Genomic DNA, 110,951 nt, shown 5'->3' with positions numbered 1-110,951 from the left:
AGGCGATGAGCTGGACGGTGTAGACGTTCGGTGCCGCCCCCCCGGTGGGCTGGGCGGGGCAGTCGGGGGCCCGGGCGACATCCGACAGCACCTCAGGGTTGGGGCGTACCGCCGTGAGCGACGAGTCGAGCTGCGACGTGAGCTGGCCCCGGGTGATGAACCAGCACGCCAGTGCCGCCGCCGCCACCGCGACGGCGACCGCCGCCGCGGTGAGGAGGGCCAGCCGGGAGCGCAGGGGGAGCCGGTTCACGAATGACCGCCGTCCGGGGCGCGCAGGACGTAGCCCACTCCCCGCACGGTGTGCACGAGGCGCGTCATGCCGCCGGCCTCGGTCTTGCGCCGCAGGTACATCACGTAGACGTCGAGGGAGTTGGACGAGGGCTCGAAGTCGAAGCCCCACACGGCCTTGAGGATCTGCTCGCGGGTGAGGACCTGCCGGGGGTGCGCGAGGAACAGCTCCAGCAGGGTGTACTCGGTGCGGGTGAGCTCGACCGGCTGCCCGTCGCGGGTGACCTCGCGGGTGGTGGTGTCCATCCGCAGGTCGCCGAAGGTCATGACGTGCTCGTCGCCGGCCGGGCCGGCCGCGGTCGCGTAGGAACTGCGCCGCAGCAGGGCCCGGAGCCGGGCCAGCAGCTCGTCGAGTTCGAAGGGCTTGACGAGGTAGTCGTCGGCGCCCGCGTCCAGGCCCGTGACACGGTCGCCGACGGTGTCGCGTGCGGTGAGCATGAGGATCGGGGTGGTCACGCCCGACGAGCGCAGCCGGCGGGCGGTCGTCAGGCCGTCCATGCGCGGCATCAGCACGTCGAGGACGATGGCGTCGGGTGCGTAGGCGTCGACCTGCTCCAGGGCCGCCATGCCGTCCGCGGCCAGGGCCGTGTCGTATCCCTCGAAGGTGAGGCTGCGGCGCAGGGCCTCCCGCACGGCGGGCTCGTCGTCGACGATCAGGATGCGGGCGGGGGCCTCGCCGCTCTCGCCGGGGCTCATGGTCTGCGGTACCTCACTGACGGACATGGCGGTGTGTACGGGAACGGTCTCAGCGTCGCACGGCCGCGGCGCGGCGGCGTGCACTTGGGTGAGGGGTCCGGGCGGCCGGGGTGGCCCGCACCTCCGCCGCACGGCGCAGCGGGGGCAGGCCGGCGGCCAGGGCGAGGGGGAGGTCGACGTCGGCCGGGCCGGTCGCGGCGGCCGGGGCGTGCGGGTGCCACGACACCGCCGCGCCCAGGGCGCGCCGCAGGCGGTTGACGCCGGCGGTGAGGGTGCTGCTCATGGGTTCTCCCAGGTGGTGCGGGTGAGGAGGTCGGGGGGCCGCGCGTGCGGGCGGCGGCGGGGTCAGTTGGTGCCGCCGGCCCGCAGGGTCGCGAGGTCGGCCTTGACCGTGTTGATCGGGATGGCGAAGCCGAGGCCGACGCTGCCGGCGCCGGACGAGCCGCCGCTGCTGGAGGAGTCGGAGTACATCGCGGAGTTGATGCCCACGATCTGGCCGCTCAGGTTGATCAGCGCGCCGCCGGAGTTGCCGGGGTTGAGGGAGGCGTCGGTCTGGATCGCCTTGTAGGTCGTGGTGGAGCTGCCGGTGTCGCCGTTGTACTGGTTGCCGCCGAAGGAGAACGGCCACCGGCCGCTGCCGCTGCTGCCGTCGCCGCCGAACTGCTGGCCCTGGCCCTCGTCGGTGGAGACGGTCACGTCGCGGTTGAGGGCCGAGACGATGCCGCTGGTGACGGTGCCGCTCAGGCCGTCGGGGGAGCCGATGGCCACCACCTGGTCGCCGACGGCGATGCCGGAGGAGTCGCCGAGGACCGCGGCGGGCAGCCCGGAGGCGCCGGTGATCTTGATCAGCGCGAGGTCCTTGCCGGAGTCGGTGCCCACCACGGAGGCGCGCGCCGTCCTGCCGTTGCTGTACGTGACGCTGACGGTGTCGGCGCCCGCGATGACGTGGTTGTTGGTGACGACCTGGCCGTCGGAGGTGACGATCACGCCCGCGCCGGTGGACTTGCCGCCGCTGGACGTGGCGTTGATCTCCACGACGCTGGGACTGACCGCCTTGGCCACCCCGGCCACGCTGCCGTCGATCGCCGAGGCGTTGATCGCGGTCGCGGGGGAGGCGGTGGTGGTGTGGTCGGTCGCGTTCCCGATGAGGGCGCCGGCGCCGCCGCCGATGACGCCCGCGGCCAGGGCGACCGCCGCGAAGAGCAGGGCGGGCTTGCGGAGCCGGCGCCGCCGGTGCGGAGCCGGTCCGCCGGCCGCGCCCCCGTACCCAGGGCCGTACGGGGGCGCGGGCGGGAAGCCGCCGGAGGCGTCCCCGCCGCCGGGCGCGTCGGGACCGGCGGTGTGGGAGGCCACGACCTCGGACGGGACGACCCGGTCGTCCCCGAAGGCCGGCGGCTCGTACGGGGTGGTCGCGTGGACCTGCGGCCCGGGGTAGCCGTACACCGGGCCCTGCGGGCCCTGCGGGAGCGGGGGCTGCTGGTCGTACGGGTGGGGTTCGCCGTTGCGGCTGCTCTCGGTCATGTCCATCAATGTGCGCTCGGACCATGAGAGGTTCCTGAGTACACGCTGAGAAGCCCGACAGAAGTAGGTATGCCCGATATAAGGACCGACGGCGGCGGCCGTCCCCGCTCTTTATTCGGGCCCAACACCCGGGTCGTTCAGGGGAGTTGCGGGGAGGGGGCGCCGAGGGCCCGCCGGACCCCCGAACGGCTCAGTGGCAGCCGCAGGAGGCGCGGACCACCAGCCGGGACGGGAACTGGCGCAGCCGCTCCCGCCGCGATCCCGGCACCCGCAGGGAGTCGTCCAGCACCGCGTCCACCGCGGCCCGGGCCATCGCCTGCCGGTCCGAGGCGACCGTGGTCAGCGGCGGGTCGGACAGCGCCGCCTCCTTCACGTCGTCGAAGCCGGCCACCGCCAGCTGCCCCGGCACGTCGATCCGCAGCTCGCGGGCCGCCCGCAGCACGCCTATGGCCTGGTCGTCGGTGGCGCAGAAGATGGCCGGCGGCCGGTCGGGGCCGGACAGCAGGTCCAGCGCGACCCGGTAGGCGTCGTAGCGGTTGTACGGGGCCTGGAAAAGCCGGCCCTCGACGGGCCGGCCGGCTTCCTGCATGGCGCGCTGCCAGCCGACCACGTGATCGTGCACCGGGTCACCGACGACGGGGGTGATCTCGGTGCCGCCCAGGCACGCCACGTACGGGTGGCCGTGCTCCAGCAGGTGCCGGGTGGCGAGCTGCGCGCCGCCGATGTCGTCGGTGACCACCGCGACGTCGTCGATGGCCTCGGGCCGCTCGTGCAGCAGCACCACGCGGGCGTCCCACGCGTCGATCTCTATGGCCGCGTTCTCGCTGGGGCCCTGGCTGATCAGGATCAGGCCGGAGACCCGCATGCCCAGGAACGCCCGCAGGTAGTGCACCTCGCGGTCGTCGAGGTAGTCGGAGTTGCCGACCAGCACCATCTTCCCGCGCTCGGACGCGGCCTGTTCGACGGCGTGTGCCATCTCCGCGAAGAACGGCTGCCGGGCGTCCGGCACGATCAGGCCGATCAGGTCCGTGCGGCGGCTGGCCATGGCCTGCGCCACCCGGTCCGGGCGGTAGCCGAGCTGCTTGATGGCCGCGAGCACGCGCTCGCGGGTGGCCGGGGCTACCGGCCGGGGTCCGTTGTTGATGACGTAGCTGACGACCGCGGTCGAGGTCCCCGCCAGCCTGGCCACATCGTCACGCGTCACCTTGGGCACGTCGCGCAGTCTACGCGTGTCTATCCGGCCGTTACATGGGTCGTCATACCGGTCATACCGTCTGCTCGGCCGAGGAACTCCGCGCGGTGGCCCCGTCCCTGCCGCGGCCCTGCGCGGCCTCGCTGCGCGCGGCCTCCTCGGCGGCCCGCTCGACCTTCTCCGGCGTCACGAACCGGTAGCCGACGTTGCGCACGGTGCCGATCAGCGACTCGTGCTCCACGCCGAGCTTGGCGCGCAGCCGCCGCACGTGGACGTCGACGGTGCGGGTGCCGCCGAAGTAGTCGTAGCCCCAGACCTCCTGGAGGAGCTGGGCGCGGGTGAAGACGCGGCCCGGGTGCTGCGCGAGGTACTTCAGCAGCTCGAACTCCTTGAAGGTCAGGTCGAGCACCCGGCCCTTGAGTTTCGCGCTGTACGTCGCCTCGTCCACCGACAGGTCGCCGTTGCGGATCTCCATCGGGCTGTCGTCCGCGGTGATCTGCTGGCGGCCGGTCGCCAGCCGCAGCCGGGCCTCGACCTCGGCCGGGCCCGCGGTGTCCAGCAGCACGTCGTCGATGCCCCAGTCCGCGGTGACCGCGGCCAGCCCGCCCTCGGTGACGACGAGCATCAGGGGGCAGCCGGGGCCGGTGGAGCGCAGCAGCTGGCACAGGCTGCGCACCTGCGGCAGGTCGCGGCGGCCGTCGATGAGGATGACGTCGGCGCCGGGGGTGTCCACCAGGGCCGGGCCCTCGGCCGGGGCCACCCGCACGCTGTGCAGCAGCAACCCGAGCGCGGGCAGGACCTCGGTCGACGGCTGGAGGGCGTTGGTCAGAAGGAGGAGTGAACTCACCTGGCGCTCCCGTCGGTCGTCCGGACATGACACGGCGTGCTGCCTCGCGGTGCGCTGCGCACCGCCTGGTCGAGCTGGTCGTGCTGGCTCAAAACCGAACCCTCCTCGGGCCTGCGAGGACGACGTACCTCGTGCGGAAAGCACGAAAGGACCCGGGGGCGACATTGCCCAGGTCCTCTGCCAGGCAACAATAGCCCACATGGAACGCCCTGCCGAGACCGAGGACATGCGTGTGCGTGTCGAACCGACCGCATCGAGTGCCCGGCGGACCGTTCTGTTGACGTCCGACGGCGTCCCGATCGAGGCCGCCCACCTGCCCGCGGCGCACGGATCCGGCCGCCTCGCGATCGTGATCGCGCACGGCTTCACCGGCGCGCTGGAGCGGCCCGCGGTGCGCCGTGCGGCCCGGGAACTGAGCAGGTTCGGCGGGGTGGTGACGTTCTCCTTCCGCGGCCACGGCGGCTCCGGCGGCCGCTCCACCGTCGGCGACCTGGAGGTGCTCGACCTGGCGGCGGTCGTCGCCTGGGCGCGCGGCCTGGGATACGAGCGGGTCGCCACCGTCGGCTTCTCCATGGGCGGTTCCGTGGTGCTGCGGCACGCGGGACTCCCCGGCACGCGGGACGCGACGGGCGCCGGTGACACGACGGGTGCCGGGGTCTCCGGAGGGGCTGGGGACGCCGGTGACGGGTACGGCGTGGCCGCGGTGGTCTCGGTCAGCTCGCCGGCCCGCTGGTACTACCGCGGCACCGCGCCGATGCGCCGCGTGCACTGGGTGGTGATGCGGCCGGTCGGCCGGCTGGTGTCCCGGTTCGGCCTCAAGACCCGGATCCACCCCGAGGACTGGAATCCGGTGCCCGTCTCCCCGGTGGAGGCGGTGCCGTTCATCGCGCCCACGCCGCTGCTCATCGTGCACGGCGACCGCGACACGTACTTCCCCCTCGACCACCCGCTGTCCCTGGCCGCGGCCGCGGGGGAGGACGGCGCCGAGCTGTGGATCGAGCGCGGGTTCGGCCACGCCGAGAACGCCGCGGACGACGCGCTGCTGGCCCGCATCGGCGCCTGGCTGACCTCCCGCGTTCCCTCCGCGTGAGACCGACGGGCCATGATGGACCCCGGTACGACCTGAAGACGACGAACGGAAAGCGTGATGGCTGCACCTGACACGGCCCCCGGGCGCCTGGCGGCGGGCACGATCCGCTACTGGGCCGCCGCGAAGGCCGCCGCCGGCACGGCCGAGGAGCCGTACGAGGCCGCCACCCTGGCCGGCGCGCTCGCCGCCGCCCGTGAACTCCACGCAGGTGAGCCGGAGTTCGGCCGCGTACTGCAGCGCTGCTCCTTCCTCGTCGACGGCACGGCGGTCGGCACCCGCGACCACGCGTCGGTGTCCCTGCACGACGGCGCGACCGTGGAGGTCCTGCCGCCCTTCGCCGGAGGTGCCCGATGACCACTCCCGGTGACGGCGAGCCCTACCGCCCCGGCGGCGCCCCCGACACCCCGGACGCCTCGGGCTTCCCGCCGCCCCCGGCGGCGCCCCCGGCGCCGGGCCACGCCCACGGCCACCCGCACGACGGGCAGGCCGGCGGCCACGGCATCGAGGGCCGCATCGTCGGCCACGGCTCCGACGGCTTCGGGACGCCCTCCGGCCCGCCCGGTTACGGGACGTCCGCCCCGTACGCGACCCCCGCCGACTACGGGACCCCCGGTTACGGCGCCCCCGCCGACTTCGCCGCCGGCGCGTCCTCCCAGCCCGGTTACGGGACCGACCCCGGTTACGGGACCGGCGCCGGCTACGGGACCGACCCTGGTTACGGGACGGCCCCCGGCTACGGGACCGACCCCAGCTACGGGTACGGCAACGACCCTGCCTACGGGTCCGGCGCCGGGTACGGCACCGACCACGGCTTCCCCGCCGCGCAGGCCGACACCGGCACGTACGTGCCGGAGCCGCTGGCCGGGCAGATGCCCGCGGAGGCGGACCCCGGCGCCGCGTTCGGCCTCCCGTCGTCCGGCGGCGCGTGGGGCGGCAACGCCCCCGCGCAGGACGGCTACCAGGGACCGGCGGGCGTCGACGGCTGGGGGCAGACACCGCAGGCCGCGCAGCCGTGGGAGCACGCCGCGGCGGCGGACGCGCACCCCGGCCACGGGCCGGCGCAGCCGCAGTCGCCGCAGCAGCAGTGGTCCCCGCCGCACGCCTACGCCGGCGGTCAGGATCCGCAGGCCCCCGGCCGGCCCTTCGGCCCCGCGTACGGCACCGCCGCCGCCTTCGGGGGCGGCGTCGAGCAGACCGCGGTGCTGCCGGTCATCGACGAGGAGCCGTCCGCGTCCGAGCCCGCCGCGCCGGTGCGGACGGGGTCGCCGATCATCCCGCCGGGGATCCAGCCCGCCGCGCTCACCGCCGCGCTCGGCCTGCTCATGGCGGGCGGCGCGGCCCTCGGCAAGCCCGGCCTCGCGCTGGTCCTGGTGGTGCTGGAGGCGGTGACCGCGGCCGGCTGGTTCCGGCTGAACGGCATGTGGCCGGCCCGCCAGGGCATCGTGCTGGCGTTCCTGGCCGGCGTCACCGCGGACATCGCGCTGCTCGCGGCCGGCGGCGGCCACAACGCGGAGGTGCTGCTCGGCACGCTCGGGGTGTGGCTGCCGCTCGTGCTCGTGCTGCAACTGCGCCACCACGGCTCCGCCGACGAGCGGCTGTCGTCGCTGACGGCGACGTCGGCCTCGACGCTGCTGACCGTCGTCGCCGCGGGCTATCTGGCCACCGCGGCGTCCGGCGCGGGCAGCGACCCGGTGGTGGTCGGCGCGATCGCGGTGGCCGCGGCCACACTGGTCCGCGCGGTCCGGGTGCCGGGCGGCGAGGCCGTGTCGCTCGCGCTGTCGGTACTGGTGGCCCTGGTCACCGGTCTGGTCACCGGTCCCGCGACGGGGCTCGGCGCCCCCCACGGCGTGCTGCTCGCGGCCGCGTCCGGTGCCTGCGCGCTGGTGGGCCTGCGGGTCGCCAGCTACGACTTCCCGTCGCGTTTCGTGCACTTCACCGCGGGCGTCGCGTTGCCGCTGACGGCCGCTGCCCCCGTGGTGTACCTGCTCGGGAACGCCCTCCACTGAGGGTCCGTCCGGTCGCGAGGGGCCCTCGGCGGGGCCTTCGACGGGGCCCTCGCCCCGGGCATCGTCCCAGGTGGCCCGGGTCCGGCCCGGGATCACGGTTGGGTCCGATCTTCATACGATCGGGAACCACTGGCCCCCCGCCGTCCGTCAGGCGTTAGCGGAGGGGCAGTACGCCGTGCGGGACCCCCCGTGCGGCGCGGCCGCGAGGACGGGCGGATCCCGGCCCGCGGCGAACCGGCACGGACAGCGGGGAGCACCGACGCATGCGAGTGGCGCGAATAGTCCTGATCGTCGTGGTCGTCCTCGGCGGTCTGTTCGTCGCGGCGGACCGGATCACCGTGTCGGTGGCCCAGCACAAGGCCGCGGAGCGCGCGCAGGTCACCGAGAACCTGACCGAGCGGCCCAAGGTGACCATCACCGGCTTCCCGTTCCTCACCCAGGTGGTCTCGGGGAAGCTGGACGACGTGAAGGTCAGCGCGGACGGCATCGCCGCGACCGACGGCAGCCAGTCGCTGCGCATCGACACCTTCCGCGCCGACCTGTACGGCGTGAAGCTGTCCAACGGCTTCAGCCACGCGGTCGCCGACTCCGCGGACGGCCAGGCGTTCATCACCTACGCCGACCTGTCCAAGGCCGCGCCCGCGGGCATCAAGGTCTCCTACGCCGGGGCGTCGTCGTCCGGCACGCCCCGGGTCAGGCTCACCGGCTCGTTCCTGGGCGCCCACCTGAGCGTGCTCAGCGACGTGATCCTGAAGGGCGACACGATCGGGCTGCACGCCGAGGGGCTGCCGAAGGAACTGACCGCGCTCGGCCTGGAGGGCAAGGTGCGGGCGCAGATCGACTTCACCCGGCAGGTGTCCCACCTGCCGGCCAACCTCCAGCTGACGTCGGTGACCACCACGCCCGACGGCATGTCGGTGCAGGTCGGCGGCAAGGGCGTCGTCCTCGCCAACTGAGGAACTTCTCGCCGACTGAGACAGCCGCGTCCGCAAGGCGGCCGACACCGACGGTCCGGGCCCCCTCGAACGCGCGCGCGACCGCCCGCCGGGGCGTTCCGGGGGTTCCGGAGGCTCCACGGAAACCGCGTGTTCCGCCATACGGACAATCTTGTCTCGGCATACGACATGGCGGTGACACCCGGCGGTTCATTTCCCTACGATCGGGACTCATGAAGCGACAGGCGGATCTCACGAAGCGGCGGGCAGTCGACCTGTGCCGCGTCGCCGCCATGCTCTGTCGCATGCCCTAGGGGCAGCAGCTCTCCTCGCCGCAGCGGGCCCACGGGCCCCGGCGTCTCCTGCCAGCCCCCTGCTCCGCGTGCCCACCGGCACACCCCAGCGCGCCCTCGCGCATCCCGCAGCCCGCGCCACCGCACATCCGTACTGCCCCGGAGGAGATCAGCATGAGCCGCAGTGACGTCCTGGTGGACGCCGACTGGGTCGAGGCCCACATCGACGACCCGAAGGTGGTCATCGTCGAGGTCGACGAGGACACCTCGGCCTACGACAAGAACCACATCAAGAACGCCGTCCGCATCGACTGGAAGAAGGACCTGCAGGACCCCGTCCGCCGCGACTTCGTCGACCAGGCCGGCTTCGAGGCGCTGCTGTCCGCGAAGGGCATCGCCAACGACGACACCGTGGTGCTCTACGGCGGCAACAACAACTGGTTCGCCTCGTACGCCTACTGGTACTTCAAGCTCTACGGCCACGACAGCGTCAAGCTGCTCGACGGCGGCCGCAAGAAGTGGGAGCTGGACTCCCGCGACCTGGTCGCCGCCGTGCCGGAGCGCGCCGCGACCGCGTACCAGGCCAAGGCCCAGAACACCGCGATCCGCGCGTTCCGTGACGACGTGGTCGCCGCGATCGGCGACCTGAACCTGGTCGACGTGCGCTCGCCCGACGAGTTCTCGGGCAAGCTGCTCGCCCCCGCCCACCTGCCGCAGGAGCAGTCGCAGCGCCCCGGCCACGTGCCCAGCGCCCGCAACATCCCGTGGTCGAAGAACGCCAACGACGACGGCACCTTCAAGTCCGACGAGGAGCTCGTGCAGCTCTACAAGGACGAGAACGTCGACCTGGCCAAGGACACCATCGCGTACTGCCGGATCGGCGAGCGCTCCGCGCTCACCTGGTTCGTGCTGCACGAGCTGCTCGAGGTCTCCAACGTCAAGAACTACGACGGCTCGTGGACCGAGTACGGCTCGCTCGTGGGTGTCCCGATCGAGCTCGGCGCCAACTGACCCGACCGACTGAGGCGAGGACTGAACCCTATGTGTGGAGCGAAGGCCGGCGGCCCTGACCTGGCAGGAGTGGACGTGGCGAACGAGACGATCATCCAGGGGTCGGTGACCCGCGACGGCGAGCCGGTCAGCGGCTACGTGCGGCTGCTGGACGGCGGCGGCGAGTTCACCGCCGAGGTGCCCACCTCGGCGACCGGGCAGTTCCGCTTCTTCGCGGCGCCCGGCACCTGGACGCTGCGCGCGCTCGTCCCGGGCGCCACGGTGGACCGCACCGTCGTTGCCCAGCAGGGCGCGGCGGCCGAGGTCGCCATCGCGGTCTGACGCCCGCGGGGCCCCGTCCGGCCCCCGGCTCCACCGCGGTGAGAACACGGAGGGCCGCACCCCGCGCAAGGGGGTGCGGCCCTCCGCGTTACCGGTTCCGGTCTCCGGCCGCCGGACGTACCTTTGAAGTGTGTACTCGCGCCGTCGTCACTGGTACTTCGCCATGATGGGCACTTGCGTGGTGCTCTTCATCATGGCGTGGGCAGTGGTGCGCCTGTGGTCCGTTCCGGCGGCCATCGCGATGTGCCTGGTCGCCATGGTCATCCCCCCGGTCGCCGCCATCGTGGCCAACCGGCGCGGTCCCGAGGACCGCTGGTTCGACGAGCCCGACGGCGACTCCGGCGACCCGGAGTCCGACGCCTGGTGGGCCGAGCTGGACGGGAAGGGCCCCAAGGACCCCAAGGACGGCAAGGACGGCAAGGACCATCCGGACGGCAGGCCGTCGCCACGGCGCCGTCCCGAGCAGGGTCCCCCGTAGACCGGCGCGCCCCGCAACTCCTCAGCAGCCTCAGTAGACGAGTGCCCGCACGCCCTCGGGCATGATCTCGCTGACGAAGACCTGTGCGCCCGCGATCCGGACGCCCTCGATCACGTCCCGCTCGGAGATGTCGCGGCGCGCGGCGCACTGGGTGCACAACGTGACCCGGCCGCCCTCCAGCACCGACGCCAGCAGTTCGTCCATCGGGGCGGCGTGCGGCAGTTCGAACTCCGCGGCCCTGCCCGGCAGGGCGAACCACGCCGACTCGCCCGTCAGCCACAGCGAGACCTCCACGCCGCTGGCCACCGCGACGCCGGCCACGGTGAACGCCTGGGAGCAGCGCTCGGGTGCGTCCGCCCCTGCCGTCACTTTGATCACAAGCTTATTCGCCATGGCCTCAGCCTAAGCGGTGGTATAACTCTGCATCTGCGCGATCACGCGCATCACCGCTTGTCAGCCCGGGGGGGCTTGAGATGGTCGACGACGGGTACCCGTCTGTCTTTCGACGCCGAACTCGCGTACGTGCGGCGGCTGGGGCGCCGGAGGCGCCTGCCGCGCCGGGTGCGTCCGGCACCCGCTGTCCGCTGAGGCACGCCGCCGCGACGGACCGGCCCGCTCCCCACTGAGCCGGCCGGCGGCGGCCGCTCCGTCACGGGCCCGCGTCGCCTCCTCTCCACGCTCCGCCTTCTCCCGGCCGCCCTCGGGCGCGCCTCCGTACGACCGTTGCCCCGGGCGACGGCACCCCGCTCTTCTGTTCACACGTACGTGTCGCCGGCCCGCCACGGGCCGCAGCCGGCCGTGCCTCCCGCTTTCCGGAGAACCCCTTGTCCCAGGACACCCCCGTGCCCGAACCCGGGCCCGACCCCGTGCCCGAACCCGGCGCCGACCCCGTGCCCGAACCCGTGTCAGAACCCGCGCCTGGAACGGTGCCGCAGCCGGAGCCCCACTCCGAGGCCGTCTCCGAGCTCGCCTCCGAGCCGGTCGCCGGGCCGGGCTCTGAGCCCGTGCCCGTCCGGCCGCGGCGTGGCGGCCGCACCACGCTGCTGATCGCGAGTGCCGCGGTGCTCGGCGTTCTTGCCGGCGGCGGGCTCGGCTACCGCATCCAGCAGCAGCGCACGCCCACACCGTTGCCGCCGCTGACCGGTTCCGTGCTCGCCCAGCCCAAGGGCGCCGGGGTCGCGCCCAAGGAGCTGCCCGTCTCCCAGGACCGTGCCGCGATCTACGACGGCGACCTGCTGAAGCTGCTCAGCCCCACGCCGAAGGGAGCCAAGGAGCTCGGGCGTGACTGGGAGTCGCTGGCCGATTACAGCGACCGCTACGAAAAGCCCGCCGGCGCCTTCGAGGACTTCGCGGCCAACGACTTCCGGCGGGCCGCGGTCGCCACGTGGAGCCAGAGCCGCACCACCGTGGTCGCGATCGAGCTGGTGCAGTTCCGCGACGACGCGGCGCCGTACACGCCCGGCTGGCTCAGCGGCCAGGAGCTCGACCGCGACGACGACAAGGAGCTCGCGGACAGCGTGGACCTCCCCGGCACGATGGACGGCAAGGTCTGGGCCTCGGGCCTGCCGCACCACGAATCCGGCTACGTGGACTCGTACTACGCGAGCGGCCTGGCCAGGGTCGGCGACATCGTCGTCGAGGTCACGTGCTTCTCCGCCAAGCCCGTCAAGGCGGCCACCGTCGCCGCCCTCGCGACCAAGCAACTGGAGCGGCTGTGACCGAGGAGAACATCCCGCCCGTGCCCGTGCCCGTGCCCGTGTCCGTGCCCGCCGAAGAGCCGACGCCGACGCCCACGCCCGTGCCCGACGTCGCGGGAGTGTGGCCCTCCGAGCCGCCGCAGGCGCCGGCTCCCGGGGCGCCGCGCGGACGGCGCCGCCTCGCCCTGGGCACGGCCGCCGCCCTCGTGGCGGTCGCCGCCGCCGGCGGCGTCGGGTACACCGTGCTGCACCACGGCGGCTCCGGCGCCGCCGAGGCCGCCCCGAGCACGGCCGCCACGCCGTGGAAGGAGCCGGCCCCGAGCGTCACCAAGGCGTTCGGCGCGCGGTCGGGCGGCAGCCACTACGGCAGCCTGGCCCTGCTGCTCCTGCCCGTCCCCGACAACTACGGGCCCGGTCCGGACGTCGACGCGTTCGGCAACGACGTCGTGCTCGACGCGCACCAGGCCCAGGACCTCGTCAAGGGTGACGTGACGGACCTGCCCGCCAAGGAGCGCAAGGCGATCCAGGCGGACGTCGACGCGTTGCGCATCGAGGGCGCGGGCCTGCGCACCTACACCCAGCACGACAACCAGCTGGTGATCCAGATGGAGATCGTGCAGATGAAGAACAAGGACGGGGCGCGCGCCGAGACCCGGTTCTTCACCTCCTTCACCAAGGCGCTGGGCGTGTTCCGCAGCGGCCCGAAGATCTCCGGGCACCCGCAGGCCACCTGCGTCCTGCCGCCCAAGGAGCACCACGCCGCGTTGGAGGAGATGTACTGCCAAGCCACCGAGGGGGACCTGATGGTCAAGATGACGGCCAGCGGCACCCTGCCGCTGGAGAAGGCCGAGGCGGCCGACCTGCTGCACAAGCAGCTCGACCGTGTCCGGGACCCGGGGCAGGCGGTCTGATGAGCGACATCACCTCCGAGATCGCGCCATCCGAGTCGGCACTCCCGACCGCAGCACCGCCCGCGACCGAAGCACCGCCCGCGCCCGAAGCAGTGCCCGCGCCCGAGACGGCACCTCTGGCCGAGACGGCGGCTCTGGCCGAGACGGCGCTCCTCACGGAGCCGCCGGCCGCGCCGCTGCCCGAGGTCGTCGTGCCGCGGGCGCCGCGGCGCGGGCTGCGGGCGGCGATCCGCTGGACCGCGGCCGTCCTGGTGTTCGCGGCGCTCGGCGGCGCGACCGCGTACGCCGTCACCCGGCCCGAGCGGACCCGCATCCCCGGCCTCCACACGCCCGACGACGGCCGGTGGACGTACCCGCCGCTGGCGCTGCCCGAGCTGCCCGCGGGCAAGCCGCGGCCGTTCGCCGACGCCAACCCCGGCCACCACCACTACACCGACGTGCGGTCGCTGCTGCTGCCCGCGCCCGTCGGCGGGACGGCCGATCCGGCCGTCCCCGGCCCGGCCGGCTGGCTGCCGCAGGACTCCTACCTGGGACTGTTCAAGGCCTATGACGACTACCTGCGCAAGACGGAGGGCGCCGAGCTGCGCGAGCAGGGCCTGCGGCACATCGCCGCCCGCTCCTTCACCACGCCCGACGGCACGCGCACCGACATCTACCTGCTGCAGTTCCTCAGCGGGGGGTTCGCCGACATCTACGCGCCGAACCTGGGCGCACAGCGGCTGAAGGTCGCGCCCGACGCGGCCACGGACAAGAGCGTGGCCTCCCCGGCGGTCCCCGCCGACGTGACGGTCGACGCCTCCGCCGAGTCGCCGCCGTACGGGGAATCCGCGACCCGGTACGCGTTCCTGCGCGCCGGGGACGTGATCGCGCTGGTGGTGCAGACCCGCAAGGGCTCGGTCGCCGAGGTGCCGTTCCGCCAGACCGTCCGCCTCCAGGCCCAGCTGCTGGGCTGACGGCGGCCACCGGCGGGGGCCGGCCCGCGAGCCCGCGGTTCGGCCCCCGCCCCCGCCCCCGCACCCCTCGCCGGCAACGGCCCGGGCCACACGTCACGCTCACGCGGCCTGCCCGCGCCGGGGGCGGGGGCGCGGACTAGACTCGTGGGCGGCCCTGACCGCCCGCCCGTCCGAGGAGCACGCACCGTGCACATCGAGTACTACTACGACGCTCTGCTCATCCTGATCTGCGTGGCCATCGCGGCGTTCGCGTTCTACGCGGTGAAGAAGCTCTACCAGGGCCAGCGCTGACATGATCGAGATCCCCTCGGACCTGCACCCCGAACTGGTCCCGCTGGCGTTCCTGCTGGGCAGCTGGACGGGCGCGGGCGTGCACGACTTCCCCGGCGCCGAGAAGTGCAACTTCGGGCAGGAGGTCACCTTCACCCACGACGGCCGGCCGTTCCTGGAGTACGTCTCGCACACGTGGGTGCTCGACGAGGACGGCAAGAAGGTCCGCCCGCTGGAGTCGGAGAGCGGCTACTGGCGGATCGACGCCGAACGCAAGGTGGACGTCACCACCACGCGTGACGAGGGCGTCGTCGAGATCTGGACCGGTGAGCTGGCCCAGGACAAGCCGCAGATCGACCTGGTCACCGACGCGGTGGCGCGGCTGCCGCAGTCCTCGGAGTACAGCGGCGGCAAGCGGCTGTACGGGTACGTCAACGGCGACCTGATGTGGGTGGGCGAGAAGGCCACGCCCGCGGTGCCGCTGCGCGCGTACATGTCGGCGCACCTGAAGAAGGTCGTGGACCCGCGGGAGTGGGCCGCCGACCTCAAGGACCTGCCGGACGACGGCATCGCGTTCTTCAAGTAGCCGCCGGCCTCCGTGACGGAGGACCGCGCCCGGGGCCCGCGCCTTCGCGCGGGCCCGGCCCCTTTCCTGGCGTGCCCGGCTCTTTCCGGGCGGCCCCCGCCCGTTACCCCGTGCCTACACTGGCCGTGTGGCGAGCACCGACTGGAAGAGCGATCTGCGGCAGCGCGGCTACCGGCTGACCCCGCAGCGCCAGCTTGTCCTGGAGGCCGTCGGCCACCTGGAGCACGCGACGCCCGACGGCATCCTGTGCGAGGTCCGCAAGACCGCCTCCGGGGTGAACATCTCCACCGTCTACCGCACCCTGGAACTGCTGGAGGAGCTGGGCCTGGTCAGCCACGCCCACCTCGGCCACGGCGCCCCCACCTACCACCTGGCCGACCGGCACGACCACATGCACCTGGTCTGCCGCGACTGCGACTCGGTGACGGAGGCGGCCGTGGAACTGGCCGCACCCCTCAAGGAGCAGCTGCGCGAGCAGTTCGGCTTCGAGACGGACATGAAGCACTTCGCGATCTTCGGCCGCTGCCGGGACTGCTCCCGCAAGGCGGGTACCGGGCCGGAGTGACCGCGGGTCCCGCGGGACGGGACGCGGGACGGACCGCGGGAAGCCGGAGCCGTCATCCTCACGGGGGCCGGCCGGTCGTACGCTTGACGGCATGATGAAGAGCCCTTTGCTGTCGCTGCCCGGCGCCGTCCCCGCAGAAGGCCCTGACGAGGGCGTCGCCGCCCACTACGGCGACCTGTTCCGCGAGCAACGCGCCCTCGCCGACGGCACCGGGTTCGTGGACCTCTCCCACCGCGGTGTCGTGACGGTCACCGGTGCGGACCGCCTGTCGTGGCTGCACCTGCTGCTCACCCAGCACGTCGAGCAGCTGGCGCCCAACGTGGCCACCGAGGCGCTGATCCTCTCCGCCCACGGCCACATCGAGCACGCCCTGTACCTGGTGGACGACGGCGCCACGACCTGGATGCACGTGGAACCCGGCACCCAGGAGGCGCTGCTGGCCTACCTGGAGAGCATGAAGTTCTTCTACCGGGTGGAGACCGCGGACGTCACCGACCAGTACGCCGTGGAACACCTGCCCGCCGGGTCGATCGTGCAGATCCCCTCGGAATGGGCGGTCCGCGAGACCCCGTACGGCAGGGACGTCTTCGTCCCCCGCGACCGCCTGGAGGAGTGGGCCGCGCGGTCCGGCCCGGCGATCGGGGTGCTGGCGTACGAGGCGCTGCGGATCGAGGCGCACCGCCCGCGTCTGGGCCTGGAGACCGACCACCGCACCATCCCGCACGAGTTGGGCTGGCTGGACACGGCCGTGCACCTGAACAAGGGCTGCTACCGCGGGCAGGAGACGGTGGCCCGCGTGCACAACCTCGGCCGGCCCCCGCGCCGGCTGGTCTTCCTGCACCTGGACGGCAGCGAGGTGCACCTGCCCGGGCACGGCGCGCCCGTGCGGGTCGCCGAGGACGGCCCGGACGGCGAACCGGGCCGCGCGGTCGGCTTCATCACGTCCTCCGCCCGCCACTGGGAGCTCGGCCCCATCGCGCTGGCCCTGGTCAAGCGCAACACGCCGGAGCGGGCGACGCTGCTGGCCGAGGACACGGCGGCGGCGCAGGAGACGGTCGTCGCGCCCTGAGCGCGTGATCCGACGGCATCGCCAGGGTCCTGGACCGGTCTCGCACGGTCCAGGACCCGATGTCGTCAGTGGCCCCTCGTCAGAGGCCCGTCGTCAGTGGTCCGCGCCCCGGCGCCGTCACGTCACCGAGGTCGGGACCCGTCGCCGTCAGAGGTCCAGGACCACGGTGAACGGGCCGTCGTTCGTCAGCGACACCTTCATGTCCGCGCCGAACACCCCGGTCGCGACGGTCGCGCCCAGCTTCCGCAGCTGCGCGACGACCTCGTCCACGAGTGGTTCGGCGACCGGGCCGGGCGCCGCCGCGTTCCAGGTGGGGCGGCGCCCCTTCCGGGCGTCACCGTAAAGCGTGAACTGGCTGATGACGAGCAGCGGGCCGTCGACGTCCGAACACGACTGCTCGCCGGGCAGGATGCGCAGCGTCCACAGCTTGCGCGCCAGCCCGGCCGCCTTCTCCACGGTGTCGTCGTGCGTCACCCCGACCAGGACGCACAGTCCCGGTCCCTTGACGGCTCCGACGGTCTCCCCGTCGACGACGACCTCGGCTTCACTCACCCGCTGGGCTACTGCTCGCATCCCGCCATTGTGGCCTGGACGCGTCCGGGTCCCTCACACGGGTGAGGGGGGCGCGCGGGGTGGCGCGGTACGCCCGGTCGGCGGGTTCGCACAACTGTTGCGACGGCCGTTCGGGTGCCATGTCGCTGCGGGGTGTCAGCGGCAAGTGGCAGCATCGATTCCGGGTCGCGGCGCGCTCGCCGCGAGGGAGGGACGACAGGTATGACGACACCCGGCACTGGAGAGACTTCCGGCACCGCCGCACCAGCACCTACGGCGGCGTCCGGCCCCGCCGGACCGACGGCCGCCGTTTCGACGGCGCCCACCAGGAAGGGCCATCCCATGCTGAAGGCCGACGCCATGGGCCCGCTGCGCCCGCCCGCGCCGCGCAGTCCGCTCATGGACACCCCGACCCCCGACCTCGCCCGGCTGGACCTGGCCGCGCTGCGCGCCCTGCGCCGGGACGCCCAGCAGGAGGAGGCCGACCTCTCCTACCTGCGGCGCATGCTGCACGGGCGGATCGACATCCTCCACGCCGAGCTGAACCGGCGCGGCAGCGGCCCCGCCACCCCCGGCGGGCGGCCGGCCGCGGACGCCCCGGTCGTCGACCGCCTCTCGGAGATCCTCACCGACGGGCCCTCCCGCGTCCGGTCCTCGGCGCGGCACGTCACCCTCGGCACCCCGCTGACCGAGCGGGTCAGGGCGCTGGCCGAGGAGATGCTGTCCGAGGTCGAGCTGTCCGACCTCGACGCGCGCACCGACCCCGAACTGGACGTGGCCATGGGCCGGCTGCTGCGCCACGAGCAGCACGTCTCCGGGCGCCGGCACGCCCTGCAGCGGACCGTGGACGGCTGCTCCGCCGAGATCACCCGGCGCTACCGGGACGGTGAGGCGCGGGTGGACGATCTGCTGGCCGACGGCTGAGCGGCCGCACGGCCGCCGGGCTCACCGAAGCAGGGACCGGGCGGCCGTCGACCGGGTGGCCGTTGACCGGGTGTCCCTTGACCGGGCGGTCCTTGACGCGGTGCCCCACCGGCCCGTTAATCGGATGCAGGGCCGTGGGCGGCTCGCCTAGCGTGCGGCCATGAGCCCTGAGATCCGCACGCTGGACGAGACCGATGTCGCCGACTGGGTGCGCGCCCTGCACACCGGGTTCCATCTCGCCCCCTCCGTGACGGACGAGGAGGTGGCCGCCCGCCGTGCCGCGTACGACCTCGCGCGAACCCGCGGTGCCTTCGACCAGGGCCGCTGCGTGGCCACCTTCCGCAGCATGCCGCGCGAACTGACCGTCCCCGGTGGGGCGTTCCTCGCCGCCTCGGCGATCACCAACGTCTCCGTCACCGCCACGCACCGCCGCCGCGGCCTGGCCAGCCGCCTGATGGCCGCTGACCTGGCGGACGCCAAGGAGCGCGGCGAGGCGGTGGCGATCCTCGTCGCCGCCGAGTACCCGATCTACGGGCGCTTCGGCTTCGGTCCCGCGACCTGGGTGGCGGACTGGGAGGTGGACCTCCCGAGGGCGGCGCTCGACCCGCGCTACGCCGGCCCGGACGACGGCGGCCGGGTCGATCTGGTGGGCGTCGACGAGGTCCGCAAGGCCGGCCCCGCGCTGCACGACCGCGTCCGCGCGCTGACCCCGGGCGCCATCGACCGCACGCCCGGATGGTGGGAGATCGCCACCGGCGAGCGGGTGTTCGCCTCGCAGCCGTGGACCGAGCCGTTCTTCGCGATGCACCGCGACGCGGCCGGAGAGGTCCAGGGACTGGTGGCGTACACCACGGTCGACCACCCCTGGCCGGGCAAGCTGCCGCGGGTCGACGCCAAGGTGCGGCAGCTGATCGCGGCGACGCCGGCCGCGGAGCAGGCGCTGTGGCGCTTCCTGCTGTCCCTGGACTGGGTGACGAGGCTCGACACCAACCACCGCGCCCCCGACGACGTCCTGCCGCTGCTGCTCGGGGACCCGCGAGCGGCGCGGACCGAGACCCTCGCCGACTTCATGTGGCTGCGCGTGCTCGACGTTCCCGTCGCGCTGTCCGCCCGCACCTACGGCGGTGCGCCCACCCGCCTGGTGCTGGACGTGCGCGACACGGCCGGACTGGCCGGCGGGCGCTTCGTCCTGGAGACCGACGCCGCGGGCGCCGGCCGGTGCACTCCTTCGACGGCCGCGGACGAGCCCGAACTCACGCTCGACGTCGCGGACCTGGGGTGCCTCTACCTGGGTGACGAGTCGGTGTCCCGGCTCGCCGCGCTGGGCCGCGTGGCGGAGGACCGCCCGGGCGCCGTCCGTGCGGCCGACGCCCTGTTCCGTACCGCCCGCCGGCCGTGGTGCCCGGACGTCTTCTGACCGGGTGCCCTGGCCGCCGGGCCCGCGGACTCACTGCGCGAGCAGCACCGCCAGCGCGGTGAGTCCGATGACCGTGCACGTGGTGTTGCGCGCCTTGTGTCCCCAGCTGACAAGCCCGACCGCCAGCATCCCGGCCGCGCCGTACTTCCACTGGACGAGCTGTTCGAACGCGTAGGCACACAAGCTGAGAGCGAGCATGACCGTCCCTCCTTCGTGTCGCCCTTCCTGGTGGCTCCGTGCTGAAGGTGGGTGGCTGCGGTGCGTCCCGTACGTCCTTGGACGGGAAGTTGCGACCCCCGAGTTGAGGTTGGATCATTCAACTTGCCTGACCTGTCAGCTAGTTGAATGAGTTCTCTCACTCAAGGATGTGCCCGGTTGCCTGAGATCCGTAAACTCAGGTCAAGCAAGCAGTCCTGGATGGCAGGAAGTTGTAGCGTGGTGACGTGAACGAGGAAGAGCAGGTCTCTCCACCCTCCGATCAGCCGCCCTACCTGCACATCGCGGATGTGCTGCGTGGCGAGATCGAGGACGGCGTCTTCCCGATCGGCGAACGTCTCCCCTCGCAAGCCGAGTTGGAAAAACGCTTCGACGTCTCCCGCCCCACCGTCCAGCGCGCCCTGACCGCCCTCCGCAAGGACGGCTACATCGACAACCAGCGCGGCCGCTCGGCGGAGGTGCTGCACTGGCGCCGGACGGCGGGGACGCAGCCGTCGGGGTGGGGCACCCCAGGTCCCACGTTCGCGGTGCTCGACAGCGAGATCACGGCCGCCTTCGAGGCGGAGGACATCACGATCGACGTGTACTCACTGTCCGCCGAGACCCTCAACACGGCGCTGGCAGTGCCGTTGAACCGCGTCCTGCGACGTGAGCTCACACCGGCGTCGATCCGGATGCGGCTCGTGCTCCCCAGCCTGGACGCGCGTCTCGCCATCCCCCGCCTGGTGGAGGGCGACTCCGACTGGCCGCTGCAGCGGCTCCGCGCGCTCGTCCGTGCCCAGACGGTCAGTCTCGACAGCGCCTTCAACCAGATCACCCAGCAGCCCGACCTCCCCGTCCGATCGAGCCTGGAGGTGCGCACCGTGCCCGTCACCCCGTTGCACAAGCTCTACGTGCTCAACGGTTCGACCGTGCTCACGGGCCATTACCAGGTCCTCCCGAGGGAAGTGGCGTGGGGAGTCCATCGAGGTGAGATCTACGACGTCCTCGGCATCGGTGCGGTGCTCTTCCCTTATCGTGCGGATCCGGAGCATTCCGACAGCCACAGCTCACGCTTCGTCAGTGAGAGCAGGGACTGGTTCGAATCGCTCTGGTCAAACATCGCCGAGCCCATGAAACTCGACGAGTGACTTCCGCGTACAACCATGCTCGCCCGGCCGACCTCCGTACCCTGCTCGATCGCGCGTCCTGCCTGCTTCTCGATTTCGACGGCCCGATGTGCCAACTGTTCGCGAACGGCCACGCGCCGGAGATAGCCCAGGAGATGCACGGTCTGGTGGATCTGCACGGGGCCGAGCTCGTGGGCGAGTTCAGGGGCAGTCGTGATCCCCACCAGATCGTGCGGGCCCGCCCCCTTGCGGCCGAACTGACCCGGCTGCTGGAGTCGAGGCTGACCGGAGGCGAAGAGGTGGCCGTGCGGTCCGCCGTACCCACCGCCGGGGCCGGGGAGTTCATCGAGGCCGCCGTGGAGCGCGGAAGGGTCCTGGCCATCACGACCAACAACGCGCCCCAGGCGGTCGAGATCTACCTGAAGGACCACGGCCTGGAGGACGCCTTCGAAGGCCGGATATACGGCCGCAGGGCGGACGATCCCGAGAAGATGAAACCGCACCCCGACTGCCTGGAAAGGGCCATGAGGGCCATGGGCGCCAAGCCCGGGGACTGCCTGATGATCGGCGATTCGGCACCTGATGCCGAAGCGGCTCGTGAGGCGGGGGTGCCCTTCCTCGGATACGCGTCCACGGAACAGCGCATCGCGCGCTTTTCGGGGGGCGACGTGAGGGCCGCCGCCTTCGTCGTGGGCATGGAACCGCTCGTCGCCGCTATTCGTACGGTCCGTCCGATGCGACCTCCGAACGGGTGAGAGATCACCGCGTGTTACGCGACCTTAACCGCCTCCCGATGGCCGGACTCACCGGTACCCACTAGTGTTCCGTCCCAAACGCTGTCGGGCCGGCGCCGGCCGTCCCCGTAAGTGCCGGGGAGCAGAGCCTTGAGCGGCTTGACGACCTGCCAGGAGCAGTTGTCGCCTGCGGCGTGGGCGGAGTTGCGTGCGGACGCACTCCGGGACGGCTTCTGCCTGGCGGGATTCCACAACCACAACTACCTGCTCAGCGGGTCCGGCGGCAGCGCGACGCTGGCCGCCCTGGGTGTGGACACCCCGGTCAAGGTGCGGGTCGGCCGCCGGGACGCGATGAAGGTCGTCGAGCGGCCCTGGCCCGACGAGGGCGCCGTCCTGCGGGCCCTTCGCGAAGCCGGTGCGGTCCGCAACCTCCCTCGCTACTTCGCGGGCATTCCCGACACCTCGGTGCACGAGTTCATCCCCGGCACGACACTCGCCGCGGTCTGTCCGCCCGGCAAGCCGGTGGACACGATCCACGTCGAGAACCTCGTGGCCCAGATGGCCGAGTTCACCCGCGTCCCCGCGGACATCCTGCCGCCGATGCCGAAGGGCTGGGCCGCCGACGGGGACAGCCGGACGTTCCTCCGCGACCGCGCCGAGATCGCCGACCGCGAGGTCCGCGCCGCCCACTGGGGTGATCTGGGGTCGCTCTTCGCGGCGCTCGAGGTCCCCGCGAACGCGCTGCGCCTGCTCCGCCGGCGGATCCCCGCTCTCCGCCCGCGCCCGTTCTCGCTCGTCCACGGCGACCTGCACCGCCACAACGTCATCGTCCGCGACGACGGCGCCGGGCTGACGCTGGTGGACTGGGAACTCGCCATGTGGGGCGACCCGTTGTACGACCTCGCGATCCACCTCGTGCGGATGCGGTACCCGGCGGAGCAGCGCTGGGAGGTCGTCGAACGGTGGCGTGCCGCGGTGCGTCCGGAGGCCGCCGAGGGCCTGAACCGGGACCTGCCGGTGTACCTCACGTACGAGCGGGCGCAGTCACTGTTCGCGGACACCATCAGGGCGGCCCGCGGACTGGGCGCCCACCCCGTGCCGGGGGCGGTCGGCTCGGCGGTCAGCCGCGTGCGCAACGCGCTGCACCTCGCGGCCGGACCGCTGCACCTCAACCGCGTGCCCAGCCGCACCGAGGTCGAGCGTGCCCTGCTGGCGTGGGCGCGGGTGCACGGCGGCCGAGGCCCGTCCGCGGACGTCTAGGAAGGCCCCGCGCACCCCCGCCCTACTCGGCTAGGACGCGCCGATCGACATCCACTTGTCCGGCCGGGGGAGGGGCTCGAAGCCGATCCTGGCGTAGACGCCGTGCGCGTCGTCCGTGGCGAGGAGGATGCGGCGGAGGCCGAAGGGGGCGAGGTGGTCGCGGACGGCGGTGACCAGGGAGGTGCCGAGGCCGCTGCCGCGGGCCTCGCGGGCGACGTAGACGTCGCAGAGCCAGGCGAAGGTCGCGCGGTCGGTGACGACCCGGGCGTAGGCGTGCTGCTCGCCCGTCGCCGAGTGGTAGGCGCCGAAGTTGAGGGACCCCTCGATCGCGGCCTGCTGCTTGGCGAGAGTGCGGCCCAGCGCCCAGTAGGCGTCGGTGGAAAGCCAGTGGTGGATGCGGGGGACGTCGAGGCGGGCCGGGTCCGCGGATATCTCGTACATGGACCGAAGAGTAGGGCTGCTTAAGAGTTCCCTCCACGACATTTCACTGGACCTTCCGCGAGGGTCCGGGTGACACTCGCAGACATGATCCACGTACCGCTGATCACCCCGTTCGGGCCCACCGGGCAGGTGGACACGGAGTCCCTGGAGGCGCTCGCGCACCGCGTGCTCGACGACGGTGCCACCGGCCTCGTCGCCCTGGGGACGACCGCGGAGGCCGCGGCCCTGGACGACGGCGAGCGGGCCGCCGTCACGGAGACCGTCGGCCGGGTCTGCCGGGCGCGCGGCGCGCGCTTCACCGTGGGCGTGGGGTCCGGTGCCACCGGGCGGACCGCCCGGGAGCTGGCCGCCCTCGCCGCGCTGCCGTCCCTGCCCGACGCGGCCCTGGTGACCGTCCCGTCGTTCACCCGTCCGGGCGAACAGGGCGTGATCGCCCACTTCCGCGAGCTGGCCGCGGCCTCGCCGGTGCCGCTGACCGTCTACCACGTGTCGTTCCGCACCGGGCAGCCGCTGGGCACCGCCGCGCTGCGCGCGCTGGCCGCGATCCCCGGCGTGACCGGGATGAAGTACTCCACGGGCGCGGTGGACGCCGAGATCGTCGCGCTGCTCGGCGACCGCCCGGCCGGCTTCGAGGTGCTCGGCGGGGACGACGTGTTCGCGCCCGCCCTGCTGGCGCTGGGCGCCGACGGCGCCGTCCTGGCCTCCGCGCACCTGGCCACCGCCCGCTGGGCGGAGCTGGCCGCGACCGGCGACCGGGAGCTGGGCCACCGGCTGTCGGCGCTGGGCGCCGCGCTGTTCCGGGAGCCGAACCCGACCGTGATCAAGGCCGTGCTGCACGCCCGCGGCCTGATCCCGACGCCGTACGTCCGCCTGCCGCTGCTCCCGGCCGGTGCGGCCGCCCGGGACGCCGCCCTGGACCTGCTCACGGCCCTGGAGCAGCCGCGGACCGCACCCGCCCGGACGGCGGGGGCCGCCGCGCCCGCGGCCTCCCCGGCCGAGCCCCGGCCGGCCGCCGCACATCTCGCCAGCTGAAACCCGGCACCGCCTCCTTCCCGGAGCGGGGGATACTCGAAGCGGCGGCGAAGGCCCGGGCCTGGGCCCCACCGCCGGGAGCGCACCACCAGATCGGAGAGAGACCGCATGAGGATCGGAATCGTCGGAGCGACCGGACAGGTCGGCGGGGTCGTGCGCAGCGTGCTGGCGGAGCGGAAGTTCCCGGTGACGCAGCTGCGGCTGTTCGCGTCCGCCCGGTCGGCGGGCAGGGCGCTGCCGTGGGACGGCGGCGAGGTCGTCGTCGAGGACGCCGCCACCGCCGACTACACCGGCCTGGACATCGTGATCTTCTCGGCCGGCGGCGGCACCTCCCGCGACCTCGCGGAGAAGGTCGCCGGACAGGGCGCCGTCGTGATCGACAACTCCTCGGCGTGGCGCCGCGACCCCGACGTGCCGCTGGTCGTCTCCGAGGTCAACCCGCACGCGCTCGCCCGGCGCCCCAAGGGCATCATCGCGAACCCGAACTGCACGACCATGGCCGCGATGCCGGTGCTCAAGCCGCTGCACGCGGAGGCCGGGCTGGTCGCCATGGTCGCCACCACCTACCAGGCGGTGTCCGGGTCCGGGCTGGCCGGCGTCGCCGAGCTGCACGCCCAGGCGACCGCGGTCACCGCGACCGCCGACGGCCTCACCTTCGACGGCGACGCCGTCGCGTTCCCCGAGCCGGCCGTCTACAAGCGCCCGATCGCCTACAACGTGCTGCCGTTCGCCGGGAACCTCGTCGACGACGGCAGCTTCGAGACCGACGAGGAGCAGAAGCTCCGCAACGAGACCCGCCGGATCCTGGAGATCCCCGGCCTGAAGGTCTCCGGCACCTGCGTCCGCGTGCCGGTCTTCGCCGGGCACTCGCTGCAGGTCAACGCCCGTTTCGAGCGGCCGATCAGCGTCGAACGCGCCTACGAGCTGCTGGCGCAGGCGCCCGGCGTGGAGGTGTCCGAGATTCCGACGCCGCTGCAGGCCGCCGGCAGGGACCCGTCCTATGTGGGCCGGATCCGCCTCGACGAGACGGTGGAGAACGGCCTGGCGCTGTTCATGTCCAACGACAACCTGCGCAAGGGCGCGGCCCTGAACGCGGTGCAGATCGCCGAACTCGTCGCCGCCGAGCTGACGGCCGCCGCGGCGGTCTGATCCCGGGGCCGCCGCGGGCGGTCCAGGAGGGGCCGGCGTCCGGGGCGCCGGCCCGAGCGTGCCCCGGCCCTGGCTTCGGGCCCGGCGGGCCCGGCTCGCCCCGGCTCCGGGCCGCCGCTCACGGCCGGCGCGGCGCGTGCCCGCCGGCTGTGTGCCGGTCGGCCGCCTGCCTGGCGGCCGGCAGCGCGCCTGCCCGCCGCCTCCGCCTCACTCCGCCGTGAGGAGGCGGAACGCGGCGAGGACGCACTCGGACTGCAACTCGACCTGCTCGGGCACCGGAATCCACGCCAGGTCGTGGCCGACGGCCAGCTCGTCGGCCCAGCGCAGCAGCAGCCGCTCGCACTCGTCCCGGGTGCGCCCCGCGGCCTCGCCCGGCACCCCGGCGAGCAGCCGCAGCAGCGTGCCCGTGGTGCGCAGGGAGATGCGGCGGGCCGCGATGTCCAGGGCCGTGACGTGCGCCAGGGTCAGCTCGACGGGCGACGGGTGCAGCGCCTCCCAGTCGTCGGCGACCTGCGGGCAGATGTCGGTCATGCCGGCGGCCAGCCGCAGCAGCGTGTCGGTGATCCCGCCCGGCTCGCGCGGCGTGCACGACCCCGGTCCGGCGGGGCCGGCCGCGGACAGCAGCCCCCGCACGTCGTCGAGCAGTCTCCGCGTCCGGTCCGACTGGCGGCGCAGCAGCCCGGCCAGCGCGGTCAGGGCGCGGGCCGGATCCGGGTGCGGGGCGGTGTCGGCGACCCGGCGGCTGCCCCACATCGGCACCTCGAACAGCGCGGTCATCCCGCCGTACCGGTGGGGCCGCACCCACGTGGAGCGGGTGACGTCCTCGGGCAGGCTCGGGAACTGGGTGGGCCGGCCCGGCTCGGGCATCACGTAGACGCCCGGCCCCGACACCGTCCAGTACATGGCGTCGTAGGTGCCGGTCTGCACCGGCACGTCCCGCTCGGCGGACAGCTTGCCGAGCGGCTCGGCCAGTCCCGGGATGTCCCGCGTCAGCTGGATCCACGAGCCGCCGAGGTCGTTGCCGTGCAACGAGCACTGCAGAAAGGGCCGCAGCTCGTCGATCAGGTCGAACAGCGCCTGCGACTCCGGCAGTTGGTCATCGGCCGGGCGCACCGAAGGTGCCCACTCGGGCTGTTCGTCCGCCGGCGGCCGGTAGGAGTGCCGGAAGTGCGCGGCCGGGGTGCGGCGCACCGCGGGACCCTCCTCGCTGCGCACGGTGCCGTCCGGGTCCAGGCACAGCAGGAAGTGCCAGGACGCGTCGGCCCGCGCGTGCAGGCCGGGGTCCTGCGCGACGCGTTCGGCCAGCCGCAGCGCGGTCGCCGGGCCGATCCGCTCGTCGGAGTGGGGTGCGGCCACCACCAGGACGTTGCGCCGCCCGTGCCCCGCGCTGAGCAGGTGCAGCGGACGTCCTTCGCGCGACTTGCCCACCTGCCGCAGCGTGCAGAGCCCAGGGTGGAAGCGCGCGAACGCGGAGGCCGCGGCAGCGACCCCCGCGACGCTCGGATAGGCGTCGGCCATCGCCGACGTCACGTGCCGTTGGAATTGCTGTCGCCGGTGGTCTCCTTCTTGTCCAGTGGCCGGATGACGATCGTGGCTGCCACGAGATCCCCTCTCTGTACAAGTCGGCTGGCGCGCAGGGTAGTCGTTGTATCACCCCGGGTTGTCCCCGCGCCTTGCCAAGGCTGCGGCGGCCCGGCGACAGTGTCAAGGGGCGCCGCTGCCGACGGGGTTGTTCACCTGGGGCCGGGCGAGGTCGAGAGGCGAGGGGGAGCCGGGTGGCGCTGATTCCTGACGGGTACGGGGAGGCGGGCACGCGAGCCGAGGGCCTGCGCAGGCCGCGGATCAAACCCGAGCACCGCCCGTACCGCACGGTCGACGGCAATGTGCGGATCGGCAGCGTGATCTACGGGATCGGCGCGGAGATCCAGGACCCCGACGGGTGGATCTGGACCCTCACCCAGATGATGGACGGCAGCCGTTCCGCGGCGCAGATCGCCGAAGGAGTGACGCTGCGGCACCCGGCGGTGCCGCGGGAGGCCGTGCGCGCGGCGATGGCCGAGTTACGGGAGGCGGGGTACGTCGACGACGCGGCCGCCCCGCTGCCCGACGGGCTGATGCCCCGCGACCGCGTGCGGTACGCCCGCGGCGTCGCGCTGCTGCGCTGGATGGACCTCGGCCCGCGGGCCAGCCCGTGGAACGCCCAACTGCGGCTGCGCAGAGCACGGGTGCTGGTGCTGGGTATCGGCGGCACCGGCGGCGCCGCCGCGCAGATCCTGGTCGCCTCGGGCGTCGGGCAGCTCCACGCCGTCGACCCCGACGTGGTCGAACTGTCCAACCTCAACCGCCAGTTGCTCTACCGCGAGGCGGACATCGGGCGTCCCAAGACCGAGGCCGCGCTCGCCGCGCTGCGCGGCCTGAACTCCGATGTCGCCGTGACCGGCGAGCGGCGCGAGGTGCGCGGGCCCGCCGACCTCGCCGACCTCCTCACCGGCGGCCCCGCCCCCTACGACCTGCTGGTGCTCGGCGCGGACCGGCCCCCGGAGATCCGCCGCTGGGCGAACCGGGTCTGCCTGGGCCTCGGCACACCCTGGGTGGAGGGCGGCTACCGGGGCCCGCTGGTCACCGCGGGCGTCCACGTCCCCGGCGACGGCCCCTGCTGGGAGTGCCAGCGGGCCGGCGAGGCCGAGCGCCGCGACCTGAGGCTGCGGCCCGGGCAGGACGAGGACGACGCGTCGCCGCGCATGCCCTGGAACCCGGCGAGCGCGGTGACCGCCGGCCTGTCCGGCACCCTGGTCGCCCACGCCGCGCTCGCCCTCCTCACCGGGGTGCCGCCGATGCGCCCCGGCTTCCGCTACGGCGTCAACCTCATGGCGCTCCAGGACCCGGTGCTGCAGCGGCACCCCCGCCGTGCGGACTGCCCGGCCTGCGGTGCCGCCACCCAGGCGGCGCGGCCCGCGCGCCCGCGCACCGCCCCGAACGGGTGACGGGCCCTCGTTCACCCGGCGGCGCGCGCAACGCTCCCCGGCTCCCCCCGTGGGGGCGCCCGTCGATCCCCGACGGGCCGCACCCGGCATCCCGCCGGCGGAGTCCACGGCCCGGCACGGCGGCCGAGCCGCGCGGAGCCGGACACCGGCGCTGGGAGACGGCCTCCCACCCCGGCGACCGGGCACGCCTCACCGCACGCTCGGCGACGGGGCGCGCCTCACAGCACCAGGTCGGCCGCCGCCAGGCACGTGCGGGCCTGGAGTTCGATCTGGTCGGGGATCGGTACCCAGCGCGCGTCGGTGCTCGCGACGAGATCGCGGGCGCCCGCGTCGATACGGCGCTCCAGGCGCGAACGCAGGCGCGCCGGCTCGCTGTGGGGGTCCTCGTCGAGACGTGCCTCGTCCAGCAGGCGCAGCAGCATCCCGGCGGCGCGCAGCGGGATGCGGCGGGCCGCGATGTCCAGGGCCGCGATGTGGGCCATGGTCAGCGGGACCGGGGAGCGGGTGGCCAGTCCCTCGAACTCTCCGGCGAGGCCGGAGAACGCCCCGACCGCCTGCTCGACGCCCCGCAGCACGGGACTGCCGGTCAGCCGGGCCCGCTCCAGCAGCGGCAGCGCGCGCTCCAGGGAGGTCGCCGCGGCCGCGCCGTCCTTGCGCAGCCGGGCGCCGAGCGCGACGACGGCCTGCGCCGGGTCGGGGTGCGGCGCCGGGTCGGCGACCCTGCGGGTCGCCCACATCGGCACCTCCACCAGGACGGTGAGTCCGCCGTGCCGGTGCGGGCGGCTCCAGGTGGAACCGTCCGCGCTCTCCGGCTCGGTGCCGAACCGCTCCTGCTCGCCCCTGGGCGGCAGCACGAAGACGCCCGGGCCCGCGCTCTGCCAGAACAGCGCGTCGAAGGTGCCGGTCTGCACGGGGATGTCGAGTTCGGCGGCGTACTTCCCGAACGGCTCGGCCAGGCCCGGGACGTCGCCGGTGAGCTGCACCCAACTGCCGCCGACGTCCGTGCCGTGCAGCGAGAACTGCAGCACCGGCTTCAGCTCGTCGATGATCGCCAGCAGCGCGAAGGTCTCCGGGAGTTCCTCCCGCGGGCTGCGCAACGAGCCCGCCCACTCGGGCTGTTCGGCTGCGTGCGGTCGGAACGTGTGCCGGTAGTGGACGGCCGGCGGGCGCTCCCCGGCCGGTCCGTTCTCGTTCAGCACGGTCCCGTCGGGGTCGAGGCACAGCAGGAAGTCCCAGGTCACGTCGGCCTCGGCGAGCCTGCGGCGGTCCCGCACGGCCTGCTCGGCCAGCCACAGCGCGGTCGCGCCGCCGGCCTGCTCGTCGGGGTGCGGGCCGGCCACCGCGAGGATCCGGCGCCTGCCGTGCCCGACCGACAGCAGCCACAGCGGCCGCCCGGCCCGCGACTCCCCGGCGAGCCGCATCCGGCACAGGTCCGGGTGCCGCAGGGCCAGGACGCGGGCCGCCGCCGCGACGCCTGACACGGTCGGGTACGCGTCTGGCGCCCGCATGGCGGCTCCTCCTCGACGACCTGCGCCGACCAGCGGCCGGCGCCCGGCCCGCATCTGCTGTCGCGCACGGGAACTGACGGCGACCAACCGGTGCCGCCGCGTGCACAGATCAGACTCGGTTGGCGGACTGCGGGTGTCAAGGGCGCCCCACGGCCGCCGTCGCGGTGCGGGAGCGGGCGATGTCGGGGCCGCGGTACACGTCCTCGGGGATGCCGGCCAGCGCCGACGGGCGCAGCCGGCCGCCGAGCCCGTACAGCTCCTGGAAACTCATCAGCAGCGGCCGCCACCGGTCCGGGTCGATGCGGCGGTCCGACCCGGCCATCCTGATCGCGTCGTGCACGAGGACCCGCTGGATCCGCACCTCGAAGACGGTGATGCCGCCGCGCTGCTCCGGGTCGTCGTCGGCGAGCGGGTGCGCCGCCTCCACGACCGCCTCCATCGCGACCGGGCACTCGGCGGCCCGCGGCGGCGCGACCGTCTCGGACGGCACCGGGGTCAGCCCGGCCCGCCCGAACTTGTCGGCCACATGGCGGTACCCGCGGGCGGCCTTGCCGTCGGGCACGGGGTCGCGCCCGGTGGTCAGCGCCAGCGCGTCGACGGCGGCCGCCAGCGACTCGTCCGGCAGGTTCAGCACGACCTCGCGCTCGCGCACCAGGTTCGCGGCGGTCTGCGAGCGGGCGCCCAGGCCCAGCATGCCGCGCCAGCCCAGCCAGAACGCCGAGGACATCGGGGCCAGGTTGGGGCTGCCGTCCTCGTTGCGCGTCGACAGCAGGACGACGGGGGTGCCGAAGTAGAGGATGCCGGGCTCGATCCGCGAGTGCGGGGACAGGTTCTCCGTGGTCATGCCGCCAGTCTTGCCGCGGGACGGGCAAGGGGCTGGCGGGAATCGGACGTCGCGACCGCGGTCCCGCCGGCGCCCGCGCCGCCGCCTCGCCACCGGATTCGGGCCCGGCCCTCCGGCGGGTCAGGCCGCCGCGTACCGAAGCACCACGACCCGGCCGTCGACCGTGCGGGACTCGACGAGGTCGAGCGCCCCGCGCTTGTCCTGCCGGGTGAACAGGCGCCGTCCGCCGCCGAGGACGACCGGGTGCACGGCGATCACCCACTCGTCGAGCAGCCCGGCCGCCGCCAGGTGCGAGGCCAGCTCGGTACCCCCGGTCAGCAGGATGTCCTTCCCCGGCTCCGCCTTGAGCGCCGCGACCAGTGCGGTGGCGTCGCCGCGGAGCACGCGCGCGGCGCCGTCGGCGGGATCGGGCAGGCTCCGCGAGACCACGACCTTGGGCATGGCACGCCACCGCGGCGCGAACCTGCGCACGTGCGGGTCGTCGGAGAGGTCCTCGGCGTGCGGCCAGAACGACGCCATCATCTGCCACACCACCCGGCCGTACAGGAAGGTGCCGATGCCCTCGTCGACCTCGTCCACGTACGCGGACAGCTCCGGCCCCATCACCGGCCAGTCGAACTCGCCCTCCGGCCCCTCGATGTAGCCGTCGACCGAGGTGTGCACCAGGTAGACGATCCTGCGCATGACGTCCTCCTCGCCGCTGGTGTGCGGCTGCCCGCGCCCTCGTGCGGGCGCTCTCGTCCCTGCGTCGATCGGGGGGCGCGCGAATCGACATCCGCCGGCGGGGAATCCCCTCGGAGTGCCGCTCAGTCCAGCTCGCGCGGTCCGTACAGCGCCGCGGGCGCGCCCGTGGCCAGCGCCCAGTAGCGGTCGCCGTACGACCAGTGCCACCACTCCGTCGGGTAGTTGACCAGCCCGGCGGAGGTCAGCGCCGCCGACAGCAGCTCCCGGTTCGCCCGGGCCCGGGAGGAGATCCCCGGCGCCGCGGTGTAGCAGGCGCCGCCGCTCTCCTCGGGGTCGGCGTTCATCCGCGTCCCCATGTCCAGTTCCTGCCCGTCGGCCGTGGCCAGCGTCAGGTCGACGGCGGCACCCGCGCTGTGCGGGGCGATCTCCGGCGGCGCCACGTAGCGGCTCGCCGCGTCCCGCAGCCGCTCGGCCGGCCACCCCGGGTTCGCCGCCCGCAGCCCCGCCGCGTACCGCTCGAAGTACGTCCGCTGCAGGGCCGGCGGCCGGTACCCCTCCACGAACAGCAGCCGCAGACCGTCCGGCAGCCGGTCCTGCGCGTCGAGCAGCCGGCCGTGCACGGACGTCCGCAGATGCGCGAACGCACCCCGGGCGTCGTCGCGTTGGGGATCCGTCAGCAGCGCGCCGCCCTCGCGGACGTCCACCAGCGGCTCTCCGCACTCGGCCACGGGTATCGCGGCGACCTTGGAATCCGACATCAGGATGATCGTGTCCATCATCCGATCATGGCGTACGGCGGCCGGCCGGAGCCGGGCGCCGGTGGCCGCGTGTGTCACACTCTCGCGCCATGACCACAGAAACGATCACCGCGGCGGCGTCGGGAACCTGGCAGCTCGGGGACATGACCGTGCGCCGGATGGGCTTCGGGGCCATGCGTCTGACCGAGGGCCCGGGCGGCGCGCCCAGCGACCGCGACCGGGCCGTCGGCGTGCTGCGCCGGGCGGTCGAGCTCGGCGTGAACCACATCGACACCGCGGCCTTCTACTTCTCGTCACTGCGCTCGGCGAACGAGCTGATCAACAAGGCGCTCGGCGGCCCCTACCCGGAGGACGTGGTGATCGCCACCAAGGTCGGCCCGGGGCGCGACCCGTCCGGTGAGTGGCTGCCGCTGGCCCGGCCCGACCAGCTGCGCGGCCAGGTCGAGGAGAACCTGCGGCAGCTGGGCCGGGACCACCTGGACCTGGTCAACCTGCGGATGTACGGGCCGCAGCCGCTCTCCGAGCACTTCGGCGTACTGGCCGAGCTGCGCGAGGCCGGGATCGTCCGGCACCTCGGGGTGTCCACGGTGCGGCCGCACCAGCTGGCGGAGGCCCTGGCCATCGCGCCCGTGGTGTGCGTGCAGAACCGGTTCGGGATGGGCGGCCGCCTCGACGGCAGCGACGAGATCCTCGCCGAGTGCGGGCGCCGCGGTATCGCCTTCGTGCCGTTCTTCGCCATCGCCGGCGAGGGCCGCGAGGCCGGAGCCGCGGCGGCCGGCGGCGACGGCCCGGCCGTGCTGGCCGCCGCCCGCGCGCACGGCGCGACCCCCGCGCAGATCCGCCTCGCCTGGACCCTGCACCAGGGCCCGCACGTCCTGGCGATCCCCGGCACCGGCGATCCCGCGCACCTCGCCGAGAACGTCGCGGCCGGCGCCCTCAGGCTCACCGGGGACGAGCTCGCCGCCCTCGACGCGGAGGCCGCCGCGTAACCGCCGGACCGGCCGGGCGGCCGCACGCGCGGTGGCCCGACCAGGCCCGTCCGGCCGGGTGGCCGTCCGGCTGTTCGGCTGTTCGGCCGCCTCGACCGGCGGCCGCCTCCGGCGCGGCGCGGCGCGGGTCAGGCCGCCGCGGGCAGGACGTGTGCGACGACGCAGGACACGTTGTCGGGCGCTCCGGACTCGCGGGCCAGGGCGACGAGGTCGCGGACGGCCAGTGCGGGATCGGGCGCGGCCGCGACGACGCGGCTCACCTCGCCCGAGCCGACCACCGCCGACAGGCCGTCGGAGCACAGCAGGTAGCGGTCGCCCGCCTCTGCGTCCCGCAACCGCAGCTCCGGCTCGCCGTCCGCCGCACCTCCGCCCAACGCCCTTATCAGCATGGCGCGTTGCGGATGCGAGGCGGCTTCCTCCGGGGTGAGGCGGCCCTCGTCGACGAGGGACTGCACCAGCGTGTGGTCGTGCGTGATCTGGAACAGCTCGCCGTCGCGCAGCAGATACGCCCGCGAGTCGCCGATGTGCACCAGGGCCAGCTGCGAGCCGGTCCACAGCATCGCGGTGAGCGTGGTGCCCGACGCCTCCTCGGGGACGGTGCCGGCGACACCGCGGACCGCGGTGCGGGCCCGGTCCACCGCGTCCTCCAGGACGTTCAGCAGGTCGCCGGCCGGGACGGCGCCCTCCTCCAGTTGCCGGAGCGCCTCCACCGCGCCGGCCGCGGCGGACGCGCCGTCCGCGCCGAACCCGTCGGCGACGGCGAGCAGCCGCTCGCCCGCGTAGGCCGCGTCCTGGTTGCTCGCGCGGACGAGCCCGGTGTCGGACAGGGCGGCGTACCGGATGGTCAGGGGCTGTGGGGTCGATGTCATGGTGGCGGGGTCCTTCCGTGCCAGATGGTCGGCGAGGAACGCGGCCAGGTCCCGGCGTGCGGCCGTCTCGGCCTCGATCTGCGCCCAGTAGGCGCGCAGTTCGGCGGCCGCGGCCCGCCCGTCGCGGGCGTGCAGCGCGCACACGTCGCGGATGCGGGCGAGCGGCATCCCGAGCCGCCGCAGCCACGCCACCAGCCGCGCCTGCTCCAACTGCCCCGGCGCGTAACGCCGGTAGCCGCTGTCCGGGTCGACCTGCGCGGGTGCCAGCAGGCCCAGCTCGTCGTACAGCCGCAGGGCCTTGGGCGACAGGCGGGATGCCTTCGCGAAGGCTCCGATGGTCATCAACTCGCCCATGGACGACTTCCTTTCCCGGCGTCCCGGCTTTCCTGGCTTCCCGGCTTTCCCGGTTCCGGCAGCGCGGCCGGCTCCTCGCGCCGGGCCCGTCGCCCGGCACCACCGATGCTGTGCCCTGCCCCAAGGGCAAGGTCAAACACCGCCGTCGGCAACCCCGTCGGCAACCCCGTCGGCACCCCTCGACCCGAACGCCACGGCCGAAAACGACGGTGGTGAGCGGGGCCGGACGACCGTCCCCACCCGCGGTCAGTACGTGACGGTGATCCGCCGCGCCGGGCCGTCCACCCGGACCTGACCGCCGTAGGGGATGACCAGTTGCGGGTCGGTGTGCCCGAAGTCGACGTCGAACACGGCCATCGTGTCCGGCGCGTAGGCGGCCAGCGCGCGCAGTACCGCCTCGCGCTGCTCGGCCCGGTACCGCTCGCGCTCGCCGGGAGCGAGCGGCCGCTCGAACGACCAGCTCTTCGCGCGGCCCATCAGCAGCGCGGGGAACCGCCGGAGCAGGCCGCGCTCGCCCATGTTGCGCAGCACGCGGAAGACCTCGGTGGCCGAGGGCATCTCCTCGGACGTCTCCAGCAGCAGCACGCGTCCCTCGTACTCCTCGGCGGGCCGGATCTCCCGGTCGGCCATCAGCAGCCACGACAGGATCTCCAGGTTGCCGCCCCAGCTCGTGCCGTCCACCACGCGCTCGGGCCGGTGCCACGTCCAGCCGCCGGCCGGCTCCAGCACCGGTTCCGACGCGAACGTCGCCGGATCCTGCCAGGGCCGGCTGACGTCGCAGAACGCCGTCGCGGCGGTCAGCTCGTACGGCCCCGAGCCGAGCAGCGCGGCCCGCAGCGACTCCCGGGTCAGCGGGTGCATCGCCCCCGGCCGGCCGAGCTCCACCATCACCGAACCCCCGTGGTAGCCGGTGATGCCCAGGTTCCACAGGAACGCGAGCAGGGTGGTGTTGTCGCTGTACCCGAGGAACGGCTTCGGGTTCGCCCGCAGCAGCTCCCGGTCCAGGTGCGGCAGCACGGTGATCTGGTCGTCGCCGCCGATGCTCGCGATGACCGCCTTCACCTCCGGGTCGGCGAACGCGGCGTGCAGGTCCGCGGCGCGCTCCTCGGGCGTCGACCCCATCCGCCGGGTCGACGGGTACTCGACGGGCTTCAGTCCGAACTCCTCGGCCAGCCGCCGCAGCCCCAGCTCGTACGGGACCGGGAACAGCCCCGGGAGCCCGCTGGACGGCGACACGATCGCGACGCGGTCGCCCGGGCGCGGCTTCTCGGGACGGCGGTGTGTCAGCATCCGCCGAGGGTAGCGGCGCCCGGGGCGCGGGCCGAAGGGGTTATCGCGGGCCCCCCGCGGCTACCGCGCCTTGCGGGCGACGAGGAACGCCTGCCGCCCCTGGCGGCCCACCAGCTCCAGCCCCTCGGGTCCGCGGACCAGCCGGGCATGGACGGCGAGACCGGCGTCGGCCAGCAGCCCGGCGACGGCATCCGGGTCCCGCCAGTACACGTCGAGCGACACCTCGTGGCCGTACGCCCGGTCCCGGTGGTGCAGCTGGTCGCCGGCCTGGAACGCCACCAGGACGGGCGCGCCGGGAGCCAGCACGCGGTGGTACTCGGCGAAGATCGCCGGCAGCACCTCCGGCGGGGTGTGGACCGTGGAGTACCAGGCCAGGACGCCCGCGAGGGACGCGTCCGCCAGATCGAGCGCGGTCATGGAACCGACGTCGAAGCTCAGGCCGGGGTGGGCGCGGCGGGCCACCGCGATCATCTCGGGGGACAGGTCGATGCCGAAGGCCCGGACGCCGAGCCGGTCCAGGTGCGCGGTCACCCGCCCGGGCCCGCACCCCAGGTCCGCCACCGGAAGGCCGCCGGGCACGTCCCGCGCCAGCTCGGCGAACGCGCCGAGCATCGCCCGGTCCAGCGGCTTGCCGTCCAGCTCGTCCCGCAGCAGCTCCTCGTAGCTGACGGCGACGGTGTCGTAGGCGGTGCGGGTGGCATCCAGATAGGTCGCTTCGCTCATGGACGCGGACGCTATCGGCCGCCACTGACACGGCAGTTGGACTCCGCGACCCGCGCCGGCCCGGGCGTTCCCGACCGCGACCCTGATTGTCCGATCATGTGGTGAATTAGCTCACAAGCTTAGGCGACCCTTCCCTGACCCCCGGGGCGCCTGATACAGATGGGGAGATCCACCCGTACATCGGAAGTCGTGCCATGAACCAGGACAACGCACCCGGCCTCATACCCTTCACGATCGACCTGACCTTCGAGGAGGCCAGGCGACGCGCGGAAGTGGTCGCCGCGCTCGGCCCCGACTGGGACCCGATGGCCGCCCTGCGCGGCGAGCAGGAGGCGTACGCCCTGCTCTACTCCGACCTCGACCCCGAGCAGCAGCGCGTCTACGACGAGCTGGTCGCGGCGGGAGTCCTGCCGGGGGAGGAGCCGGGCCGTGCGGCTACCGATTGATCCCCAGGCCGACATCGCGCGCCGCGCGTGGGTCGACTGCCCCGTCTGCGTCGACACCAGCCGGTGCGCGGCCTGCGCGGGCGGCACCAACTGCGCGGACCACTGGCGCTACCTGATCTCCAACGCGGGCCCCGTCGTCCAGCTCCAGTGCCCGCAGTGCACCCACATGTGGTCCCTCAACACCCGCCCCCACCTGGCGCCGCGCCCTCCGGAGCCGCCGCCGGCCTGCCCCTGACGCACGGCCCCCGGCGCGCGCCGGTCCGTGACGCCCCCCGGTCCGGCCCGCCGCTCAGCGGGCCGCCGCGTCGTCCAGGACGGCCTGGAGCCGCGCCCGGCACTCGGCGACGAAGGCCGGGAACGTCCCGCCGTAGTACGAGATCCCGCTGACCGCCACCGCGAGGGCCCACGCGCGGGCCCGCACCCACGTGGCCTCGTCGATCCGCACCGCGTCCCAGTACGCGTCCCGCGCCGTCGCGGGCAGATCCCACACCGTGGCGTGCTCGGCGTCGGGGAATCCGACGGAGAGCCCGCCGAAATCGATCACGGCGTGCAGCCGACCGTCCCTGACCAGCACGTTCGTCGGCTTCAGATCACCGTGCAGCCATACCGGCGTGCCGGCCGGCTCGGGCAGCGCGAGCCCGTCCCGCCACAGCCGCTCCAGGGCGTCGACGTCCAGCTCCGCGCCCACCGAGGCGCGGCAGTCCGCGAGGCACCGGCTGATCCACGCGTCGCACGGGTGCAGGCCGCCGCCCCGGTACCAGCTCAGGTCGCCCGCGCGGCTCGCGCCCATCAGCTCCACCGCGTGCAGTTCGCGCACCACCGACGCCAGGTCCGCCCCGAAGGCCGCCCAGTCCTGGACGGTCCCCGGCCCGGCCTCGTCGCCCTCGATCCACCGGTACACCGACCACGGCAGCGGGAACGCCGGGCCGGGCGCCCCCGCGTGCACGGGTTCCGGGACGCGGCACCGCAGGCGCGGCCCCAGGCGTGGCAGCCACTCCTGCTCCTTGCGGAGCGCCAGCGCCTTCTCCGGCGTCCGCGGCACCCTCACCAGCAGCTCGTCGCCGAGCCGGTACATGGTGTTGTCCGTCCCGGCCCCCGCGGGCACGAGCTCCAACTCGCCCCATTCCGGCCGCGCCGCGCCCACCAGTTCCCGCACCACCGCCGCGTCGACGGCCACCTCGTCCTCGTGAAGCGTCATCCGCCGATTCTCCCGTCCGCCGCGGGTTCGGCGGACGTCACTTCGCCGGGGGCCGGCGAACCGTAGCCTGGTCGTCGGGAACGTCTGGAGGGGGCGCCGGGATGAGTACAGGGGACCCGCCCGCGCGGCCGCCGGCGGCCGTCCCGCCCATGCCGTCCACGCCACCTGCGACGGGGCGCCGCCGGCAGTGGAGGCTGGGCACGTGGCAGACGGTGATCGCCGCCGTCATCGGTGCCGCGGGAGCGATCGCCGCGGCCGTCGTTCCCCTGCTGGCGAGCTCCACCTCAGGGCCTTCGCCGGGGCCGCTACCCCCGTCGCCGGTCATCTCGTCGCCCTCGGACCACCCGGCCGTGGCGATCTCGACGGTGAGTCAGGCGCCGCTGGCGAACGGCGCGGTCGAGTACACGTTCACGGGCACGTCGGCGCACACGGATCCGGCCACCATGATGATCTTCGTCATCGCGAGGAATCCGCGCCCGGCGGCACTCGGCGGCACCTGGCTGGTCTCCCCGGCGGCAACGGTGGAGGGCGACGGCGACTGGTCCGTGTCGTGGAAGGTGGCCTCCCTCCCGGCACAGGTCAAATGGATCGCGACGATCTACGGCTCGTACGACAGCTCGTGTTCCGCGGGAGGGGAATGCGCGACGTCGCCGCCCGTCGTGTGCCCTTCGGACTGCGTGAACCCGTCGTCGGCCCCCGCCGCGGCCCCCGCCCCGTCGTCCCCGGCGGACGAACTGGCCCGGCTCGGCCCCGACGCCGGATCGTCCGACGACACCGTCATCGCCACCTCCGCCCCGCACGGCCCCTAGCCGCCGGCGGGCGCCGCGACATGACTCCGCACTTCCCGGAGGGGGCCGTGACCGGCAGAGCCTTCGTGATCGTCTCCGGGCTCCCCGCCAGCGGGAAGACCACCCTCGCCCGAGCTCTGGCCGATCGGCTGAGCCTGCCGCTCATCGACAAGGACGAGATCCTCGAATCGCTTTACGACTCACTGGGCGTCGGAGACCACTCCTGGCGCCACAGGCTGAGCCGCGCCAGCGATGACGTCCTGTTCGCCATGGCAGCGCGAACCCCGGGTGCCGTACTGGACAACTGGTGGCATCACGAGACGGCACCCGCACGGCTCCGAGAACTGGGTGGCCGACTCGTCGAGGTCTTCTGCCATTGCGATCCCGCTGTCGCCGCCGAGCGCTTCCAGGCACGCACGCGCCACCCTGGTCACCTGGACCCGCAGCACACCCCCGAGCAGGTCGCTGAACGCGTTGCCTTCGTCCGCGACACCTTTCCCGGCCCCCTGCGCCTAGGCGGCCCGCTGCTGGTCGTCGATACCCACCACTCGGTCGACCATGATCTGGTCGCCCGCCAGCTCGAGCGCCTGTTCGCCGGCAACGCGTCCTCGAACCGCACGGCCCGCACATCCGCCGGCGGGCGCCGCGACTTCGACTGACGCCGGCCCTCGGCGCAAGGCCGCGCTGACCTGTGCGAGATCGCGTGCGGCGGCGTGGGGGACACAGTTGCAAGCAGGGTGCTTGCAAAAGTTAGCGGATGGGTGCACGCTGTGGGCATGGGTGCACTCAAGGTGGGCGGCGTCGGGGAGTTCCTGCGGGAGCAGCGGCGCAGCGCGCAGCTGAGCCTGCGGCAGCTCGCGGACGCGGCCGGGGTGTCGAACCCGTACCTGAGCCAGATCGAGCGCGGGCTGCGCAAGCCGAGCGCGGACATCCTGCAGCAGCTCGCGAAGGCGCTGCGGATATCCGCCGAGACGCTCTACGTCCAGGCCGGGATGCTCGACGCCCGGGAGCGGGACGAGCTGGAGGTGCCGGCGGCGATCATCGCGGATCCGTCGATCAACGAGCGCCAGAAGCAGGTGCTCATCCAGATCTACGAGTCCTTCCGCAAGGAGAACGCCGCCGCCCGCGCCGAGGACGCCGACGGCCCCGAGGACGCGGACGGCCCCGAGAACGACGACGCCGCACGCGCCGGCACGCACACGGACACCGAGACCGACACCGACACCACCACGCACACCGACACGGGAACAGACGGGGAACGGCACACGAGGCCCGTCCCCGTACGGGAGGAAACCGGCAATGACGATCACCGATGACATCGTGAAGAGCCTGCGCAACCCGACGCCGCTGTACGCGGTCGCCGGCACCGCGGACCTCGCCGCGGAGAAGCTGCGGGAGGTGCCGGCGCTGATCGGCAAGCTCAAGGACGAGGCCCCGGAGCGCATCGAGAAGATCCGCGCCACCGACCCCAAGGTCGTGCAGGAGCGGGTCGCCACGCAGGCCAAGGACGCGCAGAGCAAGCTCAACGAGACGTTCTCCGACATCGACCTGAAGGAGCTGCGGGACTTCCGCAAGCTCGGCGAGTCGGTGCAGGGCTTCGCGCTGCAGGGCGTGGGCCGCGCCGCGGAGTACGCGGTCAGGGCGCGCGAGGCGTACGACGGCCTGGCCGAGCGCGGCAAGGGCGCCGTGGCCACCTGGCGCGGCGAGGCCGCCGACGAGGTCGTGGAGATCGCCGCGGCCGTGGAGCCGGACAAGCAGTCGACGGCGCCGAAGACCGCGCCGGGCGGCACCGCCTCCGGCGCCGACACCACCGCCAAGCCCGCGTCCGCGGCGAAGCGGACCACCCCGCGGAAGCCGGCCGCCCCCAAGAAGGCCGCCGACAAGACCGCGAAGTGACGACGTCCTTCTGCGACGGGCCGGGCACGCGATGCGCGCCCGGCCCGTTGTGCGGGTAGGACCGGTACGGTGGGCAGCGGGCTTCAGCGGCCGGCGGCGGCTCCCCAACCGACACAGACGGAGACCAAGGCGGTGGCCAGGTGCTGATCACGGGGTTCTTCACGGTATTCGGCGTGATCTCGTTGTTGCTGTTCTTCTTCGCGCTCTTCGCGTTCGTCGACGCGGCGATCCACCGCAACGACGCCTACCGGGCCGCGGACAAGAACACCAAGGGATTCTGGCTGATCATCCTCGGCATCGCGGCCGTGGTGATGAAGCTCTTCTCGCTGCTGTCGTTCCTGCCGATCATCGGGCTGGTCGCCGTGATCGTCTACATGGTCGACGTACGGCCCGCGCTCCGCGAGGTCGGCGGCCGCAACCGCGGCAACCGCGGCAGCAGGTTCCGCAACCGGCGCAATGGCGGCGGCAGCAGCAGCGACGGCCCCTACGGGCCGTACAACGGCCGCCGCTGAACCACCCGCCCGGGCGCCCGGCCGCCGCCGTCCGTCAGTCCCCGCGCCGCTCCAGCAGCACGACCGCCACGTCGTCCGTCAGCTCGCCGCCGTTGAGGTCGCGTGCCTCGGCGAGGACCGCGTCCAGCAGTTCCTCGCCGTCGAGCCCGCCGGCCAGCAGCCGTGACGTGATGCCCAGCATGCCCTCCTGGCCGAGCCGCAGCGTGCCCTCGCCGATCCGGCCCTCGATCAGGCCGTCGGTGTAGAGCATCAGGCTCCAGTCGCCGTCGAGGCGGACCCGGATCCGGTGCCAGAACGCCTCCGGCAGCAGCCCCAGCGCGGGGCCGCCCTCCTCGAACGGCAGCAGTGCCGGCTCCCGGCCGGCCAGCGCGACCAGCGGCGCCGGATGCCCGGCCAGGTGCAGGTCCGCCGAGTCGCCGTCGGGCGCGATGTCCACGATGCACAGGGTCGCGAAGATCTCCTCGTCGGACCGCTCGTGCACCAGCACGTCCTGCATGGTGCGCAGCAGCGCCTCACCGCCGAGCCCGGCGAAGGTCAGCGCACGCCAGGCGATGCGCAGTTCCACGCCCAGCGCGGCCGCGTCCGGGCCGTGCCCGCACACGTCGCCGATCATCGCGTGCACCGTGCCGTCCGGGGTGCGGACGGTGTCGTAGAAGTCGCCGCCGAGCAGCGCGCGGCTGCGGCCCGGGCGGTAGCGCGCGGCGAACCGCAGGTCGGTCGCACCCTCCAGCAGCGGCGTGGGCAGCAGCCCGCGCTCCAGCCGCGAGTTCTCCTGCGCCAGCAGCCGCGACTCGCTGAGCTGCCGCTGCGCGAGGTCGGCCCGCTTGCGCTCGACCGCGTAGCGCACGGCCCGGGTCAGCGTCGCCGCGTCGACATGGTCGCGCGAGAGGTGGTCCTGCGCCCCGATGCGGACGGCCTCGGCGGCCCGCCCGTCCTCGTCGGCGCCGTCGCTCAGCACCAGCACGGCCGTGCCGGGCGCGATCCGCAGCACCTCCGGCAGCCGCTCCAGCACGTCGGGCAGGTCCAGCAGGATGCAGTGCACGTCGTCGGTGAGCAGCCGGCCGGCCGCCGTCAGGTTGCGGGCGCGCAGCACCCGCACCCGCGGCCCGCCGCCGCCCTCCTGGAAGTACGGGGCCGTGAACGCGCCGGTCGCGTCGTCGCCGACGACGAGGAGGGTCAGGACGACCGGGCCCGCGACGGTGTCCTGCCGCTGCCTGGGCACGGACACGGTGCCGACCAGGCGGGCCGGCGGGTCCTGCAGACCCGTCCACTCGTCGCCCGGGCCGGGCTCGTGCCGCCCCTGCTCGTACACACCCTCGTCGTGCGGCGCGTCCACCGGCGGCAGATCCTCCGCCGTGGCGGTCGCGGGCATGACGGCGGGACCCTCGGCCCCGCTGTCGGTGGCTGAGGGCCGTTCGGTGCCGCGCCTTGGTGCGGACATCAAGCGACTCCCTTCCGTCCCCCGAAGAACATCAGGCGACCCTAGTGGCAGAAGACGGCGTGACGGGAGGGCAGGAAGTAAACCGTCAGCGTCATATGCGGTGGCCAGCGGGGGATTTCGCCGTGGATGTGCTGATCCGCACATGACCAACGTCACGCCGTTCGGCCACAACCATGCCCCCGGATCAGCCCTCTTACGGGTTCGCGGCCCGCGTCACGTCCGCGCACGCGGTGCGACGGCGTCCCACGCGACGGTGATCTCGCCCTGCCGCCAGCGCGTCGGCCCGTACAGCACCGGCCACCCGGCGTCCCGCAGATCCCGCACCGCCCGGATCCAGCGCTGCCGGGCGCCCAGCGCGGACAGCGGCGCCGCGGCGGCCCACGCACGGTCGAACGCCACGAGGAACGCGTGCACCGGCTCGCCCGGCACATTGCGGTGGATCAGCGCCTTCGGAAGGCGTTCGGCCAGGTCGGACGGCTTGCCCAGCGAGCCGAGGCGGGTCGCGAACGTCACCGAACGCGGGCCCTCGGGCCCCAGCGCCACCCACACATGCCGGCGCCCGATCTCGTCGCACGTCCCCTCGACCAGCAGCCCGTCCGGCGCGAGGCGCGCGCACAGCCGCGCCCACACCGCGGCGACCTCCGCCTCGTCGTACTGGCGCAGCACGTTCGCCGCGCGGATCAGCAGCGGGCGCGCGCCGATGCCGGCCGCCGGCAGCGGGACCTCGAAGCCGCCGTGCGCGAACGTCAGCCCGTCCCGGGCGTACGGCTGCGCGGCCGCGACGCGGGCGGGGTCGATCTCGACGCCCACCACCTGAACGTCCTCCCGGACGCGGCGCAACCGGTCCAGCAGCTCGACCGCGGTCCACGGCGCGGCGCCGTACCCCAGATCGACGGCCACCGGAGCGGTGGGCGCGCCGCGCAGCTCCGCTCCCAGGGTCGCGGCGATCCACCGGTCCATACGGCGCAGGCGGTTCGGGTTCGTGGTACCCCTGGTCACCACCCCTACGACTTTGCCTCCGGCCACGCCCGCACCTTATGGCTTCGAGCCGGCGGGGTGCCCCCGGGGCTCTATCGCGTGTGCCGCGCCGTTCCCCGCGCCCCTGCGGCTTCCGGGCTGCCCCCGGGTCGCCGTACCCGTCTGCTGCGCCGTCGTGGCTTGTCGCGCAGTTCCTCGCGCCCCTGGCGGTGCAGGTTCGTGGGTGGGGTCAGGGGCCACTCCGGGTGTGTCTCCTCGAGCTTTGCATGGCGGCTTTTTCCGTCAGGGTGCCCGGGGCCTTGCAAAGCTCTGCGGGGACACACCCGGATCGTCCCCTTCCGGCCGGCCCCCGTCTGCGGGAGGACATTGGCCGTGTCCCATGTCCCCCGCCGCACGGTGGGTGAGCGGGAGGGGGTGGGGAGGAAGTGCTCCCCGCAGCGAAATGTGCGCGGCCCCCGGGCAACAACACGGACGAACCCGTATGCACATTTCCGAGGAGACGCTTCCGGAGCGCCCCCGACCCCACGGACAAAGGGCACGCATATCAGGGGCGCGGGGAACTGCGCGAGCAACCGGCCACCGGCCGGGACACGGCAACGGCGCCCCGGGGGCACCCCGGATGCCGAACCACCCACCGGCCGGTGGACGGGGGGGTGACCGTACGGGAGGTAAATGTTCGGCAACGAAGGAAATGGATTCGGGGGATCCGGTGTTGAGAGGGGTTGACGACGGGGGTACGGCTGGCCGGAAGGAACGACGCGTGACCCAGTACACGTCCCGCCTCAGCGCACTCCGCGCAGGAGTCCCGCACAAGCGGTGGAACGTGGGCCGCAGAGTGCGCCGCGTGGCCATGCTGAGCGTCCACACCTCACCCCTGCACCAGCCCGGCACGGGCGATGCCGGCGGTATGAACGTGTACATCGTCGAGCTGGCCAAGCGCCTGGCCGAGCGCGACGTCGAGGTCGAGATCTTCACGCGGGCCACCAGTGGAGCCCTCGAGCCGTCGGTGCAGCTCGCTCCCGGCGTGCTGGTGCGGCACGTGGACGCGGGGCCGTACGAGGGCCTGGCCAAGGAGGAGCTGCCGGCCCAGCTGTGCGCCTTCACGCACGGCGTGATGCAGGCGTGGGCCGGCAACCGCCCGGGCCACTACGACCTGGTGCACTCGCACTACTGGCTGTCCGGCCACGTCGGGTGGCTGGCCGCCGAGCGCTGGGGCGTGCCGCTGGTGCACGCGATGCACACCATGGCCAAGGTCAAGAACGCGGCGCTGGCCGAGGACGACTGTCCCGAGCCGAGTGCCCGGGTGATCGGCGAGACGCAGGTCGTGAGCGCCGCGGACCGGCTCATCGCGAACACCGACGAGGAGGCCGCGGAGCTCGTCCGGCACTACGACGCGGCTCCCGGCAAGGTCGCCGTGGTGCACCCGGGCGTGAACCTGGACCGTTTCCGGCCCGCCGACGGGCGCGCCGCCGCGCGGGCCCGGCTCGGCCTGCCGCAGCACGCGGTGGTCCCGCTGTTCGCCGGCCGGATCCAGCCGCTGAAGGCCCCGGACGTGCTGATCAGGGCGGTCGCGGCGCTGCTGGAGGAGGAACCGGCGCTGCGGGACCGGCTGGTCGTCCCCGTGGTGGGTGGCCCGTCGGGTTCGGGGCTGGCCAAGCCGGAGGCGCTGCACAAGCTGGCGGCGCGGCTCGGCGTGAGCGACGTCGTGAGCTTCCACCCGCCGGTGGACCAGGACCGGCTGGCGGACTGGTACCGGGCGGCGAGCGTGCTCGTCATGCCGTCGTACAGCGAGTCGTTCGGGCTGGTGGCGATCGAGGCGCAGGCGTGCGGCACGCCCGTGGTGGCGGCGGCCGTCGGCGGGCTGCCGGTCGCCGTGCGCGACGGCCACACCGGTTTCCTGGTGCCGGGCCACGACCCGCGGGACTACGCGGCGGTGCTGCGCCGGTTCGTCGACCATCCGCACCTGGGCGAGTCCATGGGGGAGGCCGCGGCCCGGCACGCCTGCCGCTTCGGCTGGGACACCGCGGCGGCCGACACCGCCGAGGTCTACGCGGCAGCGCAGTACGAGCGCCGCCGTCACCTACGATCGGTCCATGGCTGAGCAGCAGAGCGGCAGCGGTACCGGGTCGGCGGGCGGGCACTCGTCCGCCGAGGTCAGGGCCGAGGAGCGGGCCGAGGAGCACGCCCGGCACGCCGGCGCCCCCGCGTCCCGCGCCCGCCTCGCCGTCGAGCAGGCGCTCGCCGAGGCGGAGTTGGAGTGGGAGTCACCGCGCCCGGGTACGTATGTGACCCAACTGCCCGGCACCCGGAAGCTGTCGACGACGTGTCAGCTCATCGTCGGCCGGCACACCCTGTCGCTGAACGCGTTCGTCGTGCGCCACCCGGACGAGAACCACGAGGCGTTCTACCGCTGGCTGCTGGAGCGCAACCTGCGCCTGTACGGGGTCTCCTACGCGATCGACCAGCTCGGTGACGTCTATCTGTCCGGCCGGCTGCCGGTCTCGGCGGTGTCGGCGCAGGAGGTGGACCGGCTGCTGGGCGCGGTCGCGGAGAACGCGGACGGTTCCTTCAACGTCCTGCTGGAGCTGGGCTTCGCGAGCTCGATCCGCAAGGAGTACGCCTGGCGGGTGTCCCGGGGCGAGTCCACCCGGAACCTGGACGCGTTCACGCATCTGACCAAGGATCTCGCCGACTAGCGGTCCAACAACCCCCGCACACCCCCTTCCCCACGTCTGTGGCTCATGGCACCCTCATGCCCGTCGCACATCTGAATCGTGTTCAGATACGTGAAAGGCGAGAGACCATGGCGATCAGTCGCAGACGACTCCTCACCGCGGGCGCCCAGGCGGCCTCCGCGGCCGCCGTCACCACCACGCTCGGCGGCACGGCCACGGCGGCGGCCGCCGCCACCGCGGAGGGGGCCGGGGGCGATCCGGGAGCCCAACCCACCGGTCTGTGGGCCGAGTTCCGGGCCACCCCGTACACCCACCCGCAGATCCCGTACGTCGCGCGGGCCGGCTGCGACGGCGGAACCCGGCACTTCCCGCGGTTCCCGGTGCGCGCCAACGTGCTGCACTACGGCGCGGTGCCCGTGAGCGACCCCACGCACACGGTGCTGAGCCTCGAGGACGGCTCGGTCGACTCCGCGCCCGCCATCAACCGCGCCCTGCGCGAGGTCGGCGAGTCCGGCGGCGGCACCGTGTTCGTGCCGCCCGGCACCTACCGCATCGACGACGTGATCCAGGTCGGCTGGAGCAACACCGTGCTGCGCGGCGCCGGCAGCGGCCTGACCACGCTGTACGCGACGAAGTCCCTCACCGACCTGATCGGCGTCTACGGCAGCAGGTACGGCGGCGACAAGTCGTCCTGGTCGTGGGCCGGCGGGCTGGTGTGGATGTGCCCGGCCGACCGCTACGGGACGCTGACCGACGCGATCCGCGCGAGGAACTGGCCGTTCGAGGGCTGGACCGGCGACAGGCGCGACGAGTTCCGGACCCTCGCCGAGGTCACCGCCGTCTCCGCCCAGGGCACTTGGCGCGTCACCGTCGACGACACGCGTCAACTGCGCCCCGGCGACCGCGTCCTGCTGCAGTACGCCGACGACCCCGCGCACGGCCTGCTCGACCACATGTCCGGCGACGTCGAGGGCGCCGCGGGCTACTCCTGGGCCGACAAGACCAAGCTCCTGTCGTACGTGCCGTACGAGTGGCCCGCGCGGATCACCGCGGTGCACGGGAACCGGGTGACCTTCGACCGCCCGCTGCCGCTGGACACCCGCCTGCTGTGGCAGCCGCGGATCACCACGTGCGTGCCGCCGATGGTCCACTCCGGAGTGGAGGGCCTCACCATCCGGATGACCCCCACCCCGCAGTCCCCGCACCTGCTCGACAAGGGCTACAACGGCCTGGCCGCCCAGTGCACGTGGGACTGCTGGGTGGACGACGTGCACGCGATCGACGTCGACAACGGCTTCCTGCTGGTCGCCGCGAAGGCCACCACGTTCCGCCGCACCCGCGTCTCCGGCCGCGGCAGCCACCACCCCTACGCCTGCCGCGAGGGCTCCCACGACAACCTCGTCGAGGACTTCCGCATCGACCAGCGCACCGTTCCCGCGCCGCCCGGCACCCAGTTGCACGGCATCAACGTCGAGGGCCTGTCGTCGTACAACGTCTGGTCCCGCGGGGCCATGGAGATGGGCACCTTCGACACCCACCGCGGCCTGCCGTTCGCCAACGTGCGCACCGACATCACGGTGTCCAACGACGGTGCGCACGGCGGTGACGCGAGCGCCGGCCCGCTGTACGGCGCGCGCTTCACCCACTGGAACGTCACCGTCACCAACGGCCGGGCCGGCTGCGTCAAGATCGACGACATCGCCCCGTACAGCGCGACGTTCGCGATCTCCCCGGTCACACCGTTCGGCCAGATCGACGTCCCCGACTTCACCGGCCCGCTGCACTCCCGCCTCGAGGCGTACGGCGCACCGGGCACGTCGCCCGTCAACCTCTACGAGGCGCAACGGGAGTTGCTGCTCTGACGGCCGCGGCGGCGCGGGTCAGCCGCCGACCGGCTCCTGCCGCGTGCCGGGGGAGTCCGGCAGTGCCCCGCCCTCCGCCCGGACCGTCTCCACCTGGGACGTGACGGGCGTGGGGCGGACCCGCAGCAGCGCGTAGTACCCGGCGGCGGCGACCGTGCCGACCACCGCGCAGCCGGCCCAGACCGCGTCGGGCCCCACGCCGTCGTAGACCAGGCCGCCGGCCAGCGGGCCCGCGAACGAGGCCGCGGACCAGGCGAGCGTGTACATGCCCTGGTAGCGGCCGCGGGCGGTGGCCGGCGCGAGGCCGGCGACCACGGACATCGACGCGGGCGCGTGCACGATCTCGCCGAGCGTCCACACCACGACGGTCAGCGCGTAGAGCCCGACCGTGTCGGCGAACGCGGTCAGCCCGAAGCCCCACGCCCCCAGCAGCGAGCCGGCGGCGAGCAGCGCCGCGGTGGGCCGGCTGCGCAGCATCCGGGTCAGCGGGATCTGCAGGATCACGATCACCACGCCGTTGATCGCGGCGACCAGGCCGAACTGCCGTGCGGACAGCCCGTGCGCGCCCATGTCGATGGCGAGCGTCGAACTGCCCTGCTGCATCACGCTGCCGATCAGGAACGTCAGCCCGACCACCGCCATGAAGCGGCGGTCGCGCAGCACGTCCACCAGCCGGATGCCGGCCGGGGCGTCCACCGTGCCGGACCCGGCCGGGGCGAGCCCGCCGGCCGCCGGCGGCCGCAGCGTCTCCTTCGCCTTGGCGAAGACGACCATCGCGCACAGCACGGTGGCGAACGCGTCGCCGAGGAAGAGCCACAGGTAGCCGGCCGCGGCGATGAAGCCGGCGGCCGCTGCCGACACACCGAAGCCGATGTTGATCGCCCAGTAGTTGAGGGAGAAGGCCCGCACCCGGTCCGCGGGCGGCACCAGGTCGGCGATCATCGCCTGCAGCGCGGGCCGGGAGGCGCTGCTGGCCAGGCCCAGCGCGGTGGCGACCGCGGCGATGGCCAGCGGGTCGGTGACCAGGCCGAGCACGGCGGTGGCCAGGGCCGCGGCGATCTGCGCGGCCAGCAGGGTCCGGCGCCGGCCGAGCCGGTCGGCCAGCACTCCGCCGAGCACCGCGCCGCCCGCGCCGCCGAGCCCGAAGAGGGCCGCGACCAGGCCGGCGTAGGCGGCGGAGTAGCCGCGCTGAACTGTCAGGTACAGCGCGAGGAAGGTCACCACGAAGCCGCCGAGGCGGTTGATCAGGGTGCTGGTCCACAGCCACCAGAACTGCCGCGGCAGCCCGCCGACCGTCTCCCGTACCGCGCGTGAAGCCGCCCCCACCGTGACCCTCCCTGTAACAACCGACCTCGCCTCGCGCAGCTTACATAGGCCCGGCGGGGAGCGCCAAGGAATTTCGATTAGGCTCAGTCGCATGGCTGCTGCTGCGTACAAGCTGATCCTGCTCCGCCACGGCGAGAGTGAGTGGAACGCGAAGAACCTGTTCACCGGCTGGGTGGACGTGAACCTCAACGACAAGGGTGAGAAGGAGGCGGTCCGGGGCGGCGAGCTGCTCAAGGACGCCGGCCTGCTCCCCGACGTCGTGCACACCTCCGTGCAGAAGCGGGCGATCCGCACGGCGCAGCTCGCGCTGGAGGCCGCCGACCGGCACTGGATCCCCGTGCACCGCTCCTGGCGGCTCAACGAGCGCCACTACGGCGCCCTGCAGGGCAAGGACAAGGCCCAGACCCTCGCCGAGTTCGGCGAGGAGCAGTTCATGCTGTGGCGCCGCTCCTACGACACCCCGCCGCCGCCGATCGACCCCGGCAGCGAGTACTCCCAGGCCGACGACGCGCGCTACGCGACCATCCCCCCGGAGCTGCGCCCGAGCACCGAGTGCCTCAAGGACGTCGTCCACCGGATGCTGCCCTACTGGTATGACGGCATCGTCCCCGACCTCCTCGACGGCAAGACCGTCCTGGTCGCCGCCCACGGCAACTCCCTGCGCGCCCTGGTCAAGCACCTCGACCAGATCTCCGACGCGGACATCGCCGCCCTCAACATCCCCACCGGCATCCCCCTGGCCTACGACCTCGACGCCGAGTTCCGCCCCGTCACCCCCGGCGGCCGCTACCTCGACCCCACCGCCGCGGCCGCGGCCATCGAAGCCGTCAAGAACCAGGGCAAGAAGTAGTCCGCCTGCACGCGCATGCCCCCGACCTGCGGGTTCTCCCGCGGGGCGGGGGCATGTGTGCGTTGCGGGCCCGCTCGGGGCGAGTACGGGCGCTCCCCACCACCACCCCTGGGGCACGGACGACTTGCCGCTGGTGGAGATGATCGAGCGGGAGACGCGGGCCGTCACCGGTCAGGTCTGAGCCGCGGCGCGGTCCCGGGCGATCCCGTGCGGCCTCGGTCAAGAGCCTGATCCCTTACGGATCCCGTTCGGCAAAGAGGATGGATCGCGGGGCACAGCCCGACCTACGGTGCCGTCATGAGCGATCACGCGGAAGCGACTGTCGCGCCTGTTCAGGCGTTTGAGCCCCCCTACTACATGGCGGTCTTCAGCACGGTCCGCACCCAGGAGCAGACCGGCTACGCCGAGACCAACGCGCGGTTGGAGGACCTCGTGCGGGACGTCCCCGGGTTCCTGGGGATGGACTTCGCGCAGACACCCGGCGGACTGGGCATCAGCGTCGCGTACTTCAGCGACGCCGACGCCCTGGCGGAGTGGCGCACCCAGGCGGAGCACCGCGCGGCACAGCGTCGCGGGCGGGCCGAGTGGTACGAGAGCTACACGCTGCACATCGGGAAGGTGGAGCGCAGCCACGGCTTCGCCCGGGCCCAGGTCCCGCCGGGCCCGGCGGCCGGCTGACGCGCCCTCTTCCCACCTGCGCGACTGCCCTTCCGGGCAGGGGTGTTGGCGAGGCTCGGCCGTCGCATCCGGGCCCGGGGCGGGCGGTGGACGCGGCGGCCGCGGGTCCGTCAGCGTTTGGCGTAGTCGGCGAAGCCCTGCCAGTCGATGACGACGCACTCGTCGTCGCCGACGATCCACGCGTCGTGGCCGGCGGGGATGACGCCGACGTCACCGGGGCCGAACTCGGCCTCTTCGCCGTCGTCCATCACGACCTTCATGCGGCCGGAGACGAAGTAGCAGAGGTGGGCGGCCTCGCAGCTGTCGGTCCCGGCGATCGGCTTCACGTGGCTGGACCACTTCCAGCCGGGCTCGAACGTCGCGCGGCCCACGGGGCCGGCGTCGAGGGCGACGAGCTCCAGCTGGCCGGTGCTCGCCTCGAACGGGCGGACTTCGTCGGGTTTGTCGAGACTCTTGCGGATCAGACCGGACATGAGGACACGCTCCTGGTCGAGCGTTCGTGCTTTCTTCCAGCGTACGGCGAGGGCCCCTCTCCCCGGACTGGGGAGAGGGGCCCTCGGACCGTCGTGGCGATCGTCGTGGTGACCGTCGTGGCGCGGGAGCGGCGGGCGGGCCGGTCAGTGGGTGCAGCCGCCGCACTGGCACGGGCCGCCGGACTGGCAGCCGCAGCCGCAGCCCGAGCCGCAGCCGCACGCGGCCACCAGCGGGAGCGGGATCCGCAGTGGGGCGGCGTCGGGCGCGGACTGGTTCAGTACGGGCTGGGGCGTGGGGGATTCCGGCATAAGTACACCCTCCTCAGGCTTTCCTGCCCCCAGTGAAGCCCGCCGTGACGCCGCGCATCAACGGCGCACGGGTGCAGTCCGCTCCGGGGCGCTCACTTCCCGCGCCCCCGCCGGCCGGGGTTTACCAAGGCCCGGGTCCCGATCCGGGTCCCGATCCGGGTCCAGGTCCGGACCCGAGGTCCGGACCGCCGGGCCCCGGCCCGCGGAGTCCCGAGCCCACGGGGTCCCGAGCCCGCGGGCGGCGGTCCGCAGACCGCCGCCCGCAGCGTCACGCGCCCTCGACCGGCGTCGGCGCCGGGCTCAGCTCGTCCGCGTGCTCGCCGGTGACCAGGTAGATCACGCGCTTGGCCACCGACACCGCGTGGTCGGCGAATCGCTCGTAGTAGCGGCCGACCAGGGTGACGTCGACCGCGGTCTCGATGCCGTGCTTCCAGCGGTCGTCCAGCAGGTGCTGGAAGAGCGCGCGGTGCAGCTCGTCCATGCGGTCGTCGTCCGCCTCCAGCTGCATGGCGTCGTCTATGTCCTTGCTGACGATCACCTCGGCCGCCTTGGCCATCAGGCGCTGGGCGAGCTGGCCCATCTCGAGGATGGTGCTGTGCAGGTCGTTCGGCACGGCCGAGACGGGGAAGCGCAGGCGGGCCAGCTTGGCGACGTGCCGGGCGAGGTCGCCGGAACGCTCCAGGTCGGCGGACATGCGCAGGGACGTCACCACGATCCGCAGGTCGGTGGCCACGGGCTGCTGCCGGGCGAGCAGGGTGATGGCCCGGTTCTCCAGCTCGCGCTGCAGACTGTCGACCTTCTCGTCCGACGCGATCACGCTCTCGGCGATGTTGAGGTCCGCGTCGAGCAGTGCGGTGGTCGCCCGGCCGATCGCGGATCCGACGAGACGAGCCATCTCGACCAGACCGTCACCGATCGTGTCGAGTTCCTCGTGATATGCGTCCCGCATCGTTTTCCTTCCGTCGGAACAGAGAGTTGCGCTGGCTCACGGCCACGCTGCCACGCTCGTAGGCGTACGCGTACCGGTCGCGCACCCGGAGTGAATCACCCCCCACGTGAAGGTGAACTCTTGGCAACGTACATCCGAGAGCTCTCTCACAGGCTTGTGGGGTCCGTGAACAGTCCACCTAACCTGGAGCCATGAACGTGAACGCGGCAGTCGCCGCAGCCAGTGCGATCGCCGGTCTGCTGACCGGCGTGATCGCTGTGCTCGCGTTCCGCTGGAGCGAGCGGGAACTGTCCCGCCCGACGCGTACCGCACTGCGCTCGGATCAGAGCACCGCCGTGCTGCCGCCCGGCGTGGACACCGTTCTCTCGGTGCTCCGCTCCTCGGCGGTCGTCCTCGACGAGGGCGACACGGTGGTCAAGGCCAGCTCGGCGGCGTACGCCCTCGGACTGGTCCGCGGCGGCCGGCTGGCCGTCGACCAGATGCTGCAGATGGCCCGCGAGACCCGGCGGGACGGCGAGATACGGCAGGTGGAACTGGACCTGCCACGCCGCGGCGCGAGCCGCGGCGAAGGACTGGCGGTCTCCGCCCGCGTGGCCCCGCTGGGCTCGCGGCTGGTGCTGCTGCTGGTCGAGGACCTCACCGAGGCCCGCCGGATCGAGGCGGTCCGCAGGGACTTCGTGGCCAATGTCAGCCATGAGCTCAAGACGCCCGTGGGCGCCCTGTCCCTGCTCTCCGAGGCCGTGATGGACGCGGCCGACGACCCCGAGGCGGTCAACCGCTTCGCCGGGCGGATGCAGATCGAGGCCACCAGGCTGACCAGCCTGGTGCAGGAGATCATCGACCTGTCCCGGGTGCAGAACGACGACCTGCTCGACGACGCCGAGCCGGTCGCGGTGGACGACCTCGTCGCCGAGGCCGTCGACCGATGCCGTCACCAGGCCAACACCAAACAGATCACCATGGCCACCGGAACCACCCCGGATCTCTTCATCTGGGGCAATCGGGGCCAGCTCGCCGCTGCTCTCGGCAATCTCGTCGAGAACGCCGTCAACTACAGTCCGGCCCGCACGCGGGTCGGCATTGCCGGGCGCAGGATCGGCGCCTCGGGCGGGGACCTCATCGAGATCTCCGTGACGGACCAGGGCATCGGCATCTCCGAGAAGGACCGCGAAAGGGTCTTCGAGCGCTTCTACCGGGTCGACCCGGCGCGCTCGCGGGCGACCGGCGGCACCGGACTCGGCCTGTCCATCGTGAAGCACGTGGCCGCCTCGCACGGCGGGGAGGTCACGGTGTGGAGCGCGGAGGGCCAGGGCTCCACCTTCACGCTCCGGCTTCCCGAAGCCGGGATCGCCCGCGACCGGGCGCTCCAGCAGGGCTTCGACCCGGACGCAGAGGTGGACCCCGAGCCGGGCGACGAGCCCACTGCGGACCAGCTCTTCCAGACTCTTCCCGAACACATCCCCGCCCCGGAGGTCCTTCCGTGACCCGCGTACTCGTCGTCGAGGACGAAGAGTCCTTCAGTGACGCGCTGTCCTACATGCTGCGCAAAGAGGGCTTCGAGGTCGCGATCTCCGCGACCGGGCCCGACGGTCTGGACGAGTTCGAGCGCAACGGCGCCGACCTGGTCCTCCTCGACCTGATGCTGCCGGGCCTGCCCGGCACCGAGGTCTGCCGCCAGCTCCGCCTCAAGTCCAACGTCCCGGTGATCATGGTGACCGCCAAGGACAGTGAGATCGACAAGGTCGTCGGCCTGGAGATAGGCGCTGACGACTACGTCACCAAGCCGTTCTCCTCGCGCGAGCTGGTCGCCCGCATCCGCGCCGTGCTGCGGCGCCGCGGCGAGCCCGAGGAGATCTCGCCGGCGGCCCTGGAGGCCGGCCCGGTGCGGATGGACGTGGACCGCCACGTCGTCACCGTCGGCGGCGGCAAGGTGGACCTGCCGCTGAAGGAGTTCGACCTGCTGGAGATGCTGCTGCGCAACGCGGGCCGGGTGCTGACCCGCATGCAGCTGATCGACCGGGTCTGGGGCGCCGACTACGTCGGCGACACCAAGACCCTCGACGTCCACGTCAAGCGCCTGCGGGCCAAGATCGAGCCCGACCCGGGTGCCCCGCGCTACCTGGTGACGGTCCGTGGCCTGGGCTACAAGTTCGAGCCGTAAGCCGGGCGAGGCGGGCACGGCGCGGTACGCCGCGTGTTCACGGCGCGCCGCACGTACATACGGGGGAAGGGCCCGGCGATCGCCGGGCCCTTCCCCCTGAACGTGTTCCCCACGGCCCCCTGAGCGGGGGGCCGGTGCGGCTCAGGCCGTCGGCGTGGCCGAACCCGTCGGCGTCGCCGGCGTGGTGGGCGTGGCCGGCTGGTTGGGCCGGGTCGACGGGGTGGTCGTGCCGGTCGGCGCCGGGGTCGCCGTCGTGGGCAGCGAGCTCGGGCCGTAGGGCTGCAGGAAGCCGACGGCGGGGGTGACGTTGACCGGCAGGGTCAGCGGGCCGGCCGCGCTGAAGGTGAACGTCGCCTGCTGCACGTCGCCGTCGCGCAGCGCCTCGCTGCCGGTGTCGATCGTGGCGGACGCGTTGCCCTTGCCGCCGAGCAGCAGCGAGCCATGGGCCGGAACGGTGATGATGGGGCTGCCGTCGGCCGCCTTGAGGGTGGCGCTGGCCGCGCCGGCGAGCGCGATCGACTGGAGCCTCTGGGGGATGGGGCCGTTGTTGAAGACCCGGGCCGAGACGGTCGCGGGGCCTGTCGGCTGGGTCAGGACGTACGCGTTCTGCACCTTGACGTTGCCGGTGCTGGTCTGCGCACTGTCCGGCTGGACCTCGAGGGTCTGCGCGTCGTTCCCCGCGGCACAGGCCGCGGCCAGGGGAGCGAGCGTGAGCGCGAGTACGGCGGCGAGGGCGCCGCGACGGAAGCTGCGGACCACGGCGGCGGCATCTCCTTGGGCAGGTACCTTGACAGGTATCGGGGAAGATCTTCTAGCGGCCTTAGATTACCGAGCCGTCCCGGACTCCGCGCACCGGCCCCGCCTTTACGGTGATCACTTCCTGAGCAGGATTTCCGTGACGGTGCACAATTGGATCTTCCTTGGGCCGCGGGCCCGAACGGAGTAGCGACCAGCCACTCCTGCGGGGGCGACAAACCCGGACGTATCGCCCCTTGTTCGGGGGTGGGGGTGCCCGTGGCGGGCCGGTTTCGGGGAGCTGGAATACCTGCTCCGACCTGCGGATACCGCCGCGCCGAGGCACCATGCAGCACGTTCCGGGGTCCCTTGTCAAGCCCCGAGATATGCCCTGACCTGCGAAAACGCCATTCAGAAGAGGGCGTTCCCGTGTTACCCTGGATAGCCACGGAAGGGGTACCTGTCACATGACGTTCAAGGTTGGCGACACCGTGGTCTATCCCCATCACGGGGCCGCGCTGATCGAGGCCATCGAAATTCGCCAGATCAAAGGCGTGGACAAGACCTACTTGGTGCTCAAGGTCGCCCAGGGCGACTTGACGGTGCGCGTGCCCGCGGACAATGCGGAGTTCGTCGGCGTGCGCGACGTGGTCGGTCAGGAGGGTCTGGACCGGGTCTTCGAGGTGCTGCGCGCGCCGTACACCGAGGAGCCCACCAACTGGTCCCGCCGGTACAAGGCAAATCTGGAGAAGCTCGCCTCCGGAGATGTCATCAAGGTCGCGGAGGTCGTGCGTGACCTGTGGCGGCGTGAGCGTGAGCGGGGCCTGTCGGCCGGCGAGAAGCGCATGCTCGCCAAGGCGCGCCAGATCCTGGTCAGCGAACTCGCCCTCGCTGAGAACACCAACGAGGACAAGGCCGAGGCGCTGCTCGACGAGGTCCTCGCGTCGTAAGACCGTCCCCTTCGGACGTTCTCGTGTCGTACTCCTGACGGTGCGCCGAACCCGCACCGGCTGATCCGTACCGACCTACGCAGACGCATCCCCCGGACACCACCGGGGGACAACGCCGCGGCACCCGGCCGAGCACCATCGCCGGGTGCTGCGGCATGCTTGTGCTCGCGTCCCCCTGAGACTTCACGGAAGGGGTCCCAGGAACGCGGTGCCCGGCACGTTGAGTGCGATACCCATCTCATACAAGGACACAAACCTGCGTACCGCAGCCGTCATTCCCGCCGCCGGACGTGGCGTCCGGCTGGGCCCAGGCGCGCCCAAGGCGCTGCGCACCCTGGGCGGGGTCCCGATCCTCGTCCACGCGGTGCGCGCGATGGCCCGCGCCCGTGCCGTCCAGGTGATCGTCGTGGTGGCCCCGCCCGAGGGCGCCGCCGAGGTCCGCGCGCTGCTCGACGCCCACGGGCTGCCCGAGTCGACCGACATAAGGGTGGTCCCGGGCGGTGAGTCCCGGCAGGAGTCGGTGCGGCTGGGCCTGGCCGTGCTGCCCGACGACGTCGACGTGGTCCTCGTGCACGACGCGGCCCGCCCGCTCGTCCCGGTGGAGACCGTCGAGTCGGTGGTGGAGGCGGTGCGCGGCGGCGCCCCCGCCGTCGTCCCCGGCCTGCCGGCCGCCGACACCGTCAAGAGCGTCGACCCCGGCACCGGGATCGTCACCGGCACCCCCGACCGCTCGCTGCTGCGGGCGGTGCAGACGCCGCAGGGCTTCGACCGGACCACCCTCGCCAAGGCGCACGCCACCGTCACCCGCGACGTCACCGACGACGCGAGCATGGTCGAGCAGCTCGGTGTGCCGGTGCTGGTCGTGCCGGGCCACGAGGAGGCCTTCAAGGTGACCCGGCCGCTGGACCTGGTGCTCGCCGAGGCCGTGCTCGCCCGCAGGAGGGCCACCGATGCCTACTGAGCCCGCCGCGGCCGCCCGCCCGGTGCTGCCGCGGGTCGGCATCGGCACCGACATCCACGCCTTCGAGGAGGGCCGCGAGCTGTGGTGCGCGGGCCTGCTCTGGGAGGGGGAGGGGCCCGGACTCGCCGGCCACTCCGACGCGGACGTCGTCGCGCACGCGGCCTGCAACGCGCTGTTCTCCGCGGCCGGCCTCGGCGACCTCGGCGCGCACTTCGGCACCGGCCGGCCCGAGTGGTCGGGAGCGTCCGGCATCACGCTGCTCACCGAGGCGGCCAGGATCGTGCGCGCCGCCGGGTACGAGATCGGCAACGTCGCGGTCCAGGTCGTCGGGCAGCGCCCGAAGATCGGCAAGCGGCGCGACGAGGCGCAGCAGGTGCTGTCCGCCGCGGTCGGCGCCCCGGTCGCGGTGAGCGCCGCGACCACCGACGGGCTCGGCTTCACCGGCCGCGGCGAGGGCCTCGCCGCGATCGCCACCGCCCTGGTGGCGCGGGCCTGATCCGGCCCCTGCGGGCCGGGCGAGCCGGGCTCCAGCAGGACCCGGCTGCGGCACCACCGAACCGCACGAGGCACCCGCCCCGGGCCGATACCCTTGGTGCGTGACTATTCGCCTGTACGACACCAACGCGCGCCAGGTCCGTGACTTCACCCCGCTCCGGCCGGGCTGCGTCTCGATCTACCTGTGTGGCGCCACCGTGCAGGCGGCCCCGCACATCGGGCACATCCGGTCGGGGCTCAACTTCGACATCATGCAGCGGTGGTTCCGCTACCGCGGCTACGACGTCACGTTCGTCCGCAACGTGACGGACATCGACGACAAGATCATCGCGAAGTCGGCCCTCCAGGGCCGCCCGTGGTGGGCGATCGGCTACGAGAACGAGCGCGCGTTCAACGACGGCTACGACGCGCTCGGCTGCCAGCCGCCCACCTACGAGCCGCGGGCGACCGGCCACGTGCCGGAGATGATCGAGATGATGCAGGGCCTCATCGAGCGCGGCCACGCCTATGTCGCCGACGGCAACGTCTACTTCGACGTGCGCTCGTACGAGGACTACCTGGAGCTGTCCAACCAGGAACTGGACAACCTCCGCCAGCCGTCGGGCGAGGGCGAGACCGGCAAGCGCGACCAGCGCGACTTCGCCATGTGGAAGGCCACGAAGCCCGGCGAGCCGTCCTGGGACACCCCGTGGGGCCGCGGCCGGCCCGGCTGGCACCTGGAGTGCTCGGCGATGGCCCACAAGTACCTGGGCAGCGCCTTCGACATCCACGGCGGCGGCATCGACCTGATCTTCCCGCACCACGAGAACGAGATCGCCCAGGCCAAGGCCTACGGCGACGAGTTCGCGCGGTACTGGGTGCACAACGCCTGGGTCACCATGAGCGGCGAGAAGATGAGCAAGTCGCTCGACAACTCGGTGCTGGTCTCCGACATGGTCCAGCGCTGGCGCCCGATCGTGCTGCGCTACTACCTGGGCACCCCGCACTACCGCTCCATGATCGAGTACAGCGAGGAGGCGCTGCGGGAGGCCGAGGCCGCGTTCGCGCGGATCGAGGGCTTCGTGCAGCGGGTCCAGGAGAAGACGGGGAAGGTGGTCGAGCCGGCCGCCGAGGTGCCCCCGGCGTTCGCCGAGGCGATGGACGACGACCTGGGCGTCCCGCAGGCGCTCGCCGTCGTGCACACCACCGTCCGGCAGGGCAACAGCGCCCTGACCGCGGACGACAAGGAGAGCGCGGTCGCGCGGCTGGCCGAGGTCCGTGCGATGCTCGGAGTACTGGGACTCGACCCGCTGGACCCGCACTGGACGGGCGCGGACCGCGGCGACGACCTGCACGGCGTCGTCGACTCCCTGGTCCGCCTGGTGCTGGAGCAGCGCCAGTCGGCCCGGTCCCGCAAGGACTACGCCACGGCCGACGCGATCCGCGACCAGCTCGTCCAGGCGGGCCTGGAGATCGAGGACACCCCGACCGGGTCCCGCTGGACGCTCCACTAGGCGCCACCCGGCGGGACACCGGGAGGCCGGGCCCCCCGCCGGTTGGCCGCCGGCGTCAACCCGGCCCAGAACCACGTTTGTCGAGCTTCACCGAAGAATGAGAGTGCCCCCCATGGCCGGCAACAGCCAGCGCAGGAACCGCCGTACGAGCAACAAGAAGGGCGCCACGGTCGGCAGCGGCGGGCAGCGGCGCCGTGCCCTGGAGGGCAAGGGGCCGACGCCCCCGGCCGAGGCGCGCAAGGGCCACAAGAAGAACCGCGTCGCCAACGCCCAGGCCAAGCGCGCCGTTTCGGCCCAGTCGCGGCGCCCGTCCGGGCGCGGCGCCAAGGCCACCGCGGAACTCGTCGTCGGCCGCAACCCGGTGGTGGAGGCGCTGCGCGCGGACATCCCGGCGACCGCGGTGTACGTGCAGCAGTACATCGAGAACGACGACCGGGTGCGCGAGGCCATCAAGCTCGCCACCGACCGCGGCGTGCCGCTGCTGGAGGCGGCCCGGCCCGAGCTGGACCGGATCACCGCCGGGCTCAACCACCAGGGCCTGGTCCTGCAGATCCCGCCCTACGAGTACGCGCACCCCGACGACCTGGTCGCCGGGGCCGCCGACAACGGCGAGCCCCCGCTGATCGTCGCGCTCGACGGCGTGACCGACCCGCGGAACCTCGGTGCCGTGGTCCGGTCCGTCGCCGCGTTCGGCGGGCACGGCGTGGTGGTGCCCGAGCGGCGCGCCGCCGGTATGACCGCTGGCGCGTGGAAGACCTCGGCCGGCACCGCCGCCCGGGTCCCGGTCGCCCGTGCCACCAACCTCACCCGCACCCTGGAGGCGTACCAGAAGGCCGGGCTGACCGTCGTCGGCCTGTCCGCCGACGGCGACGTCGAACTCCAGGATCTGGAGCTGCTGTCCGGGCCGGTCGTGATCGTCGCGGGCAGTGAGGGCAAGGGCCTGTCCCGGCTGGTCGGCGAGACCTGCGACCTGCTGGTGCGCATCCCGATGCCGGGTGGCGCGGAGTCCCTGAACGCCGGTGTGGCCGCGGGCGTCGTGCTGTACGAGGCGTCCCGCCGCCGCGCCTGACACGGCGGGTGCCGGCGCGGGTTACCGTGCCGGCGGCGGGTCACCCCGATTGTCGGAGCCCCGACAGCATGACGCTCCGAGGCCGTTTCTAAACTGTGTGTCACTCGGTTAGATGAGCGTGGACACCAGAACACCCCGCACTCCCACGGGGGGAGGCGCGCCCGGTTACGACGAGCGTGTGCTGACGATGCCTCGGGTGCCGAGCGACCCCGCCCAGGTGATCGTCAACCACGCGAGCTTCCGGGTGAGGCTCGGGGCGACCTCGACCCGTGCCCTCGGCCTCGACGACACCGCGAAGATCCCGGTCGTGACCCAGAGCGCCGGGCGGCGCCGGGCACCGGTGGTCTGGTCCGGGCAGAGCGCCCCCGGCGACCCCCTGGCCGGCGAGCTGCTCCAGGCGGTCCGCCGCGCGGACTCCAGCGCCGCCACCCAGGTCCTGCCGCGGATCGACGAGACGGCCGTGCTGCCGCCCGTCGCGCCCACCGTCGTCGGCCAGCGCACCGGCGGCGACGCCCCGACCGGCCTGCTGCCGCGCCCCTACGGCCCCGCCGACGGCGAGCGCTACGGCCGCGCCCACGACGACTCACGTGACCGCTACGACCGCGCCGCGGACCGCGAACCGGTGGTCGGCTGGCACGGCGGCGCCGCGGACGACGGCTACGGCGGCGATGACGGCGACGGGGTGCTCGACGGCTCCGAGCCGCGGCCGCGCGACCGCCGCGGCGAACCCGTCAAGCACGCCTGGTACCCGGGCCGCCGGATGAACCTCGGCACGGTGCTGCTGCCGCTGCGGGTGTTCCTCGGCTTCATCTCGATCTACGCCGGCATGGGCAAGCTCTGCGACCGCGTCTACTTCGACGGCGGCCAGCGCGGCTCCATGGTGACCTGGCTGCGGTCCCTGCACCCGTGGGGGCTCGCCGAGCCGCTGCGCGACGCCGCGCTGAACCACCCCGTCGGCGCGGGCCTGAGCGTCGCCTTCCTCCAGGTCGTCGTCGGCGTGCTGACCATCTGCGGCCTGTGGCAGCGGATCGCGGCCGCGTTCGGCGCGGTCCTCTCGGCGGCGCTACTGGTGACCGTCAGCTGGCGGACCGTCCCGGTCTACGACGCCCCGGACTTCATCTACCTGGCCGCCTGGAGCCCGCTGGTCATCGCGGGCGCCCCGGTGTACTCGATCGACGGGCACCTCGCCTCCGACGCCTGGCGCCGGCTCGGCCCGCGCGTCGCGCTGTGGGACCTGCGGCGCCGGGTGCTGCGCCGCGGCACGGTGCTGGCCACGGTCGTCATCGGCCTGACCCTGCTGGTCGGTTCGGTGCTGGGGGCGGCCGTCCGCGCCAGCAGCACCCACACCGGCCCGAGCGAGCCGCAGGTCGTCCCGACCAACAACCTGCCCGGTTCGCCGCTCCCGGAGGTCTCCGGCGGCGACAGCGGGGGCACCGGCTCCTCCCCGTCGCCGTCGCACTCGGCGCCGGCCCGCAGGAAGACCCGCACCCCGGCGGCCACGCACAGCCCGTCCAGCACGCCCAGCCACCGGCCGACCAGCCGCAGCACGGGCAGCCGGGGCGGCAGCGGCGCGACCAGCACACCGGGCGGCTCCGGGTCCACGTCGTCCTCCGGCGGCAGCGGCGGCTCCCAGCAGCCGACCGGCTCCGCACCCACCCACCAGGCGCCCCCGCCGCCGCAGCCCGCGCCCAAGCCCACGCAGGGCGGCGCGATCGGCGGCCTGCTCGGCAGCCACTCGCCGACGGGGCTGCTGCTGGGGATCTCCTCCGGCACCGCCGGCGAGGGGTCCGGCGTGCCGCGGGGCAGCGCGTAGCGCGGGGTCGCGCCCGCGCGACCACGACGGCCCGTACCGGTGGGGACCGGTGCGGGCCGTCGTTCGTGTGGGCGGGGGCCGTCGCCAGGAGCGCGGTCCGGGCGTGGTCCGGGCGTGGTCCGGGCGTAGCGCGGGCGGGGCGTCGTCCGTACAGGGCGTCGTCCGTGCGGGGCGCCTCAGCTGAGTTCGGTGCCCAGCTCCTTGGCCGCCTCCGTGAGGTCCTTCGCGGTGTCGATCGCCCGCCAGTAGGCGCCCTGGGGGATCTGGAAGCCGGCCAGGCGGCGTTCGCGGGCCAGCCGCGGGAACGTCGTCCGCTCGTGGTCGCCCTGGTCCGGCAGCATCGCCGTGAACTCCGGCGCGAACACGTACACGCCCGCGTTGATCAGGAACGGCGACGGGGGCGCCTCGATGAAGTCCAGCACCTGGCCGAACTCGTTGGTCTCGACCGCGCCCCACGGGATGCGCGGCCGGGCCAGGGCGAGCGTGGCGACCGCGTCCCGCTCCTCGTGGAAGGCGGCCATCTCGCGCAGCGAGAAGCGCGTCCAGATGTCGCCGTTGGTGGCGTACCAGGGCTCCTTGGCGCGCGGCAGGGAGGCTGCCGCGTACTTCAGCCCGCCGCCGCGGCCGAGCGGCTCGCGCTCGACGACCGTGGTGACGTTCAGCGGCTGCGGAGTGGAGTCCAGCCACTCCTGGAGGACCTCGGCGAGGTGCCCGCACGAGACGACCGCGTCGGTGACGCCCTCGGCGGCGAGCCAGGCCAGCTGGTGGCCGATGATCGGCGTGCCCGTGCCCGGGATCTCGACCATGGGCTTGGGCCGGTCGTCGGTGTAGGGCCGCAGGCGCGAGCCCTGACCGCCGGCCAGGAGCACGGCCTGGGTGACCGGGGGAGCGGGGGGATGGGCGTGGTGGCGCGCGGACGTCATGCAGCGCACCCTATGCGACGAGCGCGTGCCGCCCACGGAGGGCGGGCCGCACGCGCTCGTCGCACCGGTTGCAGCGGAGGACCGTCAGCCCGCGGAGGACCGTCAGCCCACCGATGAACGTCAGCCGACGGAGGCCACACCCGTGGCGAAGGCCGTGTCGCACACCGGCCGGGACCACGCCTGGGCGCGGCGGGAGGCGCCGTCGTACTTGGCGACCGCCGCGCGGCCCAGCGAACGGGCGATGGAGGCGCAGTACTTGGTCAGGGACGGGTGCTGGGCCATGGCGACCTGCAGGTCGGTCAGGGCCACGCCCGGGTCCTTCTCCTGCAGTTCGGCCAGCAGGCGCTGGCGCAGCGCTTCCTGGGGCGACGTGGCGGCCTTCTCCGCCGCCACCTCCTTCGCACTCTTCGCGGAGGCGGTCAGCACCTGCGCCTCCGACGACGAGGCCGCCCACGGGACGCGGGTGACGGCGAGGGTTCCCGACAGGACGAGAACGACCGGAAGTACGAGCGCGAATGTCTTGCCGAGACGGCGAGCTACCTGGTTCACGCATCGGATGGTAGCGACTGGTGATGATTTGGCGACATTTAGTCACCCTCGCGAGGGAGTGAAAACGTTGCGAACGGAACGCCGTGTTGACGTCCGCACCCGAAAGGCCGGATATGCCTACGTATGCGCGGCAGTTGGCGAAGGCCGCCGCCAGCGTCCTCCCGGACACGCGAAAGCGGCCGGCCGGTGCGTACGGGATGCGTACGTACCGGCCGGCCGCCGTGTCACGACCGGGGGTCGCGTCAGTCGCTGAGGCGCTCGCCCGTGGAGGTGGCGAACACGTGCGTCTCGCCGGCCTTCGGCACGACGTGCAGCACGGAGCCCTTCTCCGGGATCTGGCGGCCGCCGACGCGGATGACCAGGTCCTTGTGCTCGCCGCTGACCTCGGCCGAGCCGTACACGTAACCGTCGGCGCCGAGCTCCTCGACGACGTTCACGGTCACGGCCAGGCCCGCCGGCGCGTCCTTGGACAGCGTGCCGCTCTCGCCGGTGACGATGTCGAAGTGCTCCGGGCGGACACCGACGGTGACGGTGCGGTCACCCTTGTCGGCGGCGGCCTGGACCGCGTCACGGGCCACGCTCACCACGGAGTTGCCGAACTTCACGCCGCCGTCGGTGATCGGCACCTCGACCAGGTTCATCGCCGGGGAGCCGATGAAGCCCGCGACGAAGAGGTTGGCCGGCTTGTCGTACATGTTGCGCGGGCTGTCGACCTGCTGCAGGAGACCGTCCTTGAGCACCGCGACGCGGTCGCCCATGGTCATGGCCTCGACCTGGTCGTGGGTGACGTACACCGTGGTGACGCCCAGGCGGCGCTGCAGGCTGGCGATCTGCGTACGGGTCTGCACACGCAGCTTGGCGTCCAGGTTGGACAGCGGCTCGTCCATGAGGAAGACCTGCGGCTCGCGGACGATCGCACGGCCCATCGCGACACGCTGCCGCTGACCACCGGACAGCGCCTTGGGCTTGCGGGCCAGGTACTCGGTGAGGTCGAGGATCTTGGCGGCCTCCTCGACGCGCTTGCGGATCTCCGCCTTGTTCACGCCGGCGATCTTCAGGGCGAAGCCCATGTTGTCCGCGACGGTCATGTGCGGGTACAGCGCGTAGTTCTGGAACACCATGGCGATGTCCCGGTCCTTCGGCGGCAGGTGCGTGACGTCGCGGTCACCGATGCGGATGGCGCCGGAGTTGACGTCCTCGAGCCCCGCGAGCATGCGGAGCGAGGTCGACTTGCCGCAGCCGGACGGGCCGACGAGAACCAGGAACTCGCCGTCGCCCACCTCGATCTCGAGGCCGTCCACCGCGGGCTTGTCGCCGCCCGGGTAGATCCGGGTCGCCTTGTCGAACGTGACAGTTGCCATGACTGAGTACAGTCCCTTCACCGGCAGGAACGTGCCGGACGATCCGAGTAAAGGTCTAGTCCGCCATGCGCGGACCTGCCGTGACGCTACCTGCCGGATCGCCCCTTGTCACCAGCCCCCAGCCCCCGAATTCCCCCGGCCTCCCCGCCGTCTCCTCCCCACCCCTCCCTTTACTCCCCGCCCCGCCCCGTCCCCGCCCGGTACACTGCGACTGCGCCTCCTTAGCTCAGCTGGCCAGAGCACCGCTCTTGTAAAGCGGGGGTCGTCGGTTCGAACCCGACAGGGGGCTCTTCGTCTGTCCGCGCCCGAGCAGGGCGAAGCCCCGAGCCGATCAAGGTTCGGGGCTTCTTCGCGTCAGATGACGCCCGGCGCTCACATCGGCGGGACGGATCGCCTGGCGTGTCCTCCGCTTGCGCCTACATCCGCGTTCGTCGCCACGCCGCGGCCGCACGATCCAGCTCGGCGTCGTGGTCGCCAGCTTCGCAGTGGGCATCCGGCCGTCGGGTTCCCTCGGCGGGGACCTGCCAGTCCGACCACCGCACCACTGGTCCGAACCGCTGCACATCCGCGGACAGGTATCCGCGGCAGCCGCCCGTGCATTCGGGTGCGCCGAGTTCCAGCCGTCGTCGCTCGCCGGTCGCCGCCAGGCAGTGAGCATGCTCGGCAGCCAGCGCGTGCTCGGCGTACGGCCCGCGACCTCCTTCACCGACGGTGCCGGTCACGATGTCTTCGCCGCTGACCAGCAACCGCAGATGGGCGACGTATCGAGGGCCCGGCGGCACTATCGCGATCTCCAACCGATCGAACATCGGCCCACGGTAGGGCTGGAAGCGCCGAGGAGTACGGGTCAGGAAGCCCACCGTCAACTCTCCCGTGCGCGACATCCGTTGGGGTCCGGCCGTCATCGGCTTGATCACCCGCGGAGTTGAGACAGCGCCCGGCCGCTGCTGACATGCTGGAGGCGGCCAACGGGTTCAGAAGGGTGGCGCGGGATGCAGTGGCAGATCCATGGGGAGCGGCCCATCTACGAGAACCCGTGGGTGGACCTGTGGCTGGTGGACGTGCAGCAGCCCGATGGCCGCCGTTGGGAGCACCACGTCGTCAAGATGCGGCACCTCGCGGTGGCCGCGGTGGTCGACGACCAGAAGCGGGTGCTGATGATGTGGCGCCATCGCTTCGTCACCGACACGTGGGCGTGGGAACTGCCCATGGGGCTGATCGAGGAGGGGGAGACCCCGGAGCAGGCGGCGGTCCGTGAGGTGGAGGAGGAGACCGGCTGGCGGGTCAAGGGCGTTGAGCCGCTGATCTACGGGCAGCCCGCGAACGGCATCACCGACTCCGAGCACTATGTCTTCCGCGCTGACGCCGGCACCTTCGTGGGGCCGCCGACGGAGGTCAACGAGACCGACCGGATCGAGTGGATCCCGCTCGCCGACATCCGGGGCATGATCGACCGGCGCGAGGTCGTCTCCAGCGGCTCCCTGATCGGGCTCCTTTATCTGCTGGTCGACGAGGCGACGAAGGCCTAGCCGAACGCCGCGCGCATCTTCGCCTCGAAGGCGACGACCGGCGCTTCGCTTGCGTGGTCGTTCAGGCGGGTGTGGAACTCGCGGACGTGTCCGACCACGCGCGGGGAGTCCACGTGAGTGGCCAGGTCCAGGGCGCTGTCGGCCGTCGAACAGGCCTGCTCCAAGGCGCCGTTGTGCAGTTGTGTGGACGCCAGCCAGAAGGCGTGGAGGGCCCGGCCGCGCTGCTGGTCCCGGTGTTCCCGGCGCAGCCCCTCGGCGATCAGCGGCTCGGCCTGGCGGTGTTCGCCGAGTTGGGCGAGCGCGATGCCCGTGTCCACAATCAGCTTCGTCTCGTCGAAGTAGCGCACCCACTGCGGTGCGGGCCCGCTGCCGTGGCGCTCGAAGTGGGTGTGTGCTTTGGCGATGGCCCGGTGGCACTCGGCCGGGGAGCGCAGGGTGGCATGGGCGAAGGCCTCGCGCATGTGGAGCATCGCCATCACCAGGTCCGGGGATTCTGTGTGCCGGGCGGTGTCCTGTGCGGCGGACGCCAGGGCCGCCGCCTCGCGAGCGTCGCCTTCGTAGGTGGCCTGCAGGCTCAGGCAGGAGAGCACGTTGGCGATGAACTGCCGATCGTCGACTCTTTGGGCCAGTTGGAGAGCCTGGGCGAAGTAACCGCGGGCCGTGCTGTATTGGCGGGCGTCGAAGTACGCCCATCCCGCCATGCGGGCTAACTCCGCTGCCACGGTCATCAGACCTCTGCGCAGCGGGCCCTCCCCTGTGCGGTCGATGAGCTGCTGCGCATAGTGCAGTTGGCCGACGACGGCTGGCCGCAGCGCCGCTCCTCCGTGCTGGTCGTCCCGGCGCCAGTAGTCCTCGATGGAGGACTGCAGCGCGGTGAGGGCGGAGCGTGAGACCTTCTGACCCGCGACGCGATGCAGGATGCCGTCGAGTTCGGTGCTCAGCGGTGCCGATGCTGCCCGGGCGGGTGCGGGCGGCTCGTCGGGTTCCTGCGCGACCTCGGTTACTTCGGAGTCGGCCGGCAACTCCCACGGCCGGCGCGCCAGCCCGAGCATGGCGCCGGGAATGCGTAGCCCGTCGGCGACTCTTTCGATCACGTCGATGTGGGCGAGTCTGCGCTGCCCGGCCATGATCTCGCCGACACGGCTGGGGGTCATACCGCATAAGCCCGCGATACGGGAGCCGTAGATCCCTGCCCGGCGGCGGACGAGGGTGAAGATCCCAGCGAAGTCACGGGTGCGGCAGGCGCGGATCATCTCAGGATCCGTGAGCAGCGCTGACGGCAGTTCCCGGGGCTCGTACGCCGTGGCCATCGGCCATCCCCCGTCTGTCACGGAAGGTGAGAGCGACTTAACTCCACGCGATGGTACCCAGGTTGGGTAACCACGTGGGCCTTAATCCAGGACTGGCCGGAGCGGGACGCTCTCCGCACGCACCGCAATCGGTGTGACCTCTCGAAACCTCGATGGGACGAACGTCCCCACTAGGGGGAGCACCATGCCCGCTGCACCCAGGCCCGACACCAGGCCTCGCCCTCAGCCGCTCCCAGGCAAGCAATCCGCAGCCTCCTGTGACCTAGTCTCCAGACCGACCATGCCGGCGGCCCTCGTCGTCCTGGACGACCTCTCCTTGGCCGTCGAGCGCGAGCAGTTGACACAGGCGGGCGAGGTCCGGCGCACCACGGCGCGATGGGTGGGCAGGCTCCGGCAGATCACCGCAGTGAAGCTCAATCTGTGGGGTCTGTCGGTTCTGGCCGATGACGCACAACTGCTGGTCAGCGAGTTGGTGACCAACGGATTCAGGCACGGCTCGGGCGCCCACATCGTGTTCCGGCTGGTCATCAGGCCGGACGCGGTGGTCGTGGAGGTCGACGACGGCTCTCCCAGCCGGCCGGAAGTATGCGACCCCGGACCCGATTCCGTGCGTGGTCGCGGACTGGTCCTGGTCTCAGCCCTTGCCTCCTCGTGGGGCGTGAGTCCGGACGGGACTCGGACCTGGTGCGTTCTCAAGCCACCCGGCGCGACGCGAGAGGAAGTGTGAGCGGTGCGCTCATCCCACTCTGTCTGTGGAGGTCTCGTGACTGACGAAGGCACCAACGCATTGGCGCCATCCGGCGCCGCCGCCCCGTTGCTCGTGGCCAGCCCCTTCCTCGCCCAGTACCTCCTCGTCCAGCCCGGACAGGCCGCCGGCGTCCGCATCCCGGAGGTCCGTTACGAGGAACTGCGGTCTGCCAGTGCCGAGAGCCGTTCCGTCCCCGACTGGCTGGCCGAGGCGGTGAGGCGGGCGTGGGGCACCGAGCTGTACGCCGCTCCGGTCGGCAACGTGATCCTCGTCCGCGAACGTTCCCCATTCGGCTACGCCAAGGCGTCGTGGGAGATCAATCTCGGCTGCGACTACGACTGCGAGTTCTGCTACCTCGGCGAGAAGCGCTTCGAGGGCCTGGACTGGGCGGGCAAGCAGCAGCTGCTCCGCACGCTGCGGGACGCGGGGGTGTTGTGGCTGCAGATCACCGGTGGAGAGGCGTTGATCGACCGCGAGTTCGGCGCGGCGTACGCGTACGCCCACCAGCTCGGGATGATGGTCCAGGTCTCGTCGAACGGCTCCAGCCTGCGCAAGCAACCGATCCGGGACCTGTTTGCCCGGCACCGTCCCTACCGCCTGACGCTGAGCGTCTACGGTGCGACCGCCGGGACGTACGACAAGGTCACGCGGAACCGCGGAGCCTTCGGCCGCTTCCTGAAGGGCCTGGACGCCGCCCGCGAGGACCGGCTGCCGGTCCGCCTCAACGTGATCGTCTCTGACGACAACGCGCATGAGGTCGACGCGATGGTCCGTCTCGCCGAGTCGTACGGCTTCCCGCACCAGGTCTTCACCACCATGTCGCCGACCATCGACGGCGAGGCGAACCCGCTCGCGACGCAGGCGCAAGGCCACGTCACAGCGCGCAGCGTCTTCACGGGCTGCAACGCGGGCCGCACGTTCTTCCACGTCAACCCGCACGGCATCGCGTCGGTCTGCAAGGTCGGCCGCGACCCAAGCGTGAACCTCGTCACCGAAGGCGTCGAATCCCTTCGCCGGCTCGGCGCCATCGCCGAGTCCCTACAGCTCCGCACCGGTGGATGCTCCGGCTGCACCAAGGCAGGCACGTGCCGTACGTGCCGGCCGCTGGCCAAGCTCTTCCAGGAGGCGGGGGACCGTCGAGAGCTCTACTGCCAACACGGAGGTTACGGATCATGACTCCACCCGCCACCACCCTGGCCCCGCTGCGCGAGCCCGTGATGCTCACCATCGGCCGCCGCCCCGCGGACGGGCCGACCGGCGTGCTGCCCGTGCCGCTGGCCGCGGCGCCGATCAAGGATGACGAGATCCAGGTCATCGCGGACCTGGACGAAGCCGTCGAGGGCGCCGAGTGCTCCTGCTCGGCCGGTGAAGACCAGCCGTACTAAGCCGACCCGGGCGGCCTCGTGCTTGGCCCGCCCGCTCCCACGCTGCCGCCCCGGCCCGTACTGTGGCCGGGGCGGCAGCCCTGTACCCGAGAGCACACGAGGAACCGCGCGTGACCATCTCCCGCATCGACTTCGATCAGCTTTCCGCCGAGGTTCGCCGGGCCGTCGCCGACAAGACCGGGACGGTGCAGCGGGCTGTGACCGCGCGGGGCGGCATGAACTCCGGCATCGCCTCCCTCCTGGAGGCGGAGAGCGGCAGCGTCTTCGTGAAGGGCATCCCCTCGGACCACCCCCAGGTCGGCGCACAGCGCCGTGAGGCAGCGATCGCCCCACACCTGCCGACCTCCTGCCCGCGCCTGTACTGGCACCTGGAACTCGACGGCTGGAGTCTCCTCGGCTACGAGGTGATCGACGGCCGTCACGCCGACTACGCACCCGGCTCTCCGGACCTGCCCCTGGTGGAAGCCGCACTCGCCGAATTGCAGACGATCACGGCGCCGTCCGGCATCGCGATCAAGAACGCCGTCGACCGCTGGGCCGACTACGCGCCGCCCGGCACCCTCCACCACTTCGAGGGCGACGCCCTGCTCCACACCGACTTCGCCCCCGACAACGTCCTGATCGTCGGCGACCGCGCCCGCCTCGTCGACTGGGCCTGGCCCACACGAGGCGCCGCCTGGATCGACCCCGGCGCCTTGGCCCTGCGCCTCATGGAAGCCGGCCACCCCGTGGCGGCGGCTCTCGACTTCGCGGGCCGCTTCCCGTCGTGGCGGGCGGCCGAGCCGGAAGCACTCGCGGCGTTCGGCACGGCTACCTCTGCGCTGTGGCGTGAGATCGCCGAAGCCGACACGACGCAGTGGAAGAGGGGGATGGCGGAGCGAGCGACGATGCTCGCACACGCGCTGAGCGCCTGAGCAGGGACGAACCGGTAGGGGATGCTGGTCAAGCTTGCGGCGGTCAGTCCGGCTCTCGGTCGCGCCCGCACGGCCATCTGAGGTTCAACCCGGGGCCGGGGCGTGAAAGAGGGGGAATCGGTCACGTTCACAACCGCGATGAGGGAGCGAATACGGCGTCAGGCGCCTGGGGGGACCCGTGCCGGTGGGAGGTGCATAATCGGCCCGGTCGTCGTACGGAGTGGGGGATGGCGATGGCACTGCGCGGGGTCGGAACGCGGACCGGGCACGATCAGCGGGCGGCACCGAGCGCGGCTGGCGGGGGCGTCGGGGGGCTGTTCAGGCGGGCGGCGTCCGCGGTGGGGGAACGCCTGGGTGCGACGGTCCCTGCCGACGAGGAGTTCTGCCGGACCTGTCGCCGGACGGTGGCGCCCGTCAGGCGGAAGAAATGGGCGAAGGCGACCCTGTTCAACGCGACGGGCCAGCTGTTCGGCGTGATCGTGTCGATCGTCGCCTGCTTCACCCCGGTGGACCCCTGGAAGAGTCCCCGGCGGTGGCTCGCGTGCTGGCCCGCCGCCATCCACCCGGCCGGACTCGGGGTGGCGGCCGCCGTCGTGGCGACACTGGCGAGCGCCTGGTACGCCGACTTCGTCAACGAGCGAGCCGAGCTGACGATCTACTGCCCGAAGTGCCGCAGCGTGCTGTCGGGGCCGACCGGCCAGGCTCTGCCCCGGCCTGACGGCAATCCCTGACGGCAACGGCGGCGCACCCACTTGCGGCTACATCCGCGTTCGTCGCCACCCTGCGGCCGCACGATCCAGCTCGGCGCCGTAGTCGCCCGCTTCGCAGTGGGCATCCGGCCGTCGGGTCCCTCGGCGGGGACCTGCCAGTCCGACCACCGCACCACTGGTCCGAACCGCCGCACATCCGCGGACAGGTATCCGCGGCAGCCGCCCGTGCATTCGGGTGCGCCGAGTTCCAGCCGTCGTCGCTTCGCCGGTCGCCGCCAGGCAGTGAGCATGCCCGGCAGCCAGCGCGTGCTCGGCGTACGGCCCGCGACCTCCTTCACCGACGGTGCCGGTCACGATGTCTTCGCCGCTGACCAGCAACCGCAGATGGGCGACGTATCGAGGGCCCGGCGGCACTACCGCGATCTCCAACCGATGCCCGGCACCGTCCCTACCGCCTGACGCTGAGCGTCTACGGTGCGACCGCCGCGGCGTACGACAAGGTCACGCGGAACCGCGGAGCCTTCGGCCGCTTCCTGAAGGGCCTGGACGGCTTCCCGCACCAGGTCTTCACCACCATGTCGCCGACCATCGACGGCAAGGCGAACCCGCTCGCGACGCAGGCGCAAGGACACTCACTTCAGGCGGGTCCTCCCCCTGCATTCGGGGTCGGGGCAGAACCAATCCAGAGTGAAGAAGGGGTCATGACGCACCTCGTCCGTCTCGACCCTTACTGCTGCCGGATGGATCGTGTGCTTGCAGTAGGGACATGTGCGGGACAGCCCGGCCAGCTCACTCTCGCGGCACCGCCGGGGCAACACTTGCATTTCCATACTTCTACCGTGTCACAGAAATACCTGGCCGAACGCTGAGAGGGACTCGACATTCGTGAGGGCCAAGAGCCGGGAGACCGCCGGGCTCGGGTAACGAAGTTTGGTGGTGAGTGGTGATGCGTTCGGGGAGGCGTTGAGGCCGGAGCAGTCGCAGAGCGTGAGGGTGGTCAGGGTCAGGGTCAGGGTCAGGTCGGTTCGGGGTGGGGTCGCGTCGTGCGCGCCGTCGTCGTGCTGCTCGAAGAAGCGGAGCAGTTCGGCGGGGAAGGGCGTGTCGAGGGTGCTGTTCCTCTCGGCCGCGACGTCGACCACGGTCTGCAGCAGGCGTAGTTGGAGTGCGCCAGGGGTGTCGGCCATCGTGGACGCGGCGTCGGTGAGGCGCTGGGAGGCCTGGAACTCGCCGTCTGCGGGGACACGTTTGATGCGCAGTCCCCACGGTTCCTCGGCGGGTGCGTCCCCCGTTTCCGTCAGCGCTAGTCCCTGGGCTTGAACGCGGCGTGGAGAGGGACGGAAAAGGTGTTCCGATCAAGACGCCGGAGCTGGCCGGCCCGGCAACAAGCGCGTACCGAGGAGGGGTTCCGGCAGCACCGCCTACGCGGGATTGATCCGGAACGCAAAGCGCCACTACGAGCACCGTTCCGCTGGTCTGAGCGGTAGGGTTGCACCATCGAGAGCTTTCTGTACGTCGGCTGCCATGCGGGCGCCGTTCTTGATGAAGGTCAATGCCGGTCACGCTTTGCGCGACGACCGGAGACGGGTCCACCCCATGACGACGACCACCGGCCGTTTCGCCATTGAGTATGCAAGGTTCGAAAATCTTCCCCCTCGCGGCGGCCCGGACATCGCGTCTTCCCGTGGGCTTTCAGGCGAGGAGTTCGCGGCGGAACCCGAGCGAAACGAGGCTCTGCCCGTGGCCGAAGGCGGGGGATGCGCAGCGGAGGAAAAGGCAGGCCATAGTCTGTCGCCGGCGGTCGACCGACTACAGGATCCCCAGGAGCCCTTGGAATACATGGGCGGTGCAACTACGGACCCCCAGGCACACGCTGCGCCCCGAACAGCACAGGCGCCCGACTGGCGGCGCCGGGACCGGCCGAAGACACGCACCTCACATGATCTTTCCCTCCCCGCGCCGGGCGTCGCCGAGGTGCGCATCACGGCGGCTTCGCCGGATGTGGCCAGGACCGCGGCGCCGGCGCTGCGTTCCTTGTTCGCGAGTACCGAACAGCGCAGCTATCCCGCTGGTGATACGGGCACGGGCACGCGCCTCAACCTCAGCATCGACATCTCCCGGCCTCCGGATCCTGACGCGGCCCTCGCCACGGAGCCGCCTCCGCAGCTCGTAGAAGGAGCTCGGCAGATTTGGCCGTGACCGAGCGCCTTCTGCCAGGGCTCCCGGGAGACGGTCCGGCACGGGTGCGACTGGGGTCGCTGGACGACGCGCCCCAGCGGCTCGACGGCACGTGGTGGCCACGTTCGTACGACCTGGGCCGAGAACTTCCGCCTCTGATAGCGGCGTTGGACAGCCGATGGCCGGGCATCACCCGTGTCACCGTCTGCCGGACGATGTGGCGGATCCAGCCCGACAGCGTGACCGTCGGCGACCGCGAAGTCCACATCAAGAGGTCCGGGGCCGTTCCTCACCCGCACACGATCTGCCTCCTCGCCTACGGCATCGGCAGGTGTGACCTGCTCGTCACACCGCCCGGAGCCCAGGGCCCCGGCTGACCCACCCGACGGGTCCGACCGGTACCAGTCCGGGACGGGGTGTCCGGCTCCACGGCCCAAGAGGACGTGAAGGGAGCGTCCGGGCGGTTCGAGGTCTGGTGCGTCGCGTCCCAGAGGGAGCACCCTCCCGTTCGCTTGTTAGGTGAGCCTTGCCTGTTCTAGGGTCTGCGCGGCATATCCCCCGTCCCCGGAGCCGCACGTGTCCTCGTCCCACATCGTCCTTCTCGGCGCCATCGCCGGCTTCACCATCTACCTCGGACTGCCGATAGGCCGGCTCCAGCGGCCCGCGCCCCGGCTCCGGGCGGCACTCAACGCCGTCGCCATCGGCATCCTGCTCTTCCTGATCTGGGATGTGCTCACCGCCGCGTGGGAGCCGACCGACACCGCCCTCGGCGACCACCACTGGACCAAGGCGGTCGCGGGCGGCGCGATGCTGGCGGCCGGCGTCGGGGCCGGACTGATGGGCCTCGTCCACTACGACCGCTGGCTGGCCGGCCGCGCCCGTCGCCGCCCCTCCGGCCTGTCCGAGGGTCCGGGCGCCGCGGCCGTCACCGAGCGGCCGGTCGCGAAGAGTTCGCGGGCCGCCGGGCTCGCGATGATGATCGCCGTGGGGATCGGCCTGCACAACTTCGCCGAGGGCCTGGCCATCGGGAACTCGGCCGCCTCCGGCGAGATCTCCCTCGCCGTCCTGCTGATCATCGGCTTCGGCCTGCACAACGCCACCGAGGGTTTCGGCATCGTGGCCCCGCTGTCCGCCGAAGGCGAGCGCCCCTCCTGGTCACGCCTCGCCCTCCTCGGACTGATCGGCGGCGGTCCCACCTTCCTCGGCACCCTTGTCGGCCAGCACGTCGTCAACGACTACCTGTCCATCGCCTTCCTCGGCCTTGCCGCCGGCTCCATCCTCTACGTCGTCATCGAACTGCTGTCGGTGGCCCGCAAGACCGGAATGAAGGAACTCACGAGCTGGATGATCCTGCTCGGACTGCTCCTCGGCTTCGCCACCGACGCCGTCGTGACCGCCGCGGGCGCGTAGTCCGGGACGTTCCTGCTCGCCCCGGCGGCGACCGTCCACGGCGGTTCCTCAGGCGCGGCCGTGGCCGGTCGTCGGGCCGGCCGCGACTGCCGGCGTGGCCGGCCGGGACGCGTGCGGCGCGGGGGATTGCGGCGTGGCCGTCCCGGGGCTCGCCGACGGCGTCGCGGTGGCCGGTTTGCCGTGGCCCGACGTCTGGCCCGACGTCTGGTCGGCGGTCAGCCGGGCGCAGTACGAGGCGACATCGGCAGAGCCGCCGGCGGCCGCGTCGAGGCGGCGTTGCGCCGTGGAGTCCACGTGCTCTCCGCGCCGGGAAGCCCGCAGGTAGGAGGTGCACAGACCCTTGAGGCCCGGCTGTGCGACGGTGCTCGCGCCAGGCGTGGCAGGGTGCGTGGGCGCCTGACCCGAGTCAGCGGGCGCCGTCGCGCTCGGGGCGGGGGCGGGCCGCCCGGCACCGGCGGCACCGGAGGTGCGCGGGGAGGGCGACGACGCGGAGGCAGAGCGGCTCTCCCCGGGCGTGCCGCGCCCGGAGTGGAACGGACCCGGCAGCGTCCCGGTCGTCGCGGCGATCGCCACCCCGCTCAGCAGGGACACCGCGGCGATGCTGCCGACCAGCACCTTCGTCGGGCGGGACGCGCGCCGCCACCGTGCACGAGGGTGCCGGGAGCGTGCCGGCGTACGACCGGCGCCGTGGGCGTCGCGGAAGGCCTCGAGGACGAGCCGCTCGGTGTTCCTGCTGCCGGGCCGGGAGTCCGCCTCCTCCACGGCGCTGGCCAGCAGGCGGGCGAGCCCTGCGACCCGCTCGTCGTCGTGGGGCGCGCCGGGCCTTGCGTCCAGCAGATGGTCCGCCGTCTCGGCATCGAGCCAGCCGGTCTGTTCCGCCGGGTCGCCGTGCGGCCGCCGCCCCGGCGGTTCGTCATCGGGCCGCCCGGGGTCGGAGCCCTTCCGCTGCTCCGGATGCTCGTTCGTCGTCATCGTCGTCACTTCTCCTCGGTGCCGCCGGGGCGGCGCATGCGTTCCGCGAGGCGCTTCAGGCCGCGATGGGCCGCGGTGCGGACGGCGCCCGGCTGCTTGCCCAGGACCTGGGCGGCCATGGGGGCGTCGAGCCCGAGCACCACCCGCAGCAGGACGGCCTCGGCCTGATCGCGGGGCAGCTCCGCGATCAGGGACAGTGCGTGAGCCGTTGAGAGGCTCTCCAGGGCCAGCCTCTCCGAGTCCTGGTCGGCCGGGGAGTCCTTGGCGGTGTCCACGAGTTCGGTGGTCCGCGGCCGGACGTTGCTCCGGCGCAGGTGATCCAGCGCGCGGTTCCGGGCGATCGTGGCAGTCCAGGCGCGGAAGGCGGGCCCGTCCCCACGGAAGTCGCCCAGGGCGCGCACGACGTCGTGCCATGTCTCGGACGCGACGTCGTCGGCGTCGTTGCCGACAAGACCGCGGAGGTATCCGACCAGGCGCGGGTTGACCGTGCGGTAGACACGGGCGAACGCGGCCTCGTCGCCCGCACGGGCCTGCGCGAGGGCAGCGGCGAACGCCGTCTCGTCCGTCGCGCCCCTCCGGGTCCCCTGCGCTCTCCCCACCTGTCCTCGTCGTGCTCGTCGGATGCCGGGGCGGTGGCGTCCACCGCCGGCGTAAGCCGTCTGGTTCTCCTGACCGCGACCCGGGGTCTGCCGTGTGGATCTCCGGGGCGTCCGCGCGGATCCGAACGGCGGACCCTAGCCCTTGGTCCTGCCGGCCACCGCGAGACAGAAGAGGCGCAAGCTGTCCTGCGACCCGTTCTCGTACCGTTTGACGGCCTTGCCGAGGGGGTTCCACAGCCGGCCGTCGGGCGTCCGGATGCCGAACGGCTGTCCGAAGATAGCGCGCTGCTGGGCGTCGAACTCCACCCAGGCCGCTCCCGTGGTCTGCACCAGCACCTCACCGGTGTACGCGCCGAGGGTCAGAAGGGTCCGGGCCAGGGCCGTGGTCTTCGGTCCTCCTTGGCGCAGGCCGTCGATGATGCGGTCGACGAGGGCCAGGCTCTCCGGCGAGTAGTCGAGCACCAGCCCCGACCGCTCGCGGACCCTGGCCACCAAGCCGGCGGCCAAGTAGGGACCGGACTCCGAGGCCGCCGGAAGGGCCTCCGACGCCTGCTCCGCCACCAAGCCCACCCCTCCATCCCTGCCGCGCCACGCGGGAATGCGTGTCGAACAGGGGACGCAGCGGCCGCCGAAAGCGTTACACCCCCTTCCGCCTGCGGCGCAGCGGAGGCATGGGTCGACGTACCGCGCCCGTCGTCTGCGGATCCCGCACGTTTTGGCGCTCTCGCCCCGGCATGGGACGGCATGGATGGCTCCTTGGCAGGGTCCAGGCCAATCCGTCAGCCTGTGCCGCCCCTTCACGGAGAACCACCTGATCGCCAGGAGGCGTTCATGCGTGTGCCGTTCGAAAAGGTGAAATCCTTCGCGGCTGCGGGCAAGTGCGCCCGGAGTGCACCGACTTCCCGTCCTCGGTGACCAGCGGGACGAGTGCGTGGACGCAGGGTGCCGCGCCCGCCCCGAAGCGCCCGGTCCGCCAGGGTCCGGACGGCTCCTGGCGGACCGGGATCGACCGGTTGGACCGTTTTGTGTGCGGCGTCGCCAACGCGGCGTCCCTCTTGTAGGGTGCGCGGCTGTGCAGAACCAGACAGTGCCGCCACGCTCCGAAGCGGACCGCGTGCACGGAGCGGCCGAGCAGCGCCCGCGACGTTTTCGCGACGTCGACCGACCGGTGTTCGTCGACGCTTCGGGGCGGCGGCAGCGCCGGGTGAGGCGACTCGGCTACCTGCTGGTGATACCCGCGGCGGCCTATGTCGCGCTGGTGCTGAGCACGGTCCTGGGCGGCCCTTCGGTCGACTCGCCCCTCCTGCCGGTGCCGGCCGCGGGCGATCACCGCACCGGCGGCACCACCATCGGGGACGCCGGGCTCGGCAGCGGCGACCGCACACCGGCGGCCGGTAAGAAGGGCTCGGGGCCGACGGACGGTTCCCGCACCGCGCAGCCCGCGCCGAGCGGTGGGACCGCGGGAGCCTCCGTGCGTCCGTCGGATCCCGGAACGGCGTCCCCGTCCGCTTCGCCGCCCGCGACGGCTTCGGCCGCGCCGTCCGCTACGGCCGGCCCCACCGTGACCCACGGCAAGAGCACGGCGACCCATCCCACCCCCACGCACACCGGACACGGTCACTGATGAGCTCCCGACAGGCGGCGGCGACACGTCGCCGGGGCCACCGCGGAGTCGTCCGCAACGCGCCGCTGCGCACCCACTGGCTGCTGCTGACCGTGCTTGTCCTCACCCTCGCCGGGACGCTCCTCATCCAGGGCTACACCCAGCACATGTTCGGGATCGGTGACGACGCGGCGGGTGCCGGCGGCGGACCCGCGGACCGGGTACCCGCCGCGGTCGCTCACGGCGGCCCGGTCGTCGACAGCGCGGTGACGCCGGCCCGCACCGCCCGCCCGACGACCCGCACCATCGCCCTCACCTTCGACGACGGGCCCGACCCTCGCTGGACCCCGCAGATCCTCGCCGTGCTGCGCCGCCACCACGTGCACGCCACGTTCTTCGTGGTCGGCACCGAGGTCGCCGCCCATCCCGCCCTCGTGCGCCAGATCCTCGCCGACGGCAACCAGCTCGGCATCCACACCTTCACCCATGCCAACCTCGGCACGATCCCCGCCTGGCAGCGCTCGCTGGAACTGCGCGAGGCCCAACTGGCCGTGGCCGGGGCCACCGGGCAGACCAGCTCGCTGCTCCGCCCGCCCTACTCGTCGGGCAACGACGCCCTGGACGACCGCGACTGGGACGCCGTCGAGACGGCCGGGCAGCACGGCTACCTCACCGTGCTCACGACGCAGGACAGCGAGGACTGGCAGCACCCCGGTGTCGGCAGGATCGTCGCCAACGCCACGCCGCACGGCAGCGCCGGCCAGATCGTGCTGATGCACGACGGGGGTGGCGACCGCGGGCAGACCGTCGCGGCCCTCGACCGGCTGGTGCCGCAGCTCACCGCACGCGGCTTCCGGTTCGCGACGGTCTCGGACGCGGTCGGCCTCCCGCAGGTCATGCACCCCGCGAGCAGGGGCGACCACTGGCTCGGGCTCGCCCTGATCGGCACCCTCGGCGCCAGCGGCTGGGCGTTGCGGATCCTGGGGTGGCTGCTGCTCGCGGCGGGCGTGCTCGCCGTGCTGCGCGCGGTCGCCGTGGTGGTCGCCGCCCGCCGGCACACCCGCGGACGGCGGGGGACGGTGTGGGGGCCGCCGGTCGTCGAGCCGGTCAGCGTCATCGTGCCGGCGTACAACGAGAGCGCCGGGATCGAGGCCGCGGTCCGCTCGCTGCTGGCCTCCGACCATCCCGTCGAGGTGATCGTCGTCGACGACGGCTCCACCGACGGCACCGCCGACCTCGTGGAGTCCCTCCGCCTGCCGGCCGTGCGTGTGATCCGGCAGGCCAACGCGGGCAAGCCCGCCGCCCTCAACACCGGCATCGCGGCAGCGTCGTTCGAGCTGCTGGTCATGGTCGACGGCGACACCGTCTTCGAGCCCGACGCCGTCCGCACGCTGGTGCAGCCGTTCGCCGACTCCCGGGTGGGTGCCGTCTCCGGCAACGCCAAGGTCGTCAACCGCCGTGGCCTGCTGGGCCGGTGGCAGCACATCGAGTACGTCGTCGGCTTCAACCTCGACCGGCGGCTGTTCGACCTCGGGCAGTGCATGCCGACCGTGCCGGGAGCGGTCGGCGCCTTCCGCCGCGGCGCGCTCCTGCGGATCGGCGGCGTCAGCGACGAGACGCTCGCCGAGGACACCGACCTGACCATGGCGCTGTGCCGTGAGGGCTGGCGGGTGGTGTACGAGGAGGACGCGATCGCGTGGACCGAGGCCCCGGCCTCGCTCGGCGCCCTGTGGCGGCAGCGCTACCGCTGGTGCTACGGCACGCTCCAGGCGATGTGGAAGCACCGTGACGCCGTGGTCTCCCGCGGCCAGGCCGGCAAACTCGGCCGCCGCGGCCTGCTCTACCTGCTGCTCTTCCAGGTCCTGCTGCCGCTCGTCGCACCGGTGGTCGACGTCTTCGCCGTCTACGGCCTCGTCTTCCTGGACCCGGTGCGCATCGTCGGCCTGTGGCTGGCCTTCCTGCTGCTGCAGACGGTCATCAGCGCCTACGCCTTCCGGCTCGACGGCGAACGCCTGGGGCCGCTGTGGACGCTGCCCCTCCAGCAGTTCGTCTACCGGCAGTTGATGTACCTGGTCGTCATCCAGTCCGTGGCCACCGCCCTCGCGGGCAGCCGCCTGCGCTGGCAGCGCATGGAACGCTACGGCAGCCTCACCGTGCCACCCGGCCCCGCCGCGCCCCCGCCCGCGTCCTCCCGGCCGGCCGCCGGTCCCGCCCCGCAACCGGACCTCGCCGAGACATGGCTCGACGAGGTGCGCGGCGCGGCAGCCGGCACGGACGTCACCTACCTGCGCAGCGGCCACACCCCGGGCCTGTACGGAGACGAGACCGCCGGCAGCTCCTCGGTACCGCCCGCCTACGGCCCCGGTCCCGACCGCGGCGGATTCTGACCGGGCGGGCCCGAAGCGCTCAGGCGGTTCCGTGGTGGGCGAGCGAGGCGTGGGGGTCGGTCCCGTGAGGGGGGTGGTCGGTGTGGACCGTGGCCGCCGTCAGGCGGGGGATGGCGTGGATGAGGGCGTGTTCGGCGGCGGCTGAAATGGCGTGTGCCGCCTCCACGGTCAGATGGGGGTCGACGACGATGTCGGTTTCGGCGCGCAGGGTGTGCCCGATCCAGCGCATGCGGACCTGGCCGACGTCCTGGACGCCGTCGACGTCGCGCAGCGTCGTCTCGGCGGTGTCGACCAACTCCGGGTCGACGGAGTCCATCAGGCGGCGGTACACCTCGCGGGCGGCGTCCTTGAGGACCATCAGGATCGCGACGGTGATGAGCAGGCCCACGACGGGGTCGGCCCAGCGCCAGCCGATCGCGACGCCACCGGCACCCAGCAGGACGGCGAGGGACGTGAAGCCGTCGGTGCGCGCGTGGAGGCCGTCGGCGACCAGGGCCGCCGAGCCGATCCTGCGACCGGTGGTGATGCGGTAGCGGGCCACCCACTCGTTGCCGACGAACCCGGCCAGCGCCGCGATGGCGACGGCCCACAGGTGGCTGATGTCACGCGGGTTCAGCAGCCGGTCCACGGCTTGGTAGGCCGCCAGCGCGGAGGACGCGGCGATCGTCAGGACGATCGCGATGCCGGCCAGGTCCTCCGCACGGCCGTACCCGTAGGTGTAGCGGCGGGTGGCCGCCCGCCGGCCCACGACGAACGCGATGCCGAGCGGCACGGCCGTCAGGGCGTCGGCGGCGTTGTGGACGGTGTCACCGAGCAGCGCCACCGAACCGGAGAGCGCGACGACGACCGCCTGCACGACGGCCGTCAGCCCCAGGATGCCCAGCGACAGCCACAGCGTGCGCATGCCCTCGCGGGAGGTCTCCAACGCGGAGTCGACCTTGTCCCTCGCCTCATGGCTGTGCGGGGTGAACAGGTGCCCGACCTGGTGGCGCAGCCCGCTCCAACGCGCACCGAAGCGCCCGTGCCCGTGTCCGTGGTCGTGGTCGTGGTCGTGGGCCTCCGCGTGGTCGTGATGCGGTTCGCCGGGGTGCGTGTGAGGGTGGTCGTGCGTGTGCTCACTGCCGTCCATGGCCCCACAGTCGCAGGTCCATTCCCTTGCAGCCACTCGCGTTGTACAAGCTCTGAGCTGCTGCAATGCCGTCGCAACAGCGAGCGTTGGGCACCGTGGACATGCGCGGGCGGTCAGTGGCCGGCGGGGCCGCGCGCCCCGCTTCGTGAGAGGTGTCCTTGCCGAACGCGCGGCGGGGACGGCAGCCTGACTGCGACGGCCGCACGCGGGCCGGCCACCGCGGTCCGGCCGCGGTGGTGCACGCGGACGCCGCGAGAGGGGCAGCAATGGACCAGGGCACCCGTGACGAGCTCGTCGGTCGCCTGGCCGAGGCGATCACGTCCGTCAGGACCACGCACCCGGTGCGGGTCGCCGTCGACGGGCCGCCCGCCGCCGGCAAGACCACGCTGGCCGACGAGCTCGCCGTCCTCCTGCGTGCTCGGGACCGCGAGGTCGTCCGCGCGAGCATCGACGACTTCCTCTTCCCCCGTGCGCAACGCTACCGACGCGGCCGGTACTCGGCCGAAGCCTGCTATGACGACGCCCACGACCGCGCCGCGCTGCGCCGGGTCCTGCTCGATCCGCTGGGCCCGGGCGGAGACCGGAGGTTCCGGCACCTGGTCTACGACGCGGCCACCGACACCCCGTCGTCCCCGCCGTACCGGACCGCCGCCGCGGACGCCGTACTGCTCTTCGACGGCGTCTTCCTGCTGCGCCCGGAACTCATCGACCGCTGGGACCTGAGCATCTTCGTGTCCGTCCCCTTCGAGCGGACGGTGGACCGCGCCAGGGACCGGGACGCGGCGCCGGCCGGACCCACCGCCGACACCGCCGGAATCGACCGGTCCTGGCGCGACCGCTACATCCCCGCCCAGCAGCTCTACTTCGCCACCGCCCGCCCGGCCGAGCACGCCGACGTCGTCGTGTACAACGACCAACTCCACCGGCCGGCCTGGGACGTCCGGCCCCGCTCGTCCCCGCGCGGGATGTGACCGCCGCTCCGGCGCGGCCCAGCGGGGGTGGAGACGGCCGCGCCCGCCCCCGCGGCCGGGTACGCCCGCGGGCGTCACAGCGCGGTGGGCGCGCTCTCCCGGTCGGGGACCTGCGGTGACGGGTCGTCCGGACCGCCAACCGGGGCGTCGTCCGGACCGCCAACCTGGGCGTCGTCCGGGGCGGCGGCGCGCAGCGCCGCTTCCACCCGGCGGTTGCTGGTCATGAATGCCGTGACGGCCGTCATCGCCAGGAGGAGGCCGGCGGCCGCGTAGAGCGGGGTGCGGATGTCGTAGGTGGTGGCCAGCCAGCCGCCCAGGAAGGCGCCGAACGGCGCGGCGCACATGGCGAGCATGCGGGACGTGGAGGCTACCCGGCCCATCAGGTGGGCGGGGACGATCGACTGGCGGAGGGAGGGGCCGATCACCATCGTGGCGCCCATGGCTGCTCCGCAGACGGCGAGCGCGAGACCGGCGACGTACGGGTCCGGGGCGGCGGCCAGGCCCAGGATGGCCAGCCCTTCGACGGCGGCCGTGCAGGTCAGTGCCGTGCCGGTGCCGAGGCGCCGGCCGAGGCGGGAGGCGACGCCGGCACCGAGCAGGCCGCCCGTGGCCTCCGCCGTGAGGAGCAGGCCGAAGCCGTAGGTGTCCATGCCGAGGCGGTCGTGCGCGAAGAGGGCCAGGACGGTCTCGACCGCGAGGAAGGAGATGTTCCCGACCGCCGGGCGGAGCGCGAGTCCGAGCAGCAACCGGTCGCGGAAGACGTACGAGGCACCGGCCCGCGCCTGCCGGAGCAGCGACTCGCGGACCTCCGGCACGGGCGGGGGCATGGCGGGCAGCGAGCGGACGAGCAGTGCGGACAGGACGAACGACACCGCGTCGGCGAGCAGCGGAACGGCTCGCCCCAGCGTGAGCAGCGCGCTGCCCGCCGGCGGCCCCACGAAGCCGGACATGGCCGTCTGGGCGCCGCGCAGGCGGGAGTTGGCGCGTTCCAGGAGTGCGGGGTCGCGGCTGAGCAGATCCGGCAGGTAGGCCGTGGCGGCCGTATCGAAGAAGAGTCCGCCGAGGCCGAGCATGAAGGCGACGGCCGCGAGCAAGGGAATGCTCAGCACACCGAGCACGGCCGCCGCCGCGGGTATCGCGAGCAGCACCGCACGTGCCGCGTCCGCGACCCACATCGTGCGCCGGCGGTCCCAGCGGTCCACCAGCGCACCGCCGAGCACCCCGAAGAGAATCCACGGCAGCGTCCCCGCGGCCGTGACGACGGCGAGCGCCATCGGGTCCCGCGTCAACGTCAGTGCGAGCAGCGGCAGTGCGGCCTGCGTCACCCCGTCGCCGAGCGAGGAGACCGTCTGCGCGGTCCACAGCCGTCCGAACCCCGTCGGCAACGCCCTTGTCCCTGTGGTCACTTGGTGCCTCCCTCGGTCTGCTTGCCCGACGCCGGGTGGAACAGTGCGAAGACGAGGGACGTGTCCGGCAGCGACGGGTCGGACAGCTCCCGGTACTCGTCCGCCAGCGCCTGCAGCCGCGTCCCCAGTTCGGCGAACTGCTCGTCGGTGAGCCGCAGATGCGCCATGCGCACGTGCCGCTCGCCGTCCGCCGGCGATGCCTCCAGGTCCGCCACCGCGTGCCGCATCAGCACGTCCGGGCCTCCCTCGCCCGGTTCCGGCAGCACGATCGAGCGTGCGGCCATCGCGTAGTACCGCTCGGTGACACCCCGCACCTTCCGCGTGCGCACCACCTTCACCAGGCCGGCCCGCTCCAGCAGCCGCACGTGATAGCTGGAACTCCCCTTCGCCATACCGACCCGCTCGGCGATCTGGGTGATCGTCGCCGGCTCGAAGCGGAGCACGGCCATGATCCGGTGGCGCGCCAGATTGGAGACGGCGCGCAGCTGTTCGTCCGTGGTGACGTGAAACGTCTCGGGGAGATCGTCGGTGGGCATGCGAGTAATGGTCAACGATTCTTGACCATTGCGCAAGAGGGTTGCGCGCGGACTTCCGGAGGCTGCCGTTCCGGGCCCGTGACCTCGGAGGACTCGGGGGACGGTGGCGTTTCTAGGACGCCTGGGGCCGGCGGAAGAGCGGGCCGTAGGTGCTGGTGGTGCCCGGGATCGGGGTCTCCATCAGAGGGACGGCGGTCCCCTCCAGCCCGCGCATGGCGTGGACCGCCGCGTCCAGGCTTCGGCTCCCGCCGCCGGCCCAGGCGGACTCCAGGGAGTCCAGGACGGAGTGATAGGTGGTGTCGAACTGCCCGAGCAGTTGGGCGACCTGCGGCGCCGCGTCGGGCCAGCCGCCCGACGGGACCACGGCCATGGGGCGCGTGTCGGGGAAGGGCACGGGGTCGCCGCAGAACTGCCAGGCCGTGCCGTTCAGTTGCAGGCAGCGCCCGTAGTAGATCTCGCCGAACGCGTAGTAGTGCGCCGGTTCGTCGGCGCCGAACGCGTCGGCGGGGGAGGCGGCCGTCCCCTCGCCCTGTTCCTTGACGGTGTCGAGGCAGCGCACGACGTCGTCGAGGCTCGTGACCGGCTTCAGCTCGTCACTCCCGACGCGCGCCGACACCTGCCGGTCCGGCGACAGGGCGGGCGCGACGGTGCGGAACGCGGCGAGCAGCCCGTCGTAGAAGGAGCCGATCGTGGGGGAGGCGAGGAGGCCGCGGGCCAGCGGGGCCTCGGGCTCCTCGATCGCCATCATGACGTCGTGGACGAACGACCTCGTCAGCCCGGACAGGTACACGGTCACGCCAGGACGCACACCACCGGGCAGCGGGCCCGGATAGACCGGCGCCGCGTCCTTGATCCGCGGCTGCCCGCCGACGGCGACGAGCAGGTTGCACACCACGCCGAGGTGGTACATCTCGTCGTCGATGACGCGCCTGATCAGGCGGGCGGCCCGGCTGGTGCGGTCCTTCACCGACCACCAGGCGCACAGGTACACCGGGATGGTGGACAGCTCGAGTTCCACGGCGACCTGCAGCGCGGACCTGATCCAGTCGAGGTCGCGACGGTCCCCGTCGACGGAGAGCAGGCGGCCCACGGAGCCGCCGCCGGCCGGGGTCGGGGGCGGGGTCGGGGGTAGGCCGGCGTCTGCCGCGGCCTGTGCGGCGGGGGAGGGTGCGAGCGCGCCGGCCGTCACCGCCGCCGTCGAGACCACGAAGGTTCTGCGCCGGACCGTGCCGGATTCGGCGTCGGGGTCAGGGCTGGTGTGCGCCATCGTCGCCTCCGGACGCGGTACCGGCTCCCCATGGTGGCGACCCGGCCGGGGATCGGGACGCCCCGCCGCTCACGCAAGCTAACAGCGGCGGGGTCCCCGGCCCGCCCACACGCCTGCGGCGAGCCGCCCGGCCACACGATCGGCCGACGCTTCCCGCGGCCGGGCGGCCCGGAAGCGGCCGACGGACGGGTGGCGGCGACAAGCAGCGAAGGGCCCCGCCCGCAGGTCCCGGCTAGTCTGGGAGACCGGTCGGCCCACGCCTGGGAGGAGCAGCATGGACCCGCAGCACTTCGCACTCCTTGACGAGGCCCGCAGGAGCCTGCCGAATGGGTTCAAGGCCGAGATCTCCGGCGACACCATTGTCATGATGGTCGGACCGTCCGGCATCCATCAGCGCAACCTCCTCTTCCTCCGGCGGCAGTTCGACGCGCACTGCCCCGCCGACCTCCTGCCGAGCGAGAACACCGACCTCGTCTCTCCCGGTGTGGGCAAGAGCCGCAACCCCGATCTGACCTATCTGCCGGCCGACGTCCTGGAGACCACGGACAACCAGGTTCCCGCGGAGACCGCGGCCATCGCCGTCGAGCTGGTCTCCCCCTCGAACCCCGAGAACGACTGGGTGGGCAAGGTCCGGGACTATCCTGTGATGGGAATCCCGCTCTACCTCCTGGTCGATGCCAGGCTGAAGACCGTGACGCTCTTCAGCAACGCGGACGGCAGGAAGTACCACCGCCGCGAGGACGCCGACTTCGGCGAGAGCCTCCGCATCCCCCCACCGTTCGACTTCGACCTCGACACGGCGTCGCTGCTGCCGTATTCCTGAGGCCCCGGCCGGATCCTGCGCGAACTGCGTGTGCTCGGGTCCGGCGGGCGCCGGCCCGCCGGCACGTCTCCGGCCCGAGACCTGTCCCGAGCGGTCGGGGCGGGTGATGATGGCCCGGTGTTCTTCGTAGATCTCACCGCGTACGAGTACCAGGCCGAAGACTCGTTCACGGACCGGGAGTCGGGCTTTTACGCGCTCTGGTACCGCCCCGCGTACGCCCGATTGAACGTCGGATGGCTGGCGGCCGGGCGGCCGTATCCCCCGGGTCCCGTCCCCGCCGGATTCGTCGAGAAGCTGGACCTCCTCCTGGGCATCCAGTGGATGAACCAGTGCCTCGGCAAGCACGAGTGTGATCTCTGCCCCCCAGGCGAAGGGCCGGAGGGGAACGGGGAGTTGCGCATCCCGGGAGCGCCAGGAGTCGCCTACGCCGCGCCGTCCCTGGTCACTCACTACGTCGCCGCCCACGGCTACCGGCCCCCTGGCGCCTTCGTCGACGCCGTTTTCGCGGTCGACGCCGAGGAGTGGGCCGGGAAGCGCTGGCCCGACGTTCCCTTTCCCTGGGTGCCGTCCCAGGTCGAACGCCTCCTGGAGTGAGGGGATGCTCCGGTTCAGCGGTCACCCACTCGCGGATCTCAGCTCAGTCGTCTACGGGAGAGGAAGCGGCGCTGGGCGCCATGGCCCGGGCCGACGGGGACGGCGAGCGGAGACGCGGTGGCCCACGTACCCTGCCCCCCGGTCGCAGCCGCGGAAAGGGTTTCCACCCGGAGCAGGCGGTCCGGCACGCTGAGGTGGTGAGTGCCTACAGCAGTGACCAAGAGTTGGGCGATGTCCGTGACGTGACCCGTGGCGACGTCGAGGTTGACGTTGCCGCGAACCGGTTGGACGGCACTGTGCGCCTGTCGATTCTGTGGACCGACGAGATCGTCTTGTCCCCGGACGACGCCGAGCGCGTGGCCCACGCGCTCCTGCGGGCCGCGGGAGAGGGGCGGAGGGGGACGGGCGGGCTGCGGAGGAGAGGGGGGTGGGTGAGGGAGGGGTCTGGTGCGGGGCGGGAGGAATCGGGCGTGCGTGCGGGGCGGGTGGTTCTCTGGGGGCTGTGGCTGGGGTGCCTGCTGTTCGCCGTCTGGTTCTTCGCCAGGGTGATCGCGCTGTTCGTGCAGGCGGAGTCCTGGTGATGCGCGCGGGCCGCCGCCGGTCGTGTCGCAGGGGCCCGGTCGGCACACGTCAGAGCGGCGGGAGCTTCTGGCGGCGGCGCGGTCGGGAGAGGCGGCGGGGCTGGCGGGGGACGGAGCCGTGGCGGTAGCCCGTGGTGAGGTAGCCGCCGAAGCCGAAGAGGAGAAAGAAGAGGACGTAGGCCCAGGGCAGTTGGCCGGGGAACCAGGTCGGTCCGCCGCCGAGCGCGAGCACGCCCAGCGGCTCGGTCAGGGCCCAGGCGGGTGCTCCGGACGTCAGCACGTCCCAGACCGCCGCCGCGACGAACACGACGAGCGCGCCGATCATGAGCGCCGGCATGCCACCCGCCGTCACGTGCAGGGCCACGTGCAGAGGTTGCAGGGATCGCGCGGACTGCGCGAAACACCGCGCTCGCCCGGTTCAAGTTCGTCGACGGAGCCGCGCCCTCGTCCGTGCAGAAGTTCCTCACCGGCAGCAAGACGATCACCTGCGCGACCGACCCCGACAACCACCGGCTGCTCGTCCGGCGCAACGAGGGCGGCAGCATGTACTACAGCCTCTTCGCGCTCGCCGACGCGGCCGCGGGCCGGTTCTCCAGCCCGCTCGCGCACTTCCCGCAACCGGCCCTCGGCAGCGGGTCGGTGACGTTCCAGGGGTACACGGTGCTCGGCGACTACCTCTACACGCTGGACGGGACGGGGCACGAGGACCCCGCCGACATCGACTCCTATGTGACGGCTGTCGACATGAACACCGGTCAGGTCGTGCAGCGTTCGCTCACCAAGGCCGGTGAGACGCTGTTCTACCGGGAGCCCGAGGGGATGATGGTCTACCGGACCGTCGACGGGAACCTGCGCCTGTGCTTCGGGTTCGCGTCCCGGCCGGACATGACGAGCCTGAGCCGGTACGCCAGCGTGTACGACAAGGACGTGCTGATCTGACGTGCCCCGCGCGGGCGCCCGAGGGTGCCGCGTGTGTCAGTCGGCCACTCCGAGATCCCGGCGCATGAGGTGGCTCATGGCCGAGAGCCGCGGCTCCGCGGCCTTGAGGTCGAGCAGGGCCTGGTCCGGGGTCTCGGAGGGGCCGGCGCCGCCGCGGTCGATGCGTTTCACCACGGCGTCGACGCCGGCGAGTATCGCGTTGACCTCACGGGAGGCGGCCAGGACCGTTTCCGGCACGGTGAGCTGGGCTTCCGCGTAGCGGTCCCGGTAGTCGAGCCGCGCCTCCTCGACCTGGGTGCGCTCCTGGTCGGTGAACACCCCGTCGCGCAGGCGGTGCAGCGCGTCCTTGAGCAGGGTGTGCAGCTGCCGGGACGCCCGGTTGAGCGCGATGTAGGCGGCGCGCTTCTCCTGGTGACGCCGCAGCCTCTCGTCCGCGTCGTGGTCGAACGTCCTCTGCCGCACCGTGACCCTGTGGCTGATCAGCGGCGCGAGCAGCGTCCCCAGGACCCCGGCGACGGCGGCGACCATCGCGGCGACCACAGCACTCATGGCGGTGATCCTATGAGCTGACGGACCGCCCGCGTACCCGTTCCTCCCGCCCGTCCCGGCGCGTCCCCGCGCTCCCCCTCCTCCCTTTCCTCGACGGGTGGTACGGGGCGGACGCGCGTTCGGGCCGTTGACGCCTTCGGGGGAATTCCGGGCCACGGACGAGGGAACGGGCGCCCCGCCTCACCCGGCGCGCCGGGGAGACCACGCGAACGCCCGTCACGGGGAGGGGTTACATCGGGTTGGAGTGTCACGGGCGCCCGGCACTCGGCGCCGGGCCGCCCACCGACAGCACGCACCCGAACCCCGCGGAGCCACACCGATGACCCGACAGACGCTGCCCGGTACGGCGCCCGGCACCACCCAGTGCAGCAGCACCGAAGAGGAGGCGACGTTCCGGGGATTCCGCTACGCGGTCCGGACGACGCGGCGCCACTCCGGTGACCAGGACGGCACGCCGACGCTCATCCTCGGCGGCTCCTCCCAGGACCGCTACTCCTGGGCCCGGCACGAGGCCGCGCTCACCGCCCTCGGCCCGGTCGTCACCGTCGACCTCCCGGGCTACGGGGAGGCCGACTTCCTGCCCGCCTCCTACGGCATCGACTTCCTCGCGGACGCCGTGCAGCACCTCCTCGAAGCGCGGCGCCTGGCACGCGTCAACCTGGTCGGCGCATGCTTCGGCGGCGCGATCGCGCTGCGGTTCGCGCAGCGCCACGCGCACAGCCTGACGCGGCTGGTGCTGGTCGGGATGACGAAGTCGATCCCGCCGGCCTACGCCGGGCAGGCCGCGCGCTGGCTCCGGATGTCGGACCAGGGCCGGACCGCGGAGATCGCCGCCGAACTCGTCGCCCAGTTCATGTCGCCCGCCGGTGCCGGACCGGTGCGGCGCCATGCCGCCGTCTCCCGGCTGCTCCACCGGCAGTTCACCCAACGCACCTCCGCGCAGGAGCGGATGGACCTGGAACACACCCGCCGGCTGCTGGCCCACGACTGGTACGTGCCGCTGCCCGCGCCGCGCGTCCCCGCACTCGTGCTCACCGGGGAGCACGACAGCCTGACCACCCCGGGGATGGGGCGGCAGGTGGCCGGATGCCTGGAGGGCGCCTGGTTCACCACGATCAAGGAGGCGGACCACCTCGTCCCCGTCGAGCGCAGCGACGAGCTCAGCGACGTGCTGACCCGCTTCCTCGCCGACCGCACCATCGAGGCGCTGCCGTACTGCAACCAGGTCGAGTTCATCCCTCCGGCGCGCCTGGCGCCATGAGCGGCCCGACCGTCGGCCCGACCGTCGGCCCGGTCGTCGGCCCGACCGGTCGCCTCGGTGCGGTTCGCTCAGCCCGGTTCCTTCGGGGTGAGACGGTCGGTGGGGAGGCGGCGGGTGAAGGCGAAGCCCGCCAGGGTGATCGCGCCGGTGGCGAGGATCGCGGCTTTCAGGGCGTTGAGCTGGGCCTGCGCGTACGCGTCGACGACGGCGTCGGCCTCCTGGGGCGGCAGCCCGGCCTTCTGCGCGCCGGCCCGCACCTGGTCGGCGCTGACGAAGCTGATACCGGCCTCCAGGTGGGTGCCCACCTGTTCGCGGGTGGCGGCCGTGATCGCCGGGTCGTCCTCGATCTGCGTGGTGAACGCGGTGGCCAGCGCGCTGATCAGGATCGAGCCGATGAGCGCGGTGCCCAGTGACGAGCCGAGGTTCTGCGCGGTGTACTGCAGGCCGCCGACCTCGCTGCGCGCGCTCTCGTCGACGCTCGACTGCACGACGTTCCCCAACTGGGAGGCGAGCAGTCCCATGCCCAGGCCGAGCACGGCCATCGCGAAGCCGAACGACACGTCGTCGATGTGCGGCCGGACCGTGCCCAGCAGCCACACGATCGCGACCAGCAGCACGAGCAGCGCCACCCGGACGACGGTCCGCGGACTGGCGTAACGGCCCAGGAGCGGGCCGCTCATCGCGGAGACCAGCATCGTGGCGGACACCGGCAGCAGTCGCAGCCCGGTCTGGAACGCGTCGAAGCCCTGGACGACCTGAAGGTAGAGCGGGATCGTGAAGAACAGGCCCAGCAGGATCAGGTTCTGGGCGAGCAGCATCGCCAGGCCGGACCGCAGCGCGGGGATGCGCAAGAGGGCGAACCGCACCAGGGGCACGCCGTCGTGGTGCTCCACGCGCCGTTCCCAGGCCCGGAACGCGCCCAGCAGCACGCCGCCGGCCGCGACGGTGAAGACGGTCGGTGAGAAGCCGAGGACGGTGAAGGGCGGGTTGCGGGGACGCAGCCAGCCCCATGTGCCGCTCTGCAGGACGCCGAGCACCACCAGCGCGAGACCGGCGGCGGACAGCACCGCGCCGACGGCGTCCAGCCGGGGGCGGGGGCCGGTGACAGGCGGGTCGGGCCGGATCCAGCGCAGCACCGCCAGCATGGCCGCCACCACGACGACTTCGCCGGCGAACACCAGGCGCCACGTCAGGTACGTGGTCACCCAGCCGCCCAGCAGCGGACCCACGGCGATCCCCGCGCCGGCCAGGCCGCCGACGACCCCGTATGCGACGGCCCGGTCACGCCCCTCGTAGGTGCCGGCCACGAGCGCGGCGAGCGCGGGCAGGACCAGTGCCGCGCCCAGCCCCTCGATCACCGACCAGCCCACCGCGAGCACGCCCAGCGTCGGGGCCACCGCGGTGATCGCCGATCCCGTGCCGTAGACGACCAGGCCGACGGCGAAGACCCGGCGGCGGCCGAACATGTCGCCCAGCTTCCCGCCGGTGATCATGAAGGCGGCCATGACCAGCGTGTAGAGGGTGATGACCGCCTGGATCGCGGTGACCTCGGTGTGGAAGTCCTTCACCAGCTGGCTGATCGACACGTTCATCACCGAGGTGTCGAGCACCATCAGGAACTGGCCGGTGCCCAGCACGACCAGCGCCCGCCAGTGCCCGGCCCCGGAGGCTTCCCGGTGGCCCTCGCGGCTGCTCGCGCTCATCCGGTCCTGCCCCTTCCTGCCCACCCGCGCCCCGGCGGCGGGGTGGTCCCGGGCCCCGGGCGACGCTTCCCTCCCATTGACGTCCCGGGAGGCGGCGAGGGGCAGCCGGGAACGTCCGTCCGGGTGGCGGTGGGCCGCGGAGCGCTTTGCCGATATGTCAGTGAATCGCTTCAGTTGCCTCACCATCGGGTGAATGAAAGGATCCTCTCGTTTGAGAGCGGTATGCGCGGTGGATGAGGACGTGAGGACGAGGTGGCGGCGACGACCTTCGGGGAGTACCTCCGTCGTCTGCGGCAGGACGCCGGACTCACCCTGGAGGAACTCGCCGAGGCGTCGGGTCTGAGCCCGCGCGGCATCGGCAATCTCGAACGCGGCCACCGCACCACACCCCAGCGGGGCACCGTCGCCGCCCTCGCCCTCGGCCTGAAGCTCGACGACGAGGCGCGGGCCCGGCTCGCGAGCGCCGCCCGGGAGGGACGCGCGCCGGACCCGGCACCGCGTCCCGCGGACGGGCTGCCCCGCAGCGTCGAGGACTTCGTCGGACGGCAGAAGGAACTGGCGCGGCTGCGGAGCGTGGCCGCGGCCGCGGGGTCCGGGCCGGCGCCCGTCGTGGCGCTGTCCGGGCCGCCCGGCGCGGGCAAGACGAGCCTGGCCCTGCACGCGGCCCGCCTGCTCGCCCCTTCCTTCCCCGGCGGCCGGATCATGCTGGACCTGCGGGGCCTGGACGCGTCCCCGCCCGAGCCCGCCACCCTGATGGCGCAGGTGCTGCGCGCGGCCGGCGTGCCCGACGGCGAGCTGGCGAAGGCCGGCCCCGACGGGCAGCCCGGCCTCTACCGGAGGACGCTGGCCGCGCGGCCGTTCCTCGTGGTGCTGGACAACGCGGCGGGCGAGTCGCAGGTGCGGCCGCTGCTGCCCGGGGCCGGGCCGAGCATGGTGCTCGTCACCAGCCGCCGCATCCTCAGCGGCCTGGAGGGCGTCGACCGGCTCATGCTGGACGAGCTGCCCGCGGGCGACGCGCAGGCCCTGCTCGCCGGGATCATGGGGCGGGAACGGGCGGCGGCCGAGCCGGAGCAGGTCGCCCGGCTCGCCGCGCTGTGCGGGCGGCTCCCGCTGGCGCTGCGGGTCGCCGGCTGCTGGCTGGCCACCCGCACGGGCTGGACGGTGGAGCGTTACGCGGACCGTCTCGCGGTGGAGGAGCGGCGGCTGACGATGCTGGCCGCGGGCGACGTGCGGGTCGGTGCCGCCTTCGGCCTGTCCTACCGGCGGCTCACGCCCGAGGCGGCCCGCCTGTTCCGGCTCCTGTCGCTCGTCCCCGGATCCGGGGTCGGGACGGCGGTCGCCGCCCATCTCCTCGGCGGTGACGTGCCCGCCGCCGAGGACGCCCTCGAAGAGCTGGTCGAGATGGGCCTGCTCGGCACGGACGGCAGCCGCTACCGGCTGCACGACCTGCTGCGGCTCTTCGCCCGCGCGCGCCTGGCGGAGGAGGACGGCGAGGAGGCGGCGCGTGCCGCGGCGGCCGGCCTGTGGCGCTGGCTGCTGCGGACCGCCGTCCTCGCCGGCCGCTGGTTCGAGCCGGACCACGGCGCACCCGCGCGGCAGCCGGGCCTCGTCCGCCTCGGCACCGCCGAGGAGGCCCGCACCTGGCTGCAGGAGGAGGGCGACACCTGGCTGGGCGCGTTCCGGGCGACGGCGGCAGCCGGCGAGGACGCCACCGTCGTCGACGTGGCCGAGGCCATGCACTGGTTCTCCGACCAGTGGATGTTCTGGGGCCACTGGCCGGAGGTCTTCAGGACCGCCGCGGAGGCGGCGCAACGGCTCGGCGACCCGCTGCTGGAGGCCACCCAGCTCAACTACTGCGCCTGGGCGCTGCTGGTGTGCGAGCACCGCCCCCGGGACAGCGTCGCGTGGTCGTCGCGTGCCCGCGCCGCCGCCCTGCGCGCGGGCGACCCCGGCCAGACCGGCTGGTCCCACCTCTACAGCGCGTGGGCGCTGGGCAAGACCGGCTCCCACGACGAGGCGGCCGAGCACAACCGCCTGGCGGCGCGGTACCTGGCGGAGGCCGGCGACGTGCACGGCGGCCTCCAGGCCGCGGCGGCCCACGGACTCGCCCTCATCGAGGCCGGTCGGTACGAGGCGGCGGTCGGCGCCCATCGGGCCGCGCTGGCGGACCTGGACGGGCAGGCCGGCCGGATCGAGCCGCACATCGCCGCCGTCAGCCGCATCAACCTGATGATGGGCCTGGGCCGTTCCCATGCGGCGCTCGGCAACTGGCCCGAGGCGACGCGCTGTCTGGACCAGGGCGTCGACCTGTGCCGGCGCAGCCCGAACCCGGGCCTGGAGAGCCGCGTCCTGATCCAGCTCGCCAGGGCGTGCGCGGCCGCGGGCGCGGGGGAACGGGTGCGGGAGGCGTACGCACGGTGCGCGTCCCTCGAACAGGCCGACCCCGTCTGCCGGGAGGAGGCCCGGGCCTACCTGGCCGCGGCGGACCGCGAGGCGGAACCGGCCGCACGGAACGGTTGACGGTTTGCCGGTGCCGGTGCCGGTGCCGGGGCGAGTACGGGTGCGGGGCGCTGACGCGGTGTGACGGTGCCGGCAGGTCCGGGTCCGGCCCTTTCCGGCATGCACGCACCGGCCACGTCCCGTGCACGCGGGGCCCAGGGGCGCGTTCCGGGCTGCCTAGCGTGGGAGACCGACCCACCACCGGCAGCCGGTCCTTGAGGAGTGCCCGCATGTCCCGACCCACCGTCGTCCTCGTCCACGGCGCGTTCGCCGACGCGTCCAGCTACGCGAGCGTCGTCCCCGAACTGCTGGCGGACGGCTTCCCCGTCGTCGCCCCGGCCGTTCCCAACCGCAGCCTGACGGGTGACGCCGCCTACGTCGCGTCCGTCGTGCGGCGCATCCCCGGCCCGGTCATCCTCGTCGGCCACTCCTACGGCGGCGCCGTCATCACCGTCGCCGGCACGGAGGAGAACGTGCGCGGCCTGGTCTACCTCGCGGGCTACGCGCTGGAGGAGGGCGAGAGCCTGGGCGAGCTGCAGGGCCGGTTCTCCGACTCCGACCTCGCCGACGCCCTCGTCTACGCGCCGTTCCCGGTCGAGGGGCAGGAGGACGGCACGGACGTCTCCGTCGACGTCGAGCGGTTCCCCGAGATCTTCGCGGCGGACGTCGACCCGGTGCTCGCCCGCGTCCTCGCCGTCACGCAACGGCCGCTCGCCGCCCGGGCGTTCGGTGAGGCCGCGCCCGTCGCGGCGTGGCGGAGCAAGCCGTCGTGGGGACTCGTCGCGTCCTCGGACCGCACCATCAACCCCGAGGTGGAGCGCTTCGGTTACCAGCGGGCCGGGATGACGACCGTCGAGGTCGACTCCTCGCACCTGGTGATGCTCGCGCACCCCAAGAGCGTCGTGGCGCTGATCCGGGAGGCCGCGGACCGCGCGTGACGCGGGCCGGGCGCGCGCCCGGTGCGCGGCCGGTGCGCGGCCGTACGCCGTGCCGTGCGCCACGGGCCGGTCCTGTGGCGCACGGCACGGCGGGGGCACTACTTGTTCCCCTGGTTGTTCCTGGTCCCGTCCCACCCCCTCGCGATGGGATGGGGCACGGGCGGCACCGGGCCGCCTCCGCCCCTCGGAGGGAGGCCGCGTGACCACCACCCTGTTCCGCAACGACGGCCGGCGCGGCGCCGACGGCGCCGACGGCGCGGACCGCTGGCAGCACGCGGTGTCCCGCGCCTACGTGCCGATGCGCGTCGCGCTGAAGGACCCGAGCTCGGCGGAGGGCAGCATCGCCAGCACCCGCGTCGGGTCGCTGCGGGTGTGCCGGGTGGAGGCCGGGCCGCAGACCGTCTCCGGGTACCGCCGGCCCGCGCAGGAGGCGCAGCCCTGCGTGATCCTCACGTTCCAGGAGCAGGGCACCGCCCTCAAGCAGCAGGACGGGCGCGAATCCGTCGTCCGGCCCGGGGAGTTCTCCCTCACCGACTCCTCGCGCCCGTTCAGGAAGCGCCTCGACACGGACTTCCGCTTCACCTCCTTCTGCCTTCCTCGTGACGAAGTGGATCTCGGGCAACGGGAGTTGAGCGAGCTCACCGCGACGTCGTTCCGCCGGGAGGACAGCGCGACGGCCGGGCTGGCCGCGGACGTCCTGGGCCGCGTCGCCCAGGACGCGGCGGTGCTGGACGGGTCCGCCGGGCGCCGGCTCGCGGCGACCGTGGTGGACCTCATCACGCTGATGATCGACGAGTTGCGGCGGGACGCCCGGCCGGGACCGCCGTCCTCCCACGCCGTCGCCCTGGAACGCCTCAAGCAGTACGCGCTCGGCCGCCTCCACGACCCCGGGCTGTCGCCGTCGCGGATGGCGGCCGACAACCACATGTCCGTGCGTTACGTGCACCGCCTCTTCGAGAGCGAAGGCGTCACCGCGGCGGCGTGGGTCCGGGCCCAGCGGCTCGAACGCTGCCGCCGCGACCTCCTGCGCCCGGGCGCGCGTGACACCGCGGTCGCCGCCGTGGGCCGCCGCTGGGGCTTCACCAACTCCAGCCATTTCACGCGGTCGTTCCGCAAGGAGTTCGGCGTCACCCCCGGCGACTGGAAGCACGCCGGGAGCTCCGCCGGCACGACCGCGGGCCGGACCGCCGCCCCTGACCGCGCGGTCAACGGGAATCCGAACGCCAGACCCTAGTTCCGGCCCGCGGGGCAGGGGATGGCGGGTGCGAGGGGGCGGGGGCAGGAGACGACGGTGAAGTGGGCGAAGCGGCCACCGCCGAGCCAGTAGGCCCAGGTGACGTCGTTGCCGCGGGGCAGGCCGTCCGTCGCGTGCCACAGGCGCGTCTCGAGGGTGGGGCCTCCGGTCTCGGGGGAGGCGTCGTACTGCTCGCGCAGCCACGCGATCGCGTCCTCGGCGGCGTCCCAGGTGCCGCGGACGAGGCGTGGCGGCTTCAGGAGCCAGTGGCCGGTGACGAGCGGCGGGTAGTCGTTGCCGCGGAAGCCGGTGTCGGGCTCGGGGCGCCGCTGCGCGTCGGGGATGCCTCCGTTGCCGATCCACGCGTATCCGTGCCAGTGCAGGGCCATCGTGCCTCCCGTTGCGTGCAGGGCGGCGGGCCGGCGCTCGGGTGACGATGCGGGCGGCCCGCGGACGGTCGTCACGCTAGGGCGGGGGTCTGTCAGCCCCGGGTCGCGCGAGCCCGCGGCCCCTCCTGCCCGGGCCGGCCGGCCAGCCGGTGGCCGCGCCCGCCGTGCCGCCGGTGAGCCGGCGGGCGCGTGACGCCCGGCCAGGGCGCGCGGCCGCGCGCGGCTCACCGGCGGCGCGTCAGCGCCTGGAGGTCGGCACGACCGGGCCGCGTCCGGGTATCGGCGTGCCGGCCGAGCGGGTGGTGTCGCCGGGGCGGCCGGGATTACGGGTGGGGCGGCCGGAGGGGAAGGGGGTGCGGGACGGGACGGCGGTCGGCGTGGGGGTCGACGGCCGCGCGGTGGGGCTGGCGGGCGGGGGGCCCGCCGGGGGGATGGGGGTCCGGGGCGGCGGGCTCGCGGCCGGCCACAGCAGCACGGTGGCGCAGGCCACGACGGCCGCCGCCGCTCCCGCGGCCGCGCCGGCCCGCAGCCTGCGGCGCCGGTTGGTGCGGCGGCGGAGCCGCTCGAAGGTGCCGGGCGGCGCCGCCAGCCGCACGCGGCCCTCCAGGAGGCGCGCGGCCAGCTCCTCGTCACCGGGCTCCTCCCAGTGCTCAACGCGTGTGATCACAACGTTCTCCCAGTACGGCGCGCAGATACTCCCGGGCGGCGTGCAGATCGCCCCTGATCGTGCCCTCCCTGCGCTTGGTCAGGGACGCGATGTCCCTGACCGGCAGGTCGGCGAAGTAGTAGAGCAGGACGACGGTGCGCAGCTTCTCGGGCATCGACTGCACGATCAGCCGCACCGGCACCGACGCCTCCGCGCCCGCCTGCTGGCGGGCGAGGGCGGCCTCGGTGCCGGCCCGGCGCATCGCCCGGCGTTCCCGGTCCGTCCGCCGCCAGTGGTCGCGCACCAGGTTCGCCGCCGTCACGTACAGGAACCCGCGGGGTTCCTCGACGGTGGTCCAGTGCATCCACAGCCGGGTGAACGCCTCCGACGCGATCTCGTGGGCGGTGCCGTCGTCGTCGACGAGACGGCGGCACCAGCCCGCGAGGTCCGCGTAGAGATCGGCGAACAGCTCGGCGGCTGCCCGGTCGTGCGACGAACTCACCATGCTCCCGGTGGGGTGCGGCGGCAGGCGGCGGACGGGGTCACGTCGCGGGCGCCACGGCGGTCAGGGACGCGAAGACGATCACGTTGTCGCGGTAGCCGTCGCCGGTGCGCGGGCCGCCGCACGTGATGAGACGCAGTTCCGGACGGTCGGTGTTCCCGTAGACCTGCTGCGTCGGGAACCGGTCCTTGGTGACGGTGCGCACCGCGTCCACGGTGAACGTGGTGGCGACGCCGTCCTGAAGTCCCACGACGACCCGCGCTCCCGGGCGCAGCCGTGACAGCCGCAGGAAGACGCCGTCCCCGTAGCGGCCCACGGTGACGTGGCCGAGGATCACCGACGGCCCGAGCTGCCCGGGGGCCGGCGAGCCGCTGTACCAGCCGGCCGGGGAGTGCGCCGCCACGGGCGGCACCTGCACGGTGCCGTCCGAGGCGAGTCCGAGCCCCATGAGCGGGGTGTCCACGCCGATGTCGGCGATCCGCAGCCGCACCGGGACCGAGCGGGCGACCGGCTTCGGCGCCGGGGCGGTCGTGGCCGACGCGACGCCGCTGGGCGAGGCCGGTGCGGCCGTCGAGGTGGATGCGGGCGCCCCGGCCGCGGGCGCGGTTCCGGACGCGGCCCCGCAGCCCGCGAGCAGACCCGCCGCCAGGCAGGCGGCCGCCAGGACGGAGGGGAAGGCCGTCCGGCGCGCTGCCCGCGACGCGGGGCGCGATGCCGGAACCGGCGCGGGGTGCGATGCCTGGGCCGACGCCGGGCGTGGCGCGTGATCCGGCGAAGGTCCCGACGCGCGTCGGAATGCGCGCCGGAACGCGTTCGGCCGCGTGGCCGGCGGTGGCAGGGCCGTCCGGGACGACCGGGACGCCCGCAAGGGTCAGCCCCGGCCCTGGAGCCGGCGGCGCAGCACGAGCGCGCCCGCCCCGAGGACGAGCACGCCACCGGCGGCCAGCGCGCTGGTCTCCGCCCTGTCGGAGCCGGACGCCGGGACGGGAACTCCGGTGTCCGGGGCGCCCGACGGCGTCCTGCCGACCTGGTCGCGGGTGCTGGGGACGGGGCGGGGGGTGCGGCCGCTGGTGCTGCGCGTCGGTGCCGGGGTCGGCGTCGCGGTGCGGGCGGTGCCCGGGGCGGGGGCGGCCGTGGACGTCGGGCCGCCGGACGAGCCGGGGACCGGGGTGGGGGTGCCGCCGTCGGCGAACGCCGTTCCGGCTCCGGCGACGGCCAGCGCCGCGGCGCAGGCCAGGGCGGCTGCGAAAGAGCGTGCACGCATGAGGACTCTCCTGTCGATCGGCCCGGCCGCCCCACTGCGGGGCGCCGGGTGCTTGCGCGGGGGAACCCGGCCGGCGGAGCGACCGGCGCGGCCCGGCCGGAAGTCCGGCCGGTCGCCCGGCCGGCGGGAACCAGAGGGAGAGACGATGCGACGGGGGCGCCTGCTGTAAAGGATTGGCAAAGCCGGGATCACCGGTGCGCGGCACGGGTGGCCCGCGCGACCACGGCCCGCCCGATCACGGCCCGCCCGGCCACGGCAGCGCGGGGCACCACCTGTCCGCCGTCGGGCAAGCCTTCGGGCAAGCCCTGGTAGGACCCTGACCGGCCCTCACCCGGCGATTCCCGGCGCGGACGTCCGCGCCGGGAATCGGCTGTCCTCGGGCGGAGCCGACCGGCACCGCCTCACCGAGGGCCGTGGCGTTCAGCCGGAGAGGCCGCCGAGGCCCTGGTGATCGGGGTGGGCGGCGATCTCGTGCAGCAGAGGGTCGGGGAGGGCGGCCGCGGCCAGGCGGTCCAGGGCGGCGAGGCGGTCGGCGAGCGGCGGCCTGCGATCCTCGGGGGCGACGGCCAGCAGCCGGACGAGCAGGGCGCGCAGGCGGCGGACGACCTGCGGGCTCGACGCGCCGTACACCAGCGTCTCGTCGAGGGCGAGGGAGACCAGGTCCGGCCAGCTCGGCGCGGGGTGCGCGATGCGCGGCCGGCCGCCGCCGTCGACGATCCACGCCGGGCCCAGCGGCCGGGGCGCCAGGCGCGCCAGGGCGTCCTCGATCTGGTCGAGCGACTGGACTGCCGTCGTCGGGTCGTTGACCGCCGGGGACAGGGCCCGGATCGCGATGTCGGCCAGCAGCCGGAAGCCGAAGGAGCTGTCCTGCTCCACGGTGCGGCTCGGGCCGTAGCGGACGCACGCGGCGACCTGCCGGGTCAGCCGCGGCGGCAGGGCGCCGCCGCGTGCCTGGAGGCGTGCGACGACGGTGTCCGAGCCGACGAAGTCGCCCACGGCGTGCACGAGCCGGACCCGCACGTCGTGGCGGGCGGCCAGCCGGGTGAGGCGGCGCTCGTCGACGTTGGAGATGACGGCCGGCGGCCCGGTGCGGACGATCGGCGGCCCGTCGCGGTACGGCGGGGCGCCGGACGGGCCCCCGGCCCCGCTCGCCGGTACGCCGGTGACCGGCGGGATCGCCGGGTAGATCTGGTCGATGACGGTCCGCAGCCGTTTGCCGACCGCCCGGGAGAGCCCGCCGCCGGTCACCGCGTGGCGCAGCGACGACAGCAGGTGCAGCACGGCGACGGCGTCGCCGAGCACGAACAGCACGCCGAGGGTCACGCTGCCCCGCGGCACCATGTCCCCGCGCAGCTGGCTGAGCGTCACCAGCGCGTACAGCGCGGTCCCGACGAGCAGGCCGAACAGGACCAGGTAGTGGCTGACGTTGCCCAGCGCGGCGACCAGCCGTGGCGACATCGCCTGGACCGTCTGCACGACCAGGGTGATGGCCGTGACCACGAACCCGGCGAGGGTGATCATGCTGCCGGCGATGGCGGCGAGCGTGGCCTGCGCGGTCGACGCGCTGAACGACAGGCCCGGCGAGGACAGATGCCGTTCCAGCAGCGGCAGCGCCCAGCCCAGCACCGCGCCGCCGGCGACCAGGAGCAGCGCGACGGCGTGGCTGCGGGCGCGCCGGACGTGCTGCGACCCCGTGCCGCTGTGCGGCGGCCGGGTGCGCAGCGGCTCCGCCATCGGATGGTCCGTCATGGCCTCCTCCGCACGTCGCGACCGGCACGGGACCGGGTACCAGAGTCCGCCGGCCGTGGTCCCCGGGCGAGCCGGGCGGGCTGTTGGAGTGCCGCGGCCCGGCGGCCGTGCCGCCGCCGCGCCGGCGCCGTCCCCGCGGCGGTGCCCCGGACGGAGTACGCGCGGTCGTACCGCGACGGCTCCCGGGTGAGGGTGGCAGTGCCGCGCCCCCGCCGAGGACGTGGAACGCCGGACGTCCCCAGGAGAGCGCGATGTCGCAGAACGTAGCGGAGACCACCGGGGCCAAGCCCGTCCAGCCCTCGATCGCCGAGGCCAACGACGCGGTCCTGCGGCGCTTCCCCTTCGACGACACCCAGGACATGGAGGACGCGCGCCGCGGCTTCCTGGGCACCGCGCGGGAGGACCTGGTGAAGGCGGCGGACGGGCGGACGGTCTGGGACCTCGGCGCGTACGGCTTCCTGGACCAGGACTGCCCCGACACCGTCAACCCCAGCCTGTGGCGGCAGAGCCGGCTGTGCGCCGACCACGGGCTGTTCGAGGTGACCGAGGGGATCTACCAGGTCCGCGGGTTCGACCTGTCCAACATGACGCTCGTCGAGGGCGACCGGGGCGTTGTGGTCGTCGACCCGCTGATCTCGGCGGAGACCGCGGCCGCGGGCCTGGCGCTGTACCGCGCGCACCGCGGCGACCGTCCGGTGACCGGCGTGCTCTACACCCACAGCCACATCGACCACTTCGGCGGCGTGCGGGGCGTGCTCACCGACGACGACGTCCGGGGCGGCGTTCCCGTCCTCGCCCCCGAGGGCTTCCTCGCGCACGCGGTCAGCGAGAACGTCTACGCGGGCACGGCGATGGGCCGCCGCGCCGCCTACATGTACGGCGCCGTGCTGCCCAAGGGCGGGCTCGGCCAGGTCGGCGCGGGCCTCGGCCAGACCACGTCCACCGGCACCGTCGGGCTGATCCCCCCCACCGCGGACGTCACGCGCACCGGGCAGCAGGAGACGGTGGACGGCGTCCGCATGGTCTTCCAGCTCACACCGGGCACCGAGGCGCCGGCCGAACTCAACATCCACTTCCCGGACTTCTCCGCGCTGTGCATGGCGGAGAACGCCACCCACAACCTCCACAACCTGCTGACGCTGCGCGGCGCCGAGGTCCGCGACCCGCGGGTGTGGGCGCAGTACCTGACGGAGGCGGTCGACCTGTTCGCCGGTGCGTGCGACGTCGCGTTCGCCTCGCACCACTGGCCGACGTGGGGGCGGGAGAACGTGGTCCGCTTCCTGTCCGAGCAGCGGGACCTGTACGCCTACCTGCACGACCAGACCCTGCGGATGCTCAACGAGGGCCTGACGGCGCTGGAGATCGCCGAGCGGATGGAGCTGCCGCCGCCGCTGGAGCGCGCCTGGCACACCCACGGCTACTACGGTTCGGTCAGCCACAACACCAAGGCCGTCTACCAGCGTTACCTCGGCTGGTTCGACGGCAACCCGGCGCACCTGTGGGAGCACCCGCCGGTCGAGGCGGCCCGCCGCTACGTGGAGTACATGGGCGGCGCGGGCGAGGTGCTGCGCCGGGCCCGGCAGTCGTTCGCCGACGGCGACTTCCGCTGGGTGGCGCAGGTGGTCGACCACGTGGTGTTCGCCGAGCCGGACCACGCCGAGGCCCGCGCGCTGCAGGCCGACGCCCTCGAACAGCTCGGCTACGGCTGCGAGAACGGCACCTGGCGCAACTTCTACCTGATGGGCGCCCTCGAACTGCGCCACGGCCCGGTCGGCACCCCCACGGGCACGGCCTCCCCGGACCTGATGGCCGCGCTCACCCTCGACCAGCTCTTCGACGCGCTCGCCATCCGCGTCGACGGGCCGCGCAGCTGGGACGCCGACATCGCGGTGCGGTGGAACGTCGAGGGCCGCGATCCCGTCACCCTCCACCTGCGCAACGGCGTCCTCACCCACGGGCCCGGGACCGGTCCCGCCGCGCCGGAGCCCGACGCCGAGTTCACCCTCGACGAGCCGACGCTGCGCGCCCTGCTCCTGGGCACGCTGCCCCCGGCCGACCTCGCCTCCCGGCCGGGCGTCACGGCCGAGGGCGACGCCGCGAAGCTGGCGGCCCTGCTCGGCCATCTCAGCTCCCCCGACCCGGACTTCGCGATCGTCACGCCGTGATCGCTTGCGGCTGCCGCCCGCGGCCGGACGGGGCCCCGCCGATCCCGGCGGGGCCCGGTGCCGTCCTCAGGACGTGTCTCAGGACGTGCGGTTCTCGGAGCTGACCATCCAGGCGTACTTCTCCAGCGAGTCGATGACCGCGTGCAGCAGGTCCGCGGTGGAGGGGTCCTCGCTGTCGACCCGGTCGTGGTGGGTGCGGACCGTGTCGGCGGTGGCGCGCAGCCGCCCGGTGACGAGGTCGACGACCTGGGCGACGCTCACCTCCCCCTCGGGGAAACCGGGCAGGGTCGTGGTGGCGGACACCGTGTCGGTGCGGCCGTCGGGCCAGGCGGCCAGCGCGCGCATGCGCTCGGCGATGGTGTCGGCGGCCTCGCGGGCCTCGTCGACGATCTCGTCCAGCTGAAGGTGCAGGTCGCGGAAGTTGTGGCCGGTGACGTTCCAGTGGGCCTGCTTGCCCTGGAGGTGGAGCTCGACGAGGTCGACCAGGATCTGCTGCAGCGCCTCCGCGAGCTGCGGCGACGCCGTGAAGCCGGCGGCGTCGGACTCGGGACGGCGGGACCCTCCGGGGGAAGCGGGCATGGCGTGTCTCCTCGATGGCACGTGATCCGTATGCGAACCAGCCTCCGGGAGCCCGCCCGGGGCCGCCACCGCGCTTGACCCGCCCGGCGGACACCCGGGGCCGGGAGCACGCGCCCCGGCCCCGGCCGTCCCCCTCAGCCTCGGCCCGGGTCCCGCCCTGTGGCCCGGCTCAGCACTCGGTGACGGGCGTCGCCGACAGACGGATGTGGTCCAGGGCCCAGTACCAGTTGTTGCCGGCGTCGAAGAGCCGGAACCTCAACGTCACCTTCGACGCGCCGGACGGCACCGCGAAGGACCGGGCGACGAACTGGTTCTCCGCGTCCTTGCCGGCGTTGTCGGCCGAGGCCGAGCCGCTGTAGGTGAGCAGCGTGACGGTCTCGCCGGTGTCGAACTCCGCGGTGACGGAGGCCTGTTGGGGGCTCTCCTGCCGGTAGTGCGAGTCGAAGCCCAGATACAGCCGGGAGGCGCCGGCCGGGATGGCGACGGCGGGTCCGACCAGTGTGGAGTCGAACGTGCCCTTCTTCGACGGGGAGCCTGTGTCGTCCCAGTCGTCGGGGTCGGCCACCGCGACGATGCCCAGGCCCCGGGTGAAGTTCGCCCGGTCCTGGCTGTCGGAGGCGGTCCAGAAGCGCTTGGTCATGAACGACCAGCCCTGCTCCTCGGCGGTGCCCTGCGGCATCCCGGCGGCGTTGACGACCTGCCAGCCGGCCGGCGCGGTCCGGGTCCAGCCGAGCACGTCCGCGCCGACGTTGAGGTTGACGCGGGTCTGCAGGGCGCCGCCCAGCGACTCGAAGTCCTCGGCGAGCAGGAACCCGTCGAGGTCCGGCGCGAGCCGGACCGGGGCGTAGGCGTCGGCCAGCCGCAGCCGGCCGGCCGAGCGGGCCCGCACCGCGGCGGACAGCAGCGGGGCGGCCGTGCCGGAGCAGGACGTGGCGCCGGCCGGCGGGGTGACGTTCCAGCGGACCGTCCACGTGGCGCCCTGGGCCAGCGAGGCCGCCGACGGGCCGTCGGCCGCGACCGCCGTCCAGCCGGCGGGCGCGGTCAGCGCCGCGACGGCGCGGCGATCGCCTGACGCAGGCTCAGCGGGAGCGCGGCGAGAGCGCCGGCGGTGGCGGCCGCTCCCAGCAGGGAGCGGCGGGACAGTTCGGGAGACACGGGGTCCTCCTGCGGAGTGTTCGGTACAGACCCGTTATCCTTACGTGATGTCCGAGAGCCCCGCTGGTGGGGAAGCGTGAACGATCGGTGAAGCGCGGCCCGTCGCCGCCGGAAGACGAGCGCGGCCGGCACGGGCAGGTCTCTTCCAGGGCCCATCAGCCAAGCCCGGCCGCCGGTTGGGTCCCGGGCCGAACCCGGGCCGCCCCCAGGCAGTGCCGGGGATGCCGCCGCTCTACGGAGTTGGACACCTCGTCAGCCGGCCGCGCGCGACCAGCCTACGACCGCCCACTGACAGCCATGGCCGCCGTCCGGTGCGGCGGATTCGTGCGTGAGGGTGGTGGGCGCGGCCGGTTCCGTGCAGGGGGAAGGGCGGGGGAGGGGGCGCGGTGAGCATGGGAGCGCCGGGCCGGCTGCACGGGCCGGCGGTACGGAAGGAGACGTCGATGGCCCGCACGCTGAAGGAGTCCGCCGCTCTGCTCCAGCCGGAGCTCGCGGAACTGCGCAGGTCGCTGCACCAGGAACCCGAGATCGGCCTGGAGCTGCCGCTGACCCGGGAGAAGGTGCTGGCCGCCCTGGACGGCCTGCCGCTGGAGATCACCACCGGGACGAAGCTGAGCAGCGTCACCGCGGTGCTCAGGGGCGCGCGCCCCGGCCCCGCGGTCCTGCTGCGCGCCGACATGGACGCGCTGCCGGTGCGGGAGACCAGCGGACTGCCCTACGCCTCCCGGATCGACGGGGCGATGCACGCCTGCGGGCACGACCTGCACGTGGCCGCGCTCGTCGGCGCGGCCCGGCTGCTCACCGAGCGGCGCGACGAACTCGCCGGGTCGGTGGTGTTCATGTTCCAGCCCGGCGAGGAGGGCCAGGGCGGCGCGCAGTTGATGGTCGACGAGGGCGTCCTCGACGCGGCCGGCGAGCGGGTGACCGCCGCGTACGCGCTGCACGTGGCGGCCGCGCTGCTGCCGGCCGGCTGGGTCGCGGGCCGGCCCGGCCCGATCCTCGCCGCGGCCGACAGCGTCGAGGTGACCCTGCGCGGCAGGGGCGGCCACGGCTCCAGCCCGCACCTCGCGCTCGACCCGATCCCCGCGGCCTGCGAGGCGGTCACCGCGCTCCAGGCCATGGTCACCCGCAGGTTCGACGCGTTCGACCCCGTCGTGCTGTCCGTCGGCAGCTTCCACGCCGGCAGCGCCTCCAACGTCATCCCCGAGCAGGCCACGTTCGCCGCGACCCTGCGCTCCTTCTCGCCGGAGGCCCGCACCCGCCTGCACGAGGAGGTGCTGCGGGTGGTGCGCGGCGTCGGCGAGGCCCACGGGCTGAGCGTCGAGGCCGAGGTCGTGCCCGGCTACTCGGTGACCGTCAACGACCCCGCCGAGGCCGCGTTCGCCGCCCGCACCGCCCGCGAGGTGCTGGGCGACGACCGCTACGTCGAGATGCCGCACCCCATCGCCGGCGGCGAGGACTTCGGCGTCCTCGGCGAGATCGTGCCCTCCGCCTACGTGATGCTCGGCGCCTGCCCGGCCGGCCGCGACCCGTTCACCGCGCCCTACAACCACGCCCCCGAGGCGGAGTTCGACGACGCGGTGCTCGGCGACGGCGCCGCGCTGCTCGCCGGGCTCGCCCAGCGGCGGCTGGACCCGGCGGCGGGCGCCTGATCCGGGGCGCGCCGGCCACGACCGGCGGGCCCGACCCGTGAGCCCGCCGGTTCAGCGGACGATGCCGAGATCCACCGGGCCGATCGGCACGTAACCGGCCGCCCGGCCCTCCCCGTCCAGCAGCCGCCCCACCAACTTCAGCGTCCGCAGCGTCAGTTCACGCTCCACGACCCGCGAGGCGGGAAAGCGGCGCCCGAACTCCGCCTCCAGTCTCCTGACGTCGCCCGGCTGGTGCGTCATCAGCGACGCCGCCACGTTCGCGGACGCGCCCGCCACCAGCGCGCACATGCGCGTCTGCGGCTGCGTGCTCAGCCAGCCGGTCACGCCGGGCAGCTCCTGCGCGGGGACGTTCCACCACAGCGTGGTGCCCGTCCGGTGGCCGGACAGCGCCGGCGACGTGTCGCAGCGCAGCACCAGCTTGCCCGCGCGGCGCAGTTCGGCGACGCGGCGCCGGACCGTCGTCACGGGCAGGCCGGTGCGCTTGGCCAGCTCCACGTACGGCATCCGCCCGTCCGCGCCCAGCGCGCGCATCAGCGCCCAGTCCGTCGCGACGCCCTTCACCGACGACGGCTGCGGCGTCCGGCCGGTGGCATCGGCCGCGGCGGCCTCGCCCGCGGGGGCCGCACCCGCGGGGGCGCCACCGGCCTCGCCCGGCTCGCCGAGCGCCTCCACCTGCCCGCGGTCCAGCGCGCCGTCCCGCCAGCTGCTGCCCTCCCGCAGCGTCCGCTCCACCAGCGCCGTACGCGTCCGCAGCACGCCGGGCAGCGCGCACAGCCGGTCCAGCACGTACGACGTCGCCCCCGCGGCGTCCAGCGCGGCGACCGTGATCCGCAGGTCCCCGCGGCCGGTCACCACCTCGACCGTCACCGCCTCAGGGTGCCCGGCGACCCGCGCGCCGACCGCCAGCACGTCGTTCGCCCGGCACTCCACCGACACCAGGGCCGTCAGCCCCACCCCGAGACGGTCGGCCGACGGATACGACGCCACCCACGCGTCCCCGGCCCCCGCCAGCCGGGCCCAGCGGCGCGACAGCGTCGCCGGGTCCACGCCCAGCGGCACGGCCAGCTTCGGCCACGGCACCCGCGGATCGACCCGCAGCCCGTCGACGAGCGCGAGATCCAGCTCGTCGATCATGGCCGATCCATGCGTGCGCGGGCCGCGACGTGCGGATTCGTGCGGCGGCGACTCATGGCCGCGGATTTTAGCCATCCTTTCCGCCACGCAGAACCGCGACGTCGCCGACGTCACGCGGCCGTGCGCACCGCGGCCCGCGGCGCCGCCCGTGAGGGCGGTGCCGGAACCGTTCGCAGAACCGTCCCGCAGAACGCCCGCCCCCGCGCTCCCGGATGTGCCCATGCCGCCCAAGCAGCCCCTGCCCTCGTCGCCGACCCCGCCGTTCTCGCCGGCCGGGACGCCCCGGCGGCCCTCGCTCACGGTGCCGGGCCGCCTGCGCGTGCACCCCCTCGTCGGGCTGCTCGTCCTCGTCGAGTTCGCGAGCGGCATCCTCCAGGGCGGCTATCCGATCCTGCTGCCGCACCTCGCCGACACCCTGCACTTCGGCGCCGGCGACCAGGCCGTGGTGCTCGGCGTGGAGTTCCTCGTCGCCGGGATCGCCGTACCGGTCGTCTCCCGCCTCGGCGACCTCCACGGGCACCGCCGGCTCCTGCTGGCCACGCTCGCGCTGACCCTCCTCGGCTACGTGGCCACCGCCCTCGCCACGAACCTGCCGTTCCTGCTCGCCGGCCGGGTGCTGGCCGGGATGCTGCCGTGCTGGCTGCCCCTGGAGTTCGCGATCCTGCGCGACCGGCTCGGCGAGGAGCGCGGCGGGCACGCGGTCGGGCTGCTCGTCGGCTCGCTCACCTTCGGCAGCATCGTCGGCGCCGTCCTGCGCCCGGACGCCTGGGCGATGGCGCTGCTGCTCGCCCTCGCGCTGCCGACGGTGTGGCGCTGGGTGCCGGAGTCCGCGGCGCGGGCCCGCGGGCGGATCGACTGGCCCGGCGCGGTCCTGCTCAGCGCCGGACTCGGCCTGCTCTTCGGCGGCTTCACCAGCGCCGGCAAGTCCACCGGGCCGGTCCTCACCGCGGCGCTGCTGCTCGGCGCGGCCGCCGCGCTCGCCCTCTTCGTCCGCCACGAGCTGCGGACCGACGCGCCGACCGTCGACGTGCGGATGATGGCCCGGCCCGCCACCGCGCCCGTCTTCGTCCTCAGCTTCCTCCTCGGCTGCGCGCTGTACGGCGCGCAGTCGCCCACCCTCTCCTACCAGTCCGCCGACCCCGCGGAGACGGGCTACGGTCTCGACGCCGGCTCCCAGCTCCTCGGCCTCCTCTCGCTCCCGGCCGTGCTCGGCGCGATGGCCGGGGCGTTGTGCGCGCATCGCCTCGGGCGGCGGTTCGGGGCGCGGCCGGTCCTCGCGTGCGGGTTCGCGCTGAGCGCGGCCGGGTACGGCGCGATCTGTCTCGGCCACGCCGCGGCGTGGCAGTTCGTCGCGCCCACCGCGTGCGCGGGCCTGGGCGGCGGGCTCGGCCTCACCCTGCTGCCCGGCCTGCTCATGCGGCGCCTCCCCCTCGAACAGACCGGCGTCGGCACCGGCGTCTACAACACGCTCAAGACGCTCGCCGGGGCCGCGGCGGGGGCGGCCGGAGCCGCGCTCCTCGACACCCTCGCCCTGCGGGCGGGCGTCCCCACGGAGCGGGCGTACGTCCTGGTGTGGGCGCTCTGCGCGGTGCTCTGCGGTGTGGGCGTCCCGGTCGCGCTTGCCCTCCGGGAGGAGCGGTAGGTATGTACGGGTCGCCCCCGGGCTTGTCGGCCGTCCACCGGCCGGTGGGGTGGGTTCGGCATCCGGGGTGCCCCCGGGGCTTGTCGGCCGTCCACCGGCCGGTAGTGGGTTGCTCGCGCAGTTCCCCGCGCCCCTGATGTGCGTGCCCTTTGTTCGTGGGGTCGGGGGCGCTCCGGAAGCGTCTCCTCGGAAATGTGCATACGGGTTCGTACGTATCGGCACCCGGGGGCCGCGCACATTTCTCTGCGGGGAGCACTTCCTCCCCACCCCCTCCCGCTTACCCACCGTGCGGCGGGGGACATGGGACACAGCCAACGCCCTCCCGCAGACGGGGACGGGCCGGAAGGGGACGATCCGGGTGTGTCCCCGCAGAACTGTGCATCCACCCGCCCCACCGAACGGGAGAACGGTGCACGCACAGTTCGAGGAGACACTCCCGGAGTGG

116 protein-coding genes, 1 tRNA gene and 2 pseudogenes (1 of these 119 running past the window's edge) are annotated in these 110,951 nt (G+C 73.4%); 66 read left to right on the top strand and 53 right to left on the bottom strand.

The features are described from left to right. The 6 genes from BMW99_RS23850 to BMW99_RS23825 all read right to left on the bottom strand — a co-directional run. Positions 1-250, bottom strand: partial view of a sensor histidine kinase gene (locus BMW99_RS23850; protein WP_075017503.1) — the 5' end (the start) only. Its footprint begins 1,136 nt before the window's first position; 250 of the gene's 1,386 nt are visible here — the first part of the coding sequence; its start codon is at positions 248-250; the stop codon falls past the left edge of the window. Then, positions 247-984: a response regulator transcription factor gene (locus tag BMW99_RS23845; RefSeq protein WP_069464665.1), complete on the bottom strand. Its 738-nt coding sequence runs from the start codon at positions 982-984 to the stop codon at positions 247-249. Before BMW99_RS23845 ends, BMW99_RS23850 begins: the two co-directional genes overlap by 4 nt. Before the next feature lie 49 nt (positions 985-1,033). Next, positions 1,034-1,267 (bottom strand): hypothetical protein, encoded by a 234-nt coding sequence (locus BMW99_RS23840; protein WP_069464661.1) that lies wholly within the window; start codon positions 1,265-1,267, stop codon positions 1,034-1,036. A 62-nt stretch (positions 1,268-1,329) separates the two neighbouring features. Then, positions 1,330-2,505: a S1C family serine protease gene (locus BMW99_RS23835; protein WP_075017521.1), complete on the bottom strand. Its 1,176-nt coding sequence runs from the start codon at positions 2,503-2,505 to the stop codon at positions 1,330-1,332. A gap of 190 nt (positions 2,506-2,695) precedes the next feature. After that, positions 2,696-3,718: a LacI family DNA-binding transcriptional regulator gene (locus BMW99_RS23830; protein WP_069464663.1), complete on the bottom strand. Its 1,023-nt coding sequence runs from the start codon at positions 3,716-3,718 to the stop codon at positions 2,696-2,698. A gap of 52 nt (positions 3,719-3,770) precedes the next feature. Then, positions 3,771-4,544 carry a winged helix-turn-helix transcriptional regulator gene (locus BMW99_RS23825; protein WP_069464664.1) on the bottom strand — a complete coding sequence of 258 codons (774 nt, stop codon included), beginning with the start codon at positions 4,542-4,544 and terminating at the stop codon, positions 3,771-3,773. A 199-nt stretch (positions 4,545-4,743) separates the two neighbouring features. On the opposite strand from BMW99_RS23825, the gene BMW99_RS23820 reads away from it, so the two are divergent. The 7 genes and pseudogenes from BMW99_RS23820 to BMW99_RS23790 all read left to right on the top strand — a co-directional run. Beyond that, on the top strand, positions 4,744-5,634 hold the full coding sequence (locus BMW99_RS23820) for an alpha/beta hydrolase family protein (protein ID WP_079138602.1): 891 nt from the start codon (positions 4,744-4,746) through the stop codon (positions 5,632-5,634). 87 nt (positions 5,635-5,721) lie between these two features. Next, positions 5,722-5,988 (top strand): MoaD/ThiS family protein, encoded by a 267-nt coding sequence (locus BMW99_RS23815; protein ID WP_075017520.1) that lies wholly within the window; start codon positions 5,722-5,724, stop codon positions 5,986-5,988. Continuing rightward, on the top strand, positions 5,985-7,640 hold the full coding sequence (locus BMW99_RS23810) for a hypothetical protein (RefSeq protein WP_075017502.1): 1,656 nt from the start codon (positions 5,985-5,987) through the stop codon (positions 7,638-7,640). The genes BMW99_RS23815 and BMW99_RS23810 overlap by 4 nt, the downstream gene beginning before the upstream one ends. Positions 7,641-7,903: 263 nt before the next feature. Next, on the top strand, positions 7,904-8,596 hold the full coding sequence (locus BMW99_RS23805) for an LmeA family phospholipid-binding protein (RefSeq protein ID WP_069466738.1): 693 nt from the start codon (positions 7,904-7,906) through the stop codon (positions 8,594-8,596). A 446-nt stretch (positions 8,597-9,042) separates the two neighbouring features. Then, positions 9,043-9,879: a sulfurtransferase gene (locus BMW99_RS23800; protein ID WP_069466739.1), complete on the top strand. Its 837-nt coding sequence runs from the start codon at positions 9,043-9,045 to the stop codon at positions 9,877-9,879. A gap of 30 nt (positions 9,880-9,909) precedes the next feature. After that, positions 9,910-10,200 (top strand): DUF1416 domain-containing protein, encoded by a 291-nt coding sequence (locus tag BMW99_RS23795; RefSeq protein ID WP_069466740.1) that lies wholly within the window; start codon positions 9,910-9,912, stop codon positions 10,198-10,200. 130 nt (positions 10,201-10,330) lie between these two features. Beyond that, a pseudogene (locus BMW99_RS23790) lies at positions 10,331-10,585 on the top strand (DUF3099 domain-containing protein); the annotation flags it as partial. Positions 10,586-10,708: 123 nt separating this feature from the next. Here the strand turns inward: BMW99_RS23790 and BMW99_RS23785 are convergent. Then, on the bottom strand, positions 10,709-11,071 hold the full coding sequence (locus BMW99_RS23785; protein WP_069466741.1) for a DsrE family protein: 363 nt from the start codon (positions 11,069-11,071) through the stop codon (positions 10,709-10,711). A gap of 449 nt (positions 11,072-11,520) precedes the next feature. Here BMW99_RS23785 and BMW99_RS23780 point away from each other — a divergent pair, with 449 nt between their 5' ends. From BMW99_RS23780 to ygfZ, 6 genes are all read left to right on the top strand, one after another. Continuing rightward, positions 11,521-12,396 carry a hypothetical protein gene (locus BMW99_RS23780; RefSeq protein WP_079138962.1) on the top strand — a complete coding sequence of 292 codons (876 nt, stop codon included), beginning with the start codon at positions 11,521-11,523 and terminating at the stop codon, positions 12,394-12,396. Continuing rightward, complete coding sequence (locus tag BMW99_RS23775; RefSeq protein ID WP_069466742.1) at positions 12,393-13,286, top strand: hypothetical protein; 894 nt, start codon at positions 12,393-12,395, stop codon at positions 13,284-13,286. The genes BMW99_RS23780 and BMW99_RS23775 overlap by 4 nt, the downstream gene beginning before the upstream one ends. After that, the gene (locus BMW99_RS23770) at positions 13,286-14,239 is read left to right on the top strand and encodes a hypothetical protein (RefSeq protein WP_107485401.1); all 954 of its coding nucleotides are present in this window, start codon (positions 13,286-13,288) and stop codon (positions 14,237-14,239) included. Before BMW99_RS23775 ends, BMW99_RS23770 begins: the two co-directional genes overlap by 1 nt. Before the next feature lie 292 nt (positions 14,240-14,531). After that, the gene (locus BMW99_RS23760; protein ID WP_075017500.1) at positions 14,532-15,095 is read left to right on the top strand and encodes an FABP family protein; all 564 of its coding nucleotides are present in this window, start codon (positions 14,532-14,534) and stop codon (positions 15,093-15,095) included. Positions 15,096-15,222: 127 nt separating this feature from the next. Further along, positions 15,223-15,660, top strand: a complete 438-nt coding sequence (locus tag BMW99_RS23755; protein WP_069463834.1) for a Fur family transcriptional regulator — start codon at positions 15,223-15,225, stop codon at positions 15,658-15,660. Between the two features lie 94 nt (positions 15,661-15,754). Continuing rightward, on the top strand, positions 15,755-16,729 hold the full coding sequence (gene ygfZ / locus BMW99_RS23750) for a CAF17-like 4Fe-4S cluster assembly/insertion protein YgfZ (RefSeq protein WP_069463833.1): 975 nt from the start codon (positions 15,755-15,757) through the stop codon (positions 16,727-16,729). Between the two features lie 147 nt (positions 16,730-16,876). Here the strand turns inward: ygfZ and dtd are convergent, their stop codons facing one another. Continuing rightward, positions 16,877-17,302 (bottom strand): D-aminoacyl-tRNA deacylase, encoded by a 426-nt coding sequence (gene dtd / locus BMW99_RS23745; protein ID WP_069463832.1) that lies wholly within the window; start codon positions 17,300-17,302, stop codon positions 16,877-16,879. 201 nt (positions 17,303-17,503) lie between these two features. Here dtd and BMW99_RS23740 point away from each other — a divergent pair, with 201 nt between their 5' ends. Both BMW99_RS23740 and BMW99_RS23735 read left to right on the top strand, forming a co-directional pair. After that, positions 17,504-18,205, top strand: a complete 702-nt coding sequence (locus tag BMW99_RS23740) for an RsiG family protein (RefSeq protein ID WP_107451573.1) — start codon at positions 17,504-17,506, stop codon at positions 18,203-18,205. A 160-nt stretch (positions 18,206-18,365) separates the two neighbouring features. Beyond that, complete coding sequence (locus tag BMW99_RS23735; RefSeq protein WP_075017499.1) at positions 18,366-19,622, top strand: GNAT family N-acetyltransferase; 1,257 nt, start codon at positions 18,366-18,368, stop codon at positions 19,620-19,622. A gap of 30 nt (positions 19,623-19,652) precedes the next feature. Here BMW99_RS23735 and BMW99_RS41430 read toward each other — a convergent pair whose 3' ends face one another. Then, the gene (locus tag BMW99_RS41430) at positions 19,653-19,820 is read right to left on the bottom strand and encodes a hypothetical protein (protein WP_176735661.1); all 168 of its coding nucleotides are present in this window, start codon (positions 19,818-19,820) and stop codon (positions 19,653-19,655) included. Between the two features lie 245 nt (positions 19,821-20,065). On the opposite strand from BMW99_RS41430, the gene BMW99_RS23730 reads away from it, so the two are divergent. The 3 genes from BMW99_RS23730 (at position 20,066) to BMW99_RS23720 (ending at position 22,941) form a co-directional block, all read left to right on the top strand. After that, complete coding sequence (locus BMW99_RS23730) at positions 20,066-20,968, top strand: GntR family transcriptional regulator (RefSeq protein ID WP_079138911.1); 903 nt, start codon at positions 20,066-20,068, stop codon at positions 20,966-20,968. Further along, complete coding sequence (locus BMW99_RS23725) at positions 20,965-21,702, top strand: HAD family hydrolase (RefSeq protein WP_069466505.1); 738 nt, start codon at positions 20,965-20,967, stop codon at positions 21,700-21,702. The genes BMW99_RS23730 and BMW99_RS23725 overlap by 4 nt, the downstream gene beginning before the upstream one ends. Before the next feature lie 129 nt (positions 21,703-21,831). Then, positions 21,832-22,941: an aminoglycoside phosphotransferase family protein gene (locus tag BMW99_RS23720; protein WP_176735662.1), complete on the top strand. Its 1,110-nt coding sequence runs from the start codon at positions 21,832-21,834 to the stop codon at positions 22,939-22,941. A gap of 30 nt (positions 22,942-22,971) precedes the next feature. Here BMW99_RS23720 and BMW99_RS23715 read toward each other — a convergent pair whose 3' ends face one another. After that, positions 22,972-23,382, bottom strand: a complete 411-nt coding sequence (locus tag BMW99_RS23715; protein WP_107451715.1) for a GNAT family N-acetyltransferase — start codon at positions 23,380-23,382, stop codon at positions 22,972-22,974. Positions 23,383-23,466: 84 nt separating this feature from the next. Between BMW99_RS23715 and BMW99_RS23710 the strand changes: the two genes are divergently transcribed. Together BMW99_RS23710 and BMW99_RS23705 are read left to right on the top strand one after the other, a co-directional pair. Beyond that, on the top strand, positions 23,467-24,414 hold the full coding sequence (locus BMW99_RS23710; protein WP_075017498.1) for a dihydrodipicolinate synthase family protein: 948 nt from the start codon (positions 23,467-23,469) through the stop codon (positions 24,412-24,414). A 108-nt stretch (positions 24,415-24,522) separates the two neighbouring features. Further along, positions 24,523-25,563, top strand: a complete 1,041-nt coding sequence (locus tag BMW99_RS23705; protein WP_075017497.1) for an aspartate-semialdehyde dehydrogenase — start codon at positions 24,523-24,525, stop codon at positions 25,561-25,563. A gap of 207 nt (positions 25,564-25,770) precedes the next feature. On the opposite strand, the gene BMW99_RS23700 is transcribed toward BMW99_RS23705, so the two are convergent. Then, complete coding sequence (locus tag BMW99_RS23700) at positions 25,771-27,093, bottom strand: M14 family zinc carboxypeptidase (protein WP_322900214.1); 1,323 nt, start codon at positions 27,091-27,093, stop codon at positions 25,771-25,773. Positions 27,094-27,404: 311 nt separating this feature from the next. On the opposite strand from BMW99_RS23700, the gene BMW99_RS23695 reads away from it, so the two are divergent. Further along, entirely contained in the window at positions 27,405-28,547 is a 1,143-nt protein-coding gene (locus BMW99_RS23695) for a ThiF family adenylyltransferase (protein WP_069467535.1), read from the top strand. A gap of 218 nt (positions 28,548-28,765) precedes the next feature. Here BMW99_RS23695 and BMW99_RS23690 read toward each other — a convergent pair whose 3' ends face one another. From BMW99_RS23690 to BMW99_RS23675, 4 genes are all read right to left on the bottom strand, one after another. Beyond that, positions 28,766-30,055 carry a M14 family zinc carboxypeptidase gene (locus tag BMW99_RS23690; RefSeq protein ID WP_069467530.1) on the bottom strand — a complete coding sequence of 430 codons (1,290 nt, stop codon included), beginning with the start codon at positions 30,053-30,055 and terminating at the stop codon, positions 28,766-28,768. A gap of 136 nt (positions 30,056-30,191) precedes the next feature. Continuing rightward, positions 30,192-30,899, bottom strand: a complete 708-nt coding sequence (locus BMW99_RS23685) for a flavin reductase family protein (RefSeq protein WP_069467531.1) — start codon at positions 30,897-30,899, stop codon at positions 30,192-30,194. Between the two features lie 120 nt (positions 30,900-31,019). Beyond that, entirely contained in the window at positions 31,020-31,583 is a 564-nt protein-coding gene (locus BMW99_RS23680) for a dihydrofolate reductase family protein (protein ID WP_069467532.1), read from the bottom strand. A gap of 122 nt (positions 31,584-31,705) precedes the next feature. After that, complete coding sequence (locus tag BMW99_RS23675; RefSeq protein ID WP_069467533.1) at positions 31,706-32,359, bottom strand: M15 family metallopeptidase; 654 nt, start codon at positions 32,357-32,359, stop codon at positions 31,706-31,708. Between the two features lie 71 nt (positions 32,360-32,430). Here BMW99_RS23675 and BMW99_RS23670 point away from each other — a divergent pair, with 71 nt between their 5' ends. Further along, positions 32,431-33,330 (top strand): aldo/keto reductase, encoded by a 900-nt coding sequence (locus BMW99_RS23670; RefSeq protein WP_075017496.1) that lies wholly within the window; start codon positions 32,431-32,433, stop codon positions 33,328-33,330. A 128-nt stretch (positions 33,331-33,458) separates the two neighbouring features. Here BMW99_RS23670 and BMW99_RS23665 read toward each other — a convergent pair whose 3' ends face one another. The 3 genes from BMW99_RS23665 to BMW99_RS23655 all read right to left on the bottom strand — a co-directional run bounded on the left by BMW99_RS23665 (position 33,459) and on the right by BMW99_RS23655 (position 36,566). Further along, positions 33,459-34,553 (bottom strand): MerR family transcriptional regulator, encoded by a 1,095-nt coding sequence (locus tag BMW99_RS23665; RefSeq protein WP_075017495.1) that lies wholly within the window; start codon positions 34,551-34,553, stop codon positions 33,459-33,461. Positions 34,554-34,799: 246 nt separating this feature from the next. Then, positions 34,800-35,843: a S66 family peptidase gene (locus BMW99_RS23660; RefSeq protein WP_069466277.1), complete on the bottom strand. Its 1,044-nt coding sequence runs from the start codon at positions 35,841-35,843 to the stop codon at positions 34,800-34,802. Between the two features lie 60 nt (positions 35,844-35,903). Continuing rightward, complete coding sequence (locus tag BMW99_RS23655; RefSeq protein ID WP_069466278.1) at positions 35,904-36,566, bottom strand: class I SAM-dependent methyltransferase; 663 nt, start codon at positions 36,564-36,566, stop codon at positions 35,904-35,906. A gap of 194 nt (positions 36,567-36,760) precedes the next feature. On the opposite strand from BMW99_RS23655, the gene BMW99_RS23650 reads away from it, so the two are divergent. Beyond that, positions 36,761-37,012: a DUF6400 family protein gene (locus BMW99_RS23650; protein ID WP_069466279.1), complete on the top strand. Its 252-nt coding sequence runs from the start codon at positions 36,761-36,763 to the stop codon at positions 37,010-37,012. Further along, positions 36,996-37,247, top strand: a complete 252-nt coding sequence (locus BMW99_RS23645) for a hypothetical protein (protein ID WP_069466280.1) — start codon at positions 36,996-36,998, stop codon at positions 37,245-37,247. Before BMW99_RS23650 ends, BMW99_RS23645 begins: the two co-directional genes overlap by 17 nt. Positions 37,248-37,301: 54 nt before the next feature. Here the strand turns inward: BMW99_RS23645 and BMW99_RS23640 are convergent, their stop codons facing one another. Further along, on the bottom strand, positions 37,302-38,210 hold the full coding sequence (locus tag BMW99_RS23640) for an aminoglycoside phosphotransferase family protein (RefSeq protein ID WP_075017494.1): 909 nt from the start codon (positions 38,208-38,210) through the stop codon (positions 37,302-37,304). Positions 38,211-38,311: 101 nt separating this feature from the next. On the opposite strand from BMW99_RS23640, the gene BMW99_RS41425 reads away from it, so the two are divergent. The 5 genes from BMW99_RS41425 to BMW99_RS23615 all read left to right on the top strand — a co-directional run bounded on the left by BMW99_RS41425 (position 38,312) and on the right by BMW99_RS23615 (position 41,406). Next, positions 38,312-39,019 carry a hypothetical protein gene (locus tag BMW99_RS41425; RefSeq protein ID WP_177226099.1) on the top strand — a complete coding sequence of 236 codons (708 nt, stop codon included), beginning with the start codon at positions 38,312-38,314 and terminating at the stop codon, positions 39,017-39,019. A gap of 47 nt (positions 39,020-39,066) precedes the next feature. After that, positions 39,067-39,657 (top strand): AAA family ATPase, encoded by a 591-nt coding sequence (locus BMW99_RS23630; RefSeq protein WP_075017492.1) that lies wholly within the window; start codon positions 39,067-39,069, stop codon positions 39,655-39,657. A gap of 117 nt (positions 39,658-39,774) precedes the next feature. Then, positions 39,775-40,314, top strand: coding sequence for a helix-turn-helix domain-containing protein (locus BMW99_RS23625; protein WP_079138920.1), 540 nt, complete (start codon positions 39,775-39,777; stop codon positions 40,312-40,314). Further along, positions 40,298-40,894, top strand: a complete 597-nt coding sequence (locus tag BMW99_RS23620; protein ID WP_069466536.1) for a hypothetical protein — start codon at positions 40,298-40,300, stop codon at positions 40,892-40,894. The genes BMW99_RS23625 and BMW99_RS23620 overlap by 17 nt, the downstream gene beginning before the upstream one ends. A 140-nt stretch (positions 40,895-41,034) precedes the next feature. After that, entirely contained in the window at positions 41,035-41,406 is a 372-nt protein-coding gene (locus BMW99_RS23615) for a DUF2516 family protein (protein ID WP_069466535.1), read from the top strand. Between the two features lie 34 nt (positions 41,407-41,440). On the opposite strand, the gene BMW99_RS23610 is transcribed toward BMW99_RS23615, so the two are convergent. Together BMW99_RS23610 and BMW99_RS23605 are read right to left on the bottom strand one after the other, a co-directional pair. After that, positions 41,441-42,847 (bottom strand): PP2C family protein-serine/threonine phosphatase, encoded by a 1,407-nt coding sequence (locus BMW99_RS23610; RefSeq protein WP_075017491.1) that lies wholly within the window; start codon positions 42,845-42,847, stop codon positions 41,441-41,443. A gap of 213 nt (positions 42,848-43,060) precedes the next feature. Further along, complete coding sequence (locus BMW99_RS23605) at positions 43,061-43,807, bottom strand: methylase (RefSeq protein WP_069466534.1); 747 nt, start codon at positions 43,805-43,807, stop codon at positions 43,061-43,063. 778 nt (positions 43,808-44,585) lie between these two features. Between BMW99_RS23605 and mshA the strand changes: the two genes are divergently transcribed. The 3 genes from mshA to BMW99_RS23590 all read left to right on the top strand — a co-directional run bounded on the left by mshA (position 44,586) and on the right by BMW99_RS23590 (position 48,362). Further along, positions 44,586-45,926, top strand: a complete 1,341-nt coding sequence (mshA, locus tag BMW99_RS23600) for a D-inositol-3-phosphate glycosyltransferase (RefSeq protein ID WP_069464200.1) — start codon at positions 44,586-44,588, stop codon at positions 45,924-45,926. After that, positions 45,919-46,521, top strand: coding sequence for a YbjN domain-containing protein (locus tag BMW99_RS23595; protein WP_079138522.1), 603 nt, complete (start codon positions 45,919-45,921; stop codon positions 46,519-46,521). Before mshA ends, BMW99_RS23595 begins: the two co-directional genes overlap by 8 nt. Before the next feature lie 107 nt (positions 46,522-46,628). Beyond that, positions 46,629-48,362, top strand: a complete 1,734-nt coding sequence (locus tag BMW99_RS23590) for a glycosyl hydrolase family 28-related protein (RefSeq protein WP_069464199.1) — start codon at positions 46,629-46,631, stop codon at positions 48,360-48,362. 18 nt (positions 48,363-48,380) lie between these two features. On the opposite strand, the gene BMW99_RS23585 is transcribed toward BMW99_RS23590, so the two are convergent. Further along, positions 48,381-49,688: an MDR family MFS transporter gene (locus tag BMW99_RS23585; protein ID WP_069464198.1), complete on the bottom strand. Its 1,308-nt coding sequence runs from the start codon at positions 49,686-49,688 to the stop codon at positions 48,381-48,383. Between the two features lie 91 nt (positions 49,689-49,779). On the opposite strand from BMW99_RS23585, the gene BMW99_RS23580 reads away from it, so the two are divergent. After that, positions 49,780-50,538 (top strand): phosphoglyceromutase, encoded by a 759-nt coding sequence (locus BMW99_RS23580; protein ID WP_075017489.1) that lies wholly within the window; start codon positions 49,780-49,782, stop codon positions 50,536-50,538. Positions 50,539-50,835: 297 nt separating this feature from the next. Beyond that, complete coding sequence (locus BMW99_RS23575; RefSeq protein ID WP_069466418.1) at positions 50,836-51,216, top strand: antibiotic biosynthesis monooxygenase family protein; 381 nt, start codon at positions 50,836-50,838, stop codon at positions 51,214-51,216. 110 nt (positions 51,217-51,326) lie between these two features. Here BMW99_RS23575 and BMW99_RS23570 read toward each other — a convergent pair whose 3' ends face one another. The 3 genes from BMW99_RS23570 to phoU form a co-directional block, all read right to left on the bottom strand. After that, the gene (locus tag BMW99_RS23570; protein WP_069466417.1) at positions 51,327-51,689 is read right to left on the bottom strand and encodes a cupin domain-containing protein; all 363 of its coding nucleotides are present in this window, start codon (positions 51,687-51,689) and stop codon (positions 51,327-51,329) included. Between the two features lie 144 nt (positions 51,690-51,833). Next, complete coding sequence (locus tag BMW99_RS41420) at positions 51,834-51,998, bottom strand: hypothetical protein (RefSeq protein WP_176735652.1); 165 nt, start codon at positions 51,996-51,998, stop codon at positions 51,834-51,836. 268 nt (positions 51,999-52,266) lie between these two features. Continuing rightward, entirely contained in the window at positions 52,267-52,947 is a 681-nt protein-coding gene (gene phoU, locus BMW99_RS23565; protein WP_069466416.1) for a phosphate signaling complex protein PhoU, read from the bottom strand. Positions 52,948-53,138: 191 nt separating this feature from the next. Between phoU and BMW99_RS23560 the strand changes: the two genes are divergently transcribed. Further along, on the top strand, positions 53,139-54,431 hold the full coding sequence (locus BMW99_RS23560) for a sensor histidine kinase (RefSeq protein WP_069466415.1): 1,293 nt from the start codon (positions 53,139-53,141) through the stop codon (positions 54,429-54,431). Beyond that, on the top strand, positions 54,428-55,108 hold the full coding sequence (locus BMW99_RS23555) for a response regulator transcription factor (protein ID WP_069466414.1): 681 nt from the start codon (positions 54,428-54,430) through the stop codon (positions 55,106-55,108). Before BMW99_RS23560 ends, BMW99_RS23555 begins: the two co-directional genes overlap by 4 nt. A gap of 141 nt (positions 55,109-55,249) precedes the next feature. Here BMW99_RS23555 and BMW99_RS41415 read toward each other — a convergent pair whose 3' ends face one another. Beyond that, positions 55,250-55,867 (bottom strand): copper chaperone PCu(A)C, encoded by a 618-nt coding sequence (locus BMW99_RS41415; protein ID WP_069466413.1) that lies wholly within the window; start codon positions 55,865-55,867, stop codon positions 55,250-55,252. Positions 55,868-56,310: 443 nt separating this feature from the next. Here BMW99_RS41415 and BMW99_RS23540 point away from each other — a divergent pair, with 443 nt between their 5' ends. From BMW99_RS23540 to BMW99_RS23515, 6 genes are all read left to right on the top strand, one after another. Next, positions 56,311-56,793: a CarD family transcriptional regulator gene (locus tag BMW99_RS23540; protein ID WP_033174074.1), complete on the top strand. Its 483-nt coding sequence runs from the start codon at positions 56,311-56,313 to the stop codon at positions 56,791-56,793. A 229-nt stretch (positions 56,794-57,022) separates the two neighbouring features. Next, positions 57,023-57,754: a 2-C-methyl-D-erythritol 4-phosphate cytidylyltransferase gene (gene ispD, locus BMW99_RS23535; protein ID WP_245791599.1), complete on the top strand. Its 732-nt coding sequence runs from the start codon at positions 57,023-57,025 to the stop codon at positions 57,752-57,754. Further along, the gene (gene ispF, locus BMW99_RS23530) at positions 57,744-58,250 is read left to right on the top strand and encodes a 2-C-methyl-D-erythritol 2,4-cyclodiphosphate synthase (protein WP_069466411.1); all 507 of its coding nucleotides are present in this window, start codon (positions 57,744-57,746) and stop codon (positions 58,248-58,250) included. The genes ispD and ispF overlap by 11 nt, the downstream gene beginning before the upstream one ends. A gap of 100 nt (positions 58,251-58,350) precedes the next feature. After that, positions 58,351-59,742: a cysteine--tRNA ligase gene (cysS, locus tag BMW99_RS23525; protein WP_069466410.1), complete on the top strand. Its 1,392-nt coding sequence runs from the start codon at positions 58,351-58,353 to the stop codon at positions 59,740-59,742. Positions 59,743-59,854: 112 nt separating this feature from the next. Continuing rightward, positions 59,855-60,811: a 23S rRNA (guanosine(2251)-2'-O)-methyltransferase RlmB gene (rlmB, locus tag BMW99_RS23520; protein WP_069466409.1), complete on the top strand. Its 957-nt coding sequence runs from the start codon at positions 59,855-59,857 to the stop codon at positions 60,809-60,811. A gap of 112 nt (positions 60,812-60,923) precedes the next feature. Next, the gene (locus tag BMW99_RS23515; RefSeq protein WP_075017488.1) at positions 60,924-62,624 is read left to right on the top strand and encodes a DoxX family protein; all 1,701 of its coding nucleotides are present in this window, start codon (positions 60,924-60,926) and stop codon (positions 62,622-62,624) included. A 176-nt stretch (positions 62,625-62,800) separates the two neighbouring features. Here the strand turns inward: BMW99_RS23515 and BMW99_RS23510 are convergent, their stop codons facing one another. From BMW99_RS23510 to BMW99_RS23500, 3 genes are all read right to left on the bottom strand, one after another. Continuing rightward, the gene (locus BMW99_RS23510) at positions 62,801-63,547 is read right to left on the bottom strand and encodes a nucleotidyltransferase family protein (RefSeq protein WP_069466407.1); all 747 of its coding nucleotides are present in this window, start codon (positions 63,545-63,547) and stop codon (positions 62,801-62,803) included. Positions 63,548-63,667: 120 nt separating this feature from the next. Continuing rightward, positions 63,668-64,096, bottom strand: a complete 429-nt coding sequence (locus tag BMW99_RS23505; protein WP_075017487.1) for a hypothetical protein — start codon at positions 64,094-64,096, stop codon at positions 63,668-63,670. 242 nt (positions 64,097-64,338) lie between these two features. Next, positions 64,339-65,457 carry an ABC transporter ATP-binding protein gene (locus tag BMW99_RS23500; RefSeq protein ID WP_069466405.1) on the bottom strand — a complete coding sequence of 373 codons (1,119 nt, stop codon included), beginning with the start codon at positions 65,455-65,457 and terminating at the stop codon, positions 64,339-64,341. 215 nt (positions 65,458-65,672) lie between these two features. Between BMW99_RS23500 and BMW99_RS23495 the strand changes: the two genes are divergently transcribed. Beyond that, positions 65,673-65,746 (top strand) — tRNA-Thr (locus BMW99_RS23495). Positions 65,747-65,873: 127 nt separating this feature from the next. On the opposite strand, the gene BMW99_RS23490 is transcribed toward BMW99_RS23495, so the two are convergent. Next, entirely contained in the window at positions 65,874-66,374 is a 501-nt protein-coding gene (locus BMW99_RS23490) for a hypothetical protein (protein WP_245791596.1), read from the bottom strand. 75 nt (positions 66,375-66,449) lie between these two features. On the opposite strand from BMW99_RS23490, the gene BMW99_RS23485 reads away from it, so the two are divergent. After that, positions 66,450-66,986: an NUDIX hydrolase gene (locus BMW99_RS23485; RefSeq protein WP_069466619.1), complete on the top strand. Its 537-nt coding sequence runs from the start codon at positions 66,450-66,452 to the stop codon at positions 66,984-66,986. Here the strand turns inward: BMW99_RS23485 and BMW99_RS23480 are convergent. Next, on the bottom strand, positions 66,983-68,296 hold the full coding sequence (locus tag BMW99_RS23480) for a helix-turn-helix domain-containing protein (RefSeq protein ID WP_069466620.1): 1,314 nt from the start codon (positions 68,294-68,296) through the stop codon (positions 66,983-66,985). The genes BMW99_RS23485 and BMW99_RS23480 overlap by 4 nt on opposite strands. Before the next feature lie 280 nt (positions 68,297-68,576). On the opposite strand from BMW99_RS23480, the gene BMW99_RS23475 reads away from it, so the two are divergent. The 5 genes from BMW99_RS23475 (at position 68,577) to BMW99_RS40815 (ending at position 72,074) form a co-directional block, all read left to right on the top strand. Then, positions 68,577-69,023 (top strand): ATP-binding protein, encoded by a 447-nt coding sequence (locus tag BMW99_RS23475; RefSeq protein ID WP_079138938.1) that lies wholly within the window; start codon positions 68,577-68,579, stop codon positions 69,021-69,023. Positions 69,024-69,116: 93 nt separating this feature from the next. Beyond that, positions 69,117-70,220, top strand: a complete 1,104-nt coding sequence (locus BMW99_RS23470) for a radical SAM protein (protein WP_069466625.1) — start codon at positions 69,117-69,119, stop codon at positions 70,218-70,220. Next, the gene (locus tag BMW99_RS23465) at positions 70,217-70,429 is read left to right on the top strand and encodes a hypothetical protein (protein ID WP_069466621.1); all 213 of its coding nucleotides are present in this window, start codon (positions 70,217-70,219) and stop codon (positions 70,427-70,429) included. The genes BMW99_RS23470 and BMW99_RS23465 overlap by 4 nt, the downstream gene beginning before the upstream one ends. 110 nt (positions 70,430-70,539) lie before the next feature. After that, positions 70,540-71,343 carry a protein kinase family protein gene (locus tag BMW99_RS23460; protein ID WP_069466622.1) on the top strand — a complete coding sequence of 268 codons (804 nt, stop codon included), beginning with the start codon at positions 70,540-70,542 and terminating at the stop codon, positions 71,341-71,343. 404 nt (positions 71,344-71,747) lie between these two features. Next, on the top strand, positions 71,748-72,074 hold the full coding sequence (locus BMW99_RS40815) for a hypothetical protein (protein ID WP_143080558.1): 327 nt from the start codon (positions 71,748-71,750) through the stop codon (positions 72,072-72,074). 821 nt (positions 72,075-72,895) lie between these two features. Here the strand turns inward: BMW99_RS40815 and BMW99_RS43120 are convergent. Further along, positions 72,896-73,237 carry a hypothetical protein gene (locus tag BMW99_RS43120; RefSeq protein WP_069467135.1) on the bottom strand — a complete coding sequence of 114 codons (342 nt, stop codon included), beginning with the start codon at positions 73,235-73,237 and terminating at the stop codon, positions 72,896-72,898. A gap of 409 nt (positions 73,238-73,646) precedes the next feature. Between BMW99_RS43120 and BMW99_RS42915 the strand changes: the two genes are divergently transcribed. The 3 genes from BMW99_RS42915 (at position 73,647) to BMW99_RS23430 (ending at position 75,638) form a co-directional block, all read left to right on the top strand. Further along, complete coding sequence (locus tag BMW99_RS42915; protein WP_177226098.1) at positions 73,647-74,249, top strand: hypothetical protein; 603 nt, start codon at positions 73,647-73,649, stop codon at positions 74,247-74,249. Beyond that, entirely contained in the window at positions 74,246-74,605 is a 360-nt protein-coding gene (locus BMW99_RS23435; RefSeq protein ID WP_069467134.1) for a DUF5994 family protein, read from the top strand. Before BMW99_RS42915 ends, BMW99_RS23435 begins: the two co-directional genes overlap by 4 nt. Before the next feature lie 199 nt (positions 74,606-74,804). After that, on the top strand, positions 74,805-75,638 hold the full coding sequence (locus BMW99_RS23430) for a ZIP family metal transporter (RefSeq protein ID WP_069467133.1): 834 nt from the start codon (positions 74,805-74,807) through the stop codon (positions 75,636-75,638). 48 nt (positions 75,639-75,686) lie between these two features. On the opposite strand, the gene BMW99_RS23425 is transcribed toward BMW99_RS23430, so the two are convergent. The 3 genes from BMW99_RS23425 to BMW99_RS23415 all read right to left on the bottom strand — a co-directional run bounded on the left by BMW99_RS23425 (position 75,687) and on the right by BMW99_RS23415 (position 77,770). Further along, positions 75,687-76,610 (bottom strand): hypothetical protein, encoded by a 924-nt coding sequence (locus BMW99_RS23425; protein ID WP_143080557.1) that lies wholly within the window; start codon positions 76,608-76,610, stop codon positions 75,687-75,689. A gap of 5 nt (positions 76,611-76,615) precedes the next feature. Next, positions 76,616-77,209 (bottom strand): RNA polymerase sigma factor, encoded by a 594-nt coding sequence (locus tag BMW99_RS23420; RefSeq protein ID WP_069466154.1) that lies wholly within the window; start codon positions 77,207-77,209, stop codon positions 76,616-76,618. 135 nt (positions 77,210-77,344) lie between these two features. Continuing rightward, positions 77,345-77,770, bottom strand: a complete 426-nt coding sequence (locus BMW99_RS23415; protein WP_069466155.1) for a hypothetical protein — start codon at positions 77,768-77,770, stop codon at positions 77,345-77,347. Between the two features lie 511 nt (positions 77,771-78,281). Between BMW99_RS23415 and BMW99_RS40810 the strand changes: the two genes are divergently transcribed. Together BMW99_RS40810 and BMW99_RS23400 are read left to right on the top strand one after the other, a co-directional pair. Next, positions 78,282-78,833: a hypothetical protein gene (locus BMW99_RS40810; RefSeq protein ID WP_141726367.1), complete on the top strand. Its 552-nt coding sequence runs from the start codon at positions 78,282-78,284 to the stop codon at positions 78,831-78,833. Continuing rightward, positions 78,833-81,199, top strand: a complete 2,367-nt coding sequence (locus BMW99_RS23400) for a bifunctional polysaccharide deacetylase/glycosyltransferase family 2 protein (protein ID WP_079176151.1) — start codon at positions 78,833-78,835, stop codon at positions 81,197-81,199. The genes BMW99_RS40810 and BMW99_RS23400 overlap by 1 nt, the downstream gene beginning before the upstream one ends. Positions 81,200-81,218: 19 nt before the next feature. Here BMW99_RS23400 and BMW99_RS23395 read toward each other — a convergent pair whose 3' ends face one another. Beyond that, positions 81,219-82,328 carry a cation diffusion facilitator family transporter gene (locus BMW99_RS23395; RefSeq protein WP_075017483.1) on the bottom strand — a complete coding sequence of 370 codons (1,110 nt, stop codon included), beginning with the start codon at positions 82,326-82,328 and terminating at the stop codon, positions 81,219-81,221. A gap of 266 nt (positions 82,329-82,594) precedes the next feature. Between BMW99_RS23395 and BMW99_RS23390 the strand changes: the two genes are divergently transcribed. Next, a complete protein-coding gene (locus tag BMW99_RS23390) occupies positions 82,595-83,299 on the top strand; it encodes a cytidylate kinase family protein (protein WP_069462572.1) in 705 nt (234 codons plus the stop codon). A 74-nt stretch (positions 83,300-83,373) separates the two neighbouring features. Here the strand turns inward: BMW99_RS23390 and BMW99_RS23385 are convergent, their stop codons facing one another. From BMW99_RS23385 to BMW99_RS23375, 3 genes are all read right to left on the bottom strand, one after another. After that, entirely contained in the window at positions 83,374-84,684 is a 1,311-nt protein-coding gene (locus tag BMW99_RS23385) for an MFS transporter (RefSeq protein ID WP_075017482.1), read from the bottom strand. Positions 84,685-84,701: 17 nt separating this feature from the next. After that, positions 84,702-85,241 carry an ArsR/SmtB family transcription factor gene (locus BMW99_RS23380; RefSeq protein WP_069466590.1) on the bottom strand — a complete coding sequence of 180 codons (540 nt, stop codon included), beginning with the start codon at positions 85,239-85,241 and terminating at the stop codon, positions 84,702-84,704. Positions 85,242-85,353: 112 nt separating this feature from the next. Next, a complete protein-coding gene (locus BMW99_RS23375) occupies positions 85,354-86,508 on the bottom strand; it encodes a ferritin-like domain-containing protein (RefSeq protein WP_075017481.1) in 1,155 nt (384 codons plus the stop codon). Positions 86,509-86,782: 274 nt separating this feature from the next. Here BMW99_RS23375 and BMW99_RS23370 point away from each other — a divergent pair, with 274 nt between their 5' ends. The 3 genes from BMW99_RS23370 (at position 86,783) to BMW99_RS41405 (ending at position 88,506) form a co-directional block, all read left to right on the top strand. Next, a complete protein-coding gene (locus tag BMW99_RS23370; RefSeq protein WP_075017480.1) occupies positions 86,783-87,331 on the top strand; it encodes a Uma2 family endonuclease in 549 nt (182 codons plus the stop codon). A 117-nt stretch (positions 87,332-87,448) separates the two neighbouring features. Then, entirely contained in the window at positions 87,449-87,925 is a 477-nt protein-coding gene (locus BMW99_RS23365) for a DUF7919 family protein (RefSeq protein WP_069465038.1), read from the top strand. Between the two features lie 197 nt (positions 87,926-88,122). Continuing rightward, positions 88,123-88,506, top strand: coding sequence for a hypothetical protein (locus BMW99_RS41405; RefSeq protein ID WP_177226096.1), 384 nt, complete (start codon positions 88,123-88,125; stop codon positions 88,504-88,506). A 49-nt stretch (positions 88,507-88,555) separates the two neighbouring features. On the opposite strand, the gene BMW99_RS23355 is transcribed toward BMW99_RS41405, so the two are convergent. Continuing rightward, positions 88,556-88,870 carry a hypothetical protein gene (locus BMW99_RS23355; RefSeq protein ID WP_075017479.1) on the bottom strand — a complete coding sequence of 105 codons (315 nt, stop codon included), beginning with the start codon at positions 88,868-88,870 and terminating at the stop codon, positions 88,556-88,558. A gap of 86 nt (positions 88,871-88,956) precedes the next feature. On the opposite strand from BMW99_RS23355, the gene BMW99_RS41400 reads away from it, so the two are divergent. Then, positions 88,957-89,445 carry a hypothetical protein gene (locus BMW99_RS41400; protein ID WP_075017478.1) on the top strand — a complete coding sequence of 163 codons (489 nt, stop codon included), beginning with the start codon at positions 88,957-88,959 and terminating at the stop codon, positions 89,443-89,445. 36 nt (positions 89,446-89,481) lie between these two features. Here the strand turns inward: BMW99_RS41400 and BMW99_RS23345 are convergent, their stop codons facing one another. Then, positions 89,482-89,994: a hypothetical protein gene (locus BMW99_RS23345; RefSeq protein WP_069466336.1), complete on the bottom strand. Its 513-nt coding sequence runs from the start codon at positions 89,992-89,994 to the stop codon at positions 89,482-89,484. A gap of 319 nt (positions 89,995-90,313) precedes the next feature. Between BMW99_RS23345 and BMW99_RS23340 the strand changes: the two genes are divergently transcribed. Then, positions 90,314-91,255 carry an alpha/beta fold hydrolase gene (locus BMW99_RS23340; protein ID WP_069466337.1) on the top strand — a complete coding sequence of 314 codons (942 nt, stop codon included), beginning with the start codon at positions 90,314-90,316 and terminating at the stop codon, positions 91,253-91,255. A 68-nt stretch (positions 91,256-91,323) separates the two neighbouring features. On the opposite strand, the gene BMW99_RS23335 is transcribed toward BMW99_RS23340, so the two are convergent. Beyond that, positions 91,324-92,958 carry an MFS transporter gene (locus BMW99_RS23335; protein WP_069466338.1) on the bottom strand — a complete coding sequence of 545 codons (1,635 nt, stop codon included), beginning with the start codon at positions 92,956-92,958 and terminating at the stop codon, positions 91,324-91,326. A 252-nt stretch (positions 92,959-93,210) separates the two neighbouring features. Between BMW99_RS23335 and BMW99_RS23330 the strand changes: the two genes are divergently transcribed. The 3 genes from BMW99_RS23330 (at position 93,211) to BMW99_RS23320 (ending at position 97,629) form a co-directional block, all read left to right on the top strand. Further along, a complete protein-coding gene (locus BMW99_RS23330; protein ID WP_107485400.1) occupies positions 93,211-95,478 on the top strand; it encodes a helix-turn-helix domain-containing protein in 2,268 nt (755 codons plus the stop codon). Between the two features lie 209 nt (positions 95,479-95,687). Next, complete coding sequence (locus BMW99_RS23325) at positions 95,688-96,395, top strand: alpha/beta fold hydrolase (protein WP_069466807.1); 708 nt, start codon at positions 95,688-95,690, stop codon at positions 96,393-96,395. Positions 96,396-96,594: 199 nt separating this feature from the next. Beyond that, a complete protein-coding gene (locus BMW99_RS23320) occupies positions 96,595-97,629 on the top strand; it encodes a helix-turn-helix domain-containing protein (RefSeq protein WP_075017477.1) in 1,035 nt (344 codons plus the stop codon). Here the strand turns inward: BMW99_RS23320 and BMW99_RS23315 are convergent. The 6 genes from BMW99_RS23315 to BMW99_RS23290 form a co-directional block, all read right to left on the bottom strand. Further along, the gene (locus BMW99_RS23315) at positions 97,626-98,018 is read right to left on the bottom strand and encodes a hypothetical protein (RefSeq protein ID WP_075017476.1); all 393 of its coding nucleotides are present in this window, start codon (positions 98,016-98,018) and stop codon (positions 97,626-97,628) included. The two genes, BMW99_RS23320 and BMW99_RS23315, sit on opposite strands and share 4 nt — an antisense overlap. A 238-nt stretch (positions 98,019-98,256) precedes the next feature. Beyond that, positions 98,257-98,685 carry a hypothetical protein gene (locus tag BMW99_RS23310; protein WP_075017475.1) on the bottom strand — a complete coding sequence of 143 codons (429 nt, stop codon included), beginning with the start codon at positions 98,683-98,685 and terminating at the stop codon, positions 98,257-98,259. Further along, a complete protein-coding gene (locus tag BMW99_RS23305; RefSeq protein WP_107485404.1) occupies positions 98,669-99,166 on the bottom strand; it encodes an RNA polymerase sigma factor in 498 nt (165 codons plus the stop codon). The genes BMW99_RS23310 and BMW99_RS23305 overlap by 17 nt, the downstream gene beginning before the upstream one ends. A gap of 40 nt (positions 99,167-99,206) precedes the next feature. Then, on the bottom strand, positions 99,207-99,830 hold the full coding sequence (locus tag BMW99_RS23300; protein WP_075017517.1) for a class F sortase: 624 nt from the start codon (positions 99,828-99,830) through the stop codon (positions 99,207-99,209). 207 nt (positions 99,831-100,037) lie between these two features. Further along, entirely contained in the window at positions 100,038-100,430 is a 393-nt protein-coding gene (locus tag BMW99_RS23295) for a RodZ family helix-turn-helix domain-containing protein (RefSeq protein WP_075017473.1), read from the bottom strand. A gap of 420 nt (positions 100,431-100,850) precedes the next feature. After that, positions 100,851-102,179 carry a DUF2254 domain-containing protein gene (locus tag BMW99_RS23290; protein WP_075017472.1) on the bottom strand — a complete coding sequence of 443 codons (1,329 nt, stop codon included), beginning with the start codon at positions 102,177-102,179 and terminating at the stop codon, positions 100,851-100,853. 251 nt (positions 102,180-102,430) lie between these two features. On the opposite strand from BMW99_RS23290, the gene BMW99_RS23285 reads away from it, so the two are divergent. Next, positions 102,431-104,344, top strand: a complete 1,914-nt coding sequence (locus BMW99_RS23285; protein WP_075017471.1) for an alkyl/aryl-sulfatase — start codon at positions 102,431-102,433, stop codon at positions 104,342-104,344. Between the two features lie 78 nt (positions 104,345-104,422). Here BMW99_RS23285 and BMW99_RS23280 read toward each other — a convergent pair whose 3' ends face one another. From BMW99_RS23280 to BMW99_RS41395, 4 genes and pseudogenes are all read right to left on the bottom strand, one after another. Further along, positions 104,423-104,923 (bottom strand): Dps family protein, encoded by a 501-nt coding sequence (locus BMW99_RS23280; RefSeq protein ID WP_069467668.1) that lies wholly within the window; start codon positions 104,921-104,923, stop codon positions 104,423-104,425. Positions 104,924-105,092: 169 nt separating this feature from the next. Then, positions 105,093-105,812, bottom strand: a complete 720-nt coding sequence (locus tag BMW99_RS23275; protein WP_069467669.1) for a hypothetical protein — start codon at positions 105,810-105,812, stop codon at positions 105,093-105,095. Positions 105,813-105,905: 93 nt separating this feature from the next. Continuing rightward, positions 105,906-105,968 (bottom strand): annotated as a pseudogene (locus BMW99_RS43115) (hypothetical protein); the annotation flags it as partial. After that, on the bottom strand, positions 105,965-106,078 hold the full coding sequence (locus BMW99_RS41395; RefSeq protein WP_177226095.1) for a twin-arginine translocation signal domain-containing protein: 114 nt from the start codon (positions 106,076-106,078) through the stop codon (positions 105,965-105,967). The gene BMW99_RS41395 and the pseudogene BMW99_RS43115, both read right to left, overlap by 4 nt. A 443-nt stretch (positions 106,079-106,521) precedes the next feature. On the opposite strand from BMW99_RS41395, the gene BMW99_RS23265 reads away from it, so the two are divergent. After that, positions 106,522-107,730, top strand: coding sequence for a M20 metallopeptidase family protein (locus BMW99_RS23265; protein WP_075017470.1), 1,209 nt, complete (start codon positions 106,522-106,524; stop codon positions 107,728-107,730). A 51-nt stretch (positions 107,731-107,781) separates the two neighbouring features. Here BMW99_RS23265 and BMW99_RS23260 read toward each other — a convergent pair whose 3' ends face one another. Further along, complete coding sequence (locus BMW99_RS23260) at positions 107,782-108,864, bottom strand: Lrp/AsnC family transcriptional regulator (RefSeq protein ID WP_075017469.1); 1,083 nt, start codon at positions 108,862-108,864, stop codon at positions 107,782-107,784. Between the two features lie 220 nt (positions 108,865-109,084). Between BMW99_RS23260 and BMW99_RS23255 the strand changes: the two genes are divergently transcribed. Beyond that, on the top strand, positions 109,085-110,506 hold the full coding sequence (locus tag BMW99_RS23255; RefSeq protein WP_075017468.1) for an MFS transporter: 1,422 nt from the start codon (positions 109,085-109,087) through the stop codon (positions 110,504-110,506). The last annotated feature ends 445 nt before the right edge of the window (positions 110,507-110,951 follow it).

Source organism: Actinacidiphila rubida (genome assembly GCF_900110255.1).
Lineage (GTDB): Bacteria > Actinomycetota > Actinomycetes > Streptomycetales > Streptomycetaceae > Actinacidiphila > Actinacidiphila rubida.
The sequence above is the reverse complement of the archived record's forward strand: the minus strand, read 5'-3'. Positions and strand labels throughout refer to the sequence as shown.

Bases quoted from the DNA above. Each gene is read 5' to 3' on its own strand.
- BMW99_RS23845 (WP_069464665.1), bottom strand. From the start codon at position 984: ATGAGCCCCGGCGAGAGCGGCGAGGCCCCCGCCCGCATCCTGATCGTC.
- BMW99_RS23840 (WP_069464661.1), bottom strand. From the start codon at position 1,267: ATGAGCAGCACCCTCACCGCCGGCGTCAACCGCCTGCGGCGCGCCCTG.
- BMW99_RS23835 (WP_075017521.1), bottom strand. From the start codon at position 2,505: ATGACCGAGAGCAGCCGCAACGGCGAACCCCACCCGTACGACCAGCAG.
- BMW99_RS23820 (WP_079138602.1), top strand. From the start codon at position 4,744: ATGGAACGCCCTGCCGAGACCGAGGACATGCGTGTGCGTGTCGAACCG.
- BMW99_RS23810 (WP_075017502.1), top strand. From the start codon at position 5,985: ATGACCACTCCCGGTGACGGCGAGCCCTACCGCCCCGGCGGCGCCCCC.
- BMW99_RS23805 (WP_069466738.1), top strand. From the start codon at position 7,904: ATGCGAGTGGCGCGAATAGTCCTGATCGTCGTGGTCGTCCTCGGCGGT.
- BMW99_RS23800 (WP_069466739.1), top strand. From the start codon at position 9,043: ATGAGCCGCAGTGACGTCCTGGTGGACGCCGACTGGGTCGAGGCCCAC.
- BMW99_RS23795 (WP_069466740.1), top strand. From the start codon at position 9,910: ATGTGTGGAGCGAAGGCCGGCGGCCCTGACCTGGCAGGAGTGGACGTG.
- BMW99_RS23785 (WP_069466741.1), bottom strand. From the start codon at position 11,071: ATGGCGAATAAGCTTGTGATCAAAGTGACGGCAGGGGCGGACGCACCC.
- BMW99_RS23770 (WP_107485401.1), top strand. From the start codon at position 13,286: ATGAGCGACATCACCTCCGAGATCGCGCCATCCGAGTCGGCACTCCCG.
- BMW99_RS23760 (WP_075017500.1), top strand. From the start codon at position 14,532: ATGATCGAGATCCCCTCGGACCTGCACCCCGAACTGGTCCCGCTGGCG.
- ygfZ (WP_069463833.1), top strand. From the start codon at position 15,755: ATGAAGAGCCCTTTGCTGTCGCTGCCCGGCGCCGTCCCCGCAGAAGGC.
- dtd (WP_069463832.1), bottom strand. From the start codon at position 17,302: ATGCGAGCAGTAGCCCAGCGGGTGAGTGAAGCCGAGGTCGTCGTCGAC.
- BMW99_RS23740 (WP_107451573.1), top strand. From the start codon at position 17,504: ATGACGACACCCGGCACTGGAGAGACTTCCGGCACCGCCGCACCAGCA.
- BMW99_RS23735 (WP_075017499.1), top strand. From the start codon at position 18,366: ATGAGCCCTGAGATCCGCACGCTGGACGAGACCGATGTCGCCGACTGG.
- BMW99_RS41430 (WP_176735661.1), bottom strand. From the start codon at position 19,820: ATGCTCGCTCTCAGCTTGTGTGCCTACGCGTTCGAACAGCTCGTCCAG.
- BMW99_RS23715 (WP_107451715.1), bottom strand. From the start codon at position 23,382: ATGTACGAGATATCCGCGGACCCGGCCCGCCTCGACGTCCCCCGCATC.
- BMW99_RS23710 (WP_075017498.1), top strand. From the start codon at position 23,467: ATGATCCACGTACCGCTGATCACCCCGTTCGGGCCCACCGGGCAGGTG.
- BMW99_RS23705 (WP_075017497.1), top strand. From the start codon at position 24,523: ATGAGGATCGGAATCGTCGGAGCGACCGGACAGGTCGGCGGGGTCGTG.
- BMW99_RS23690 (WP_069467530.1), bottom strand. From the start codon at position 30,055: ATGCGGGCGCCAGACGCGTACCCGACCGTGTCAGGCGTCGCGGCGGCG.
- BMW99_RS23685 (WP_069467531.1), bottom strand. From the start codon at position 30,899: ATGACCACGGAGAACCTGTCCCCGCACTCGCGGATCGAGCCCGGCATC.
- BMW99_RS23680 (WP_069467532.1), bottom strand. From the start codon at position 31,583: ATGCGCAGGATCGTCTACCTGGTGCACACCTCGGTCGACGGCTACATC.
- BMW99_RS23675 (WP_069467533.1), bottom strand. From the start codon at position 32,359: ATGGACACGATCATCCTGATGTCGGATTCCAAGGTCGCCGCGATACCC.
- BMW99_RS23670 (WP_075017496.1), top strand. From the start codon at position 32,431: ATGACCACAGAAACGATCACCGCGGCGGCGTCGGGAACCTGGCAGCTC.
- BMW99_RS23665 (WP_075017495.1), bottom strand. From the start codon at position 34,553: ATGGGCGAGTTGATGACCATCGGAGCCTTCGCGAAGGCATCCCGCCTG.
- BMW99_RS23660 (WP_069466277.1), bottom strand. From the start codon at position 35,843: ATGCTGACACACCGCCGTCCCGAGAAGCCGCGCCCGGGCGACCGCGTC.
- BMW99_RS23655 (WP_069466278.1), bottom strand. From the start codon at position 36,566: ATGAGCGAAGCGACCTATCTGGATGCCACCCGCACCGCCTACGACACC.
- BMW99_RS23650 (WP_069466279.1), top strand. From the start codon at position 36,761: ATGAACCAGGACAACGCACCCGGCCTCATACCCTTCACGATCGACCTG.
- BMW99_RS23640 (WP_075017494.1), bottom strand. From the start codon at position 38,210: ATGACGCTTCACGAGGACGAGGTGGCCGTCGACGCGGCGGTGGTGCGG.
- BMW99_RS41425 (WP_177226099.1), top strand. From the start codon at position 38,312: ATGAGTACAGGGGACCCGCCCGCGCGGCCGCCGGCGGCCGTCCCGCCC.
- BMW99_RS23625 (WP_079138920.1), top strand. From the start codon at position 39,775: ATGGGTGCACTCAAGGTGGGCGGCGTCGGGGAGTTCCTGCGGGAGCAG.
- BMW99_RS23620 (WP_069466536.1), top strand. From the start codon at position 40,298: ATGACGATCACCGATGACATCGTGAAGAGCCTGCGCAACCCGACGCCG.
- BMW99_RS23610 (WP_075017491.1), bottom strand. From the start codon at position 42,847: ATGTCCGCACCAAGGCGCGGCACCGAACGGCCCTCAGCCACCGACAGC.
- BMW99_RS23605 (WP_069466534.1), bottom strand. From the start codon at position 43,807: ATGGACCGGTGGATCGCCGCGACCCTGGGAGCGGAGCTGCGCGGCGCG.
- BMW99_RS23595 (WP_079138522.1), top strand. From the start codon at position 45,919: ATGGCTGAGCAGCAGAGCGGCAGCGGTACCGGGTCGGCGGGCGGGCAC.
- BMW99_RS23590 (WP_069464199.1), top strand. From the start codon at position 46,629: ATGGCGATCAGTCGCAGACGACTCCTCACCGCGGGCGCCCAGGCGGCC.
- BMW99_RS23580 (WP_075017489.1), top strand. From the start codon at position 49,780: ATGGCTGCTGCTGCGTACAAGCTGATCCTGCTCCGCCACGGCGAGAGT.
- BMW99_RS23575 (WP_069466418.1), top strand. From the start codon at position 50,836: ATGAGCGATCACGCGGAAGCGACTGTCGCGCCTGTTCAGGCGTTTGAG.
- BMW99_RS23570 (WP_069466417.1), bottom strand. From the start codon at position 51,689: ATGTCCGGTCTGATCCGCAAGAGTCTCGACAAACCCGACGAAGTCCGC.
- BMW99_RS41420 (WP_176735652.1), bottom strand. From the start codon at position 51,998: ATGCCGGAATCCCCCACGCCCCAGCCCGTACTGAACCAGTCCGCGCCC.
- phoU (WP_069466416.1), bottom strand. From the start codon at position 52,947: ATGCGGGACGCATATCACGAGGAACTCGACACGATCGGTGACGGTCTG.
- BMW99_RS23560 (WP_069466415.1), top strand. From the start codon at position 53,139: ATGAACGTGAACGCGGCAGTCGCCGCAGCCAGTGCGATCGCCGGTCTG.
- BMW99_RS23540 (WP_033174074.1), top strand. From the start codon at position 56,311: ATGACGTTCAAGGTTGGCGACACCGTGGTCTATCCCCATCACGGGGCC.
- ispF (WP_069466411.1), top strand. From the start codon at position 57,744: ATGCCTACTGAGCCCGCCGCGGCCGCCCGCCCGGTGCTGCCGCGGGTC.
- rlmB (WP_069466409.1), top strand. From the start codon at position 59,855: ATGGCCGGCAACAGCCAGCGCAGGAACCGCCGTACGAGCAACAAGAAG.
- BMW99_RS23515 (WP_075017488.1), top strand. From the start codon at position 60,924: ATGAGCGTGGACACCAGAACACCCCGCACTCCCACGGGGGGAGGCGCG.
- BMW99_RS23510 (WP_069466407.1), bottom strand. From the start codon at position 63,547: ATGACGTCCGCGCGCCACCACGCCCATCCCCCCGCTCCCCCGGTCACC.
- BMW99_RS23500 (WP_069466405.1), bottom strand. From the start codon at position 65,457: ATGGCAACTGTCACGTTCGACAAGGCGACCCGGATCTACCCGGGCGGC.
- BMW99_RS23485 (WP_069466619.1), top strand. From the start codon at position 66,450: ATGCAGTGGCAGATCCATGGGGAGCGGCCCATCTACGAGAACCCGTGG.
- BMW99_RS23480 (WP_069466620.1), bottom strand. From the start codon at position 68,296: ATGGCCACGGCGTACGAGCCCCGGGAACTGCCGTCAGCGCTGCTCACG.
- BMW99_RS23475 (WP_079138938.1), top strand. From the start codon at position 68,577: ATGCCGGCGGCCCTCGTCGTCCTGGACGACCTCTCCTTGGCCGTCGAG.
- BMW99_RS23465 (WP_069466621.1), top strand. From the start codon at position 70,217: ATGACTCCACCCGCCACCACCCTGGCCCCGCTGCGCGAGCCCGTGATG.
- BMW99_RS43120 (WP_069467135.1), bottom strand. From the start codon at position 73,237: ATGGCCGACACCCCTGGCGCACTCCAACTACGCCTGCTGCAGACCGTG.
- BMW99_RS42915 (WP_177226098.1), top strand. From the start codon at position 73,647: ATGACGACGACCACCGGCCGTTTCGCCATTGAGTATGCAAGGTTCGAA.
- BMW99_RS23425 (WP_143080557.1), bottom strand. From the start codon at position 76,610: ATGACGACGAACGAGCATCCGGAGCAGCGGAAGGGCTCCGACCCCGGG.
- BMW99_RS23400 (WP_079176151.1), top strand. From the start codon at position 78,833: ATGAGCTCCCGACAGGCGGCGGCGACACGTCGCCGGGGCCACCGCGGA.
- BMW99_RS23395 (WP_075017483.1), bottom strand. From the start codon at position 82,328: ATGGACGGCAGTGAGCACACGCACGACCACCCTCACACGCACCCCGGC.
- BMW99_RS23390 (WP_069462572.1), top strand. From the start codon at position 82,595: ATGGACCAGGGCACCCGTGACGAGCTCGTCGGTCGCCTGGCCGAGGCG.
- BMW99_RS23380 (WP_069466590.1), bottom strand. From the start codon at position 85,241: ATGCCCACCGACGATCTCCCCGAGACGTTTCACGTCACCACGGACGAA.
- BMW99_RS23375 (WP_075017481.1), bottom strand. From the start codon at position 86,508: ATGGCGCACACCAGCCCTGACCCCGACGCCGAATCCGGCACGGTCCGG.
- BMW99_RS23370 (WP_075017480.1), top strand. From the start codon at position 86,783: ATGGACCCGCAGCACTTCGCACTCCTTGACGAGGCCCGCAGGAGCCTG.
- BMW99_RS23345 (WP_069466336.1), bottom strand. From the start codon at position 89,994: ATGAGTGCTGTGGTCGCCGCGATGGTCGCCGCCGTCGCCGGGGTCCTG.
- BMW99_RS23340 (WP_069466337.1), top strand. From the start codon at position 90,314: ATGACCCGACAGACGCTGCCCGGTACGGCGCCCGGCACCACCCAGTGC.
- BMW99_RS23335 (WP_069466338.1), bottom strand. From the start codon at position 92,958: ATGAGCGCGAGCAGCCGCGAGGGCCACCGGGAAGCCTCCGGGGCCGGG.
- BMW99_RS23325 (WP_069466807.1), top strand. From the start codon at position 95,688: ATGTCCCGACCCACCGTCGTCCTCGTCCACGGCGCGTTCGCCGACGCG.
- BMW99_RS23315 (WP_075017476.1), bottom strand. From the start codon at position 98,018: ATGGCCCTGCACTGGCACGGATACGCGTGGATCGGCAACGGAGGCATC.
- BMW99_RS23295 (WP_075017473.1), bottom strand. From the start codon at position 100,430: ATGCGTGCACGCTCTTTCGCAGCCGCCCTGGCCTGCGCCGCGGCGCTG.
- BMW99_RS23290 (WP_075017472.1), bottom strand. From the start codon at position 102,179: ATGACGGACCATCCGATGGCGGAGCCGCTGCGCACCCGGCCGCCGCAC.
- BMW99_RS23285 (WP_075017471.1), top strand. From the start codon at position 102,431: ATGTCGCAGAACGTAGCGGAGACCACCGGGGCCAAGCCCGTCCAGCCC.
- BMW99_RS23280 (WP_069467668.1), bottom strand. From the start codon at position 104,923: ATGCCCGCTTCCCCCGGAGGGTCCCGCCGTCCCGAGTCCGACGCCGCC.
- BMW99_RS23265 (WP_075017470.1), top strand. From the start codon at position 106,522: ATGGCCCGCACGCTGAAGGAGTCCGCCGCTCTGCTCCAGCCGGAGCTC.
- BMW99_RS23260 (WP_075017469.1), bottom strand. From the start codon at position 108,864: ATGATCGACGAGCTGGATCTCGCGCTCGTCGACGGGCTGCGGGTCGAT.
- BMW99_RS23255 (WP_075017468.1), top strand. From the start codon at position 109,085: ATGCCGCCCAAGCAGCCCCTGCCCTCGTCGCCGACCCCGCCGTTCTCG.